The organism is Acidobacteriota bacterium, from assembly GCA_016196035.1.
In the GTDB taxonomy this organism is placed as follows: Bacteria; Acidobacteriota; Blastocatellia; order RBC074; family RBC074; genus JACPYM01.
In genome coordinates this window covers 1-115,343 of record JACPYM010000088.1, presented here as the reverse complement: position 1 = coordinate 115,343, position 115,343 = coordinate 1, and the positions used below count along the sequence as shown (strand labels likewise).

The window sequence follows — 115,343 nt, the reverse complement described above, 5'->3', positions numbered from 1 at the left end:
TCGAAACCTATCATTACCCGCATTGGATCATCCGGCTGGATGGCCGCGAAATTCAGCCGCGGGTCGAAGCGGGCAGCGGGTTAATGTTGTTTGCATTGCCAGTAGGCCAGCACACCTTGAGCGCCAGCTTCGAGCCGCGCCATTGGCTGGAACGCGTGGCGTGTTGGCTTTCGGTCTGTGCATGGGTTGGGTTCTGTGGCTGGCTAATTCAACGACGGCTAGCTCAAAGCAGGGTTGGTACGCCTACTTAGACGCAGCCAAAACTATTCCAATTGGCTTTCCACTTTTACCAGCATGACCAGTAACAGCACGAGCGCAGCCAAAGGCACGAATGTCACCAGCCCCGGCAACACCGGCACCACCGGTCGGCCCGCCGCATCAACGCCGCTCGCAAAAAGCAGCGCCACCCGGCTGTAAAGCGGCTGTGGGATAAGGGTGGCGCCCAGCGTGAGCGCCGTCGCGAACGTCCACCCGTGCGGCCACCTCTGCGCTTGCAATTGGCGCAAGAGCAAGTCACAGGCTGGCAGGGCCAGCAAGAGATAAAAACTCCAAGCGACCGGATTGAGCACCGCGCCCGCCGCCAACAAGAGTGCAAATCCTAAATCGAAATGCTTGACCCGTAGCGCCCAGCGCAAGGCGGCAGCCAGGAATAACAGCGGCAACAACACCGCCAACGCCTGCGCCAGCAGCGGTGCATTCAGCAGCGGTGCGGCTGCAAAACCCTTGCCCTGGTGGGCGGCTGAAAAAAGCCTGGGGCCAATACTCCACAGCGAAAAATTGTCCTCGTGGGTTTGGTAATGTGCGGTGACCAGTGGGCCGACGCGCGTGTAGTAATCCCAAATAAGCGCCCAGCCGTGTACCAGACCGATTAGCGCATGCGCGCTGAGGCACGTCAGGGCAGCGGCCCAGACCGGCCGTCTTTGCCGCCGCCACAGCAACCAGAGCAAGAGCGGCCAGCCCATCAACTTCAGCAGCAATAACACCCCCAACAATGCGCCGCCCAATTTTTCCCAGCCGTGTCGCAGCGCCAGCCAGGCGGTCAAAAATAAAACCAGCAGCAAAAGCGTTAATTGCCCGATCCATAACTCGCCATAGAGCGGCGGCCAGCCTAGCAGGACGCAGATTGTGAGCGGAACGTGCTGACGATCCAGCGTCACATGCGCAAGCCGCTGCCATAAAAGTACGGCCAACAGCAGACAGCACAATTCAAACACCAACCAAAGTTGCGCCGCTGCACCGAAGCCAAACCAGGTCAGCGGCAAACAAAGCCAGCCCACCACCACCGGATGCGGCGTGGGATGCGGATAGCCGGAAAGGTCTACGCCCGGCAGCCACAACTTTCCCAGTTCAGGAACGGGCAGATAAGGATAGACGCCGTGCCGGATAGCTTGGGCTAACACATACTCTTGGCGAAAATCTTTGACCTGGGGCATCGTCAGTGAACTGACTACGACGATGATTCCCAACCCTGTACTGAGACTCAGTATTACGAGCAAGGCGCACTTCGTTAACTTGGGAAGGAAGGGTTGTTTCATTATCGTTTTGTCACTCTGAATCGCCGTTAAATCGAAACAACGTTCCAAACCCGGTTGGTTCGGTTGCAGCTAAAGCGGGCTTGGTGCGATCCAACCGCCACAGCAGCCATAACAACCCAATCAATGACACAGTGGGAAGCAGAAAAAGCAAACTCGGCCAAAAGGCGATGATGGGTATTCCGTCAGCAGTTTTGCCGATGATTCCAGCCGAGATCCACTGCCAATGTAAGGCACTCGCAGGGGTCAGCAACTGTAGCATGAGTAGTACCAGTCCCATTGTCTGAGCCAATGGGAATTGGCGTGCGGCGAGTTTGCTGACCGTAACCGTCAATGCTGGCGCAGCCAGTAACAAGTAATGCGACCAGACCGCCGGGCTGAGCAGCACACTCAGGCCGGTCAATAGACCGAAGGCTGTGTCCAGGCTTGATATTTGAAAAGCTGCTCTCAGCCCCAGCGCCAGTACCCCTACCGTAATCAGCGTACTTGAGACCCAGGCCAACGTCGGTGAGTTGTACAACGGCACTAACTTGTGATCCCAACCCATTTCCGAAAAGAGGTGCAGCCCCAAGGCTGAGGCCGAGAGATTAAATTCAAACGTTCGGACATACGCGCCAATGGGAATGATCTTCAGGTAATAGGTCTGAATTGCCGCCGGCCCAAGAAAAAACAACGCCAAGAGATTCGCCGCAATGACCACACCGGCTGAGGCGGCCACGCATTTCCAGCGGCGTTGTAGTAGTAAAAAAAGCACCAGCGGCCAGGCAATCCATTTGAGCGCAATCGCCGCACCCAGCCAGACGCCGCTGCACCATGCACGCCCGGCCCGCAAGGCTAGCCAGCTTCCCGTCAATAACAACAGCATCAGCGCATTCAGTTGTCCGTACCAAAGCTCTGCTTCGACAGCGTGGAAACCGAGCGCCACCAGCAACAGCGCAACAATGAGCAACGGGCGCAACGGCTGTCCCACCCACCGCAACAGCAAACAGAGCGTGAGCAACAGGCACACCACTTCAAACAAGAGCCAGACAAAAGAGGCTTGCCCATAGCTCAACCATCCCAATGGCGCGCTGAGCACTGCCACGACAGGTGGATGTAAAGAAGGATGCTTGATCTTGTTATATTGGCTGGCCTCGCCAACCCACCGGGTGACCAACTCATTAACTGGCATGTAGGGATTGCTGCCGTTAAGCACAGCCTTGCCCATCACATACTCCTGCAAAATATCTTTTCGATAAATATCTGGAAAACTGAACGACTGTCGCACCAGCCAAACTCCCAGCAACCCATTGAGCATCGCTGCGAGTAGGAGAATAAAGCGCAGGGGTTTCAAAACGACAGTAAGCGTAGTGTTTGGCATTTGGTTATTGATTGCGACCCCAACGGCGGATCGCTCAATCACTCCATCATTTTTGGCAGGCGGGCAGGCAGTGAATGCTTTAGGCGACTTTGACGATTTCGACTTCCTGCGGGCTAGGCGGATCGTGTTTGGCCTCCGTGGAAGCAAACAGCTGAGGCTTCATCACGCCATGCAAGGCCCCACAAGTCAGCACGCTGGTTTGCAACACGCCCAAGCCGTATTGCACCGAGCGCCGGAAACTGATCGAACTCGATTCGGGCGCGTAGCGGGTGGGACAACTCAACTCGCCGATGTGAAAGCCCGCATAAATGACCTGGCAGAGCATTTGATTGTCGAAGATAAAATCGTCGCTGTTGCGCTCGAAAGGAATCGTTTCGAGCACCCGGCGCGAAAAGGCGCGATAGCCGGTGTGGTATTCGCTCAGCTTGTGATGCGTCAGCAGATTTTGCACGGCGGTCAGGAAGCGGTTGGCGATGTATTTATATCGCGGCATGCCGCTGGCAATCTGGCCTACGCCCAGAATGCGTGAGCCGAGCACGCAATCGTACACACCGGTGGAAATCATACTGGTCATGGCGGCCAGCAGTTTGGGCGAGTACTGGTAATCGGGATGCAGCATCACCACCACATCCGCGCCCAAACTGAGCGCGTAGCGGTAACAGGTTTTCTGATTGCCGCCGTAGCCACGATTGCGCCGGTGCCGCAGCACGTGCACGGGTAAGGTTTGCGCGATTTCGACCGAGCGGTCGCTGCTGGCATCATCCACCAGCACCACTTCGTCAACCACGGCGCGGTCAATGGCCTGGTATGTTTGCAACAGCGTGGCCTCGCAGTTATAGGCCGGCATCACGACCACGACGCGCTGATTGTTGGATGGCATAGTTGATAACTCCTGCTCAAAAGGACTTGCTGCCCACAAGGCGGCGGAAATCAAAAATCATCGTCTTCAGTTTCTGGCAAAAGCTCTTGCGCCACCAACTCACGCCACAAAGACAACACCGCAGCATCAGCCTGTGCGACGTTCAAGCATTCGGTCACCGGGCCGGGATCACATTTGAGTCCTGGAAAGGCCAGCAACAGCACAACCAAGTCGCGGCGATCCGTCCACGATTTCGATTTGCCGCGCCGCTGGTAATGCGAAATGACTTTGCTCGCAATCAATTCAGCAGGTGACAAAACCTGTATTCCATCCAGCAATTGCAATTGAGGGAATGAAGCAACAGCGCGCACATCTACCAAATGCCGATTGCCGGTCTTTTGCAACTGAAACACGCGATAGCCTGCACCTTCTTTGATTTCGCGCACACGCACAGCAATGTGAAAATGATCTGCCAAATGAGCGCGCAACTCTTCGGCCAAGTCTGCCGCTCGCGTAGACATCAAATCTACGTCTTGCGTCGCACGTGGTTCATTAACGTAAACGTTGACGGCTTGTGCGCCAAACAGGACGACATCCTTCCGCCCGCGCACAAAGTCTATGACGGCATTTTGAATCGTGGTCAGCGGCAGCGGCTCTTTCAGCACGATCTCCCGGAAATTGATTGTGTCGGCGACGAAAACCATCAAATTCTCCCGAGTTCTTACTGCCGCGTCGTTGGCTGCGTTTGTACCCATTGCCGGAAGGCCCGCAAGGTGGCGCTTTGGCCTTCCGTCAGGCTGCGTTCGAGGTACTCAAACAAAATTGCCCCGGTCAGAAAAGGGAAAGTCAGGCTCCTCTCGGCTTCCACATAACCCGCTTCGGTCAGGTGATAGATTTGCAGTTGCCCTTCATCACAGCGCCAGATTTCAGGCACGCCCAGCTTGGCGTAAGTGGCAAAGCGGCCCAGCGATTCGCTGGTGATGTCAACTTCGACCGCAATGTCCGGCGGTGGTGGCGGCGTTTGCGGATCGAAACGCTTAATGCCAAGAATGCTCGCTACATTGGCAATATAAAAGCACTCATCAGGTTCCAACCCGGCAGCCCAATCTTCAAACTTATAGGTCGTCGAACCAAGGTCTTCCAGATCCAAGCCGAGTTCATCCGTCAACAAACTCATGAGGCGTGCAAGAAATGCTTTCCATCGTTCGTGAATGGCTGTTGGCATATTTACCTCCAGTCTGCCGAGGTCATAGCTGATGCGAGCCTTGTATCCCGCGCCGAGATCATTGAGTAAGGCTTCATAAGCCGCCCACGGCACGTGATGGAAAATCAGCGTGCCGCCTTCAGGTAGATGGGCAATGGCGTCAAGATAATCAGTGGTTGGTTTTCGGCTTGCCGCTACAGTCATTGTTTTTTACCTCTGAAAACGAATGCGGGTTGAAAGCGCTATGACTTTCAACCCGCATTCTACTTGCGCGAATTGTGTTTTGACTAGGCCGTCGCCGAACTCGCCTGCGTGCCCGTCTCATCCGCAATCGCCGCGTGTGCTGCCGCCAGCAACGCGATGGGTACGCGATAGGGCGAGCAGCTCACGTAATTCATCCCCACCTTGTGGCAGAAGATGACGGATTCGGGATCGCCGCCGTGTTCGCCGCAGATGCCGACTTTGAGATCAGCCTTGGTCGAACGGCCTTTCTTGATGCCCATGTCTACGAGTTGGCCGACGCCTTCCTGGTCGAGGACTTGGAAGGGATCGTCCGCGTAAATCTTCTTGTCTACGTAAGCAGGCAGGAATTTGCCGGCATCGTCGCGGCTCAGGCCCATCGTCATTTGCGTCAGGTCGTTGGTGCCGAAGCTGAAGAACTCGGCGACTTCGGCAATTTGATTGGCGGTGAGCGCGGCGCGCGGAACTTCGATCATCGTGCCGACGAGGTAATCCACCGTGACGCCTTCTTTCTCGAAGACTTCAGCGGCGACACGACGGACGACATCCGCTTGCAGCTTGAGTTCGGCGACGTTGCCGACGAGCGGAATCATGATTTCCGGCTTCACCGTCTTGCCTTCGTTTTGCACGATGACGGCGGCCTCAAAGATGGCGCGCGCCTGCATTTCGGTGATTTCGGGATAGATGATGCCGAGACGGCAGCCGCGATGACCTAGCATGGGGTTGAATTCGTGCAGCGATGCGACCTTGGCCTTGGCCTCTTTGAACGGCATTTTGATTTTGCCCGCGAGGTCTTTGAGCGTCTTGTCGTCGTGCGGCACGAATTCGTGCAGCGGTGGATCAAGCGTGCGGATGGTGACGGGGAAGCCGTCCATCGCGCGGAAGATGCCGACGAAATCTTCCCTTTGAAGTTCTAGCAGATCAGCCAAAGCGCCGCGATAAAGCGCGCTGGGTTTGGCGATCTTCTTTTCCAGGTTTTTGACGCGTTTCTTGGCGTCTTTCAGTTTTTCGCCGCTCGCTTTTTCGACTTCGGCTTTGGCGGTGTCGAGCTGCGTTTCGAGCGACTTGTAATCGCCGGAGGAAAGGATCATCTGGCGTACACTGTCAATACGCGTGCCTTCGAAGAACATATGTTCGGTGCGGCAGAGGCCGATGCCTTCGGCGCCGAAACCGCGCGCGACTTCGGCATCGTGCGGCGTGTCGGCGTTGGCGCGCACGCCGAGCTTGCGGAATTCGTTGACCCATTCCATCAGCGTGCGGAAATCGCCGCTGACTTCGGGCTTGATGAGCGGCACTTCGCCGAGAATCACTTCGCCGGTCGAACCGTTGAGCGTGAGCGATTCACCTTTCTTGACGACGATGTCGCCGACGGTGAATTGCTGGTTGGCGTAATCCACGGCGACATCGCCTGCGCCCGCGACGCAGCATTTGCCCATGCCGCGCGCGACCACAGCAGCGTGCGAAGTCATACCGCCACGCGCCGTCAAAATGGCTTGCGCCGCGACCATGCCGTGGAAGTCTTCGGGCGAGGTTTCGGTGCGGACCAAGATAACTTTTTTGCCGTCTTTGGCCAGCGCGTCGGCTTCATCCGGATCAAAGACCGCCGTGCCGGTCGCCGCGCCGGGCGAAGCGGGCAGGCCCGTCGTGATGACGTTCAGCTTGGCAGCCGGATCAATGCGCGGGTGCAGCAATTGATCGAGTTGCGCGGGTTCGACGCGGGTGATGGCAGTGCGCTTGTCAATTGCGCCTTCGTTGACCATGTCCACCGCGATCTTGACGGCGGCTGCCGCAGTGCGCTTGGCGTTGCGCGTTTGCAGCATATAGAGCTTGCCTTTTTCGATGGTGAATTCGAGGTCCTGCACGTCTTTGTAATGGCCTTCGAGCTTGGTGGCGAGCGCCGCGAACTCGTTGTACATATCCGGCATTTCTTCGTGCAGTTGGGCGATTTTCTTCGGGGTGCGGATGCCCGCGACGACGTCTTCGCCCTGCGCGTTTTGCAGGTATTCGCCGTAAAGGACGTGTTCGCCAGTCGCCACGTCACGCGTGAAGGCGACGCCCGTGCCCGAATCTTCGCCCAGGTTGCCGAAGACCATCGTTTGCACATTCACGGCGGTGCCGAGGTTGTCGTCAATCTTGTTGATGCGGCGATAGTCTTTGGCGCGGCGGCCATTCCACGACGCGAAGACGGCCTGGATGGCGTACTTCAACTGCTCTTTCGGATCGGTCGGGAAGTCCTTGCCGGTCTCTTTCTTGACGATCACTTTGTAATCGGCGACGACCTTGGCCAGCGTCGCGGCGTCAACGGCGGTGTCTTCTTTGACGCCGAGTTGCTTTTTGTAGCCTTCAAAGACGTGCTCGAACTTCTCTGATTCAATGTTGAGCACGATCTTGCCAAACAACTGAATGAAGCGGCGATAGGCGTCCCACGCAAAACGTTCGTTGCCCGTCAGCGCGGCCAAACCATTGAGCGTCTCGTCATTCAAACCGAGGTTCAGCACGGTATCCATCATGCCCGGCATCGAGAATTTCGCGCCCGAACGGACGGAAACGAGCAGCGGGTTTTCAACACCGCCGAATTGCTTGCCGGTGACGGCTTCGATATTGGCGAGCGCCGCCAGCGTTTCATCCCACATGCCGGTGGGGAACTTTTCGCCCTCGGCGTAATAGGCGTTGCAAGCCTCGGTCGTAATCGTGAAGCCCGGCGGTACGGGCAAACCCGCGTTGGTCATCTCGGCCAGGTTCGCGCCTTTGCCGCCCAGCAAGCCCTTCATATTCGTATTGCCTTCGGCCTTGCCGCTGGCAAATGTGTAAACATATTTCTTCGACATCGTTGTTTGTGATCTCCCTGTAAAGTTTGAGGCTAGGGGCTAGGGGCTAGGGGCTGGCGATGAAATTCCAGCCCCTAGCCCCTAGCCCCTAGTTCTCCCGGTTTCAACCGGTCTAGCATCTCGAATGATTTGAGTTCGCGTTCCAGAATGCGCGCGATGAGTTTGGTCGTCAGCGCGCCAAGTTGCAGCAGTGTCTGCTCATCTGGTGCTGCGTCCAGCAATTTGTGCGGCGGTTGGGCCAGCATTGTGGCGACCAACTGCCTTGTGCGCGGGGCTAACTCGTCGCCCACGCCCGCGCCGCAGTTGTAACAACGCGGCAAGCCTTCATTGTTGAGCCAGACGCGCTCTTCGGCGGTAAAAACCGTTTGGCATTGACCGCAGCGGCGCAGGTCGGCGAGAAAACCGGCCAGCTTCAACAACCAGAGTTCAAAGTACCGTGTCAGCAGCACCGCTTGTTGATCCGAAGCCTTGCCGAGCGCCTCGACCGTCGCGCCAATCAGCCGGTAAAGCACCTCGTTCGGTTCGTGATCGGGGACGAATTCTTGCAGCAATTCTGACAGGTAATGCCACACGCCCAGCCGTTCGCTGCTGACATTTGAGACAAAGGGCGAGCGCAGGATTTCGCAACTGGAAATCGAGACTAACTCTTTGGCCTCGTTCTGGTAATAGGTGAGTTGCACCTCGGTGAACGGTTCCAGACTCGCCCCGAAACGGCTGCGCAAACGCCGCGCGCCCTTGGCTACGCCGCGCACCTTGCCCGCCGCGCGCGTCAAAAACACGCAGATTTTGTCGGCTTCCTTGAGTGTAAAGGTGCGCAGCACATAGGCTGGCGTATCGTGCAAAGGCATAAGAAGGCATCGTAATTGGTCAAACCGAATTAGTAAAGTTGCGGTAAAACGCCGCGCAGTTTGTTGATGAGCCTGGCTGATTGGGGCAATGAACGGCGTGAATCGTAGGCAGCGGCAAGGCCACGGGGTTAGTCATTTCCCGTCAGCCCCGTCGGTCCCGCCGATTCGCCCGGCTGGTTGCCGATGGCGCGCGCCAGCCAGAGTTTGGCCGTGCTCCAATCGCGTTTGACGGTCTTCGCCGAAATGCCCAGCACTTCGGCGGTCTCTTCGACGGACAAGCCGGCAAAGAAACGCAACTCGACGACGCGGCCTTGGCGCGGGTCGAGCCGTTCCAATTCGGTGAGCGCGGCATTGAGCGCCAGCACATCCAGCACGGGCTGGGCGGGAAAATCTGCGGCGGCGGATAGCGACAGCATTTCGCCGCCGCTATCGCGTTTGGCGGCCCGCTTGACGCGCGCGTGATCAACCAGAATGCGCCGCATCAACGTTGCGGCGATGCCGAAGAAATGCGCGCGGCTTTGCCACTCGATCCGGTCAATCTCGATCAGCCGTAACCACGCTTCATGCACCAGCGCCGTCGGCTGCAACGTGTGTCCGGCGTGTTCGCCGCGCAAGTAATGAGCCGCCAGCCGCCGCAATTCGGCATAGACGACAGACATCAATTCCTGCATCGCCGCTTCATCGCCCTGCCGCCAGGCCCGCAGCAATTGCGTTACGTTGATGGTTGGCTTGTTCTGCTCGGCCATAACCATGTGTCCTTGGGTGGCCCTTGCGCTAGTGCTGCATCAAGTTGAAAACGCTGGCGGTTGCCGCCGTTCTGGTGCCTCTCAATTTCAAGTTGATGAAGTACTAGCAACAATGGTCAAAAATGATTTTCGGGATGACCCCTGATTTCCCGGCTTTGCGCCTTACAGCATGAAGTCTTGTGCCGTCTTGCGACGGTTGGCCCAAATCATCAGGCGGAGGCCTGACGAATGTCAAAGGAGCATTGCCGTGAAAAAAACAACCCTACCCAGTAACCGATTTTGCCGCGCTACAACAGCCGCACTCACCCTGAGCTTGGCAAGCCGCTGGCACCAGCGTCAAACAATCGCCAAGCTGACCAGCGCGCTTTTCGTCATTAGCCTGGTCTTGCCCAGCCCCTCTTTGGGCCGGAGGGCTGAGTCAAACCCTGGCAGTAAAGCGAGCGCCGCTCAACCATTGGCGGCGGCCACAAGCTTGGTTCAACCTGCTAAGGCGACGAACGCGCGGGTGAGCGGGGCGTATGGAAAGTTGCCGTTGAGTTTTGAAGCCAACCAAGGACAAAGCGTGGCTGAAGTCAAATTTAGCGCGCGCGGTGTTGGCTATAACCTCTATCTAACCGCGACCGAGGCGGTGCTGGCCTTTATCAAACCAGGCGCGGGCCAGCGCGAAAAGAAGGTGCGCGCGGCAAGCACGCAAGCGCGGGCGGTTGCCAGCGCAGCCGTGCGGATGCAGTTCGTGGGCGCGAATCCGGCGGCCTCGGTCGTGGGTTTGGAAGAACTGCCCGGCAAAAGCAATTACTTCACTGGCTCAAACCCTGGGCAGTGGCGTACAGACGTGGCCCACTACGCCAAGGTGCAATGCCGGGCGGTCTACCCCGGTATTGATTTGGTCTACTACGGCAATGAGCGGCAACTCGAATATGACTGGGTGGTCGCGCCAGGCGCTGACCCTAACCGCATCCAACTGGCCTTTGCGGGCGCCAAACAGGTGCGGATTGACGCGCGCGGCGATCTGGTGATTAAGACCGCTATGGGTGAAGTGCGGCAGCACACGCCGGTCATTTATCAAAACAGCGACGGCGCGCGCCAACCCGTCGCGGGCCGCTTCGTGCTCAGGGGCAAGCGCGTGGCCGGTTTTGAGGTCGCCGCGTATGACCACAGTAAGTCGTTGGTGATTGACCCCACACTTGTCTATTCAAGCTATCTCGGCGGCACCGGCACCGATAGCATCAGCAAAGTAGTGACGGATGCTGCCGGCAATGTTTATCTGGCAGGCTATACCGCGGCCGCCGATTTCCCGACCGCCAATGCCTTGCGCGCGACGAAGAGCGCGGGAGACGACGTGTTCGTGGCGAAGCTCAATCCGGCTGGCACGGCGCTGATTTACTCCACCTACCTCGGCGGCAGCGGCGATGATTATCCTGATGGCATCACCATTGATGGGGCGGGCAATGTCTATGTCGCTGGGGAGACGGAATCAACCAATTTCCCAGTAACGACCGGCGTTTTCCAGACTACTCTGGGCGGGGTCACCGATGTTTTCGTGACCAAGCTGAATGCGAACGGTGCGGCGCTGGTTTACTCTTCATATCTTGGCGGCGGTTTGGGGGATGTCGCCGGTAGCGTGGCGCTGGATACGGCCGGCAATGCTTACATCGCAGGCTATACCCGTTCGACCAATTTCCCGACCAAGAACCCCGTGCAGGCCAGCCTTAAGGGCGCCACTTGCAGCGATGCGCCCTTCTGTTATGACGCTTTCGTCACCAAGCTCAACGCCGTCGGCACGGCACTGATCTATTCCACTTACCTGGGCGGCAGCCGGAACAACGCGGCTTACGCCATTGCTGTGGACGGGGCCGGTAACGCCTATGTGACCGGGTATACCAGCTCGTCTGACTTCGCGGTCAAGAATCCCTTGCAACCAACGTTCGGCGGCGCAGTTGACGCCGTCGTCTTTAAGCTCAACGCTGACGGCACGGCGCTGGTTTATTCCACCTACTTCGGGGGGAAGGGTGAGGATGCGGGCTATGCCATCAGGGCGGATGAGGCCGGCAACGCCTATGTCGTGGGCTATACAACCTCAACCGATTTTCCTACCAAGAATCCTTTGCAGCCGGCGCTCGGCAACAGCAGCTCATTCACCGATGCTTTTGTCACGAAGATAAATCCGGCGGGGTCAGCCCTTGTCTATTCGACCTATCTCGGTGGCAGTAGCGATGATCTGGCATACGGCGTTGCGGTGGACGGGGGCGGCAACGCTTACGTGACCGGGGAGACGAGTTCAACCAACTTCCCGCGTGCGAACGCCACACAGTCAACCTATGGCGGGGCCACCGACGCGTTCGTGACGAAGTTAAACCAAGCGGGCAGCGGACTGGTCTATTCGACCTACCTCGGTGGCAGCGGCAAGGATTTGGGCATAGACCTCGCGATTGATGCAGCAGGCAATGCTTATGTGGCCGGGGAAACCACTTCGACCAATTTCCCGACCAAGAACCCGCTGCAAGCGGCGCGCAAAAGCGGCACCGACGGCTTCTTTACCAAGTTCAGCGCGGATGACCGGGCCACGAGCCTGGCAAGCATCTCGGCCGCCAGTTTCAGCGGAGCGGCAGCCGCCACCGAATCCATCAACGCCGCCTTTGGCGCTGGCCTGGCTGCGACTACCCAAGCGGCCACCACCACGCCGCTGCCGACACTGCTTGCCGGGGTCAGCGTGCGGGTCAAGGACAGCGCCGGGACCGAGCGTCTCGCGCCCCTCTTCTTTGTTTCGCCCGGCCAGATCAACTACCAAATCCCGCCGGGGACACTGCCAGGGCCTGCTGTTGTCAGCGCCTTGAGCGGGACGGCGAGCATCGCCACCGGAATGGTGCAGATCGCCCAGGTCGCGCCGGGGTTGTTCACCGCCAATGCCAACGGGCAAGGCGTCCCGGCTGCGATAGCCTTGCGCGTCAAGGCTGACGGCGCGCAAAGCACCGAGTTGGTCGCACAGTTCGACGGGACCACGTTCGTCGCGCGCGCGCTTGACCTTGGCCCCACCAGCGACCAGGTCTTCCTGGTGCTCTTCGGCACTGGTATCCGTTTCCGCAATTCGCTGACGACGGTCGTGGCGACCATCGGTGGGGCGACGTCCGAGGTTTCTTTCGCTGGGTCGCAAGGCGGGCTGGTCGGCCTCGATCAAGTCAATGTGCGCATTCCGCGTAGCTTGCTCGGGCGCGGCGAAGCGGACGTGGTGTTGACGGTGGATGGACAGGCAGCGAACACGGTCAAGGTCAACATTAAGTAGGCAGCGCGCTGCGTTAGTTTAGCCTTTGAAGAAGTGGAAGGGCTGGTCGAGCGAGTTGCTTTACCGGCCCTCTTTTGCAGGCTGAGCTATAGCCCAAGAGTTCGGTCAGCAACACCGTGGCTGGATAAGCCATTTTAACGATCCGATAATTTCGCCAGCGCCGCCTCACACTTGGCCAGTTCGCGGGCGACCTCATCAGGCTTGCCCGCATCCTTTCTGGCCAGTTTGCCCTGGCCCTTCAGTTCATTCCATAAGCTGAAGCTGCGTTGATACTGCTCACGAGCCGCTTGCCAGTTCGCTTTTTGTTCGCCGGAAGATTTTGCCTGTGCCAGCCGCGCGTAAAGCTGCCCGCACTCAAAATGCCGCAGCGCCAGGCGGCCTTTGATCCTCAAATTGGCAGGCGATTGGGTAGCGGCGGCTGCGGCGAAAGTTACCGCACGGCGCGCAGCCGCCAGCGCACCATTCAGGTCGCCCATTGCCGCGAGTACAGTGCCGACTCCGCCTTCATCAATGGCGAGATCGTCACGATGACGAACATTATCCGGCTCGGCGGCAAGCAGCGCTTCATTGAGAGCAACGGCTTTGCGATAGTTCTCCAAGGCGGCGTGAGGGTCATGCGCAGAGGCTTGCGCGTCGGCCAGAAACTGCCAGGTATTAGCAAGGTCTTGTTGATGCTCTGCGCTTTTAGGATCAGCCGCCGCCAGTGCTTCGCTGATGGATAATGCTTTGCGGTGCGCTGCTATTGCACTTGCCGTGTCTCCCGTCGCCCGCAAGTCTCGACCTAATGAGTTGTAGCTGACACTGAGGTTGCGGCGGAGGAGTGCATTTTTAGGATCGGTCGCAGACATCCCGTCCAGCGTCTGTACCGTTTTGCGGTCGTATTCGACGGCTTCAGGCATTTGACCATCATCAACGAGCGATTGGCGCAGCGTATTATAAGCAGATAGTAAATCAGTGCGGTGGGCGATGTCGTTGGGGTCTGCCACCACTGCCTGTTCAAGCAAACTTACGGCGCGGCGGCCTTGCTCGACGGCGGTCTTCAGATCGCCAATGACATCTGACAAGTGGCCGAAGTTCGCTAAGCAATTGGCGAGACTCGCGCCATATTTGAGTTGCTGCGGCGCGGCAGCAAAAAGTTCTTCGTAGAGCTTAAGCGCCTGACGATAACTCTCTACCGCTCCCGCTGTGTCGCCAAGATTGAGATAGCCATCCATGCCTTTGATGTCGCCGGTCTTTTTATCAAGTTCCGCCAACGCATAGCGGTAATCTACATTCTTAGAATCGGAGGCAAGCAACGAATTGCGAATGGCAAGCGCCTGCTCGTAGCTCCGCAAGCTGCCGCGCAAATCGTTCACGGTATAAAGCATATCGCCCAGGTCTTCTTGACCGCTCGCCAGTTCCGCTTGCACCTCTCGGTTCGCTGGCTCAGCCAGGGCCAGACGCTCACGCATTGCCAGCGATTTGCGGTAACTCTTCATCGCCCCGTCGGTATCACCGAGATTTGAGTTATTGGAGTTGCCCTGCACGCTGCCAATCTTTTCATAAGCCGAGGCTAGTTCACGTTGGAGCTGCCCGTCGCCGCCCGCTTCGCGCGCCAAGCTGTCGAGATATTCAAGCGCATCTTTGACCAATCGTTCACGCACTGGAGTCGAACCCGGCAGGTTGGCAATCGCATCGTGATAATCAAAGACCACTGCATGCGCCAGCTTGCGCACATCGTTGAAGCGTTGCTCGGCCCGCGCCCGCGCCCGTTGTGTGGTGACGATGCCAGCAATCAGGGTGAGCAGCAGCAGAGTGGCCGCGCCGAACGCCAGCTTATTGCGCTTGACGAACTTCGTGGTGCGATAGCCGAAGGTGTCTTTGCGCGCGCTGACGGGCAAGCCCTCCAAGTGCCGCCGGATGTCCTCTGAGAACTGCTCGACCGAAGCGTAACGCCGCCCAGGCTCTTTGCGCAGCGCCATTAGCACGATGTTGTCTAAATCGCCGCGCAGGCTCCGCCGCAGTTTTTCGGGACTCAACGTGCGCGGCTGGCTGGCTGGCGGTTCAGCGGTTGGTGAGGTGACGGCTGAAGCTGTTGCCGCGCGGGTGATAGCGGTGCTCGGCCTTTCCGGTTGCTCCTCGCAGACCGCCCGCATCATCTCGTGCAACTGTCCGCTCGTTGGCTGGTAAGGCGAACGGCCTGTCAACAACTCATACAAGATCACACCCAACGCATAAACGTCGCTGGCCGTCGTGATCGGTTCGCCGCGCACTTGCTCAGGACTGGCGTAAGCGGGCGTCATCAAACGTATGCCCGGCGCAGTCTGATTGAGTGTTTGCGAAGCCAGCTCCGGCGTCAGCAGCTTGGCGATGCCGAAGTCGAGCAGCTTCGGCACGCCGTCGGAAGTGACCAGGATGTTCGAGGGCTTGAGGTCGCGGTGAATGACCAGATGTTGATGCGCGAATTGCACAGCGCTACAGACCTGGCGAAAAAGCTGCAAGCGTTCTTTGAGCGAGAGCTGGCCCTGGCGGCAGTACTCATCAATCGGCAGCCCCACGATGTATTCCATCACAAGGTAAGGCAGCCCGTCCGCGCTCGTGCCGCCATCGAACAGTCGTGCGATGTTTGGATGATTGAGCGCGGCCAGAATCTGCCGTTCGTTACGGAAGCGTTCCAGCACGAAGGCGTCGTCCAGCCCGCGCTTGATCAATTTCAACGCGACTTGTTGGCGGTAATCATCAGCGCGCGTCGCCAAATAAACAGTGCCCATACCGCCCTGGCCGAGTTCTTTAATGAGTTGATAGTGGCCGAATTGCCGGCCCGCGATTTCTGTTAGCGCCCCAGCCGCCAAAAATAAAGTCTCAGCGGAATTGAACGTCAGTGCGCCGGCGGCGTCACTGAGTTTGTTTCCCGCCTCGTGGTAGCGCAGCAGGGATTCAAGCTCAGCCCGCAATTCCGTGTCATCGCCGCAAGCTTCGGTGAGCAGACCCGCACGTTGGTGCTCGTCGTGTTCCAACACTTCCTCAAGAATCGTTTTCAGTTGATGCCAACGATTATTAGAACTCATAGCGGCACTCCAGCTTTTAACGTGCTACTTTTTGCTAGGTCTGGGCTTAGGATTTTGCGCGGGTGTTGCCGTAGCGGCAGGCGATTCGGCAGCAAGCGGCTCCATTTTGTCTTTCACGATCACGCGCGCCTTGGCAAGCTTGGTCGGCTGTCCGCCCGGTTGGCGGATGATCCACACCGGGCCACTTTGCGGATCATTTTGCGCGCCTTCGACCACGCCTAAATAGCGGCCACTGCTGACGCCATACGCATGTTTGCCGACACTCGGGTCGCGCGGCGGCGGCTGATTCATTACGTAATAGTAAACAGTCGAAGCGATGGCTGCGATAAACAAGGCCATTAAGACATGCTTGAAGAGCGAAAAGAAGAACTTCCACACCAGCCAAAGAATGGCCGCGACAATCAACAACGCAATCGCGGCCAGCATTTGCCGCGTGTAAGAGTCGCCGAAGACCGAGTTGAAGATGTCCATAGGCTGCGTCTCAAGAATCGGTTAGAGAGGCAAAGGATAAAGAATCCAGGCAATCACCAGCCCCACGCCGACAAAATAGCCGAAGACTTTGAAGCCATATTTCACCCGCTCTTCGGTCGAGTGATGTTCCTGTGACAACACTGCGAAGGCGACCGAAACCAGCAAGCTGAACAACACCATCGCGATAAAATGGGTCACGGCTTCCTCCCGATGGCAATGTCGTAGGCATCCATCGCTGACAGCAAATTCAAGGCGCCCGCGACGCAAAGAAACGTGTTGCCGTATTCAAACGTGATTTTGGCGGCTTGCTCGGCGGTGACGGCAAAGCCTTTGTCCAGCATCAGGCAGACGAGGTAGGGAAGTCCCAAGCCCATATCCAGCACGCTGAAAAACCACGTCAGCCATTCATTGCGCTCCGGCCAGAACAGATGGCCTTCCATCCAGAAGCCGAAGACGAACAGCAGGGCAATCGTCACCGCCAGCAACAGCGCGCGGCCCCATCTGCCCAAGACGGCGTGGCCCAGGCCGGGAAACACCAGGGCGGCTAGGCAAGCCGCCAGCGTGCGCCCGGTCGAGACCGGCTCCAGGGCAATCGGAGCGCTAAAAGTTTTCTCGCTTTGCAACTGATTTCTCCGTTGTATTGTTGATTTGCGCGGGCATTCTAAGAAGCGCCTTCAAGAGGTGTCAAGAAGGCCAGCCGCGCCGGTTCCCAACCATGCTCAATGTACGACGACATGCGTGCCCGCAAAGTCAATCACACGCCCAATCCGCGCCGCCGCGGCATAGCTCTCCCGCAAGCGGGCGAGTAAGGCATCTGCCTTATCCAAGGCCACCGCGATCAACATGCCGCCCGCCGTTTGCGGATCGAACAGCACGCTCGCCATCTCCTTGCTGAGCGCGCCGCTCAATTGCACGCCCGCGCCGACATATTCGCGATTGGTTTTATCGCCCTGGGTCAGCAACTTGCGGCTCGCCAATTCCAACGCGCCGGGCAAGAGGGGAAGTTGCTCGGCCTCAATTTCAAAGGTGACATGGCTGGCCTTGGCCACTTCCCAGGCATGTCCCAGCAACCCGAAACCCGTAATGTCGGTTGCGCCCCGCACGCCGAATTCGCGCATTGCCGCTGCAGCCTGGCGGCCCGGAGTCAGCATCGTGGCAATGGAATGTTGCGCAATCTCCGGGGTGACTTTCTTAAACTTAATGCCAGTTGAAATGATGCCTGTGCCCAGCGCTTTGGTCAGCAACAGCACATCGCCCGGTTTGGCACCGTCGTTCGTGGCGACTTCGTCGGGATGAATGATGCCGGTGACCGAGTAGCCGAACATAATCTCTTCGCTTTGCACTGAATGCCCACCGATCAGGGCGACGCCGTTTTCGGTCAGAATCGAAAGCCCGCCGCGCATGATGTCACCCAGGATTTCAACGGGCACGCCCTTTTTGGGAAAGCAGGTGATCGCCATCGCCGTAATCGGCGTCCCGCCCATCGCCCACACGTCATTGATCGAATTGAGCGCGGCGATGCGCCCGTAATCAAACGGGTCGTCCACGATGGGCGTGAAAAAGTCGAGCGTCTGCACGATGGCGAGATCATCACGCAGTTGATACACCCCGGCATCGTCGGCGTTCTCAAAGCCAACTAGCAAGTTTGGGTTATGCGGTTGTGGTGGTAGCCCGCTCAGAACCTGAGCGAGTGTGCTCGGTGAGAGCTTTGACGCTCAACCGGCACAATTCACCATTTCAGTTAATCGTTTCGCCATAAGTCAGCTTTCGTGCTGGAAAATTATCGTATCGAAAGCCCAGTCAGGACTTGCCTGAATAGGATTGCAGTGTATAATGCCCGCCGTCGAGAGTTCATCGTACACTGCTTCTCCCGCTTCGATGGCTCTCATTTCTTCAAGTTGTTAGCCCACCAGTGCCGGTCGGAACATTTTCACGCTGCCCTCCAGCATACCGAAAATGTTCCGACCGGCACTATTGTTTACGTTGAACGGCAATCCGCCCGCTTCAAACTCCAACACAGTGAATTCCACCTTCTTTTGTCCACGAAATGACTTTGCCCGGGCGCTTAGCCTTGCTCTTGAATTGTGGCTCAAGCAGAAAGGAACGCAAAATCGCTGGGACAAAAGATTCCTCACGCTGTCTTAGTTTCAACCGAATAATGCAATACCGTGGATGCACAAAGTCCTTTGGCTGAAAATCTGCGTAGTTGATTGTCACAAATGTAGGCTGACGTAATTGCAATAAATAGAGTGGAATTTCGGGGTCAAGAATTCGAGCGTTAGGCCGGATGTCCCGCAAACTAATAACCATGCCTGGATACCAGCGCGCAATCTCTTGCAACACGATGGTGCTGCTAATATCCGCATCAACCACAATTATGCAAAGCTTTGGGCGTAATCATATTGCTGAGCTAGAGCGGCTGCCTCTTTGATCGCTGCCAAGGGAAGTCCGAAACGGGTCGCTACTTGCCACACGCTATATCCGGCTGATAGCAAATCCATAATACCTTCCGCTGTAATGCGCGTATTCAATACCGTCGGCCGCCCGCCGCAACATTGTGGTTGAATCACGATGTATTTGCCGAGCGGGTAGTATTCGATCTCCTCGCCATCATAAACACGTTTCAGCAGTGGCAATCCAAGTCGCACCGCTTCGCTGCTCTTGCCTTTCTTATGAGTGCCCATCGCGTAGCTCCATTTGAGGGCGAACAGGCAATTAGCCTGCCCGCCCTCATCTTCAACTACTCTTCCCCTTCTTTCGCCGCGCGCCCGCGCCGTGCGGCCGGGGCGGCTTCAGCACTGGCGGCGGCCGCTGCACTAGCCGCTGCGGCCGGTTGCGGTTTGGCAACCAAGCCCAACACCGCGCGCAATTCCGTTTCGACCCGTCCGGCCAGTTCGGGATTTTCGCGCAAGGTGTTCTTAGAGTTTTCGCGGCCCTGACCTAGCCGTTCGCCGCGATAAGAGAACCACGCGCCGGATTTTTCGACCACTTTGCGGTCAACGCCGAGATCAATAATCTCGCCCCATTTCGAGATGCCTTCGCCATACATGATGTCGAATTCGGCTTCGCGGAAAGGTGGCGCGACTTTGTTCTTGACGATCTTGACCTTGGTGCGGTTGCCGACGACGGCGTCGCCATCCTTGATCGCGGCGATGCGGCGAATGTCCACGCGCACCGACGAATAGAACTTCAGCGCGCGCCCGCCGGTCGTGGTTTCGGGCGAACCGAACATCACCCCGATCTTTTCACGAATCTGGTTGATGAAGATCAGGCAGGTGTTGGAACGTCCGATGACCGCCGTCAATTTGCGCAGTGCCTGCGACATCAGCCGCGCCTGCAAACCGGGCAGCGAATCGCCCATATCGCCTTCCAATTCGGCGCGCGGCGTCAGGGCGGCGACCGAATCAATCACCAGCACGTCAATCGCGTTGGAGCGCACCAGCGATTCGGTAATCTCCAGCGCCTGCTCGCCCGAATCGGGCTGCGAGACGAACAGGTCGTTGATGTTCACGCCCAGTTTTTGGGCATAAACCGCATCGAGCGCGTGTTCGGCGTCAATGTAAGCCGCAATGCCGCCGGCCTTTTGCGCCTCGGCGACGACGTGCAAGGCGAGCGTGGTTTTGCCCGAGCTTTCCGGGCCGAAGACTTCGACGACGCGACCGCGTGGGAAACCGCCCACGCCGATGGCGGCGTCAATGCCGATGCTGCTGGTGGAAATCACCGGGATGTCATCGGTGCCGTGGTCACCGAGTTTCATGATCGAGCCTTTGCCGAAGTTCTTCTCGATTTGCGCCAGGGCCGCTTCAATCGCTTTCGCTTTTTCGCTGTTTACAATAGCCATAGTTGTCCTTCTCTATTGGTTTCCAATTCAGGTTGATCTTTCAGCCTACGTTCGCGGCCCGCGCGCACTTCGCTGGTTGCGGCTTTGATTCTAAAGGCGGGAAGCCAAACAACCGGGAAGGCGTTTTCGCACTGAAGGCTAGTTGAATTCAATGCGTTCAATTACCGCATCTGAGTACGTCGGCCACAAGTTCAACGGCAGGCATTATTGACTGCTGATTCCTTGTTGGCTTAACGCTGAGGAGTATAACACGTGGCAGTGAAAAAGCCGGAAGGGGAGCGCCATTTTTGGAGAGGAAATTTTTTCTTGCTGTAACTAATTCGGGGTTGGAAAGGGAACAAGCGTTCAGAGTTCAGGCTTTAGCGTGTCACGGGTAAGAACCTGTCACGCTGAAGCCTGAACTCTGAACTTCTTTCCCCGAATTTTTTACAGCAAGCAGCTTTTTAGTGACAGCTCACGAATGGATAATCGTCCATGACGGTGCTTGGAAAAAGGGACTGCGCTCACAGGCCGCCCGTAGAGTGTGAAGTGCAGGCACAGCGTTGGTTGGTTTTGCAACGATCCTTTTGGTGAACCAGCTTTTATTTCCGCGAAACTTTGCGCGGCAGCCCGGCCAGCGAATTCAAATCGCGCCATAACAATTCCGCAAAGCGCGTCTCGTTGACTTTGCTTTTGCGCCGCTGGCCCAGCGGCTTGAGCAGACTTGACCAACCCAGCGAAGGCGGTGTCGCCAGTGGTTCACCCGCGTTGGCTTGCAGTGCGTTGCGATAGAGCGCGTCGTGCGGATTGATGTCATAGGCAGCCTGGAAATGCACACGCGCTTCATTGGTGCGATTGGCTTGCCAGTGAATCCAGCCGAGGCTGTACAGCGCGGCATCAAAGCGCGGGTCCAGACGGATGGCTTTTTGCAGATGCTTCAAGGCCTGCTCTTCGCGGCCCTGCTCCCAGTAAGCGCGTCCGACCAGATAATGCATTTCCGGCGTGGGTTTGAGCGTGAGCGCACGTTTGAGATGCGTGACGGCTTCCTCGACTTTGCCATGGCTGATGAGCAGGCGGCCCAGGCTGTAGTGCGCGGCAAATGAGTTGTCATCCAGCGCCAGCGCGTGTTGCAAATGCGTGCGTGCCGATTCGGTCTGGCCTTCGTCGCTGTCAAGCAAGCCCAGCAGCAATTGCGCGCCAAAATGATCGCTGCGTTTATGCAACGCGCGTTGCAGATACGAGGTGGCCTCGCTGGCTTTGCCCAGATGGAAATAGTATTCGCCGACGGTGAAACAGAGTTCGGCGTTGTGTTCATCCAGTGCCAGCGCGCTTTCCAGCATACGCAAGCCGCGCCGCGTGCGGCCCTCGCTGATGAGTAGCGTGCCTTCTTCGACCAGATCAATGAATTGTTCGCGTTGCTCGCGCTGGGCGCCCCGATAAGCGCCGATGATCAAGTCGCAGCGCTCATCCAACCGTTCACGCTCAGCCGTCTCTTCGTAATGCCGCGCCACCCGATTGCGCCAGCGGGTTTCCAATTCCTCAGGGTCTACCGCGCGCATCTCGGTCAGAATCTCGGTCAGCGATTCCAACATCATGTGGTCGTAAAAGCTGCCGGTCGCTTGCTGCTGCGCCAAATCAAGCAGTTGTTCAAAACGTTCATTCGCACGAGTGAGGGCACCTTCAAGCGCGCTGATGCGTTCGAGCAGGTGCTCTTCCAGCGGATTTTCCGGCCCTTCAAAAAGCGCGTTGTCAAAGGTATGCGAGACGAGCAAGAGCCGTGTGCCGCAACTTTCGCAATAGTCGGCATCGAGCGAATTCGCCTTTTTACAACGTTGGCAGAAAATCATGGTTAGGGGTTAGGAACTAGAGGCTAGGGACTAGAGGCTGCGGCCCTAGCCCCCAGCCCCTTCTGTATTATCTTTCAACCGCCAGGGCGACGGCGTTGCCGCCACCCAGGCAAAGACTGGCGATGCCGCGTTTGGCATTGCGCTTTTGCATTTCATAAAGCAGCGTCACCAGCACGCGCGCGCCGGATGCGCCGATGGGATGGCCCAACGCCACCGCGCCGCCATTGACGTTGACGCGCGCCGGGTCGAGTTCAAGCTGTTGGATCAACGCGACTGCTTGCGAAGCAAACGCTTCGTTCAATTCAAATAGATCAACATCCGCCAATTTCCAACCAGCTTTGGCCGCAACCATTTTGACGGCCTCCACCGGTGCCATCATGACCAGCTTGGGTTCGACGCCGGCCACGGCTTGCGCGACGATGCGGGCGATTGGCGCGCGCTGCATCTTATGCGCCAGTTCCAGCGATGTCACGACCAACGCCGCCGCGCCGTCATTAATCGTCGAAGCGTTGCCCGCCGTGACCGAACCGTCTTTGCGAAAAGCCGGTTTCAATTTGGCCAATGACTCCAACGTCGAATCGGCGCGCGGGCCTTCGTCGGTGTCAAAGATAACCGGGTCGCCTTTGCGTTGCGGGATTTCGACCCGGCAGATTTCGTCTTTGAACTTGCCTGCTTGGATGGCGGCGACGGCCTTGCGTTGCGAATTGAGCGCGTATTCATCCTGCTGTGCGCGCGTGATGCCGTAGCGTTCGCAAACGACTTCGCCGGTCTCGCCCATGTGCCAGTTGTCAAATGCGCACCAGAGACCGTCGTGCACCATCGAATCCACGATTTCGCCGTTGCCCATGCGATAACCGTCGCGGCCTTTGGGCAGCAGATACGGCGCATTGCTCATGGATTCCATGCCGCCCGCGACGATCAATTCATTGTCGCCCAGCGCGATGGATTGCGCGGCCAGCATGACTGTCTTCAACCCGGAGCCGCAGACTTTGTTGACGGTCATTGCCGAAACTGTATCGGGGATGCCCGCTTTCAAAGCGGCCTGGCGCGCCGGGTTTTGTCCCAGACCCGCTTGCAGCACATTGCCCATCAACACTTCGTCCACCTGCGCGGCGTCAAGGCCGGCGCGTTCGATGGCGTGGCGGATGGCGATGGTGCCGAGTTCGGGCGCGCGAAACGGTTTGAGCGCACCTTGGAATTTGCCGATGGCCGTGCGCGTGGCGCTGATGATGACGGCTTCTTTGATGGTGGTTGCCATAACTGCTAGACCTCTGCGCTGGTATGAAAAACCGCGTTGTTGATGAAGTAAGGGCGATTATAGCTGGCGAAAGTACAGAGTCAATCACTCAGCTTGGTTGCGCCAACGACTCGCGGATTGCCGCGCGGAAAGGCCCGATTGACAAGCCTCACAGCGTGGTTTAGCGTTGCCTGCCTCGTTTCATAGTTCAGTCCGAATGAAAAGAATTCTCGATGAGTAAAGCAAAGCATCGTCAGAAAAAAACAGTCGAGCAGGCTGCGCCCCAACCTGCCCGCCGGAACTTTTTGCTGCTCGGCGCGGGCGCATTGGGCGCCATTGGCGCGGGCGCGTTGGCGTATCAAGCCGGTTTCTTTAGCGCTAGCAAACCCGCTCCTGCGGCAAATCCGGCCACGAATGCGGCCGCCAATTTCAAACTGCTGCCGCCCGTCAAGTTGACTGCCGATTACGCCAATGCCTTGCGCGCGGCGGAAGACATCACCAGTCATTATGCGCGTGAACTGATGACGCCGTGGGCGCTCATTCATGCGGTGCGCGGTTTCGGGCGCGACTTCACGCTGAGCGATGGCGCGAAAGCCGTGGATCACCTTTGCACCAAATATGCTGAAGAGCGTGAGGTCAACGGCAAACGCTATGTCTGCTTTCAGCGCAATGCCGAAGTCCACGAGAACAGCTTTCTCAAAACCTTTCTCGAAGCGCATGTCAGCCCCGATCAAGCGTTGCGCGTGGGCGCAAATCAATACACGTTGCGCGAGGCGGGCGAACATGCCAAAGCGCTCTTTCGCTGCGACCCAACCGATTTGAACCGCTATGAAGCCAAGTTGCTGGAAGAACATCTGCCGTGGGGTTTGATTGCACTCTCGAGGCTGGTGCCGCCGACGCCCGGCACGTGGGTGAATGGATATGGCGAAAAGATTGATTTGCATCAGGTGCTGGATCGCGCCTTTGCCGCCTATGAGCAGATGTGCAGCGGCGTGCGCAACTCGCTGGCGCAGGGCGAATTGGAATCGCTCGAATTCCGCCAGGCGATCAACAAACACAGTTGTTTTGGCCTGCACGCGGTTTACGGATTCTTTGCCAGTTGCCAACACGGCTATCGCCGCAACGACATGCCCGCGCGCGTCAAGAGCCTGCTCGATCTGACGATTTACCGCATGGAGGGCGATGCCAAAGCGATTGACCGTGAAGCCGATGCCGCTAAAGCGATGGGCCCCGAAGCGATCAAGCGCATGGCCGTCAGTCAGGAAGGGCGCGTCGTCACTAGCGGCAGCCCGCCCCCCCAGATTTTGGAAGCCATGCGCTTGCGTTCGCAGATCAAAATGCAGGGGCACATTTTGGAAGCCATCAATTATGGCTTGCTCAACAAACTGTTCACACTGACCCCCGATCAGCAACAGCGTGTCAAAGCGGGCGAACAGGCATTGTATGAAAGTCTGGTCAAATTGCGCGCGCTCGATCTGGATGAATTCCGCCGCTGGCACAGCAAATTCGTCAGCGACCTGGTGATCGCTATCGGGCACGCCGTGCGCGCGTTGAAATTGTTGACGCCGAACAACCCCGATCTGGCGGGGCAGATCGCACAAAAATGAAAGCTTATCGGTTAAATCAACTAATGTACTGGCAGCCCTATACAATGCTCTTGTTGCTCAGCCTGTGCCTGTCCGTCGCGGCGCGCGCGCAATCCAAACTCGCGCCGCTGCCTTTTTACGAGCAATGCGCCAGCTTGCGTGAAGGCGCCAGCGAGACCTTGCAACGCGAACTGGCGGCGCTCAAAAGCGCTGATGCTGCGGCGCGGGCCGAGGCGGTCAAGCAATTGAGCAAGGCTTGCCGCCAGCAAGCGGTCGAACCGTTGATTGGTTTGTTGCGCAGCGAAGATGCACAAGTGCGCCTTGCCGCCATCCAAACGCTGGGGCAGCTTGGCTCGAAGGAAGCCGTTGAACCCTTGCGCGAACTCACCGGCGATCCTGATTGGCGTGTGCGGTTAGCCTTAGTTCCGGCGCTCGGTTCGTTCAAAGTCTTTCAGGCCAAGAATGCGGTGCTCAACAGCATCTTCAATCCGAACGGCGTCGAGGTGACGGATGAAGACGACATGCGCGTGCGTTGCATCGCGGCGCTTACATTGAATCAAATGACCGATGTGACCTTCTCGCGCAAGAGCATGCAGATGATGTCCTTTTTGCTGCGCAGCAGTCAGTCAAATATCCGCCAACTGGCCGAGCAAACCATGTATGCGTTGAAAGACACGCGCAACGGCCCTAGTGAATTGATCGGCATTTTGAAACAGCAAAACATGCCCGAAATGCGCCGCTGGGCCTGCGAATGGCTGGGCAAACTCGGCATCGAACGCGCCCGCCCCGCTTTGGAAGAGGCCGCTGCCCATGACGCGCATCCGGCGGTGAAGAACGCCGCCGCTGAGGCGCTGGCGAAGCTGAAGGGCGCGCGGAAGTGAGCCTGGGTACGCACCGCTTTCAGCATGCAGGCTTGGCCTTAGGCGGAAGTCTGCTGTAAGAATGTGCCTTCGTCCTTCGCCTGTCTAGCGCCAAGCCTGCACGCTGGAAGCCGTGCGTACCCAGAGACGTTTCAAATTGCAATTTGCGCGTGCTATCTTCTCGCTTCATTCGGGCCGCTTCATTTAGGCAGGCAATCATCAATTCACCAATAACTGATCTCCAATTTCAAACCTGAAATCACGAGATCGAGGAGGAAGCTTGAGCGTTCTCGTTGATAAGAACACCCGTTTGCTCGTCCAGGGCTTGACCGGCAAAGAGGGCACTTTCCACGCGCTGCAAATGCGCGATTACGGCACTAACATCGTCGGCGGTGTCACGCCCGGCAAAGGCGGCGCGACGCACGAAGGCTTCGCCGTCTTCAACACCGTCAGCGAAGCCGTCGCGAAAACCGGCGCGAATGCCTCAGTCATTTACGTACCGCCGCCCTTCGCCGCCGACGCGATCATGGAAGCCGCCGACGCCGGCGTCGCGCTGATCGTCTGCATCACCGAAGGCATTCCCTCGCTCGACATGGTCAAAGCCTACGCCTATCTGAAAGCGCGTCCCGGCGTGCGCCTTGTCGGCCCCAACTGCCCCGGCGTCATCTCGCCCGGCAAATGCAAAGTCGGCATCATGCCCGCACGCATTCACCTTGAAGGCCGCGTCGGCGTCGTCTCGCGCTCTGGCACGTTGACCTATGAAGCGGTCGGCCAATTGACCGCGCTCGGCATCGGCCAATCCACCTGCATCGGCATCGGCGGCGACCCGATCATCGGCACGCAACAACGCGATGCCGTAGAGCTTTTCAACCACGACCCCGACACCGACGCCATTGTTATGATCGGCGAAATCGGCGGCTCGGCTGAAGAAGAAGCCGCCGAATACGTCAGAGCTTATGTCAAGAAACCCGTCGTCGGTTTCATCTGCGGCCAAACTGCGCCACCAGGCCGCCGCATGGGCCACGCGGGCGCAATCATTGCGGGCGGCAAAGGCACCGCCGAAGAGAAGATGAAAGCCATGACCGAAGCAGGCATTCACGTGGTGAAAAGCCCGGCGGACATCGGCGCAAAGGTCAAAGAAGTGCTCGGCCTTTAGCTGGTTGAATGAATGTGGAAAGCCGGTTCACTTGCCTGTGAGTGGGTAAGTGACCGGCTTTCGTGTTTCTGGCGTGGTTGAATGCTGCTTGCTGGCTGCTTTGATCAAAACTAAAATGCCCCCGCCAATCAAGGCAATCGCCAAGCATTTGCCAAGTATGTGGAGGAAACGTTATGCAAGCCGTGATGGAAAAGGAACTCATCCTCGATCCCGAAAAAAGCTACGAGATCGTCAACGGTCAGCCGGAGGAAAAAGAAAGGCCAGGAGCCCGACACGGAATGATTGCTGCTCGCCTGCTTAGCAGGTTGAACAGCTTTGTCGAAGCCCATCAACTCGGTGTCGCGTTTACTGAAGTCAACTTCAAGATTGGTCAGAACGAACGCATCCCCAATCTTTCGTTTGTTGCCGCCGACCGCATCCCTGTCGAGGGCGTACCCGAAGGCGTTTGGCAAATCCCGCCCGACCTTGCTGTCGAAATCATTTCACCGAACGATCTGCACGATAAAGTCAGCCACAAAGTTCTGGAGTACCTGGAAGCAGGCGTCAAACAGGTCTGGCTTGTCTCGTCAGAGACCCGTACTGTGACGATCTTCCGCGCAATGGATCAAGTGCAAGTCATTGCGGGCGAGCGCAACCTGGAAAGCCCCGACCTTTTGCCCGGTTTCAGTTGTGCGTTGACAGAGATTTTCCCTGCGGCTGTTCAAGCATAGCCTGCCAGTTTCCAAGATCGCGCAACCGTTTTGAGAAATGAATCAGTACCAACGACAAGACGGCGACCGCAACGTCAATGCAAATGAAGTCAGCCACAGCGTCATCATCACGGGCGACCAAAACCAAATTACTATCAATGCCGCGCCGTTGACTTCCGCGCCCAACCTGCCGCCCGAACGCCTAACCGCTTTGGGGCAAGCGTCTGCCACGCAACTCGAAACCCGCGTCAGCACCGTGCGCATCTTTGGCGGCGAAGCGCCGCACCCGTTTGATCAAGTCTTTGTCGAGCTCTCGCTCAACGAAGAATATGAACGCCGCCCCAATCAAGCCGAGTTTCTAGGGCTGATAGATAGCGAATTGCGCCGCCTGCGTTCCGTTTTCGGCGATGCGGACGAACAGCGTGAGCAAAGCCCCGACGATCCTGCGCAACGCCACCTCGCCAAAACCAAGCGCACGCACAAACCTGACGAACGGTTGCGTCGCCGCACCCGCGCCGTCATCACTGGCGCGTCCAAAAAAATCTTGCGGCGGGCTGGACTGTTTTTGCCATCTTTTACGCATAATCAGCCGGGCGGAATTCAGACAACGAGACCAGGCCATAATGGCAGATTCAACTGAACAATCCGGACAACAGCAAGTCAAAGCGCTCTTCGAGGCGGCGCTCGACCTTGCGCCGGGTGCGCGTGAGCAGTTCTTGCAAACCCAAACGGACGATGCCGAAAGGCTAAGGGAGGTCCAGGAATTGTTGCACGCGCACGCACACGCGGGTGATTTTCTCGCAACGCCTTTGCTATTGGCTGCGCCGTCAGCCAAAGCAGCCGCCGGGCAGCGCCTCGGCTCCTACCGGCTGTTGCGCGAAATCGGGCGCGGCGGCATGGCGACCGTTTATCTGGCCGAGCGCTTTGACGACGAATTTCAGCAACAAGTCGCGGTCAAGCTGCTCTGGCCGCGCGCTGACAGTGCCGAAGTCGTGCGCCGCTTTCGCCAGGAACGCCAGATTCTGGCGCAGCTAAATCATCCGAACATCGCGCGGCTGCTCGACGGCGGCACGACCGAACAGGGCTGGCCGTATCTGGTGATGGAATACATCGAGGGGCTGCCGCTCACGAAGTATTGCGACGCACAGCGGCTTTCCCTCGCGGCCCGCCTGCAACTTTTTCAAACCGTTTGCGCCGCGGTTGCCTACGCCCATCAGAATCTGGTGATTCACCGCGACCTCAAGCCCAACAATATCCTTGTCACGGCTTCGTCAGACGGAGCAAGCGGTGTCCCCAAACTGCTCGATTTTGGCATCGCCAAAGTGCTCACGCCGGAAACCAACAGCGAAGCCAGCACGCGCACCGGCTTGCAATGGCTGACACCCGAATACGCCAGCCCTGAACAGGTGCGCGAAGAGACGATCACCACGGCCAGCGATGTTTACAGCCTGGGCGTATTGCTTTACGAACTGCTGACCGGCGTGCGCCCGCACGTCCTGCAAGACTTGCCGCTGCACGAAATCATCCGCGTGTTGAACGAGGAAGACCCGTTGCCGCCCAGCCGCCGCGTGACGCCCGCCCACGCGGCCAATTGCAATGAAGCTTCCGCTGAAAAGTTGCAGCGGCGCTTGCGCGGCGATCTGGACAACATCCTCCTGTTAGCGCTCAACCAGCAAGCCCCCGCGCGCTATCAAACCGTCGAACAATTCAGCGCGGAATTGCGCCGCCACCTCGCGGGCGAACCAGTGCTGGCGCGCCAACCGACCCTCGTCTATCGCGCCGGGAAATTCATCCGCCGCCATCCCACCGGCGTTGCCGTGACGTTGACCCTGGTGTTGGCGTTGCTGCTGACGTTCGCGTCTGCCCTTCATCAAACACGGCAAGCGCGCGCGCAGGCGCGTGAACAACGGCGTGCGAATTACGCCGCGCAACTGCGCCAGGCCAGCGCCGCCTGGTTTGACGGCGACCCGCGCGGCTACGACGAAATTTTGCAAAGCGCGCCCGTGCTGCCACAACCGGGCGAAGAAGATCTGCGCGGCTTGGAATGGCGCTACCTCTGGCGGCTCGGTCATCGTGAACGCTTGAGTTTTGAGCATACGGATGGCGCCGATTTGATGCCGCGGGACAAGGGCGGCTATTTGTACACTTGGGCGGATAACCCGCTCCGCTTTTCGCTGCGGGAAGCGCGCACAGGCCAGCCCATTGCTGAACAGCAGCTTCCTGGGGCGCAACTCCTCCACAGCTACTTCACCGCGCCGGACAGCATCACCGTCCTTTACCAAGTGGACGGCCACACCTTGATGACGATGGATCTGCTGAGTGGCATGCGGCAGCCGTGGTTCACCGATCCAAGCCCGGTGACTTGCCTGGCGACGAGTGATGAAACAGGGTTGCTCACCGGACACGCCGACGGACAAGTCAAACGGTGGGAACGCCAGACCGGACGGCTGCGCGAAACACTGCTCACAGCAGCAGGCCCCTTGCGCGCGCTATCTCAAACGCGGGACTACCAATGGGTCATTACCCTGACCACCGACAATGTAATGCAATTATGGGATGTGCCGCGCAAACGCGAATTGCTCCGGTTAGAGAACGTAGCCAGCGTGGTGGCTCGTTGGAGTCTGAAGAATTGGCTGGTAGTGGAATTCAGAAATAATTCGCTCGGCGTCTATGACCTGCGCACGGCGCGGCGGCTCAACACGCTGGACACCAGCAACAACCGCGTCGTCTTTGTCAGCAGCCAGGTGCAGTACCCGCTGGCGATTGGCTATCAGGACAACACCGTAAAGTTTTATGAATTGCCCACGTTGCGCTTGCTGCACAACTTTGTTGGGCATACCGGCTGGGTCAACTCGGCGATGCTGTCGGCGGATGGCCAACGCCTGTTGACGGCCAGCGGCGACCGCACCGTCAAGCTCTGGGATGTGGCGACCAAACAGGCGTTGGCGACGCTGCGCGGCCATCACGATGATGTCACGAACGCGTACTGGTTCGATCAGGATCGCCAGTTCGCTTCGGTCAGCCGCGATCACGTGCTAAAAGTTTGGGATGTGAACGAGGTCTTGCGTCCCGACGTGCTGACCAGTCACACAGGTCACGTTTACTCGGTTGCTTTCGCGCCCGACAGCCGCACCCTCGCCAGCGCCAGCCAGGATCGCACAATCAAGTTGTGGGACGTGGCAACCGGCGCTTTATTGAAAACACTAGCCAGCCACACCGGCCAGATTCTTTGTGTCAACTTCTCGCCCGACGGCCAACGTCTGGTTTCGTCCGGCGAAGGCCAGGCCGCGCGCGTCTGGGAAGTCGCCACCGGCAAGCTGTTGTTCGAATTGTGCTGCCATCAGTATCAACAGCACTTCGCCGCCTTTTCGCCCGACGGCAAGTTAATCGCCACCGCCAGCGACGACAGTAGCGTCAAGCTCTGGGACGCCACCAATGGCTGCGCAACACGCACGCTCACCGTAGCCGCAGACCAGACCGGGCACGTCCAAAATATCTGGTCGCTCGCCTTCGCGCCCGACAGCCGCACACTGGCCGTAGGCACCGACAAAGGCGAATTGCGTTTGTGGGATGTCGCCAGCGGGCGGTCAATCGCGGCCTTTCATCCGCACGGCGACGCCTCGATCTGGTCAATCGCCTTCACGCCCGACGGCCAATACTTTGCCACCGCCAGCGGCGACAACACCGCGCGGCTCTGGAGCACGGCCACGCGCCAATTCGTCCGCACATTCAAAGGCCACGCGGACGGCCTGTTTGAACTGGCCTTCTCACCCGACGGCCAACGCCTCGCCACCGCCAGCCGTGACAAGACCGTGCGTTTCTGGAATGTCGCCACCGGACAGGAATTGTTTAGCCTCAAAGGTCACACCGAAGCAGTCTGGTCGGTGGCGTTTGCGCCGGACGGCAATACGCTGGCAAGCGGGAGTTGGGATGGAATGGTGCGGTTGTGGCGGGCGGCATCCGAACCAGCAGGTCAAGCAAAATTCTCTTCACAAGACCCAGCCAAAAAATAATCCGAAAAAATGTGGGCTGTTTTTTCCGCCGTTTGCGCTTGTATGGCTGAACCGGCAAGTAACGCTCCGGTTCGACCGTCACTCGCCACGTTGTGCCCGAGCAATCGAAGCGGCACCACTCAGCGAGCCAGAACTTCCAACGCCGTACTCAAAAGATAAGGAGTGCCCAAATGAAATCCACCCTTTTAGCCGTGGGTCTAGCAACGATAGCGGCCAGCTTCTCTGCCTGCGCGGCAAGCGGAGAGAAAGCCAGTTCGACGCCTGCGCCAGCGGCAACCGTCGCGGCGGAAACACCCGCTGAAACAGCAGCCAAGGCTGAACAAGAAGTGCGCCAAATAGGGCGGGAATATGACAAAGCCTGGCTGCAACAAGACGCCGCCGCTTTTGAAAAATTGCTGGCCGACGATGCCGTGTTGACCGACGAAACCGGCAAGGCCTCGTCCAAGGCTGAGGTGATCGCCAATGCCAAGTCCGGCGCGGTGAAGTTCGAGGTTGGCCACAGTGATGACGTCAAAATACACGTTTATGGCAACACCGTTGTCACCAGCGGGCGCTGGACGGAGAAGAGCACCAACAAAGGAAAACCGGTGAATGGCACGATGCAGGGCACGACGGTTTACGTGAAGCGGAATGGCGCCTGGCAGGTCGTAGCCGATCACGTCACGCTGATCAAAGCGCCAAAATCTAAACCGTAAATTGGCTGTCAGTAGCGGCCTGTCGCCGGTCAGGGTGCTACAACGGAACTAAAAATGCCTTCAACCAGTCGCGGAGGTAATGCAATGAACCCAGGTTCATCCGTCAACTTTCGGATCACAGCAAAAATGTCTGCCCTCAGATGGGCGCTGATGTTGATTTCGTGCATTCTCATTCTGTGGTACGGCTCGGCTAACAATTTGCCCGATGCACAGGCCACCAATTTACAGTTTGCTTACCACTCTGTGGCTCGTCAGCCCGCTGAGATAACGGATGCTCATGACCTATTGGTTTTACACTTCGACACCTCACTTAATGGGGAAAATGGCGAGATGCCCTTACAGGTCTCAGGCACCAATTTTGTGCCCGGCATCGCTGGCTCAGCCATCAATTTACCGGTCAATAACCTGTTGACGTATCAAAGCGCCGGAAACATCAATGCCCTTGAAGGCACCTGTGCGTTCTGGATCAAGCCGAACTGGAGCGGCAATGACAATGTTGATCGCACCGCTCTGATGTGGGGGTTCGAAGGCGGCTTGGTCATTCAGAAAGATGCCAACCCTAATTTTCGGATGATCGTCAATCTCCTTCGACCTGAGGGCAACGGCTACGGGCAATATGCCAGCATTACCAATTGGCAGGCTAATCAATGGCATCACGTGGCTTATACCTGGAGCAGCGCCAATCGCTTCGTCAAGGCTTACCTTGATGGACGGTTGGTCTCGCAAGGAAGACTCAATTACCCGCTGCCGCAGATCAGCTATCCGACTTTTCGCATCGGGGCCAACACCGATAATGGCGCATACCTAAATGCTGCGATTGATGAGTTACGGATCAGCGACATTCCACGCACAGATGCCGAGATCGCGCAAAGTTTCTTCGCGGCGATCACGGTTACAAGCCTAACGGTGGAGCCGAAATCATTGCACTTGTTTCCAGGCTGGTTTTGGACTCCTAAGCTAACAGCGACCACGAATCTAGGCACGATGCAAGTGTCATCCGCTGGCGTCAATTGGACGAGTAGCGATCCAAACACAGCGATTGTGCAAGCCGATGGCCGCGTCAAATGTCTTGCGCCTGGTAATGTGACCTTGACCGCGCGCCTTCAGAATGCGTCAGACTCAATGAACATTCTGGTCAAAGCGCCGGTCTTACCAACGGAGGTTGGGCCCGTGCCAGCGGCATTGGGTGCGTTGCCATCGGACAGCCTATACACAATCCCAGTGCTGATATTGCGCTATCTACCGACAGCAGATGGAGTCAACATAGACACCGCTTATGACGCCGACCTCGGCCCGCAATCACAATTTCCACTGGCGATGCTAAAAAGTCAGATTGCCGATTACGATCCCCGGATCAAATTCATGCTTGAGGAAGGTAGTCGCTTTCGCGGCTACAGCAATCCAAACGCGCGCCGTTCACTCGGCTACAAAGTCGTCCAATACATCACCGTCTACGAGCCACCGCCTCCGGGCCCAATAGAAAGCGTGTCGAATGGAATCGTCACCTACAGACCGGATTATGATCAGATTTTCGAGCGGTGGAATATCAAGCATTTTGTCGAAGACTTGGCAGTAAAAGAAATCTGGCTTTGGAACGTACCGGGCTACTACAGGGCTGAGCGCCCTGACATGCGCCCGGAAAGCTACGTCGGTTTGCCGGAATCGAACATGTCCAGCCCTACGACCGGAGACATTTCCAATAGCTATCGGGATAACGCCGACCTCCCAATTTACAATCAAACATACGTTCTCTATGCGCATAATGTCCATCGCACACAGGCTGAAGCGATTCACAATCACGGCCATCAACTCGAATCCATCCTGAGCCATGTCAATCAACGGCAAGATGGCAACACAGATTTGTGGTGGGGGAAATTTGCCAGAGCCGCCAACAACCCGCCCGCGCGTTGTGGCAACACGCATTTTCCGCCCAATGCAACGCAAGATTACGATTACGGCAACCTGACGCTAGTGGCGAGCGACATTTTGAATTGGCAGCCAGCGGGCGGCCCAACCACAATGGTCAATGCCAACACTTGGGGCAATGTGCCTTACGCCTGGCCGGGCGGCATCGCTCCGCCGCAAGAGGTTGAATCAAAGTGGTATATCTTCTGGTTTCAGAGCATGGCTGGCCGCAGCAGCAACATTCCCTACAATGCCAATCGGCTTACCAATTGGTGGCAATTCACCGGAGATTGGGATGTGGCAATTCAGGCAGGGCTGGGATTGTATGAGCCGGGGGCTTGCAACTATACGGTTTCATCAAACACTCAATCCATTCCGGCTAGTGGCGGCGCGGGCAGCATTAACGTCAACTGCAACACAGGCTGCAAATGGATTGCATCAAGTAATGAGCCGTGGCTCACAGTTTCAGCCAATAATCGCACTGGCAGCGGCAATGGCTCAGTCAGCTTTTCAATTTCAGCCAACCCCGGTGATGCACGCAGCGGCACGCTGGCAATTGCGGGACAAGTCTTTACCCTCACACAGGGAGCCAACAATACCCGTATCGCTAATGTTTCAGCCGCCAGTTACGCAGGTGACCCGCTGGCGCTCGACAGCATCATCGCGGCGTTTGGCAGTGGCCTCGCTAACGCAACACGTGCCGCCGCTATATTGCCATTGCCGACAGAATTAGCTGGGACAACTGTCAGGGTCAAAAATGGCGACGGTATTGAACGCCTCGCCCCGCTCTTTTTCGTTTCGCCCACGCAGGTCAATTATCAAATGCCGCCGGGTCTTGCCGCCGGTGCGGCAACGGTAACCATCATAAACAACTCTGGCGCAACCTTTATCGGAACGGCGCAACTCGCCGCTGTGGTGCCTGCGTTGTTCACCGCCAATGCCAGTGGGCGCGGTCTACCCGCAGCGCTCGTGCTACGTGTCAAAAGCGGAGGCGCACAAAGTTTCGAGCCGTTGGCGCACTTCGATCCTGCGACCAATCGGTTTGTAGCCGTACCCATTGACCTCGGCGTCGCCACCGATCAGGTCTTTTTGATCTTGTATGGCACGGGTATCCGCAATCGCAGCAACCTCGCTACCGTGACGGCAACCATTGGTGGCGTGAATGCGCCAGCGTCGTTTGCCGGAGCACAAGGTAGTTTGATCGGCGTGGATCAGGTTAATCTGCAACTGCCGCGCAGCTTGGCGGGGCGCGGTCAGGTGGACGTCAGTCTATCGGTCAATGGGCAGGCGGCCAATCTAGTGCAGGTGAGCTTCCGCTGAAGCAGCGTGAGTTCCGTCCCGTTCAACCGCTCAGTTGTTGGAACAACCACGCCCGCGCAAACTCCCATTCCCGTTTCAGCGTCGTCAGCCCAATGCCGAGCGCCTCAGCCGCTTCGGCTTCCGTCAGGCCGGCGAAGTAGCGCAGTTCGATGACTTGAGCGGCGCGGGGATGATCCGCTTCCAAGCGCGAGAGGGCTTGGTTGAGGGCGAGCAGGTCAAGATCAAGTGGGGCGGTGTGGGCGTCGGCGGCGGTGAGTTCGACGCGCTGGCGCTCGCCGTCGCGTTTGGCGGCGTGTTTGGCGCGGGCGTGGTCTACGAGCAGGCGGCGCATTTGGCGCGCGGCGACGACGAAGAAGTGATTGCGGTCTTGCCATTCGACAGGCTCGGCGCTGCCGGGTGGATTGAACAGGCGCAGGTAGAGTTCGTTGACGAGCGCGGTCGGTTGCAGGGTGTGCGGCGGTTGCTCTTGTTGCAGGTAATGCCGGGCGAGGCGGCGCAGTTCGTCATAGACGAGTGGGATGAGTTGTTCGTGGGCGGCGGCATCGCCCGCGCGGATGCGGGCCAGCAGGCGTGTGATTTCTGTGGGCGGAGCTGAAATCAAAACGCGGCCTCCCATGGCAATGGCATGGCGCGCAGGACTTGGGCGTTTGCAATGCCCCTTGTCGTAGCGAATTCATTTGTTACGTCACGTAGCGAATGAATTCGCTACGTCAAAGGGCCGGCAAGAAAGCGAGAGGCTTGTTCAGTCTGCCAAGCGCGCGCCTGAACAAGCCTCTGCCAGGTTTGGCAGCGGGTTAAGCCGCGGTTTCGTCTTCGCTCTTCACGACCACTTTGACGTTGGCGATGACTTCGTGGTGGAGCTTGACCGGGACTTCGTATTCGCCGGTTTCTTTGATCGGGTCTTTGAGGGTGATCTGTTTGCGATCAATCTCGAAGTCCTGGGCGGCGAAAGCCTCGGCGACATCCATAGAAGTGACGGAGCCGTAAAGCAGGCCGTGCTCGCCGACCTTGCGGTGAAAGACGAGGGTGACTTCTTTGAGCAGGCCGGCTTGCTGTTCGGCCACCGCTTTTTCTTCGGTCGCTTTTTTGAGCAGCGCCTTGCGTTGCATGGTGATCTGCCTGACGTTGGCGACTGTGGCCTGGACGGCCAGCCCTTGCGGCAGCAAATAATTGCGGCCGTAACCGGCGCGCACTTTGACGACTTCGCCGCGCGCGCCCAGGTTGTCTACGTCCGTGCGTAGCAAAACTTCCATCATTGCCATGATTCAAATCCTCCACGATCAGTTGGCGGTTGGCAGTTGGCAGTTGGCAGTTGGCAGTTGGCAGTCGGCAGTCGGCAGTTGGCAGATTATTAAATCAACCCCTGACCCCTGACCCCTGACCCCTGACCCCTGACCCCTGACCCCTGACCACCGGCCACCGACCCCTAGTATTTCGTGTAGGGCAAGAGCGCAATGTTGCGCGCGCGCTTGATTGCCTCGGTGATCTTGCGTTGCTGGTAAGCCGAGAGTCCCGACAGGCGGCGCGGCAAGATTTTGCCATTCTCAGCGATGAACGCTTGCAATAGCTTCACGTCCTTGTAGTCAATATAGTCAATGCGCTCAGCCGTGAGTTTTGAGACACGGCGGCGGCGCGAGGGGCGGCCTTTCGGCCCGCGGCTCATTTTATCGTCGTCTTGATCGTTTCTGAATGCCATAGTGATTCACCTTTGTGTGACCTCTGTGTGAAAAGCTGTGCGGAGACAGCGAATTCCATTTCCTCTTACATATCTTCCAACGCGGCGCGCTCTTCGGCGGTCAGCGGCAGGTCTGCGAGATCGTCGTCGCTGCGGCGGCCAACGGCGGCGGCGGCGCCTTTGCGCTTGGCCTTCATCTTGGCGGCGCGTTTCAGGTCTTCGTCGGTGCGCACGGTCATGTGGCGGATGACCGCGTCATTGACGCGCAGGCGGCGCTCGACTTCGTAAATTTCGCCGCCGCTGCCTTCGAGGTAAATGAAGGTGTAATTGCCGTCATCGAATTTACCGATGGGGTAGGCGAGTTTTTTGCGGCCCAGGTTGTCAACCTTGGTGACTTTGCCGCCTTTATCGGCGATGACTTGTTCGATTTGGGAAGTGAGTTTCTTCAGATCATCTTCAACCGTATTGGGGTTGACGATGAAACAGACTTCGTATGTTCTCAATGCGTTTCCTCCTTATGGATGTGAAAGCCTGCCGACGTGCTGGCGGCAAGCAAGGAGAAACTCTCAGACTTCAGACTTCAGACTTCAGACCTCAGACCTTCTTCACAATGCCAAGCGGCACTTGCTTGTGAGAACGTCTGAGGTCTGAAGTCTGAAGTCTGAAGTCTGAAGTCTCAGTTATAACGGTTCATCGCTTCCGCGACGCCCTTTGTCAAAAGAACTTCGACGGCATCTGCCGCCTGCTCGACCAGAGTGGCGAGCGGTTCGCGCTCTTGGCGCGAAAATTCGGAGAGGACGAAATCAACCGAGTTACTCAGCGGATGATCGGGCGCTATGCCCAGACGCAAGCGCGGAAAGGCTTGTGTGTTGAGCTTGGCGATCAACGATTTCAACCCGTTATGCCCGCCCGCGCTACCACTGGGCCGGACGCGCAACTTGCCGAAGGGCAGGGCGAAATCATCCGTGATGACCAGAATGTTGGCCGCCTCCGCGACTTCGTATTTGGTTTTCAATTGGGCCACCGCGACGCCGCTCAGGTTCATAAACGTTTGCGGCTTGACCAGCAGGGTTTCGACGCCGCCAATGCGCGCGCGCGCGGTCAGCGCCTGGCACTCTTTCACGCGGACGGTTTGTCCGGTGCGGCGCGCCAGTTCATCAATGATCATGAAACCGGCGTTGTGGCGCGTCCATTCGTACTGCTCGCCGGGATTGCCCAGGCCAATGACTAACCACATACGAAGTCAGAGGTCAGAGGTCGGAAGTCGGAGTTTTGCTTACTCAATTCCGACTTCCGACTTCACCAGCGTTACTTCTTCTCTTTCTCGTCGCCCTTGCCCTTCTTGATGACTTCGGGTTCGGCCACAGCAGCGGCTTCCGCCGGAGCTTCTTCAGCCGCGCCCGGTGCCACGCAAGTGACCAGGGTTTGTTCGGGGCGGGTGCGGATTTCGACCGCGTCACCCAGTCGCAAATCCCGGACTTCGATGTGACCGCCGAGACCGAGCTTGGACACGTCCACCTCGATGGTATCGGGCAAATCGCCCGGCAGGCAGCGCACGCGGATCGAGTGCGTGGGAAAGTCGAGAATGCCGCCGAACAGCTTCACTCCCTCAGACTCGCCGACGATTCTGATGGGCAATTCGAACTCGGACTTTTCGGTCATCGAAATGCGCATCAAATCGAGATGAATCAGCACGCCCTTGATCGGGTCGAGTTGCATCTCGGAAATCTTGACCGCCGTGGCCGCGCCGTCCAGATTCAGATTGAAAATCTTGTTGCGGCCATTCGCGCGCAGAAAAGCGCCCAGTTCGCGTTTGTTGACCGTGCCGCTGGCGGGATCGCCGCCACCATAGACCGTGAGGGGGATTTCCCCTTTGGCGCGCAACCGGCGCGCGGCATTTTTGCCTCTTTCGGTGCGCGCTTGCGCAGTTAAGGAAAGCTCGGAATCAAAACTCATGACGTAAACTCCACTTGCAATCTCAGCAACGAGATTTTGTGTCAGTAGCCCAACCGTCAGGGAGGGCTGGCTTGCGGTGGTGGCCCTCCCTGACGGTTGGGCTACTGACACCGCATCAAGTAATCAGATAAACAGGCGGCTCACCGATGACTCTTCGTGAATCGAACGGATCGCCTCGCCCAGCATCGGCGCGACGCTCAGGCATTCAAAGAAAGGCTCAGCACAAGCCTCCTTGCGCGGCATCGTGTTCGTGATCACCACCTTTTCAAGCGGTGACTTTTCAATGCGCTCAATCGCATTGCCAGACAGCACCGCGTGCACGCAACTGGTCAAAACCCGCTTCGCGCCTTTTTTCGATAACGCTTCGGCGACTTTAGTCAGCGTCCCGGCGGTGTCAACCATATCGTCAACGATCAGGGCGTTGCGGCCTTCGACATTGCCGATGACGTGCATGACTTCGGCTTCGGCGTGGCCGGGTTGCGATTTATCGCGCCGCTTGTCCACGATGCCGAAATCGGCGTTCAAACGTTTGGCATAAGCCCGCGCGCGTTCGGCCCCACCCGGATCGGGCGCTACGACGATCAAATCTTCAATCGGGTGTTCCGCGAAGTATTTGATCATCAACGGCGCGGCGAACAGGTGATCCACCGGAATATCAAAGAAGCCCTGAATCTGCGGCGCGTGCAGATCAATCGTCAGAATGCGATTGATCCCCGCCATCACCAGCAGGTTGGCGACCAGTTTCGCCGAGATCGGAATGCGCGGTCTGTCTTTCTTGTCGCCGCGTCCGTAACCGTAATAGGGAATCACCGCCGTGATGCGATCCGCCGACGAACGCCGGAAGGCGTCCGTCATAATCAGCAATTCCATCACGTTGGCATCAACCGGCGGACAGGTCGGTTGCACGATGAAAACATCGCTGCCACGCACGTTTTCCATAATCTGGAAATTGAACTCGCCATCAGGGAAGCGCGTCGCATTCGCGCTGCCGAGCGGCAATTCCAGGTATTGGCAGATCTCCTCGGCCAACGTGCGATGGGCGTTGCCGGAGAATATCTGTAAGCTCTTCAAGCTTCTCCCCCCTCTACAGAACTTTACAGCTTTATGCTTTTAGGATTTCGATCAGCAGGCGAGACCCATACAAAAGAATGGCTGGGGAGGAAGGATTCGAACCTTCGAATGGCGGCTCCAAAGGCCGCTGCCTTACCACTTGGCGACTCCCCAGCAATAACTGTTTCAAAATTGTGCAGCGTTCGAACGCCCGTGAGAATACCGGTCAACCGTGCGCTTGGCAAGCGCAAATCCCGTGCGTTATTTGCTTAAGTCAACTGCATAGCCTGGCGATACGCGCTACGGTTTAGCGTGCGCGCCGGGGCGCACCACCAACCTTCGGCGATAAAATCCTGTTGAGCGGTGGCGCGTGCCGCTTCACTGTCAAAGAGCGCAAAAAACGTCGAACCGCTGCCCGACATCAAGGCCCCGCGCGCACCGTGCGCCAACAATCGCTGCTTAAGCTCAGCCAGCAACGGATGGCGCGTCAGCACAGGGTTTTCCAAATCATTGTGCAAGGCCGGTGAAAACCTGCCGGAAGGGGCTTGCCTATTGCTCATGGCGTCATAAGCGGCCCGCAAAGAAGCCGGGATATTAGTGACGGCCCCTGGGTTTGTCAACTCAGGCGGCAGGTTGCCATACACTTCGCGCGTCGGGACGGCGATGCCCGCGTTCACCAGCAACAAATGCTCGGCCTCGATTTCCGCCGTTGGGTAAACCTCGTCTCCGCGCCCGACGCCGATGCAGGTGCCGCCGATAAAAAAGAATGGCACATCGGCGCCCAATTGTGCGCCCAGGCGAAACAATTCGTGCGGTTCGATCTGCAAGTCCCAAAGTGTGAGCAACGCCAAAAACGTCACCGCGGCGTTGCTGCTGCCACCGCCTAGCCCCGCAGCCATTGGCAATTGTTTGTCGACTGTAACCCGCACGCCTTTGTGGCAGTTCGTAAATTGCGCGAGTGATCGCGCCGCACGATAAATCAAATTGGTTTCATCTAGCGGTAAGGCGGGATGCGTGCTGTGCAATTCAATGCCGTGTTCAATCAATTCAAACGTCAGTTCGTCGCCGACGCTGAGCGTTTGCAGCAAGGTGCGCAGTTCGTGATAGCCGTCGGGCCGTTTGCCCAGGATTTCCAGCGTCCAGTTGATTTTTGCGAAGGATGGTAGTGTCAGTAACATCAAACTCTCAGGCCTGAACTCCGGCTTAGCGGGCATCCCGCAACTTGCTCTTTAGCCGCGCCGTTTCGTCTGCTTCTAAGGTGTATTCCAGCGCCTTTTCCCAGGCGCGGCGGGCTTCGGCCAGCTTGCCGAGTTTGTGCAGCACATCGCCCAGATGTTCGTGCAGGGTAGGATTGCGGCGGGATTGCAAGAGCGCTTTTTCCAAATACTCGCGCGCGCCTTTTCAGCATTGCCGAGTTTGTATTGCGTCCAGCCCAGACTGTCGAGGAAGCTGCCGTTGAGCGGTTCGATGGCGACCGCGCGTTCGATCAGCGCCAGCGCTTCGGGCAACCGTTGTCCGCGCTCGACCAGAAAATAGCCCAGATTGTTGAGCACGGTGGCGTTGTCCGGTTCGCGTTCGAGCAAGTCGCGCAGCAGCTTCTCGGATTCTTCATGCTGACCGGCACGATCAAGCACCGAACTGAGTTGCAACAACGCATCGCCATCGCCGGGATTGAGTTCCAGCGCCTTGCGCGCAGAGGCCTCGGCGTCCTTGAATTGGCTGGCCTGCATCTGCACATTGCTGAGGATCAGGTAAACGTTGGCGTCTTCGGCGGCGCGTTCAGACTGGCCCGTCAGCATGCCGCGCAGCAGGTCGGTGCTTTCTTGGTAGCTTTTCAACTCGCTCAGTATCAGCACTTCGGTCAGGCGCAGGCTGCGGTCTTCGGGCGCGCGGCGGATAGTCGCGCGCGTCAGTTCCAGGGCTTCGCGGCGCTTGCCTTCTTCACGCAAGCTTTCGATGGTGAGTGATTCGATCAGCGGGTTCTGTTCATCAAGCGAACGCCGTGCGCGCGTAAGCAAGGCTTGCAGCCTGGCTTGGTTGCCACTGCGGCGTAAGAGCCGGGCCATCTTGCCGACAACGTGATTGAAAAGGCCGCTGGTTTGGTCATTGACCGGACCTTTGGCGATTAGCGCTTCGTAAAGCTGTTCGTATTGCGCCAGCGCCTCGTCGTTGCGTCCCAATTCTTCGTAAGTGTCAGCGAGTTCAAGCATGAAACCGGGGCGGGCATTGGCTTCAGCGCGCGTGAGACCAGCTTTTAACGTATCGGCGGCGGCGGCACGTTGCCCACCGCGACGTTGGGCGGTGGCCAATAACTCAATCAGGCTGGTGTTGGCATTCTCGCCTTTGACACGTTCGCGCAGCTTCTCGACAGCCTCCGCATATTTGCCCGCGCGGATCAACGCGGTGGCATAGCCGATTTCCAACGCGGCGCTCGGCGCAGTTTTTGAGAGGCGCGCATACAGTTTTAATTCCTCGCCAATCTTGTTGGCCGCGCGGATGGCCAAAATCAGGTTGCGTCCGTACTCATTGTTTTCAGGATCAAATTCATAGGCGCGGCGCGCGGCGTCCAGCGCTTCGCGATTGCGGCTCTGACGTAAATAGGCCTGTGACAATTGGGCGAAGGCCCGGTCGGGCGTGAGTTCGCTGTTGGCCAGCCAGTAATAAAAGTTTTGCTCGCTCGGTAACGGGGCACTGGCCCAACGTTCCAGCGCGTGCAACTGGTTGGCGGCGTCGTTTTTCATGCCATACAGCTCCGCCAGCAAGGCCCAGGCTTCGGCGCTGTTGGAATCGAGTTTGACGACAGTTTCATACTCGCGCGCGGCGCGTTCAAGCTGGGTCGCGACTTGTTGCTGGCTTTGGTTTTCGAGCTTGATAACCGCGATGGAGAGCCGCGCCAGCAGCAAATGCGCGCCGACGCAATTGGCGTCGCGTTTGATCGCCTCGACGGCTTCGCGTTCGGCAGAACGTTGATCGCCTTTGGCGAACAGATAGAGTTCGCCCAGGTCTACGCGCGGTTCGGCGGCTTGCGGATCGAGCCAGATGGTGTCGCGGTAAGCCTCGATGGCCTGATCAATCAGTTTGTCTTCACGGCGGCGCAAGGCTTCGGCTTTGAGACGGCGCGCTTCCATAAACCGCAGAAAGGCTTGTTGGCGCGGGTTGTCGGTACCGGCGCGTTGTGTTGGCAGAGGCGGAGTAGTGGGCGGCGGACTGCCTTGCGCGAAGGTGCTGCTGTGGGGGCCAAGCTTGAATGCCAGCATCATGAATAAAACACGCACAGCCGTAAGCAGTTTTTGGTTTGACATCAAAATTCCCTCAACTCTACCGCTTGGCCTCTGGCGCTTCGTCTTTTTCCACCAGTTGCGGTTTTAGTCTTTCTAACGGCACGTGCAAGGTCGCGGCCTTTTCGGCCAGCCATTGATCGTACTCTTTCATGATTTGCCTCAACTCTTGATCCTGTACCTGATACGCATTGAGACTCGCTTGTAATTCCGCCTCGGTTTTCGGCGCTTCAGCAGCACCGGCTTGGTTACACCGCGCGCGTAAGTGATGCGCCACGCGCTGCTGCAATTGCGCGCTAGCCGCATCGTCCGCAGGCAAGCGTTCAAACGCCCCAATGTCGCTGCACAAAGCCTTTTGCATTTGATCTATATCTTTTAGCAGCACTGCCAACTCAGGCTCATTTGGATGGGCGGATTGCGGGGCGGCCTGTTGCAAGGCCAGCTTCAGATATGTGCCCAAGTTCAGATGGCTCACCCAAACCGAATAAACCTGATCCGCCCCGCTTCTGATTTTTCGCGCTTCGCTTTGCCCTAAGACATTACGCCCGGCGATGACGGCTGTCATCAGGATCATTAAGCCAGCCACCAGCCCGAAGGCTTGGGCGAGACGAGTGCGGGTGAAGCTTTTGCGCAAATGTTCCTGATCCGGCAAGACAAAGGCCAGCGCGGCCCCGGCGACCGCGCCACCCATGTGCGCGGCCATGCTGATGCCCGGGAGAAAACTCATCGCCAGCCCGTACATCAACCAATACATCATATCCTTCCGCAAAGCGCTGTTGGAATGTCGATAGCCATAGATGGCCAACGCGGCAATCAGGCCGAAGATGGCGCCCGACGCGCCGACCACCCGCGAACCGAACATAATCGCGAGATAATTGCCAGCAACTCCCGTGACCACATACAGACAAATGTATTGGGCACGGCCGTAAACTTCTTCAGCGAGACGGCCCGCCTGAATCAGCGCCATGCTATTAAAGAGCAGGTGAATCGGCCCGCCGTGCAGAAAACAGGAAGCCAGCAAGCGCCACCATTCGCCTGTTTGCCGGATGTTTGGCAGCGAGGAGCCGAAGAGTTCGTTCACATACGGGTAAGGTGTGAGCGAGAAGCTTTGTGCTTCACCCGCTTGCGTGAAGAGTTGCATTTGATAAAGCAGCGCCAACGCATAAATCACAACATTGGCAGTCAGCAATAAGGTCGTCACTGGCCAATGGGCAAAGAGGCCAAAGGTTTCGCTTTCCGTACCGCGCGCGCGTGCGGCGTAATGGCCCTCTGCGCCGCACATCTCGCAACGCGGCGCGTTGGCCGGAATTAGCGCGCGACAAGTTTGGCACATCTTCAAATCATTCTGAGACATCTTCACCTCAAATCCAGTGAACGGCGCGGGCGCTTAGGCTTGCGCGCGCGCCGCTAACAGCCGCTCCCACTCCCAGCGACGCGGAAAGCCATACAGCATCAATAGCAGACCGACGACACCTAACCGCCAGCAAAACTGATAATCACCCGACAACGAAAACGCAATGAACCCAATAATGGCCACCACTTCGCCTAAACCCGCACTGAGCAGAGCCAGTATGCGCAGCTTGCTTAACGTGGCGGGCACTGAGTTCGCAACGCCGCGCATAAAACTCATCCAGAAACGCCGCAAAGCCACCACCGCCAGCCCGGCAATCAAGGCGCCGCTATAGGCCACTTTGGTCATCAGCAGGTAGGTTTCCGCATCCCGAATCGCGCCGCCCTTGGCGCCAATGAAATATCCCAGTCCAACCAATAACAGGGGCGTAAAACAAAAGGCCAACACAATGATCACGGTTGTGCGATAGGTTTGGGCAATCCTTTTTTGGTCTTCGACAGAAACGTATTGCATGTCCATGCAGAGGGGTTAGTAGTTTTCAGGACGACAGTTCATTGGCTACGAACCACCAAATCGTCGCTGGTGCCGGGCTTGCGGTCGGGGCCGGCGGAAAGCAGTTGATAGCTCGAAGGTGTGCCGTGATAGACGAACTGTGAGCCCCACCAATCGAAGCGTAGCGGATTGCCAAGATAACGCGGCGCCAAATGGTCGAGCAGCACACTGACGTCTTCAGTGGCGACAAACTGGCCCTTTTCACGCCGGTAAGCCTCCAGTCCCTCGGCCAGCCGTTGCAACAACCCCGTGGTGCGGCGTTCTTTTTCGTGCTGCACTGCGGCTTCAACTAAGTCGAGAGATTCCCATTGGCGGTCGCCCAACCGCACTTCGGCAACTTTCCAAGCACCGTTCTCGCGCTGCAACCGAAACGCCGTTTCGATGCGTGCTTCGACGACGGCATTGTCGTTGCCGGTGCCGGGCGCAATGCTTTTGATTTCGACTTGTGCCGGTTTCAGGTCGGCGCCCGCGACGTGTTGCAAGAGTTCGCGGATGTGTTTGACATCCAGACTGGCAGGCGGCGTTCCGGCGGGCACGCGGGTCGGCGTGCGTGTGCCGCAGGAGAGAGCGACCGCGAGCGCCGCTAGAAAAAGCAGGAAGTGGATGCGATTTGGCATAAAGGTCTCATTGGAAATGACGGTCACAAGCCTGCGGATGGTAACAGATGCGTCGAAAGCAAAGCAATTTGCCGGGCCGAACGGTTGCAAACAATTCTGACATAAGCATAATGAGCCGTTGTAGAATGCCTTAGGTGGTTGTCTAGTGAGCAGCAAGGGCAGATGTAAGCAAATGTGATTTGCACGCGCGATTTACTCTGTGCGTTTGTACTCTTGAATGGCTATGGCATCTCGCCGTTAGCTTGAACCACTCTTAACGCATTCAATCAAGCATCCCAACCGGGCATATCAACCGGGCATTTTACGAAGGTGCAGTTGCCTTGAAGCGGAGGCAAACGAGATATGATCAGATGTCAGCAGTGCAGCACCGATAATCTGGATGGGTCGGAGTATTGCGATGAATGCGGCGCAAAATTAAGTGCTACGCCCTCGGTGCTTGCGGTACTGGCGCAACCGTCTGCGGCACCGCCTCCGCCGCAATTCGTGCCCCCGCCCCCGCCCAGTTTCGTGCACGAGAGTGTGACGCCGAAACCCGCGACTCCCTACACGGCGCCGCCGCCCAAAGTCGCCCCGGCTGCCCCGGTGATCGCGAGCGCGCCGCCTGCTCGCCCGACGCCGCCGAAGCTGGTGTCAGCGTTGGGGAATCAGGCGAGTGTTGGGAATCAAACGGCCGTCAACAGTGCGGCTAATGCGACCAGCGTGGTTAAAGGTTCAACTGGGGCTTTGCATGCGACCTCAGTTTCAGTGGCAGAGGGAACGTCTATGGTACGCGCCAAATTGGTTATTCAACGCGGCGGCAAACTCGGCAAAGAGTTTGCGCTGGCCGGCGACGAAGCGCTGATCGGACGCTGGGATGCCGACGGCGGCATTTTCCCGGATGTGGATTTGGATCAGGATGATCCCGAAGCGAAAGTCTCGCGCCGCCATGCACGCATTCAATTTCTGAACAGTCAATTCACGATTGAAGATCTGGGCAGCACCAATGGTACTTTTGTTAATCGCGGCGCCCGCTTGTTGCCCGGCAATAAGCAACCCCTGAAAAATGGCGACGAGATTATCGTGGGAAAAACGTTTTTGAAATTTGTCCTGAATAGCTGAAAGTCGAGCCTCCGACTCGGATTTTGCGAAACCGCAACCCTGCTTTCAGCTTTTGTTTTGAGCTTTCAACTTTTTCGGTTTGGTTATGCCATTCTGTCCCGAATGTGGCCAGCCCACCACAGCCGGTGATCCGTTTTGCGGCGAATGCGGATGGCCCCAGGAGTTGGCAGCAGCGCCGCCGCCGCCGTCCCGCATTTTGGGCACGGGGGGTGTAACAGGAGATGGGCGAACGTCACACCTGAGTATGAACGCATCCGGCAATAACACGGCAGGCATACAACTTCCGCCCGGCACGTTGTTGGCCGACCGGTACAAGATCGTGCGGCGCATTGGCGGCGGCGGCATGGGGTCGGTCTATATGGCGGAAGACCAGAACCTCGCCAACCGCAAGGTCGCGGTCAAAGAAATGATCGAGATGTTCGCCGACGATTCGGCGCGCACGAAGGCGATTGACGACTTCAAACGCGAAGCCGAGTTGCTCGCCCAACTCGATCACCCCTCGATTCCGACCATCCTACAATACTTTTTCGACACGGCGCGCGGGCGCTATTACCTGGTCATGAAGTTCATTGACGGCGGCGATCTGGCCGCGCGGCAGCGCGCCGCCGGGGGCAAGCTGGATGAACTGACGGTCAGCAAATGGGCTATCGAGATTTGCGACGTGCTCGATTACATCCACTCGCAAAATCCGCCGATCATTTATCGCGATCTGAAACCGGCGAACCTGATGGTGGACGCGCGCACCAATCGCATTATGCTCGTGGATTTCGGCATCGCGCGGTTTGTGGCGCCGACCGTTAAGGGCGTGACGGCCATCGGGACAATGGGGTACGCGCCGCCGGAGTTGTTCGCTGGGAATGTCGAAGCGCGTTCGGATATTTACAGCCTGGGCGCGACGATGTTTCACCTGCTGACGGGGCAAGACCCGCAGGACAATCCGCTGCTGATCTTCGATTTTGCCAAGAACCCGAAACCGCGTCAGGTCAATCCCGAAATCACGCCCGAGATGGAAGAGTTGCTCTGCCGCTCGGTCGAATACAAACCGGAAAACCGTTTTGCGTCGGCCAAAGCCTTTGGCGATGAACTGGTCGAACACCTGCGCCGTATGCAGGGTCACGCCCCGCTCATCCGCCAGATGGACTATTCCGCGCCGCCCGCGCCGCTGCAAACGTGCACCAACTGCGGGCGTGAATTGGCGCCGGGCGATCTTTTCTGCGCCTATTGCGGGCACCGCCAGCGCTCGACGGCGAAGCTGGTCGTGTTGGGCACGAGCGAAATGAACGTCCAGTTTATGCTCAACGCCGAGGGCGAAAGCCTGATTGGGCGTGTTGATCCCAACCGCGGCATACGTCCTGAAGTGGATTTGTCGAAATACGATCCAGCCGCGCGCGTTTCGCGCCGTCACGCCAAGATCATCGCCCGCGAAAGCCAGTTTTTTATCGAAGACCTGGGCAGCGCCAATGGCACCTTTATCAATGGCAAACTCAAGTTGCCGCAGGGCCAATTGCACGCGTTGATGAGTGGCGATGAATTAAAGCTGGGCGAAACCATGCTCAAATTCGTGGTTTCCTAAAGCACCAGTCACGCGCACAACGAGCGGCTCATTTTCCCTTTATCGTCTGGCAGCGTGAAACTCAGGTAGGTACGTTACGCGAACCCCTACCGGCCTGCCTTTGACAGCGCACGCAGGTGGAAAACCCTGCGCTCGTGCGCGACTGACAATTACTGCATGCCCCAAACTCCCAACGCTCCTCGCATGTCTAGGTCACCCATAAGCCCGGCGGTGGCGACAGATTTTTCTTACCCGCCTGCCGTGCCCGGCAAAAAACAAGTCGCCTTGGCGAGCATCGGCTTGCGTTGCGGCGCGTTTTTGCTGGATTACATCTTAACGTTACTGGTACTGGCGCTTACTGTGCTGGTGGCTTACTACCTAAAACGCCGCTGGGAATTGCCCGAGGCGGCCAATGTGATCTTGCTGATCGGCTATTTGTTGACGGCCATCGTGCTGTTTTTGAATTTGGTTTATTACGCCGAACCGGAGGGCCAGACGTTTGGCAAACGCTTTATCGGCATCCGGGTGATTCGCACGGATGGACGCCCGCTGGATTTTCGTGCTCTCGCGTTGCGGCATTTCGTCGGTTATCCGCTGGCGTTACTTTGTGGCGGTTTAGGGCTGCTTTGGGCGCTTTGGGATGCCAAGCAACAAGGCTGGCACGATAAATTGGCGGGCACGCTCGTCGTCAAAGAATTAGGGAAAGAATGAAGGTTGCGACGCCTTCATTTTGAGTCACAAATCGCTGATGTCTTGGTCGTGACCTCAGACAAAACTTGCACGCGGATGCTTTAATTTGTACCGGAATCACCTTTTGTCAGTTTGCAGTTCCAGTAGAGTTGCGACACACGGTCAATCGTGCAATGATGACGAGCCGTTGAATAAACAGATGCATAGCGTCGTTCCCCCACCGGAACGCCTCCGGCTCGAACGCGATTAGAAGAGTGCCAAACGGCGTCCATTGCCGAATTGATGGAATGGCCGTGCAGTCAGCGTGGAGGTCAATTTGTTGATGCTCTAGTGTGAGGCTGGCTGAGCTTGGCAGACAACGAATGATTAAGCTGTGCCCCACGCAGCTTCGCCGTATGAAGCTGCGCTTGTACAACAAAATCAAACTTCGGATTTTCCGTGGGGATGTGAGCAATGACTGTCATTTATTGTGGGAGTTGTGGAGCAGCCAACGGCGCCAAGGCCCGGTTCTGCCGCCAATGCGGTATTGATCTGAATGGCCAAACCGCCAAACCGGCTGCCACACAGTCGAGCCTTAAATCTTCAACTTCAGCAACCTCATCGAATCAAGCCGCGACGGGCCGGGCTGCATCAGGCCGCGCCGCCGCGAGTGCCAGTTCGCCCTCTAAGCCGCAATTGCGGATTGTCACCGCATCCACCCCGCCTGCCAGGTCGGCGGAGAAAGAAACTGCTCAAAAATCTGCTGAGCAAGGTAAGGCGCGCACAGGCGAGTTACCCAAAGCGGGCACTGCCGAGATGCAAGTGCCGCTGCAAACTCCGGCTGAGTCAACGGGGCAAATGCGCGAAGCGAAACGCATCGAACAACTCCAAGAAGAAGACGCCCGCCAAATCAAACAGGCCGTGAGCAGCACGCTCTCGCAACGGCTGGCGCAAGCTGCCGGACAAAGCGAAACCGGCGTGGGCGGCGGCGCGCGTAATTCGGGAGCCTTGAACGCTGCGCCGCGCGTGCGCACCGCACCCTTGCCGCGCAATGCGGGCCGCAATTCAGGTGCGCTGTCCAGCCTGGTCTCGAATACCGGCAAGCTCTCGATGTCGGCGTCTTCGGCGGTGGCCGAGGCTTCGGGCTTGCGCGAACATCCGCAGGCTGGCTTTTATATTCGCATGGCGGCGGCGGTGTTGGGCCTTTTGCTGTTAGGCAGCGGCGTCTATTTCTACCGCAATCAACGCGCGCAGCAATTGAATGCCGGCGCGCAACAGCGCAACCTGCTTTCGACCGACGATGAAGTCGTCAAACTTGTGCAGGTCGCCGAACAGGCCCGGCAAACTGGGCAGATGGAGCAAGCGGCAGAAAATCTGAACAAGGCGATTGAATTGAAACCCGATCAAACCGAGCCGCGCCAGTTGCTGGCTGAAACGCTGGAAAGCTCTGGCCGCCCGGATGATGCGCTCAGGGCTTATGATGGCTTGCTCAAAATCTCGCCGGAGAATTTAAGCGCCCGGCTCAAGGTCGCTGATTTGCACCGCGCCAAAGGCAACGTCAACGAAGCGCGCTCACAATATCAACGCATCATCTCGCTCAATCACAACAGCCCCGAAGCCAGCCGCGCGCTGGAAGCCATCGAAGAAATTGAAGGCACGCTGGGGCTGAACGCTTTGGCGAGCAGCACGCCTTTCCCCACGCGGCCGCGCCGTGTGGCCGGGCAAAAGCGTGTTGGGCCAGTGCTGCCGCCCAGCGCGACGAATCGCTCCCAGGTAGCGTTGGTGGCCCAAAACCCCTTTGCCGCGCCGGGCGCGCGGGCCGCGCTGAATTGGAATCCAGTCCGTCCGCTTGAACCGCCCGACCCGCACGTGGCGGCATCGCATCACAAGGAACTGGGGTTGCGCTATATGAACATCCGCGAATTCAGCGCGGCGGTTGCCGAATTGCAACAGGCCGTCAAACTGACCCCGGGTGACAAAGACCTTTACTATTTTCTCGGCAGTTCGTATCGCGGGCTTGGGCAGCCCGGTAAGGCGTATGAGTATTACAAGAAGTGCGATAGCGGCATCTATGCCGGCACTTCCCAGAGCGGGGCCAGAGATACGGAAAAGGCCGCGCGCAAGGAAAACGAGCGGCAGCAGAAGGAATTGCTCAACTCCGTGCAGGCGGATAAAACGAAACAGCCCGAAGCGCGCAAAGAGAATGCTGCGGGCAAAGGCTATCAAAACAGTTTTCAGGAACCGTAGTTAGAAAGGCAAAAGGCAAAATCCAAGCAAGCAAAAAGGCAAAAATCAAAAGGCAAAGTTTAGTGTGATTGAATGATCGGAGTCTTGTAAGCCGCCCTTTTGATTTTTGCTTTTTGATTTTTGCCTTTTGATTTACTCCCACTATGCCGCGTCTGATCGTCAGAGTTTCCCCTTCGGGCGGGGATTCAGTCGCCGAATTGAATCGCTCGCGCATCACGATTGGCCGTTCTGCGCGCAACGATCTCTGTGTCGAAGACCCTTTCGCCTCGCGCCTGCACGCCGAAGTGCGCAGCCGGGGCGACAGCTTCTGGCTCAGCGATCTGGGTAGCGCCAACGGCACCTTGCTCAATGATGTACGCATGACGGTGCCGGTGATGTTGAAAGACGGTGACGTGATTCGCATCGGCGAGACCGCCATCGAATTCAATGATCGCGCCGACACCACGCGCACCAAGGGGCGCACGCAAATTCTGTTGGCCGACAGTTACACTCCATCGGAAACCGAAGTCACCATCGCGGGCACGGTCAGCAATTCGCAAGCCAATCTGCTGACCACGATTGACAGCAGCCATCAGACGCTGATTGCGCAAGCCATTCAGCAACCGATTAGCCAACCTAGCGCCCAGATCATCACGCAGCAGGACGACACCCTCGCGCTCATCAGCCGCGTCAGTGTGACCTTGCTCACGCCGCTCTCGCTGGACGATACCTTGTCGCAAGTGCTGGATTGCGTCTTTCAGGCGATTCGGGCCGACCGGGGCTACGTGATGTTGCTGGAAACGCCAGAAGGCAAAAAGAATGAGCCGGCCAAAATTGGCGCGGCAGAGTTGGTCTGCAAAGCGCAAAAAACAAGCGGCGGCGATAACAGCACCGAGGTTTCGTTGAGCCGCTCGATTACCGAGCAGGTTTTGCAACAACGCAAAGCGCTGCTGACCTCCGACGCGCAACACGATCCGCGCTTTGCCGCCAATCAATCCATCATGCTCGGCGGCATCCGTTCGATCATGGCTGTCCCGCTCGCCATCGAAGAGCGCGTCTTGGGGATGGTTTACGTGGACAGCCCGCTGCACAGCAATCGTTTTACCAAACGCGATTTGGAATTGCTGACGCTGATTGCCGGGGTCGCGGCCATCCGCATCGAGAACGTGCGCCTGCTGGATGTGCAAGCCGAACAGAAGCGTTTGGCCAATGAACTGGCGGTCGCCAGTGAAATTCAGTTGCGGCTGCACCCGGCAGCGCCGCCCGCCATCAACGGCTATGATTTGATGGGCGTCAGTTTCCCTTGTTACGAAGTCGGCGGCGATTATTACGACTTTATCCAGAAACGCGACGGGCGCATCGTGATTGCACTGGGCGATGTTTCGGGCAAAGGCACGGGCGCGGCGCTCTTGATGTCTTCAATCCACGCGGCGGTGCGCGCGCAATGCACGACGCGGCTGGCGCCGAGCGAAATCGTCACCGAGATCAACCAATACATTTACGACAACACGCCCTCGAATCGTTATGTCACGCTGTTTTACAGCGAACTCGATCCGCGCACGCATCAACTGACTTACATCAACGGCGGTCATAATTCGCCGTTATTGGTACGCACAAGCGGCGAAATCACCACGCTCGACATCGGCGGCTTCCCGGTCGGCATCACGCCCTTTGGTGATTATCACGAAGGCATGGCGCACCTCGAACCCGGTGATGTGCTGGTGATCTATTCCGATGGCGTGACCGAAAGCCAGGACGAAGCGGGCGAAGAATTCGGCGAGGCGCGTTTGATCGAGATCGTGCAACGCAATCGTGGTCGCACCGCCGCTGGCTTGCGCGACCGCATTGACGATGCGCTGCAAAAATTCGTGGGCAAAGCCAAGAGCGTAGACGATCTGACGCTCGTGATTTTGAAGCGGAAGAGCCTTGAATGATTGCGGATTGCAGATTGCGGATTGCGGATTGAGCGAGGCCGCCACTGTGGTTGTGTTTTGCTGTGTCTGCCATCTGCCATCTGCAATCTGCAATCCGCAATCGAATGTCTGACCTTCAGCAACTCATCTTCATCCCTCTGATTTCCTTGCTGCCATGCGTGGTGTGGCTGGTGTATTTCTATACGCACAGCCGCTACAAGCGTCCGCCGTTCAAGCTGATTGCGGTCACCTTTCTGCTGGGATCGCTCGCCACCATTCCCGCCCTCTTTCTGAATGTCATCGGCCAGAAAGCGTTTTATCTGTTCGCGGGTGAGACGCAAATCTCGCACATTCTGGTTTTCTTCTGCGTCGTCGGCCCGGTCGAGGAAGCGATCAAGATGTTGATGGTCTGGGTTTACGCCTACCGGCAGCCCGAATTCGATGAGCCGTTGGACGGCGTGATTTACAGCGCCTCTGCCGCCTTAGGTTTTGCCGCCGTCGAAAACATCGTTTACATCGCGCAGAACAATCCCATGCTCGTCTGGTTGCGCGGCTCGCTTTCCAATCCCGGCCACGCGTTGTTTTCGGCCATCTGGGGGCTGGCGCTTTGCCAGGCCAAAACCAAACCCAATCTCGTCAGCGAACGCGCGCCCATTTTGGTCAGGGGCTGGTTGATCGCCGCGTTGCTGCACGCGCTGTTCGACACGCTGCTGGAAGGCGCGACCAAAATCCACTTGATCTTTTTTGCCCTGCTGGTCGGCACGATGATGGCGCTGTTTTTCTGGGTGCGCACGCGCATCAAGTATCACGCCGACACCTCGCCGCACCGCGAAGGCACCTTGCTGATGCCGACGCGCCGCTATTGCCAGCAATGCGGCGCGAAAGGCAAAGCCGGGATGCCGTGCCCGCGCTGCGGCGTGCTGATTCCTGACCCTGAAGAGCTGGAGCTTTGCCCGGTGTGCAGCGAGCCGCAACGACCCGGCGCGAAATTCTGCACACGCTGCGGCGCCAACATTCGCATCCCCGCGCGCGAGAATCTGGACAACCGCCCGCATTTCGTTTCGGTCACGCAAGATGGCGACGAACGCATCGCCTTCATCCTCAACCGCGACGAAGTCTTTGTGGGCCGCACGCTCAACAATGCCTTTGTGATCGAACATCCTTCGGTTTCCAAACGCCACGCTCGCCTGTTGGTGGAAGACGACCATTACTATCTGTTTGATCAGGAAAGCAGCAATGGCACCTTCGTCAACGGCAAACGCATTAAAGAGATGCGGCTGGAAGACGGTTGCGAGGTGCGCTTTGGCCGGGCCAATTTCATCTATCGCTCACGGCAAAAAGATGGTGCAGCGGAGTTGGCTTGATGAATTCGCCTGCCGCACTCGATTCTTCCGCGTAGCTTGAGCCAGTCTCCGGTTCCGCATAAGATGCACATCGCTTTCAGATCACCTTCATTCAAGACAAAACATTATGGCTGACCGCAGAGGCGATGCTGCCTTAGACAAACAGATGCCCAATAACGTCGAGGCCGAACGGCTGATCCTCGGCGTGATTCTGCTCGACAATTCCACCATCAACCAGGCTGCCGAACGACTCAAGCCGGATGATTTCTTCCTGCCTTCGCACAAACGCATCTACGAAAAGATGATTTACCTGTATGAGCAGGGCCGGGCGATTGATCCGATCACCTTGCAGGAGGAATTGCGGCGCGCGGGCGAATTGGAGCAGGTTGGCGGCGCGGCGTATATCGCCTCGCTGTTCGATGGTGTGCCGCGTTTCTCGAACCTGGACAATTACACGCGCATCACCAAAGGCAAGTCCACGCTGCGGCGGCTGATTCACGCCGCCAGTCAGGTGATGACGATGGCCTTTGACGAAGAGGAGGAGCCGGAACTCATCCTCGATCAAGCCGAACGCCTGATCCTCGGCATCGCCGAAGACCGCATCAAACAAGGCTTCACGCCGCTCAGCGAAGTCGCCGAAAGCCAGCTCAAACACATCGAAGAGATTGCCGGGCGCGGCCAATTGATCACCGGCATCGCGACGGGCTTTACCGATCTCGATTACATGACTTCAGGCTTGCAGCGCGGCGATTTGATTATCGTTGCGGCGCGGCCTTCGATGGGCAAAACGGCGTTTTGTTTGAACGTCGCGCAAAACGCCGCACTGCGCGTGCAACATCACGGCCAAAAGGCCGTCGTCGGCGTCTTCTCGCTGGAAATGAGCAAGGAGCAGTTGGTCAACCGCATGCTCTGTTCGCAAGCGCGCATTGACGCGCACCGCTTGCGCAGTGGGATGCTCAGCAAAGATGACTGGCGCAAACTCGCACTGGCCGTGGGCGAGCTTTCAGAGGCTAAGGTTTTTCTGGATGACACGCCGGGCATGTCCGTGCTGGAAATGCGCGCCAAAGCCCGCCGCTTGAAAAATGAGCAGAAATCGCTCGACTTGATCGTGATTGATTACTTGCAGTTGATGAGCGGGCGCGGGCGCATCGAATCGCGCCAACAGGAAGTTTCCCAAATTTCGCGCGAACTGAAGATGCTGGCCAAGGAATTGAATGTCCCGCTGATCGCGCTTTCGCAGCTTTCGCGCGCGCCGGAACAACGCACGGGCAGCCGTCCGCAGCTTTCAGATTTGCGTGAATCGGGCAGCATCGAGCAGGACGCCGACGTCGTGATGTTCATTTACCGCGAGGACTACTACAAACCCGAAACCGAGAAGCAGAACATCGCTGAAATTATTATTGGCAAACAGCGCAACGGCCCGACCGGGGCGGTCGAGTTGGTCTTCCTCAAACAACTCACCAAGTTTGAAGACAAATTCCGCGAAGGTTGATGCCCGCATGATACAGCCGTCGTCATCCCGCCCGACCTGGGTGGAAATCTCGCTCGCCAACCTCGCGCACAATTGCCGGACGCTCAAACAGCAGTTGAACCCGCCAACCCAGCTTATGTCCATCGTCAAGGCGGACGCCTACGGGCACGGCGCGCTGCGTTGCGCTCAGGTTTTAGAAGAGGCGGGTGCGGACTGGTTTGGCGTCGCGCTGATCGAAGAGGCGCTCGAATTGCGCGCGGCGGGTATTGCCAAACCGATCTTCTGCCTGGGTGGATTCTGGCCCGCCCAGGCTGGCGAAATCATCACACACAACCTGACGCCCGCGCTCTTTCGTCTGGATGCGGCGGCGACGCTGAATGAAGCCGCGCGCGCCCAGGGCTGCCGCGTCAAGGTGCACGTCAAAGTAGACACGGGGATGGGCCGCTTTGGCTTGCCGCTGGCTGAGCTCGCGGCCTTTGCCGAAGCCTTCAAACAATTCACACATCTGGAACTGGACGGGTTGATGACGCATTTCGCCAGCGCCGACGATGAAAATAGTTCTTATACCTTGGCACAACTGGCACGCTACGACGAAGCGCTGGTGATTCTGAAGTCGCAGGGCTTCGAGCCGACGTGGCGGCATCTAGCGAATAGTGCGGGAATGCATGGCTATGCACAGGCCCGCGGCACGCTGGTGCGGGTGGGAGCCTTGCTCTATGGGCTGACGGGCGACATTCTGAAACCGGGCGCGACACCGCCCGCTGTGCGTCCCGTGCTCTCCCTGCATTCGCGCATCGCCTGGTTGAAGACGGTACCTGCGGGTACGGCAATCGGTTATGGCGCAACCTTTGTCACGCAACGTGAGAGCCGGATTGCGACGATCCCGATTGGTTATGCAGATGGTTTGCGGCGCGCTTTGTCGAATCAGGGACACGTGCTGGTGCGCGGGTGTAGCGCGCCGATTGTGGGGCGCGTGAGCATGGATTTGACGATGATTGACGTGTCCGAAGTGCTTGAGGTCGCGCTCGATGATGAAGTCGTGTTGCTTGGCGCGCAAGGCGCGCGGCGCATCACCGCCGAAGAGGTCGCCGCATTACTAGGGACCGTGTCGTATGAAGTCGTGACTGGAATTTCGGCGCGCGTGCCGCACGTTTATCGTTGAGGCCGATCAATGACCTGCTGGAAGTGGAATCAGCCGGTAAGTTTCGTAATGATAATTCAGCAGAATGTTGTCATCGGTTTCAACCCGGACGACGACCTGATAAGCGGGCGGAAAGGTCGTGTGCCCGTCCTTGGCGAGTTGCTGTTTCAGGACCTGTAGGTTTTCCGGCGAAGTGAAGAACTCGGCAGCGGCCTGTGTGCCTGCGGAGTTGATGCCGGAAAAGATGACGGTGCGATGTTGCTGATTAACCGAGCTATCGCTGGGCAGCACTGTAATTAACCCAAAGACCTGGGTCATCCGCTTACTCTGATCGCGTTTTATCTGGTAAAGCGGTTGCTGCGGCTGCCCGGTGGCGGCGATACCATTCAAGAAGTTGGCGGTGAGCGGACACTTTGCCAGAAAATGCGCGATGGCCGGACTGTATTCCGCCGCGCCCAGCAACACGACATTGCGTTGCCGCAAGGCCGGCATGGAAAGCACCATTTCAGGAAACAACCGTGGCGCCGTGCCTGCCGCCGCGAGTGTTTTATAGGCCGTGAGCGCGCCGAGCGCATCACCCCAATAAGTACTATTCGTGGTCAGCGTCAAATGTTGTTGGCCGCTGGTGGTCGGGTAGCGTTCTTTGATCCAATCCAGCAATTCCAGGGGCAAGGGCCGGGCGTTGGGATCATTGAAGGTGGCAAAGGGCGAACCTGAAATAACGTCAGGGTGCACCGAAAGGCTCGGTGGATTGGCGACACACACCAAGACTTCGGCATTGGGCGTGAGCAACGGTCCCCAGGCTTCAGCGATGATAGGCGCGAGCGCCGCTGTTTGCGCCGCCGTATTTGGGCGCAGGCTGGTGAACCAATAAAGTGCGCCAGCCGTCAACGCCATCAATGCGGCTCCGGCTACGAATCCCCTCAACCAATTCCTTTTGGCAGGGGGCGTTTGAGGCGCAACCGCCAGCGCTTCTTCCTGGCTTACAGGCCGCGGCACGAGCGGTTCGACGACAGGTGAGGAAGCGGCCAACGCCAAACCTTTCGACTGGGCAGCCAGTGGGCCGCTTAAAAAATGCGGACAGTAAGAGCCTTTATTCAGTTCAATGCGGACAGGCGCAACGGGCTGTTCGAGTTCGTAATACTCCTGTAACTTTTTGCGTAGCGCGAACGCGCGGTTACGCACCGCCGAATCATCGCCTGGCGAGTAATTGACAGGCCGCCCCAGTGCCTCGACTCCGATCGAGTATTCGGTCAACTCGTGACCCCGCCCCGCCAGTTCCATTTCACAGATGTATTTCAGAAAGCTTTTTAACTGGTCCGCGCGCGCAAACGTCTGGCTGTGCAGCACGGCTTCGAGGGCGGCCTGCTTTTGCTCGGCGGAAATTGAGTGGTCAGGTTCCAGGGCGGTTGCGTGCATAAGTGTTTGGGAATCAGCGGTGTTTAGTGTTAGCCAAACCTGCGGCCAGATGTTAGCAAACGTTTTGTAACGTTCCAATACTTGCCAGAACTTTCTTTGGGCAGTACAAGAGTTTCGCAAATTCTTGTCACCGAACTATTCAGTGCTTTGCTGGGTTCAAACTAATTCAAAACCAATGGCCTTGCCATCTGCAAAGGCTTTGCTGGCATTACAAACCGACCGTGCAAAAGGACTCGTTGGGCGGAAGCTATTGTCTAGCGGCTCAGCCAATCTTTGCTAGTTGAGTTTAGCCCGGTCTTATTCGAGACCGGGAAAGGGTATGCTTTGATATCGGAGCCGTAACGCGACGACCTTCGGGCTGTGCCCGTGGTGGTTGCGCTACGGCCCCGGTTTTTGGCAATTCTTTCTCTGGGCTTCGGAAGATCAAGCTAAGGTCAACTACGCTGAGAATCGGTTGCGCTGTTTTGCTCCCATCGCTTTCGTGAGGAGGCCGCCACGGCCATCGGGCCACCTAAATCGGTTTTCAGTTGGGTGTCTGGAAGTTTATAGTCCTGCCTGTAGGCGGAATGATTCGCTTGCCCAAGCCTTCCGGCTGACGCCGGGACTACGAACCATACACGCAACTGAGAGATGATCGAGTCAAACAGAGCATTTGTATGCGCTACCTAATGAAACAAAAGCTGTTCTCGTTTGGCGCTGACTTCTATATCAAAGATGAAAAGGGCAACAACGCCTTTTATGTGGATGGCAAGGCGGTTAGCCTCGGCGACCGGTTCTCTTTGCAGGATTGCACTGGCAAAGAATTGGCCAGCATCAAGCAGAAGCTGCTGGCGTTGACGCCGAGTTACGAGATTCAGCGCGACGGCGAACTCTATGCCGTGGTCAAAAAAGACTTCTTCAACTTCTTTATTTGCGGCTACACGGTGGATGTGCCGGGGCCAAATGCAGAGGATGATTTGCGGGCCGAGGGCAGCCTGTTCGAGCACGAATATGAATTCAAACGCAGTGAACGAGTTGTCGCCACCGTCACAAAACGCTGGTTTTCATGGACAGATAGTTACGGCGTCGAGATTGCGCCGGGCGAAGACGATGTACTGATTTTGGCGAGCACCGTGGTCATTGACGCGGCTTGTCACGACGAACGAGCAAAAGGGCACGCAACAGAGTAAGAAAACGTGCCAGCAGCAAGCAAAACTCAAACAAGACATGAGGCAAAGAGCGCTCATGCCGTTGTTGCGGTACTGCTTGATTCTCATTTAACACAGGAGAGATGCAATGTATTTCCAGCAAGTCGGCAAGCGATTGTTTGCCTTGGTTAGCGGCTTCGGCTTTTTATGCGCTCTAGCGCTGAGCGCGCAAGCGCAGGTCACCACGGGCAGTATTCTGGGCACGGTGAAAGACAATTCCGGCGCGGCGGTCAAAGGCGCCAAAGTCATCGTGACCGAAGTCGGCAAGAGCATGGCGACCAATTACACGACCGATGAAGAAGGGAATTACCAAGCGCCGTTTCTGATACCCGGCACCTATAGCGTGGCGGTCGAAGCGCAAGGCTTCAAAAAAGGCGTCACCAACAACGTCGTCGTCCAGATTGACCAAAAGGCACGCATTGATTTCAACCTCGAAGTCGGCCAACTCGCCGAAATCGCCGAAGTCACCGCCGCGACGACCCTGGTCAACACCGAATCGTCGGAACTCGGCCAGGTGATCGAAGAGCGTTCGGTCAAGGAGTTGCCACTCAACGGGCGCAACTTCGCGCAACTGGTTTATTTGGTACCGGGCGTCACGCCAGGACAACAGGGCGAGAATCTGTCGGGCGCTTCGACGTTCAATCCGCGTGCCTCGTCGAATTTCAATTCGCTGGGCCATCACGCCAACTCGAACGGCTGGCTGATTGACGGCATTGACAACAACGAATACACCTTTAACACCGTCATTGTGCAACCGACGGTGGAATCAGTGCGTGAGTTCAAGGCGTTGACGGGTACCTTTTCGGCGGAATACGGACGCGGCGCTGGCGTGGTCTCGGTTTCGACCAAATCCGGCTCGAACAATTGGCACGGCGGCGTGTTTGAATTTCTGCGCAACGACAAGCTCGACGCCTTTCAGCATCAGTTCGTCAACCCGCGTCCCACCAAAAAGCCGCCCTTTCGCCGTAATCAATTCGGCGGGTATGTGAGCGGGCCGGTTTGGGTGCCCAAGGTTTACAACGGCAAGAACAAGAGCTTTTTCTTTTTCGATTACGCGGGCCTGCGCGAGATTCGCGGCACGACCTTCGTCAACAGCGTGCCGACGGCCAAGGCGCGCACGGGCGATTTCAGCGAATACCTGGGCGCGAATCTGTGCACCAATACAGCCGGCGCGGCGGGTTCGTGCGGCGGCGCGTTCACCACGCCGTTGATGGTGAGCGACACGAATAATCTGACGGTGCAGGCGCGCGCCGGCATGATGTTCGATCCGCTGACGACGCGAAACAATCCGAACTTCAATGCGGCGGCGGCGGTGAGCGCGGCCAATCCGCAAATCCTGCGTTCGGCCTTTGCCAACAACCTCATTCCCACGGCGCGCATCAATCCGGTGGGCTTCAACGTGGCGAGCATTTATCCGCTGCCGCAAAACAGCAGTTTGACCAACAACTATACCTCGGTGGTTGGCCGCGACGTGGGCGACAACTCCTACACTTTCCGCTTCGATCACGAGTTCAGCGACCGCGACAAGTTTTTCGCGCGCTACAGCTTTGGCGACTTTCGCCTGGACGCGCCGCAGGGACAGGCCGCTTGCTGTCTGCCGACGCCGGATTTTGCCAAGAGCAAGTTCGACCTCGGCCCCTTTGTCGCGGGCATTCAGAACACGACCTTGCGCACGCAGGGGCTGGCGCTGAATCACACGCACACCTTCTCTCCCGCGCTCTTGCTGGAATTGCGCGTCGGGTTTGCGCGCACCAACCCGCGCACGGTGCAATCCGATTACGGCCACAATGCCTCGACTTCGCTGGGCATTCAGGGCATCAACATTTCGCAATTCACGTCGGGGCTACCCAACATCACCATCACCGACCTGACCGGTTTGAGCGGCGGGCCGAACTTCCTGCCGGTCAATCCCAAACAGACGCACTATCAATTCACCAGCAACCTGTTTTACACGCTCAACAAACAGACGCTGAAATTCGGCTTCCACTTCGTTGACCGTAAACCGTCACCGTTTACGCAATCGAACACGCGCGGCGCGTTCACGCTGGGCAACGAATACACACGGCTGCCGTTTTCAGCGGGCGCGGCGGTGGGCGGCACGGGCACGGGGCTGGCGACGCTCTTGCTCGGCTATACCATCAACGGTTCGCGTGGCTTCCTGAACGAGAACTACTACCTGACGAATAAGGAATTCGCGGGCTTCATTCAGGACGACATCAAAGTCACCAGCCGCCTGACCGTCAACGCGGGTTTGCGTTATGAGGTCTATACGCCGGACGTCGAGAACCGCGACCTGATCGTCAACTTCGACCCCAACAAGCTGCGGCTGATTTACGCGGGCGAAGAGGGCTATTCGCGTTCGGCGGGCAAAGAGACGCATTACAAAAACTTCGGCCCACGCCTGGGCTTCGCTTACGACGTGTTCGGCAACGCCAAGACCGTCGTGCGTGGCGGCTATGGCATCAGCTATTTCCCCGAACCGTATGCGGCGGGCAATCTGTTGGGTCAGAACATTCCATTGTCAGTGTCGCAAAGCTATGCCAACGACACGACGCCGGCAAATTTCGCCACCGTGACGACGATCAATCGCCCGTTCCCGACGCCGGTGCAATTCAAGCCGACGACGACGGCGGCGCTGAATGCCGTCGTGCCAGTGCCGACGATCATCGGGCATGAGTTCTCGAACCTGACGCCTTACGCGCAGTCGTATGGCTTGAATATCGAACGCGCGCTGAGCAAGAGCGTCGTGCTCGAAGCCGGTTACGCGGGCAGCCGCGGCATCCACATCCCGGTGTTTTACAACGTCAACGAAGTGCAGCCCGGCGCCGGCTCAAACGCTTCGCGGCGTTTGATTCAACCGCTGGCGAACATCTCGGCGATCAACATTGCGCAATACCGCAATTCGTCGAGTTACAACGGGCTGCTGGTCAAGGCGAACAAACGCTTCAGCGGCGGCTCGAATTTCCTGCTGAGCTACACTTTCGGCAAATCGCTGGATTACGGTTCGTCGCCGGCGAGCGGCGGCGGTTCGGTCGGCAATCCGCAAACCTACACCAACATCAAAGCCGGGCGCGGCCCGTCAGGGTACGACGTGAAGCATCGCCTGGTGTTTAGTAGCGTTTACGAAGCGCCCTTTGGCAAAGGCAAGAAATGGCTGACGAGCGGCCCGCTGGCGTATGTGTTGGGCGGCTGGCAAACGACGGGCATCGTGACGGCGACGACGGGCCGCCCGTTCACGGTGTTTCTACAAAACGGCGTGAACAATGGTGCGCCGAGTTGGCCCAACCGCATCGGCAGCGGCAAACTCGACAATCCGACGACTGACAAATGGTTCGATATTGACGCCTTCGCCGCGCCCGCGCCGAATACGTTTGGCAACTCATCGCGCGGCACGCTCTATGCGCCGGGCAATTTCAATGTGGACGGTTCGCTCTCGAAGAACTTCAACTTGACCGAGAAGGTTGTCTTCAAGTTCCGTTTCGAGGCCTTCAATCTGTTCAACACGCCGTATTTCGGCTTCCCGAACGCGAACATCGGCGGGCCGACGGCGGGGCAGATTCGCTCGACGTTGTCTGACAATCGTAGTTTGCAGGGCGCGTTGAAGATCGAGTTCTAAGCAAAGCTGATGAGCAGGCAGCTCAAGTAAACACGCAGCAGCAGGCAAATTTGACTAACAAGTTTGCTTGCTGCTTTTTATTTACGCCTTGCACAAAGGGGACTTATGGTTTGCACCAAATTACGTAACAGTTCCACTCGCCGCTCTTTTCTTAAACAATCCGCCTTGGGCTTGACCGGCAGCCTGCTGGCGGCGGGCCACACCAACACCTGGGCACAACAGGCTGACAATTCGCTCAAGATCGCCAAGGTCGAGCCGATCCTGCTGACCGGTGTGCGGGGCAGCGCGCCCTGGGTTTTCGTGCGCGTCGAAACCGAAGACGGCTATGTCGGCTGGGGCGAAGGCACGAACTATCCCGGTGTGCGTCCGATTGCGACGGCGGTCAGCACGCTGAGCGGTGTCGTGATCGGTCAAAGCGCCTGGAATATCGAAGCGATATGGCAGCGCATGTATCGCTTTATGTATTACAACGGCATGGGCGGCATCGTGCTGGCCGCGCTCAGCGGCATTGACATGGCGCTCTATGACATCGTCGGCAAAAAACTGGGCGTGCCGGTTTACAAACTGCTGGGCGGACTCGCGCAAGAGAAGCTGCGCACATACGCCAACGGCTGGACGGAAGATTTGGCGCATACGCCGGAAGCCTACGCCGCGAAGACGAAAGAGCTGGTCGGGCGCGGTTATACCGGCTGCAAGCTTGATCCGTTTTTCAATACGCCGATGAACCGCGAAGTCATGCAACCGGATTTGCGCCTCGCTGCCGCCATCGTCAAAGCCATCCGCGAAGCGGGCGGCCCCGATTACGACATCGCCATTGACGTGCACGGGCGCTGGAACACCAAATCCACACTCGAAATCATCCGCGTGCTCGAACCGCAGCGCTTGTTCTTTTACGAAGAGGCCGTGCCACCCGAAAACGTCGCGGCGATGGCCGAGGTGCAACGCAATACGCAAACGCCGCTCGCGACAGGCGAACGCATCTTTGGCCGCCAGGGCTTCCGCGAATTGCTCGAACGCCAGGCCGTGCGCATCATCCAACCCGACCTCGCGCGCACAGGCGGCATCACCGAAACCAAGAAAATCGCCGCGATGGCCAACACCTATTACATTCCGGTCGCGCCGCACAATCCGAATGGGCCGCTCTGCACGCTGGCCTCGATGCACGTCTGTTTTTCGATTCCCAACTTTTTGATTTTGGAATTTTTCGAGAAAGATGAACCGGTCATTCAGGAGCTCGTGCCGGGCGGCGTGAAGCGCGACATTCAAGGCGTTTATCCGACGACGGCGCCGGGCTTGGGCGCAAACGTGACCGAAGATTTCTTGCGCAAATACAAGTTCAATCCTACGCTTACGGACGAGATGGAGCGGCGCACGTTCAATACGTTGAAGTAGAATGTCCTGAGTTCGAAAGAGTGAGTGGCGGCGGAACGCGATTCTGACGCCACTGGTTTTCAACCAGCGATGGATGCTCTTTGAACTGGCGCTCGACTTTCACTACACGCCAAAGCACGAGAGCTAATTCAATCTGGCAGGGATCGAATTCGGTATTTTGCAGCGGCAATGTCTCGACCGCCGCAATCAAAATTTAGCTGAGTCGCCCCTGAATGAATGTCTTCACTGACTTGCCGATGTTTGGATGATGCGGTAGGTCTCATAATGGAATTTGAGCAGGATGCTGTCATCCGTTTCGGCTCTGACCACTACCTGATAGGCTGGCGGGAAAGTATCGTGCCCGGCTTTTTTCAACTCCTGCTTCAATGCGAGTAAGTGGTCTGGCGAACTGAAAAACTCCGCTGCCGCGAGCGTGCCAGCCGAATTCACTCCCGAAAAGATCAGCGTGCGATCTTGCATGTTAGCCGAGCTTTCACCGGGCAGCACCGTGATCAAGCCGAAGACCTGCGTCAGCCGTTGCTGTTGCCCCAGTTTAATCGCATAACGCGCCGCTGGCGTTGCGGGCGTGGCGGGGCCGGCGATGGCGTCCAGGTAATTGACACGCAGCGGGCAATTTTCCTGCAAGCGGGCCACCGCTGAACTGTAATCCGGCGCGCCAAAGAAAATTACGTTGCGGTGTCGCAGCATCGGCATCGTGACGACTATTTCAGGAAATATCTGCGGCGAAACACCTGCGGCGTTCAGAATTTTGAACGCCGTCAGCGCGCCTAACACATCTCCCCAGTAAGTGGCGTTACTGGAGATGGTTAAAGACAGGTTGGCTGGAGCGGCGGGATAGCGCTTGCTGTATAGCTCTTGAAGCTGCTGAGGCATTGGCAGCGCCGCCGGATAGTTGAATGGAATATTGGTTGTCGCGGGGGAGTAAGAGCCTGGGTGTACCGAAAAACTGGGTGGATTAGCGACACATAGCAACACATCGGCATTCGGCGCCAGCAGCGGCCCCCAGGCTTCAGCCAGAATCGGCGCCGGGTTGTGCGAAACTGCGTTAGAGAGTGGTTTGGCTCTCAGCCACCAGTAAAGCCCAGCGGCGAGCAGCGTCGTTAACATGACTCCGGCGCTGAAAGGGAGCAGCCAACCTCCTTTCCACTCACGCCAGCCCGTTGCTTCGGCTGGAACTAATTCTTCGTGCGCCCTAGGTGAATGGACAAGCTGCGACGCGAGTTGCTCAGCCGACATTCCGTTGCCATTCGCTTTTTGATGCGGTTGGCTCTCAACAAAGTGCGGACGGTAGGAGCCTTTCAGCAACTCGATGCGCAGGGCGGCGTTGGGCTGTTCCTGCTCGTAAAACTCCTGTAGCTTTTTCCTGAGCGCAAAAGCCCGGGTGCGCACCGCCGAGTCATCGCCCGGCGAATAACTGGCTGGTCGCCCCAGCGCTTCAATGCCGACTAGATACTCGGTCAATTCGTGACCGCGCCCGGCCAACTCCATTTCACAAACGTATTTCAGGAAACTTTTCAACTGGTCAGCACGGGCAAAGGTTTGGCTGTGCAGCACGGCTTCGAGCGCCGCACCCTTTTGCTCGCTCGTCAGAGACTGGCTGGTTTGGAGAGACGTTTCGCTCATAAGTGCTTTTAGCCTGGCGGTTTTTGCCGTAGTGGAAACAGTGCTGGGGGACGTTACCGAACGTTGTGTAACGTTCAAAGACTTGTCAGGTATTTCTGGCGGAAGTACAACGATGCCGTTTTCCTACCATTTTGACTAACAAACAAACAGAACTACTGGCTTTGCTGTTAAGAGGCTTTGCCCGATTACATCGGCGCGATTCTCTCGATCAACTGGATGGATGTTCCGGTGGCCCCGGATTACTAAGGCCACATCAGTCCTAAGTCCCCCGCAGCCTAACAAGCTGCGGCGCATCTTAACAGGAGTAAATATGAAAATGAAAATGCGGCCGATACTTCTTCTTATGCTAGGCAGTGTAGCGCTGCTCTCCGTTTTGGCCGCTACTGGCAAGGCGCAAACCAGCGGTGAAATTACCGGCCTAATAACCGATTCGTCTGGTGCTAACGTCGCGGGCGCGGCTGTCACCGTGACGAACAAAGCGACCGGCGCGGCGCGGCGCATCACCACCAACAATGAAGGACTGTATACCTTTCCCTCACTCCTGCCCGGCCAATACGATCTTAAAATCGAGCAGCAGGGCTTCAAAACGGCAGTGCGCGACAACCTCACACTCGCAGTTCAGCAGACGCTGCGGCTGGATGTGACGATGGAGGTCGGCCAAGTCGGCGAGACGCTGACCATCACCAGCAACGGCGCACTGCTCAACGCCGAAAACGCGACGGTCGGCACCGTGATCGAAAACAAGATTGTGACGGAATTGCCGCTGAACGGACGGCAATATCTGAATCTGGTCGCGCTTTCGCCCAACGTGAACGTCCTCGCGCCAGCCGCTGGGCAAGCGGGCGCTCGTCAGGGCGGTGAACGCGCCCAGCAAGCAATCTCCGCGGGCGGGCAGCGCATCTTCTTCGATTACTACACGCTCGACGGCGTCAACAACATGGACGTGAACTTCAATTCGTATGTCGCCCTGCCCTCGATTGACGCCATTCAAGAGTTCAAGGTTCAAATCGGCGTTTACCCGGCGGAGTATGGGCATCAAAGCACGCAGGTGAACGTGCTCACCAAGTCGGGCGGCAATGCCTATCACGGCACCCTCTTCGAATTTTTGCGCAACGACAAACTTGACGCGAAGCAATACCAGTTCACCGCCGCCAGGCCAAAGAATCCGTTCAAGTGGAACGACTTCGGATTCGAGCTGGACGGGCCGGTGCGCATTCCCAAACTTTTCAACGGGAAAGACAAGCTCTTCTTTATGTCGAATTACGAAGCGCTGCGCCGCCGGCAGAGCGTGTTGAATACGTTTACCGTACCGACGACGAAGATGTTTGGCGGCGACTTCAGCGAGTTGCTTCCTTCTACAGTCATCTACGATCCGAACACGGGGCAGCCCTTTGCGGGCAATATCATTCCCACGAACCGGTTGGACCCGATCTCAGTCAAGTTTTTGAAGTACTACAATTCCGGCAGTGCGCTCACAACAAACAATTTTGCGCAGACCAGTTCCCAACCTTTCAACCGGGACGGCTTTGTTTTGAGATTGGACTTCATCGAGTCGTCGAAGTCGCAATGGATGGGACGCTACAACTGGGGCGACGAAAACACGTCCACACAGGGCCTGAATCTCGCCGGAACGAAAGTGCTTACCAACTACGAACAATACACCGGGGGCAACACGCGCACCCTCACTTCCAACTTGGTCAACGACGCCCGTTTCGGTTATACGCGGTTCTTTAACTCGCTGGGCACGCTGAGCGCGGGGAACACGGATGTGATTTCCGCCATCGGCATTCCGAACCAAAAACCGGGTGATCCGATTACTTGGGGCATTCCGAACGTCGTCTTCAACGGCGGCGGGTTCACCGGGATTGGCGACGCCAACGACGGGCCGTTCGCCAACAACAACAACACGCTGCAATTCGTGGATAAGTTGTCCTGGATTCATGGCAAACACACCTTCGCTTTTGGGGGCGAGTACAACCGGCAAAACTTCAACCAGGTCGGCAACCAGTTCTCGCGCGGTGTGTTTACCTTTCAGGCGAATGCGACAACGAATCCTGCCAATGGAAGCGGTGGTTACTCCTTCGCTGAATTCCTGCTGGGGAAACTTTTCGTCTCCACCAATGCCGCCGCCGTGGCCGATGCGAAATTTCAACGCAACGTCTTCCATACGTTTATTGACGACACCTGGAAAGTCACGCCCAAGCTGACGCTGTCGCTGGGCCTGCGTTACGAACTGACGCCGCCTTTCACCAATACCTACGGCAACTATTTCACGGTGAAGATACCGAAGATCGAGTTTATTGCGAACGCGCCGCAAGCCGATTGGCCGACCTTCGTGCGGCAGGGCAACTGCACCGATCCGTATCAAGGCCTGAGCATCCGTTGGACTAGCACGAACGCGGTTTGCGGCGGCGGTCTGAACAACAACCTCAGAGAGACGAAGTACAAGAACTTCGCGCCGCGCCTGGGCCTTGCCTATTCGCTCGATGACAAGACCGTGATCCGCGCCGGTTTTGGCATTTTCTTTATGCAGGACATTGCCAACGCTGAATACTTCGACATGGCCCGCAATATCGCGGCTCGCGTGGACCTGACCACGACACCCGCACTGCCGATTACTTGGAGCAATGCGATTCCCGGCGGTAGTGGAAGCGTAGTGCAAGTTCCACCGCCGTTTGCCTGGGCGGCGGCTTACGACCACGCGACGCCTTACACGATTCAGTACCTGCTGAACGTGCAACGGCAACTCAGTTCCAACTGGGCGTTGGAACTCGGCTATCTCGGCTCGCAAAGCCATCACCTCTACGGCTTCCAAAACATCAACCAGGCGCTCCCAGGCCCGTTAAGCAGCATCAATGCGCGCCGCCCCTTCGCCAACTTCGGCGTGCTTTCTTATGTCAATGACGCTTTCAACGCAAACTACAACGCCGCCAGCGTGAAGCTGACACGGCGCTTTAGCGAAGGCCTCAGCTTGACCACGAATTACACCTGGGCCAAATCAATTGACAATGCCAGCGGCACGCGCACCCAGGGCCTGGACACACTCTTTCCACAGGACAGCAGTTGCCTGCGTTGCGAGCGGGGCTTGTCGTCCTTCGATGTCCGCCATCGCTGGGTGCTCGGTACCGTCTATGACCTGCCTGTAGGCAAAGGCAAGCTCTTGGGCATTAACAACTCAATCGCCAACGGGTTTATTGGCGGGTGGCAACTGAGCGCGAACTCGACGATCCAGAGCGGCGTTCCGCAGACCCTCACCATCGGTATCAACAATGCCGGTACCAACAACCCGTTACCTGATCGCCCCAGTTTCTCAGGGACAGGCAATAGGTACGCCGCCGACCGCACACCCTCACGATGGTTCGACCCCGCCTCATTCGTCGTAGCACCCCAGGGCAGCTTCGGCAATGTCGGGCGGAATACGATGATTACACCGCATTTCCAGTCAATTGATCTGGCGGTGCATAAACAATTCCATCTGGGTTATAAGGAAGGCCACGTACTCCAGTTCCGGCTGGAAGCGTTCAACGTGTTCAACCATCCTGTCTGGGGTGCACCGAACGGAAACATTCTGGCCGGTCAGACATTTCCGGGTGCCACGTCCAATGCCGCGCATCAGGGCTTCGGCGTCATCAGTTCAACGGCTCTCCCGATGCGTCAGCTTCAACTCGGACTGAAGTATTCGTTCTGAGCCACGCGCCCGGACTCGTCGCTGGCGGCAGTCGCCAGCGACGAGTCCTCCATGCGGATGGTGGGCATTGCGGCTACGGCCGCAATGCCCACCATTTTTTTCGGCGCCGCGTTGCCAAGCGATCAAGGCAGCGCCGCCAACAAACTAATACCAATCTAAATATGGAGCCGACCGTTATGAAAAAATTGAAGAAGCGTTTTTGGATCATTCTATTTGCAAGTCTATGTTGGGCACTTTTTGCGGAGATCTGTTATGCACAAGAAGCAGGCAATTTTCAGCCTGCTACATCTAACGTTTGGGGTGCTGAATATCCAAAAGTGGATAGCACCGGGCGAGTTCAGTTACGAGTGAAAGCTGCGGACGCCACCAAGGTCAGGGTGAATTTCTGGAGCGGCCCCAAAGCCGAGATGGAGAAACAGGCAGATGGATTCTGGACATTCACAACGTCTTCGCTTGTTCCCGGTTTGCATTATTACAACTTCGTTGTTGATGGTGCGGATGTCAGTGATACAGGCAGCCAGTCTTTTTTTGGCGGCAATAAATTCGCCAGTGCCGTCGAGGTGCCAGAGTCGGGTTCGACTTATTACTCAATCCAAGATGTGCCGCACGGTCAGGTGCGCGAGGTTTGGTATAACTCGAAAGTAACAGGCAGTTGGCGGCACGCGCTGGTCTACCTGCCGCCGAGTTACGAGGCACAAACCAAGCAGCGCTTTCCCGTGCTCTATCTGCAACACGGCGGTGGCGAGGACGAAACGGGATGGATTCGGCAGGGACGCGCAAACTTCATTCTGGATAACCTGCTGGCCGAAGGTAAGTGCAAGCCGATGATCATCGTGATGGCGTATGGTTACGCCAAACGCGCGGGCCAACCTGCTCCTGCCGTAACTGGTCCGCCCACTTCGCCTGACCGGGCAAAGGCGATGCAGGAAATGTTTTCCGCGTTTGAAGACGATCTGACCCAAGCCCTGATACCTTTCGTTGACAAGACCTACCGCACGATTCCCAGTCGTGAAAATCGCGCGATGGCAGGGCTTTCGATGGGCGGCATGCAAACGTTCCAGATCACGCTGAAGCGTCTTGATCTCTTTTCTTACATTGGCGGGTTCAGTGGTGCAGGCGGCTTTCTGGGAGACCGCAAGATGGACGCGAAGAACGATTACAACGGTGTCTTTGCTGATCCGGCGGTGTTTGCAAAAAAGGTTCGATTGCTCTGGATTGGCATTGGAACAACTGAGCCAGAAAGAATGCGCGCCGGGATTCACCGGCTACATGACGCGTTAACAGAAGCCCAAATTCAGCATGTCTTCTATGAATCTCCGGGGACAGACCACGAATGGCAAACGTGGCGGCGCGATCTGCAAGACTTCGCGCCAAGGCTGTTTCGATAAGCCGCTTCTGGTGGCCGAACCGCGCTCCAGAAGTAACACAGCATCGCTCAGTGATAAGGATAACTATGAGAAAGATAAGATTCGTTTGTGTAATGACGCTGATCCTAACAGTTACGTTCGCGATACCGATTGCCGCGCAGGTACAAACCGAAGTACCTCCGGTGGTACCAGGCGCAAAGCCTGTAAAGGTAGAACGCAGCAAGATTCACGGAACCGCGCTCGAAGGGAACCTAGAAGGTGACGCGGTTGATCGCGATGTACTGGTGTTTTTGCCGCCGAGTTACGACAAGCAAAAGTCCCGGCGTTATCCGGTCGTCTATGCCCTGCACGGGTATTCCATCGGCGCGGAACAATGGAGCAAGGAAATTCACGTCCCGCAAACCATAGACAACCCCTTTTTCATGTGAGTTGTCGCGGCTGTTCTTTTGAAGCCGTGCCGCTCGAAAACGCCGCCGCGATGGCCGAAGTACAACGCAACGCCCAAACACCGCTGGCCACGGGCAAGCGCATCTTTGGGCGTCAGGGCTGCCGCGAATTGCTCGAACGCCAAGCCGTGCGCATCATCCAGCCCGACCTGGCGCGCACGGGCGGCATCACTGAAACCAAAAAGACCGACGCGCTGGCTGATACGTATAACATCCCGGTCGCGCCGCACACTCCGAACGGGCCGCTGTGCACGCTGGCTTCGATGCACGTCTGTTCCTCGATTCCGAACTTTCTGATTCTCGAATTCTTTGAGAAAGACGAACCGGTCTTCAACGACCTCGTTCCGGGCGGCGTCAAGCGCGATGTGCAAGGCGTTTATCCAACCAACACGCCGGGCCTGGGCGCGCAGGTGACCGAAGAGTTCTTGCGCAAATATAAATTCAACCCTACTCTCACCGACGAGATGGAACGCCGCACTTTCAACACTGTGAAGTAGTTTCAACCAGACACGAAGATTGCCACCGAGGCACGGAGGCACAGAGAGTAAGAGAGTTTTTCAAGATGGAACTGTTCTCTGCGCCTTCGTACCTCTGCGGCCAAACGCATCCCTTTTTTCAGGACAAAACCTTATGAAACGTCGTGACGCCTTACGTTCGCTCTCGCTGGCGGGCGGAGCCTCGTTGCTCGCCGCCAAAGAATCACTGGCCGAAACGCTCGCGCCGAATCCGGCTTACACCCAAGCCGTCAAAGGCACCGGGCCAGTCAAAATCCGTGACATCAAAACGATTCTGACCGCGCCCAATCGCATCCGCCTGGTCGTCGTCAAAATCGAAACCACTGAGCCGGGCCTGGTCGGCTGGGGTTGTGCGACATTTACGCAACGTGCGTTGGTCGTGCAAACGGCGCTTGAGAAATACCTGCGCCCCTTCCTGATTGGCCGCAACGTGGACGAAATCGAAGACATCTGGCAGTCGTCGTATGTGTCTTCGTATTGGCGCAACGGCCCGGTGCTCTTCAATGCGATGAGCGGCGTGGACATTGCGCTCTGGGACATCAAAGGCAAACGTGCCGGGATGCCGGTTTATCAACTGCTCGGCGGCAAAGTGCGGCACGGCGCCGATTGCTATTTCCACGCGGCGGGCAAGGATTTCGCCGAATTGGGCGAGCGCGTCAAAGGCGCAATCGAGCAGGGCTTCCGCCACGTGCGCATCCAATCCGGCGTCGAGGGCATGGCGACATATGGCGCGGGCGGCCCGAATCGCGGCACGGGCGCAGCAGGTGCCGCCAGCCCTGAGGCCATTGGCCCAACCAACCCGCAAGCGATTTGGGAGTCGGCGAAATACGCGCGCATGGTGCCGCGTATGTTCGAGGCCATGCGCAAGCAGTTCGGCGAAGACATCGAATTCCTGCACGACGTACACGAGCGCGTGACGCTGCAACAGGGCATTCAGATTTGCAAAGAGGTCGAGCAATACAAACCCTTTTTCATCGAAGACCCGTTCCCGCCCGAAGACAACGATCATTTCAAACTGTTGCGCAACCAGTGCAACACGCCGATTGCGATGGGCGAGTTGTTCAACACGCAGCACGAATACCTGCCGCTGATCAAAGACCGGCTGATTGATTTCATTCGCATCCACATCTCGCAAATCGGCGGCTTGAGTCCGGCCCGCAAGGTCGCGGCCTTAAGCGAATACTTCGGCGTGCGCAGCGCCTGGCACGGCCCCGGCGATGCTTCGCCGCTGGCACACGCGGCGCAACTGGCGCTTGAATTGTCGAGCTACAACTTCGGTGTGCACGAAGGCAGCGGCTTCCCGAAAGAAACGCAGGAAGTTTTCAAAGGCTGTCCCGAAGTCAAGAACGGTTACATGCTGGCGCAGGAGAAGCCGGGCTTGGGCATTGATTTTGATGAGGCGCTGGCGGCGAAATTCCAGGTGGTGGATAGCCCGCCGAATTTCGATTATTCGTGGGGCACGACGCGCCGCAAAGACGGCACGGTGATTCGGCCCTAAGACAAAGTGGTACAGCAGGCTGCCAGCCTGCGGTGTCTTTGCCAATGACACCATGAAGCTGACTTGCTGTCTTATGTCTGTAGCAGGCTAGCAGCTTGCTGTTGGCATCTTCGTCAGTGAGGCAAATTGATTGCCTTACTGACGAAGACGCAGCAGGCTGGCAGCCTGCTGTACATTGATTGGGAAGGCTTATGAAACGACGAGAATTCATCAGGCAGTCAATGCAGAGTGCTACGACGGTCGCGCTGACCGCCGCTTCTTACCAACGCATCCTCGGTGCCAACGACCGCGTTCGCCTTGCTTTGATCGGTTGCGGCGGGCGTGGCTCAGAAGTCGCCTCGCACATGCGCAAAGTGCCGGGCGCGGAATACGTCGCGGTTTGCGATGTCTACGCGCCCAACGTTGCCCAGGCCAAAACGCTGCTGAATCCGGCGGCGACAGGGTTCGGCGACTTCCGGCGTGTGCTCGAAAGCAAAGACATTGATGCGGTGCACGTCGCCACGCCCGATCATTGGCACGCGGCGATTACGGTGCTGGCCTGCCGCGCGGGTAAGGATGTTTATGTTGAAAAGCCGTTGGCGCTTACCATTCGGCAAGGTCGGCAAATGGTCGAGGCCGCGCGCCAATACAAGCGCGTCGTGCAAACCGGCATGCAGCAACGCTCCGCGCCGCATTACCGCGAAGTCGAGCGCATCATTCAAGCCGGCGAACTGGGCGAAGTGCGCTTCGTGCGCGTGTGGAATTACAGCAACCTGACGCCCAACGGCATCGGCAATGTGCCCGATGCACCCGTGCCCGAAGGTTTGGATTGGGACATGTATCTTGGCCCCGCGCCCCAGCGTCCGTTCAATCGCAGCCGTTTCCTGAGCACCTTCCGCTGGTTTTGGGATTACGCGGGCGGGACGATCACGGATTACGGCACGCACCGCTTCGATACCGTGCAACAGATCATGCACGTGAGCGCGCCGAAAACCGTCTCGGCCACCGGCGCGCGCTTCACGCTCAAAGACAACGGCGAGATGCCCGATGTGTTGCAGGCAACGTATGAATACGACGGCTTCGTGCTGAGTTACGAAGCGGTCAATCTCAACGCGCACGGCTTGGGCGGACGCACGCCGGGCTTTGAGGTTTACAATCAGCGCGGGCAGGACGACCGCCCGCATGGCGAAGCGTATTACGGTACGAACGGCGCGCTCTTTTGCGACCGCATCGGCTTTGAGATTTATCCTGAGCCGGTCAAAGCCGCGCAGACGCGCAAAGAACGCAGCAAGCCGGTTGACGCTTACCGCATGTCGGCCAAGCGCGTGCAAGCCGAAGACGCGACGGCGTTGCATACGGCCAACTTCATCGAATGCGTGCGTTCGCGCAAAGCGCCCAATGCCGAAGTCGAAATCGGCCATCGTTCGACCACCGTGCCGCATCTGGGCAACATCGCTTACAAGACCGGCAGGAAGCTGGTGTGGGACGCTGTAAAAGAAGATTTTGTGAATGACGCCGAAGCGTCAAAGCTGCTCAGCCGCGCGGCGCGCAAGCCGTGGGATTTGATCTAAAACCAAGCAAACAATTCGCTGATACAGTTGCCTGAGAAACAGAGTTAAAGAGAAGGCTGAGTGCGTTGCCGCGCGCAGCCTTCTCTCGCAAGCTTGTGATTTAGAGCGGTTTGCAATTGCGTTTACGGGAGCGCGTTGTGCCGGGACAGTACCGCGCGCGTCAGCAAGCGGTGCCTGGGCGACTCAGCCAATGGCGTAAGCTTGACGCGCCGCTTGCTGACGCGCGCGGTACTGTCCCGCTGCGCGACTTTTCCCATACACCGATGTGAAAACCGATCTAAGTTGTCCAGGCAGCTTTATGTGTCCCGCCGGTGCGGAAAACTTTCGCCCGGTTGTTGTTTATGACAGACCGTGCATTTGTTGATCGTGCCCGGATAGCCTTGCCACTGAATAGCCTGGACGTTGTCAGCAGGTTGAACGGTCGGCGTGATCGCATGCGGGCTGCCGTGGCAAGCGGCGCATTGCACATTGCCGTGGCCGCTTGAGTTGCGGTACAGCGTATTCGGCTGTTCGTATTCATGCCCGGCTTTGTTGTGGCAATCGGCGCAGCGCGGCTCGTCCACCCAGGGGCGGCGATTCGGATTGCCGACGGCGGCCATCGAAGTGTGGCAACTGTTGCAATCCATGCCTTTGGTGAAATGCACGTCGCGCAAACATTGCGTGCGCTGGCCCGGATGGCAGGCGTAACAGGAGTTGCCCAGGTTCGCCTGGCTCATGCGGTTAGCGTGCGAACTGTGCATCGCCTGCGAAAGGTTGGATACGCCCGTTTGGCCGGGCGCGCCCAACGCATTATCGGCGTGACAACTGGCGCACAAGACGGGCCGATGCATTTCCAATTGCGTGTTATGCCGCAAGTCGTGTTTGCGCAGGATGTCTATCGCCGGCCCTACGCCGGGCGTATTGTGGCAGATGTTGCAACTGATCTCCCACGAGACGGGCACGACGGCTTGGGTCTGCGCCAGTTGCTGGCCGGAACGCAGCACTTTGATATTGGCAAGTTGATACGGATTCTCGACGCCGCTGTCGGTCATGGGCGTAATGGGGATGCCGGTCACAGCCCAGTCGCGATTGCCAGTCGGTTGCATCGTGCCGGAGAGGCCATTGCCGGTCAGCCCGATGTCATTGGGCAAATTGACGCCGAACAGGTACGACGCAAAGAGCCAGAAGTTAGTCTTGGTCGAAGAGCGTGTGTTGCCGGGAATGCTGTATTGCACCGTCACGCCGCTCGAAACGACGCGCGGTTCCTCACCGGAACGATCAATCACTTGCGCGTGCAGCGTGTTGTAAGGCGGCAAAATCACCAATTCGGAAAAGTCCTGATTCATGCAATGCATGCCCAGATCGTTGTAGCCCAACACGACCAGCGAATTGCCCACCGGCACGGGCGTCGGCGTCGGCGTAGCGGTGGGACTGGGACGAGGTGTGGCGGTGGGACTCGGTCTGGGCGTCGCCGTGGGACTGGGTTTTGGCGTAGGCGTCACGACGGGTCTGACCGTCGCGGTGGCCACGGGTTTGGGCGTCGCCGAGGCTTTGCCATGCTCACTCGCCGCCTGACCTGAGAAATCGGGAACCGTGAGAAACGCCGCCGTTGCGACCAAAGACAACAGCGCGACATATCTCTTTAGCTGTCGAATCGTTTCCTGCGGAATGCCTGTCATATAGCTCTCCTTTTTTGAGCCTGCGTGATGCGAAAGCTTCGGGCATGAAACTTAGGCTCAACTCTGCCGATGGGTAAAACTCACCCAAGACCGATGATGCGAGATCACGGCTTTAGGCGCAGATGAATTGCAGCGGGGCCGCTGTTGCCGCCGGAACGTTTGAGAGCGGAGCAAACGTCGAGAAAGCGGTCAGCTTGGCGAATGGGATGCGTGTGGTTTCAGTGTTTGAGCGGATGTCGGGGCTTCTGCATGGGAGAGTGAACGAGGCGATTATAGAAACTGTTGATGAACGCAAAATGAACAGCGCGGAAATTTCAATGCCGTTGTGCGCGGTGTTTCGCGTTTCCGTCGCTGCCAGCGGGTTGTGCTAGAATCGGCGCATTCAGACAGTTGAAAGGAGCCGTTGCAATGGTTGCTGAGTATTTGCCCGTGCCGCGTATGAAGCATTCGCTGGAAGAGTATTACGCCATGCTCGAAGCGTCAGACCGGCGCTGGGAGTTTTGGAATGGCGAATTTGTCTGCATGTCGGGCGGTTCGCCAGCGCATGCGATGATTTGTAATCGTGTTTCCTACGCACTCAACAAACGGTTGGCGGGCGGTGGCTGCGAGGTTTTCGGTTCGGATATGGCAATCAAAACGCCGAGCCTGCCGCCCTTTCGTTATCCCGATCTGAGCGTCGTCTGTGGCAAGCCGGTGTTTGGGAAAGTGGACAAGTTCCATGTGCTGGTCAACCCGCTCGTTCTCATTGAAGTGCTTTCGACTGGCACAGAGCATTTAGACCGCGAGCCAAAGCGGCTGGCTTATCAAGCGATACCCTCGGTGCAGGAATATCTGCTGATCGCGCAAAACATCCCGCACGTCACGCGCTTCGTGCGCAAAGGCAGGCGGTGGCAGCGGTTTGAATACGGCAGTCTGACTGCCGTGGTGGAATTGTCTTCGCTTGAATGCGAGTTGCCGTTAAGCGAGGTTTATCGCGGCATCGAATTCAAGTGAGGCAGTGCTGTCATTAGATCGGATTGCAGATCAGTGTACGGGAAAAAGCGCGCTCCGGGGCAGTACCGCGCGCGTGAGCAAGCGGAGACTCAGGGTAGACCGTATTGCGCCAGCGTTGACGTCCCGCTCGCTCACGCGCGCGGGACTGTCTTAGCCGCACTGCCCGTACATTCAATTGCAAACTGGTCTAAGGCCGAGACGCAGACCCGCCTAGCCCAATGCGAATCGGATTCGCATAAATCCACGGGCGCTGTTCACCATCCACTTCCAGCCAAGCTTCCACGCGATACACGCCCGGTTCACGCACCGCATAAGTCAGCGCCGCGCCGCGCGTTTCCTGCACCACCTGACCATTGCGATAAAGCTTCAGCAACGCTGGCAACGGCGTTTCAACGCGCAACTGCAAATTTTTACGCCACGCCACATCGTCGCCTTGCAGGGCCAGCGGCTTGCGCTTGCCCAGTTGTTCGGCGGCGAAAACAAAGCCCGTGGCGTCGCACAACCAATCATGCGCGACGTAGGCGTGGCCCTGATGCAACGCCTGGCGCACGCTGGCTTCGTTCAGTGCGCGCGTCAGGATGTGGGTGCTGACATAGCGCATACTGCGTTCGTAAGGGTCGAAATCGAGCTTGGCAATCTGTTCGCCCGGCTGGTTGCCCGCGAGCAGTTCAGCGATCTGCGGCGCTTGGTTGACGTTGACGCGGCGCTTTTCATCGGGGAAGAGCGTGATCTCAAGCTCTGTGTTGCTGATGGCTTTGACGGTGAAAACCTGGTTGTGGTGGCAATCATTGGCGGCGATGCCCGTGGCGCGATGGGTGAGCAGGTCGCGATCCCATTTGGCGATGATGGCGGCTAGATAATCCTGCTGCGCGGCCATGACTTCTTGCGGATAGTCGCGCAGGGCGTCCTGCAACATGCGCAGGCGCGGCGGATCGGCCAACGCTTTCAGCAGCCAGGACATGAATTCGCCTTCGTCTTTGATGTCGGTGTGGTGGTTGTAAATTTCCAGGCCGTCCAGCTTGTCGGTCGGCCAGTCGGGGCGCTCTTCGACGTGCGAGAGAAACATGTTGCCGCCGTTTTGCGTGACCAGGCCAATGTATTCGTCGCGTGTTTTCCAAGGCGTCTGCATGATTGAAGCCTGCGGGTAAACGAGAAAGCCTTCGGCTTCAGCCCCTGGGATGAAGAGCACGCCTTCACGCAAACCGCGCCAACTGTCGTTGATGAAATCGCGCGGCGGGCGCACGTGATCGGTGAGCAGGATGATTTTGATGCCGTCGCGTTGGGCGGCGGCCAGCATCTCCGGGCGCGTGCCGCCGGTGTGGGTGGCGTCTTCGGCGTGTGCGTGCAGGATGGCGCGGTAATCGTTGAGGCCGGTTTTGTATTTGACCGGACGGCGTTGCCGCTCGAATTGCAAACGCGCTTCGTGGACGGCGCGCAGCCGTTCCGGTTGCAAGCGTTGCACGGTGGTGTAGCGGCGGCCCGGCCCTAAGGCAGGCTTGGTGTTTTGCGGCAAAGCATGAAAAGGCGGCCAGCAAATCAGCGCGAGGCCCAGCGCGGCAGTAAACAGGTGCTTGCGGTTCAAGTGAGAGGCTCCTCGGAAAAGACTGGCCACGGATCAACGCAGAACGGCGCAGATCAGCGTCACTCGGCGGAAATCAGCGGCTAGGTTTCTCATTGATTCAGGATGTCGCCGGTACAGACATCAATGACTTCTTTGCGACATTCTTAGGCGGTGCGGCCGTAATCATCTTGCAAGCGGACGATGTCGTCTTCGCCCAGATAAGCGCCGCGTTGCACTTCGATGAAGGTCATGTTTTCGGCGCCGGGGTTTTCGATGCGATGGGCGGCACCGATGGGGATGTCAATGTATTGGCCCGGGCTGAGCAAGCTGTCCTGGCCGTCGAGCGTGACGTTGGCCTGCCCGCCCACGATCATCCAGTGTTCGCAGCGTTGCGCGTGTTTCTGATAGCTCAGCCGTTTGCCGGGGAAGACGACGATGCGTTTGACCTTGTAATCCGCGCCTTCATCGAGCACGGTGAAACTGCCCCAGGGGCGTTCGTCGTAAAGTGGTGAATTGTTTATTGCGACGGCATTGCTTTGTGACATGCGGTGCGTGACTCCTTGTAAGTGGTGGATCGGTGGCGCGTATTTTTAGCGTGATCGCGCGCGCGTGGCAAACAGAATTTGTCCGTGCATTCGCGGCGACCGCTGACGAGCCTGGCGCAAAAGCGCTGAGACGCCGATCAATACTGCTTGCGCGCGCTTCGCCAAGGCGTGTTGACGCGGCGTTGTGAGGCCGACTATTCCTGGCTCTAGTGGGCCATTCGGCTGGCAAGAATGACTTGACTGACCCCAGGTGCTCCTTTAAGATGCCCGCTCTATACGAGGCGACGCGGTAAGTGATTTTTAGTGCAGCAATTGAACCTCCTCACTGGCAAAGGTTCTGGTTGTCGCAGTCAAATAAGCCGTTCTTCAGTATGAATGCCCCAATCCAAATCCACTAGGGTTCGCCCTTGCTACTGAACACTTGCGAATTCCCCCGAAGTTACGGAAACCAGAAAATGCAGAGCCGATCCCTTATGCCGTTTGGAAAAGGAGTTGGAAAGATAATGGTTGAGCACAAAATCGTCATTAAGCGGCGGCGGCGGATAACCCGCCCCAGGCTGCAAGCGGCGCTGTTGGCCGTGGTGTTGGCGGGTGTGGGCGCCTTGGGCTTGAGTTACTTTGGCGCGGCGCGCGCGGCGGCGGTCACGACCCTTGAGTTGAATGCCTGGCCGCTGCAAGACCAAGCGTCAGGCGCCGAAGCCGGGGCGGTGGTGGCGGATTATGAAGGCACCTTCGATCCGCGCACCAAGCAGATGGTGTTGCAAACGGCGCGCACGGAACGCACAGCCGACGGACGGACACGCAATGTGCGCGTTGATCCCAACAGCGAAGTCCCGCGCAATACCGGCTTTACGTTCACCGTGGTCAACAGCACATTCATCCAGAGCGGCGATTTGGCGGGGAAAATCTCTGGCGAGATTCAGTTGATGAACAAGGCCGCCGTGACCCTTTACAACACGCGGCTGCTCTTCACCAGATTCAAAGTCTGTCCCACCGATACAAATGCGCCGTGCAATGGCACAGTCACGTTGCCAAATGCCAATGCCACGCCGGGCCAAACAGGCTTTTCTTACTTCAACGACGGTTTTATTCCCTACCAAGGCAGCCTCAACATTTCGCGCGCCTACGGCAATATCGCATCCGGCGCCACCAGTAATGCGGTGTGGTCTTTTGACGTTTCGACCACGCCCGCGCGGTTTTTCTTTTCCTTTGTCGTCTTAGCCGATGTGGGTGTCGCGGCAGAGAGCGTTTATCCGGCGGCGGTGCAAGTCAATGCGAATAACGGCGCGGGCATTGTGATTCGCGGGCAGAATTTTACCGGTGCGCCGACCGTGAACCTGTTGAATAACGCGGGGGCTTCTGTGGCCACGCTAAGCAATGTGGTGGTGGTCAACGCGACGCAAATCACGGCCACCGTGCCGCCGGGGACTGCACCGGGTGTTTACGGCGTGCGGGTCACGCTGGCGGGCGGCACCCCAGGCGGCACAGGTTCCAGTTCGTTGTCGCGGCGTTTGATTGTCACGGGCGTGCCCGATGGCGGCCACACGCTCAGCGGGAATGTTACTTCATTGCCGGACACGGGGCCGTTTTTGCTCAGCAGCGATGTGACCTTCACCAGCAATGTCACGGTGCAACCGGGCACGGTTTTTTACGCGGCCAACAATACGCGCGTGCTGCTCAGCGCGGCGGGCAATCTGACGGCGAATGGCGGCATTCCAGGCGTGGCGATTCCCAGTGTGGCGACGGCCACGCCCATCGTTTTTACAGCCCAGCGTTCGCCGGGCGCGGCTTTACCTGTGCAAGGCGCCTGGGGTGGCATTGATGCGACGGCGGCATCAAGCAGCACGCTCACCCTGCGCAATGTGGTGGTCGAATTCGGCGGCGCAAATGCCAAGCCGAATCTGGACATCACGGGTTCGGGCCGCACGTTGCGGTTTACCGACAGTATCACTCGGCACAGCGCGGGCGCGGGATTGGCGGCGGGCGGCAGCGGCGATGTATTGACCGGCTTCACCCGCAATCGCGTCGAATACAACGGCGTCGCGGCAGGCACGGCGGCCTTGATTGTCAGCGCCAACGCGGCGCTGGGTTTGTTTGAAATCCCGGCGACCACCGGCCAGGATGCCGCGCCGCTGGGGACGTTTGTCACCGACGCCAGTTATTTTTATGGCGCGGCGAACGTGTTTACCGGCACTGACAGCGTGGCCGCAGTAATTCAAATCCCGGCAGCAACCAACGATTTTACGCGCTCCGGGGTGCTGGTTGGGCAAGGCGACACGCCCATTCAAATTCGCGGCAGCAACACCAATCCCTCGATTGTCGGCGCTGTGCCGCCCGCGCCGCCCGCTGAATTGACGATTGGCCCAGGTGCCGTCATCCAACTTGATGCGGGCATGGATTTGCAGGCCGGTGATTACGGCTTGAATCGTGTGGGTGGTTTGGCGGCTAACGGCTTTGCCGGTGTCAATCAGGTGCCTGGCGCAGGGCAAGGTGCGGCGCGATATATCACCTTTGACAAGCTCACAGGGGGCGGCAATTTCGGTGCGCTCTTTTTTGCGCGTAACGCCACCAGCAGTTCGCTGCTGTTTTTTGTGCGCGTACTCAATGGCGGCAGTAGCGATCAGGGCAAAGGCGCGGTGATTTCGGACGGCTCCAATTTGTCGGTGCGTAATTCGCAAATCAACAATAGCTCGACGGGCGGCGTCGTCGAATTATCGGGTTCGTTGCTCAACACCGGCGGCACGACCGGCAGTGGCAATGCCAATTTGCTGATTGATACGGTAGCGGGCGGACTGTATGGCGATGGCAATGTCGGGGTCAAAACGACGCTCGTTTCCCCCGTCCTGGCCGCCGCTGACCCGCAGGGCCGGGGCATCTATTTTGTTGATCAGGTGACCAACCGCACTCCGCTGTTGCGTTTTTTGAACACGACGCGGAATGCCGTCACCCTGGCCGGCATCAAGATCGCGGGCGGGACGGTGCGCGCGGTGGCTGGTGGCGGCGTTGATTTGTTGGACAACACCCTGGCGTTGACCGCTGATTTAGGCAAGGTTACGGGGTTGGCGGTTAGTCCCGGCACAGGGGATGTCGTTTATTTTATTGATCAGGGCGGTTCCCAGATCCGTTTCGTCAATGTTTCGACGAGCAGCATCGTGATCAACGGTCAAACTACCGGTGCTGGGCGCGTGGGTACTTTCTCGATTGACTCGCAGTTTGGCCCGACCTTGAATGGGCTGGCGGTGAAACCGAATGGCGATGTGCTGGTAGCGGATGCGACCACCGGGCAACATCGGGTTTACCGTATTCCCGCCACGGGTGGGAACGCCTCTGTCTTCGCCAGCACAGGCGTCAACACCAAAGCCATTGAGCCATTTGTGGCCGGCCCAGCAACCGGAATTCCGTTGTTGACCCCACGTGCCGTGGCGACCGATCCGGCGGGCAATACGTTTATTGCGGACACCGGACACGGGCGCGTGATCAAGGTGGATGGCGCGGGGCTGGCTTCGCTGGTGGCGCAATTCACGGCTGATCGCAATTCACCCATCGGCGCTTATGCGCGCCCGCCTTTCCCTTCAGGCTTGGCCGTCTTGAATAACAAGGTTTACATCGCCCTCGGCAGTGCGCACCAGCTTGTCGTGGTGGAAGGGCAGAGCGCCCCCAAAGTCGTCGGCAATATCGAAGTTTTCTGTGATTACTCGTCGAACAGTTGTGGCGATGGCGGGCCTGCGGCAAATGGCTTGCTTAATCTGGTCAGTTCGTCGGCGGATATTCCTCTCGCTTCCATCACGGCGGATGCCAAGGGTATTTATATTTGCGATCAGGTGTTGGTCGCCCGGGGCCGGTTGCGCTTTGTCAATTTGAGCGGCAGTCAGGCCGAAATCGCCGGTTTGATCGTGCCCGCCAATGTGATCAACACCGTGGCTGGCACTGGTGGGTCCACGCCCTATGACGGCGGGCTGGCGACGAGCGCGGAGCTCAAATCGCCGGGCGGTATTGCTGTTGATCCAACCAATGGGAGTTTGTGGATTGCCGACACACTCAACAGCAAGCTCCGTTATGTAAATCGCACCAATGCACCGATCACGCTCTTTGGCAGCCTATCGCAAACGGAGCAATTGACGGTTCCGCCTGGCACCATCGTCACGGTGAATCGCGATGTCGGCAAAATCGAAGGTGGTGGCACGGATGATGTCCCGGCGATCCAAGCGGGGTTCGATACGCCTTCAGGCTTGCTTGTCACTGCGCAGGGCGTCTTCGTCGTGGACACCAAACGCGGACCTTCCTTGCCCGGTACCTTGGCGGCACCGATTAACCGCCGCACCAGTGTCATCCGCTTCATCAATACGACCAATCAACCTGTCGTTTTCTTTGCGGGGACTTCCAACGAAATCTCGGTTCCGGCGGGCTATATCAAAGTCGTCTTTGGCGGCGGCGTAGACACCAACAAAGACGTGAATGATGGCCCGGATGTGCGCAACGCCAAATTTGTGGGCGCGTCCGACATTGCGATTTCGCCGATCACGGGCGATTTTTATATCGCGGATTGTGGCAACAGCCGGGTGCGCCGCATCCGGCGCGCGAGTGGTGCCGTTTCGACGTTGTCGGAATTACCGGGGGCGACGATTCTGGCGCTGACGCAACCGCCGAGCAATATGTATACCGGCTTGGCCTTTGATGCGACGGGCCGCTTGTTGGTCGTGGATACCTTGACCCATCGCCTCTTGCGCCGCCAAAATCCGGATGCCAATTCGGACACGGCCAGCACCACGAATAACTTTGTGACCTTGCTGTCGGGCAATCTGCTCAACCGACCGCGTGATCTGGTGGTGGATGCCAACGGCGTGGTTTATCTGACCAATACGGGCGATAGCAAAATCCTGCGGCTGACGATCAGCGGCAATACGGCTTCGCCAGCAGCCATCGCCGGAACGGGCGGCCCCGGTTATGCAGGCGACTTTGGCCCGGCCAATCTGGCGCAAATGAATCTGGACGCCTCGCAGATTCTGGTTTCGACCTTTGGCACCAAGGCCCCGGTGGAACAGTTTGTCGGAATTGCCCTGGGCCTGAATGGCGAAATTTATTTCTGCGATCCTAAGAATGACGCCGTGCGCCGCTTGCGCTAGACGGGTTTGCGTTTTTGACAAAGTGAGTGCCGCGCCTGAGTCTGGTAGCGGTTTGGTACTGAGGAAGCATTATGAAAAACATCCCGATGGTAATGATGCGTGGATTGTTGGCTGGGTTGATTGTGTTGGGCGCTGTGTCTGCCGCCCGCGCTCAGGCTGAGGCCGTGAGTGAAAGCAACTACGCCGTCTTTGTCTCGCAACGCGAAGGCGCGGCGGAGCTCTTTGCCATCAACTTACAGACGCATCAGGTCAGCCAGTTGACCAGTACGGGGCGCGGCCATCTGATTCCGTCGGCTTCGTCCGGTTCGCGCGAGTTGGTGTTTGCCGCGCAAGAGGGCAGTAACTTTGAATTGTTCACCGCTCAGGTCGCCAGCGCCTGGCGTTCGCGCCGCCCCACGCTGGTCGGGCTGCAACGGCTGACGATGAATGGCGTGGACGAAGTCTCGCCGACGATCTCCGCCAGCGGCGCGCTGGTCGCTTTTGCTTCAGGTGCGGGGTTGGAATTGATGACGGTCAATGGCGGCGGGCGGCAGACGGTGTTGGCGAATGACGGCACGCATCGCGATTATTGTCCCGCCCTTTCACCCGACGGCACCCAAGTCGCGTTTGTTTCCGACCGCAGCGGTGTCGAAGAGATTTGGCTGATCAACCTCGCCACCGGTGCTTTGCGCCAACTGACCGCCGCCGCGCAACCAGTCGGCGGGCTGAATTGGAGCGCCGATGGCCGGCAACTCGTCTTTACATCAGCCAACACCAAAACTACACTCACCGGCATTGCCTTGGCGGATGTGCGCAGCGGCAGTTTCCGGCTCTTGACCGATGGCGGTGACAGCAGCCCGGCATTATCGCCGCGCGGTGATCGCCTGCTTTTTACTTCGCAACGTGACGGCGATGCCGAGTTATACCTGCTCTCGCTCAACACCGGGGCGCTCGAACGGTTGACGCATAGCGCAGGGCTGGATGACGGGGCGATATTTCTGGTGGAACCGGCGCTGCCACAACGCCGGCCCTAGGTCGGATTTCAATTGCGTGTACGGCAAGGGCGCGTAATGCCGGGACAGTACCGCGCGCGTGAGCAAGCGGAGACTGCGCTACTGTACCAGTCCGCCAGACTTGACGCGCCGCTTGCTCACGCGCGCGGTACTGTCCCATTGCGCGGCTTTTACCCTACACCGAAGTGAAAACCGATCTAAGTTCCCGACTTGAGACAATTCCCCCAGCTTTAGCAGCAGAGAGAAACTCAAATGCAACAGACGATTACTCCCAAAGCACAGGCTTCATTCACCGAATTGCAGGATGATCGCGAGGCCATCATCCTCGACCTGGAAAATCTGCACTATTACACGCTCAACGCCGCAGCCATCCTGCTTTGGAAGAATCTGCGGTCAGGTGCCGCGCAAACCGCCGAGGCTCTGAGCGCCGCGCTGGCATCGGCTTTCAAACTCGACCTCGCGCAAGCCGAACGCAACACGCGCGACTGGTTGGCCGAAATGGCGCGCAACGGCTTGATCGAATACACCAACGCCCAGGCCGCCGTGGCCCGCGCCTTTACCCCCAGCAGCGATTTGCCGCCTTACGAAGCGCCGCAACTCAAACTTTCCAATGCGCTGACCTCGGTGGTTTTGTCCGGCTCCGCGATTGTCGGCCCGTCGGCCATCACCGGTGGTTAAGCCGCTTGTAACGCCGCTGGCAGCACCGTTTGCAGCAAGGCGGGCTGAAGATCAGCAACGGCTCAGCCCGCGTGTTATCCTTCCTGGCATGCCCGCCCTGCATTTTTCACTTGCTGAAATTCCAATCCAGCTTGCTTCCAGTTCAACAGTCTTGCTTGATCTGCTGGCTGATTACTTTCGCTACTACCAACCCGAAAGCAAAACCACGTCAGCCGCTACGCCAGCCCTTCAGTTGACCTTGGAGTTTTGCGAGACCTTGCCCGGGCGCGAAAGTCTGCTGCCTGACAAGGCCCGGCTCTTTTCTCACACCGGTGCGCTGCGTCTTTGGCACACCGCCGTGACCGAGGGCGGCGAAGCCAGCCAGTTCTATTTTGACGCGGGCGTCGCGGCCTTTCATTTGGATACAGCGGCAGGTTGCGGCACGGGTTACATCACCCCTGCGGCGCTGGAAATCCCGCGCATTTTGGCGAATACTTACACGCTGTTTCCGTTGCTCTTGTTGTTGCGGGCGCGCGGCGTTTATCACCTGCACGCTGCTGCTGTGCTATCACCAGCGGGCCAACTCTGTTTGTTCCCAGGCTCGCCCCGTGCAGGCAAGACGACGTTGACGACGGCCTTGGGCCTGGCCGGTTGGCAACCGCTGGCCGACGATTCTTTGTTGCTGGATACGCAAGGCGGGGCGCTCCGTTGCTGGCCGTTGCGCAAGGAATTTCATGTGGATGAGCAACTGCTGGCGCGTTGGCCGCAATTGGCCGCCGCATCTGTGCGGCACCGCTATCTGGGTCGCGCCTGCGTTGGAGCGTTGGAATTTTTTGGCACCGAGGAATTGGCGCAACAGCCTTTCGCCAAGGTGGCCGCCATTGTTCTGCCGCAAATCACTGAGCTGGCGCATAGCCGCTTAGAATCTGTGCCCGCGAGCGCGGCTTTGCTCAAGCTGGCCGAACAAAGCGTCTATTTGCAGCTTTGGCGGGCGCACACGGCGCGCCAATTCGCGGGGCTGGCGCAATTAATGCAGAACGCGCGCGCATTTCGGTTTCACAGCGGGCGCGATTTGTGGCAAGAGCCGCAGGTCGCCGCCGCCGTGTTGTGTGTTGAGATGGCGGCTGAGCGTGTGGCCGGTTTGGGCTAAAGCGGTTTGCCATTGCGTTTACGGGAGCGCGTTGTGCTGGGACGGTACCGCGCGCGTGAGCAAGCGGCGCGTCAAGCTTGCGCCGTTGGCTGAACCGCCCAGGCTCCGCTTGCTCACGCGCGCGGTACCGTGCGCGCCGCGCGACTTTTCCCGTACACGGAAATGAAACCTGATCTAAATTGACAGGTGCGCCTGATTTGTCTGAAAGACGTTTTACGCGCTTGCCTACAGCGTCATCCGCACCCAAATCCGCCGGTCATCAATTCCTTTTGCAAACAGGTAAACCCGATTTTCAACTGCCGTGGCCGCCAGCGCCGCGTCGGTCGAGCCGCCATTCGGAATAGGCAACCAGCCGCTCCAGGTGCCGGTGGGGCTGGCGATATTGACCAGGGGCGCGCGTGTTTCGGGTTGTTTGATGAACAGGTAAAGCTGTTCCTGTGTGCTGACCGCGCTGATTGGCGCATCGGCGCGGCCCGCACCAGGCACTTCGGCCCAAGGCGTCCAGACGCCGTCCGCCGAACGCGTTTTGACCAGGATGCGGCGCGACGTCAGGCCCTTGATAAAAACGTAGAGTTCATCCTGAAACGTCGCGACAGTCGGCGTGACATCCGTGCGGCCCCCGCCGGGGATTTCAGACCAGCCGCTCCAGGCGCGTCCGCCGGGCTGCAATTCGTTGAGGAAAATTCCCTGGTTCTGTCCCAACGCGCACAGCACCAGCCGTCCGTTGGCTACGCCGGAAGCAACCGCTGTAGTGGTCAGCATCCCACCGGGCACATCGTGCCAAGCTTGCGGGCCAAAGGCCTCGTTGTCGCTGATGACGACGCGTTGTTGAATGCGTCCGTCGCTCAGCACGCCAAAGGCATAGACGACGGCGTTGTGCTGGGTGCTGCTCAGCGCGTGCGGCGTGACCAGCGGTTGCGCGGGCAGCGCGGATTCTTCCTGCCATCCCTCCCACACCGCGTCCTGGCGGCGCATGTGATTCGAAAAAACGTGGCGGTTGGTTTGGCTGACCGTGAAGGCATACAAATCGCCGTACACGCTCGCCGCCACGCTGGGGGCGCGATCTGTCACCAGCGTGCCGGGCAGCAGCGCCCAATCCGTCCACTTGGGCACGACCGGCGCGCGCACTGCAAAACAGCCAGCCTCGAGTTCGGTGCCCTGGATAAAAAAGCCCGCCGAAGACCAGCGGCCCGGCACTGTGCCGACGGATTGTTGCGTGTAACGCGCGCCCTCCCAGGCAATCTCGGTCAACTCGCCCGTCAATTCATTGACGGCGATCAGGCGGCCCAGGCGGTTGAGAAACTGGCTGGCGCTCACGCTCAAGAGGCGGTTCTCGCGTTCGCGGTCAAAGCAGATTTCGTTTTGATAGTACGTGCCGCTTTGCGGCGGAATGAATTCTAGGTGTTCGACGGCGTACCCGATGTTGGCCAGCATGGTGACTTTCCCGGCGGCATTGATGGCGTAAATTTCGCCGCCGTGCATGTCCTGGTCGCCATATCCTTCGACGCCGACGATGAGCTGTTGCGCCAGCGGGCCAAACGTGGGCGGCGCGACGGTGGCGCCTTCCAACCGCAGTTGCAGGTCAATGAGTTCGGTAAACGCGCCCGTCGCCGAAACCAAAAAGATTTTGCCTTCGGCGCTGGCGGCAATCATCCGCCCGCCAAAACTGCCCTCGGTATCAAAGGTGAGCGCGCCCCACATGCCGCCGCCCGCGCCGAAATTGGCAAAGACATCGGCCAGCACGTCGCCCTGGGCCGACAGCCGCGAGACCTCTGTATTCGGCCCACGCCCGACAAAGATTTCGCCGGGCGTGAAGCCCGCCGCCACAGGCGGGCCGCTCAGCGGAACAATGGCGATTTTGGCTTCGACCGCGCGAAACATGGTGTAGGTGGGCGCAAAGCGCCGCCGGGTGCTGTTGCGTTCGACCTGATTCAATTGCTGAATGCGCGGTTCGCCTGCCGTGTTGTAAGGCGAAAGCGAAACCAGCAAACGATCCAGTTGCGGGTGATAGGCTAGGCCCTTGGGATTGACGACTTCGCCGGGTCGCACGCTTTGATCGAAATCGCCGCGAAAGTTGACGAGTTCGGTGAACTGGTAGGGAAACGGCGACGGCGCGAGTTTGATGGCCAACGGCGTGGCGTCGAGTTGCGGTGTGAAAGTCGGCATAACGGATTCTCTGATTGCCCTTGGTTGTGATGATGTGGGGAAAGCAGCGGAAAGATAGAACGTCAGCGGGGAAGAGGCAAACCTTGAAGCTGCCAAGCCGATTGGTGCGTAACCCGCCACCGGTCGTCGCTTGCAATCTAAAGCGGCATGTCCACAATTTGGATTCATTATGGAACGTGCTGTTAGTGTTCGCCCAGGCGTGGGAGTCACCGCCTGCGTAAGACAACAAGCAGAGTTGGCGATTTGCCGTGTGTTGATCGAGCGGCCCACCATCATTTCCGTCAGGCGCGGGACGAAACGTTTGCGCAGTGCCACGCAGGAATATGTGATCGAAGCAGGTGCGGCAATTGCCATCGCGGGTGGACACTCATTCGATGTTACGAATCGCCCGGCTGCGAATGGAGATTACGAAGCCTTTTGGTTGGTTTGGGACCCGAATATTCTTTTGGCCCATCGGTGCGAACATCCAATTCAGCAAGCCATGCTGATTCGCCCAATGGAGACAGGTTTCCGCGAGGCCTATGACCGCGCCCGCGAAGCCATTCTTCAGCCAGAAAGGTGCCCGCGCGAAATTGCGATCCATCAACTGAAAGAGGTACTGGTGTGGTTGCAAATGTACGGCGGATGTTTTGAACTCCCGCGCCCGTCTTCAGTGGGTGCACAAGTGCGTGCGCTCTTGTCATCCACGCCACACCAAACTTGGACGGCTCCTGAAATCGCCAAACACCTGGCCATGAGTGAAGCTACTTTGCGTCGCCGTTTGCAGGCAGAAAAACTTTCGCTCACCAAAATCCTGCTCGACCTGCGGCTTTCGCATGCGCTGGTGCTGTTGCAGGCAACCGACAAATCCATCACTCAAATTGCCAATGAAGTCGGATATGAATCGCCTTCGCGCTTTGCCGGACGCTTTCGCGAGCGTTTCGGACAACCGCCGACAGCCTTCCGCACGAATCCTCGCTAAGTTGCCTTAGATTGACTGAATCAGCATTGGAATTGAGCGTTTTCGGCGCGCCAAATTTTGTTTTCCCTGCCATCCTTTTGCCCCCCACTGAATTGCACGACAAACAAATATGGCAAAACCGCAAAAACTCGCGTGTGTTTTCTGGTTGCGCTTGAGTCTGCGACTCGTAGCGATAAGCATACTTTGCACCGTTATTAGCCAGACGCTGCTGGCGCAACGCCACCCCGTTTCTGACCAACCCGAGACGCCTTTCAAACTGGCTGCCTTTGAAGTCGCGGGCAAAACACACCTCGGATTGGTGCTGGGCGAATACGCGCTCGACATTGCTGCCGCCAATGCGCAATTAGCGAAGCAGGCGAAACTGCCGAACGTTGCAATCCCCGCGGAGATGCGCGAGTTGATTGAGCAATACGCCCGCCTTGCGCCACGCCTTTATCAACTTGCCAACTTCTACCAAAACGCAAAGTTGGATGGCCTCGCCTTCGCCCACTCACTCGACAAAATCGCGCTCAAAGCGCCGATCAAATATCCGTGGAATCTGTTGGCTGCGGCGGTCAATTACAAATCGCACGCCGCAGAAATGGGCGGCACACACACTGTCAACGTCGAAGCTGAAGACCCGATCTTTTTTGCTAAATCACCCCGCAATTGCATCATTGATCCTGGTGCGCCGTTTCTACTGCCGCCAGGCCGCAACATTGATTGGGAAGGCGAACTCGCCATCGTGATGGGCAAACCTGCGTTCAACTTGACGCTCGAACAAGCGCACGATTACGTCTTCGGTTACAGCATTGTGTTTGACGTCAGTGATCGCGGCGGCGCTGGGCGCAAGTTGAACGCGACGATTCCCGGCCCGAATTGGTTCAATATGAAAAGCCGCGAAGGCGCTGCGCCGTTTGGCCCGTTCATCGTGCCGAAAGAATTCATGCCGAATCACGCCAACTTGCGCATCGTCACCAAAGTCAACGGTGTGGTGAAACAGGATGGCAATACGAAAAATCTGATCTTCGACGAAGCGCATATCGTGCGTTACCTATCGTCCGTGCTGACGCTCTATCCCGGCGATGTCATCGTTACCGGCACGCCCGAAGGCGTTGGCGCTGCACGCAAGCCGCCCGAATTTCTCAAGCCCGGCGATGAGGTCGCGATCGAAATCAAGGGCATCGGGATATTGAAAACCCCGCTGCGCGCCGCGCAAAAATAAACCACCAACAAAAAGGAAGATTATGTTGCGAAAATTACCGCTCGGCGGCTTGCTGTGTTTATTGCTGAGCGCATCAGCCATTTACCAACACTCCGCCCAGGCCCAACAAAAAGCCAAAACCACAGCGGCAACTGAAAAAGGCCTGCATTTGAAATTGCTGCGGCGCCTTGAGCGGGAACATTTCGGCGCTTCATTGGCGGATGCGATGCGCCGCCACCCAGCGGCAGGCAAAGCATTTGAAGTTGTTGGTATCACTGCTACGCCAAAAAAGGGCTTTTCGTTCTGGAATGCCGAAGGCAGCGTGCTGGTTGTGCTGGATTACGACCCGGACGCAGGAGCGCCGCCACCCAGCGAAGTGGTGCTGGCTCCACTCGAAACACTTGATCCTTACGACGCCGTGATTATTTCGCTGTGCTGTTGTCCGCAAAGCGGAACCGGCGCGGAAGCTGGTTGCGAGGTTGATAGTAAAGCTGGCGGCAGTGTCGGCAAATGCTTTGGCAAGGATTGTTGCGGGCAAGCCGTTGCGGTTTTGAAAAGAGGCGGCGCGACTACGGTTCACGGCGCGGGCTGTTTTGCTGCCGCGAAATAGCGAGCCGCCACTACAGCAATTGAGGAAAATATGAATCACAAATTGATGAAGGCTAGCCTCTTGAGCATTGGCTACTTTGCCGCGTTTTGTTTTGTCTCCTATTTTGGTTATCAGGCTTACGCCAAAATGCGCACCTCAGCTTTGATGGCTGAGGCCGCCAGCAAATTCATCGCCTCGCTTTCAGCAGAACAAAAAGCCAAAGCCGTCTTAGCTTTCAAAGACGACGCGCGGGACGATTGGGAGTTTTTCCCGCGCCAGCGAAAAGGATTGCCGCTTAAGGAAATGACGCTGGAGCAGCGCCGCCTGGCGCATGCCTTTTTGCGAACAGGGCTGAGCAATTACGGTTATTTGAAAGCCTCGGCAATTATGCAGATGGAGCCGATTCTCGGCGCGCTCGAAGACGCGCGCGGCAATACTGAACGCCGTCCCTTCCGGCGCGATGAAGAGCTATATTTCTTTGCCATTTTTGGTACTCCAGGCGCCAATGAACCATGGGGCTGGCGCATTGAGGGGCATCATATTTCGCTGCATTTTACATTGGTGAGCGGCGAACTGGTTTCCAATACCCCACTCGGTTTCGGCAGCAATCCGGCTGAAGTTCGTGAAGGGCCACGCGCTGGCTTTCGTCCACTCGCCAACGAAGAGGACCGTGCCCGCGAAGCAATCACCGCCTTGGACGACAAGCAACGCAATATCGCGATCTTCAACAAATCCCGAACGCCCGGCGACCTGTTCACCATGTCAAAGCGCATCATTGATCCGCTCAAACCTGCAGGCATTGGCCTCAGCCAACTGAACGCCGAGCAACGCGAAAAAGTAATGGCGATTGTCGAAGAATACCTGGATCGCATGCCCGACGAAATTGCCAAGCAGCGCCGCGATGCCTTAACCAAAGCGGGCTTGAATACGATTTATTTCGGCTGGGCGGGTAGCGTCAAGCCAGGCGAAGCGCATTACTATCGTGTACAGGGCAAAACGTTTTTGATCGAATACGACCATTCACAAAACCCTGCTAACGACACGACACAATTAAATCCGAATCACATTCATTCGGTGTGGCGTGATTTCAACGGTGATTTTGGGCGCGATTGGCTGGGCGAACACTACAAAAACGTGCCACACAACGGCGCAAGATAGGTGTTGATTGGCGGCGTTTCGAGTAGTACCGGCTTGGGAGAAGGCGCTCTCCCAAGCCGGTTTTTCCGTTAGCGGCGTAGTACGGCAAACGCAAAGTCACGGTTCAACTCCGTGGTAAACGCCAGATGAATCCAGAGCATCGCGAGCGGCTCCAACAGCCGCGCCGCCCGCAAGGGGCCTGCGTCAATCGCGTCGAAGCCCAGCGCCTTGGCTAAGTCGCAAACCGTGCTACGACTGGCCGCATCTTCGCCGCACACGAACATCACCGACGCCTGGCCGTCATACACGGGCGCGGCCATGTTGGCGAAGCCGGTTTGATTGAACGCCTTGACCAGGTGCGCGCCGGGCACCAGTGCCGCCAGTTTTTCCGCGCCTGAAGTGTCATGGCCGATAGTCAATTCCAAGCCGTTTGCGCCCATCTTGAGTGGGTTGGTGCAATCCACGATGAGCTTGCCGGTGACATTGCCGCAGGCGGCCAGCGCGGCGGGCGTCGCTTCCCACGGCGTGGACAGCACGATGACTTCACTCGCCGTGGCGGCCTCAGTCACGTTGGCGACGCGGGCGCCAATCCCCTGGGCGAATTGATTGGCTTTGACGCTGGCGGTGTCGCGCACGCCGAAGGTCACTGCGTGTCCGGCGCGCGCCCAGCCGGCGCCGAGTGCCGCGCCGACATTGCCTGCGCCGATGATCGCGATTCGCATACTTTGCTCCTTTGCGTTGAAACGGTTTTGGTTGGTCTTGGGATCGCCAGATTCCCCCAGCACCCGCATTTCAGCCGCCGATAAACGCCGGGGACGCCGATCAGGCATAGCTCTACCGACGTCCTTCGGCGATTATCTGCGGCTGACTATCCACCCTACTTGTTCGCCATCTTCTTCCCGTCATAGCTTTTCACCACCGGCAAGAGCAGGCGCGAGGCATACACCCGGCTGTGATGAATCGTATTCGTTGCCACGCGCGTTTCGGCATCGGCGCGCAGCGGTTTGCCGGTGTTCGGGTTCGGATCGAAGCGCGGATCGTTCGAACTGGAAAGATGCAGCGCCAGCCGGTGACCCTTGTTGAAGACCAGACTGGTTGACCACAAGTCCACTTTGAATTTGTAGACCTCGCCCTTCTTCATAAACACTTCCTTGTCGAAGCCTTCGCGGAACCGCGCGCGCAGGGCGTTGTCCAGCACCAGCCGTTCAGTGCCATCGGGATACACATCCACCAGCTTCGCCATCCAGTCGGTGTCGGGGCAATCCGATTCGGCGAAGAGTTCGACGATGACTTGGCCGGTGACTTCCAGGGGCGCAGCCAAAGGTTCAGTTTGGAATTTCAGCACATCCTTGCGCGTACCGATTACACGCTGATCCAGCGGCCCTTTCTTGCCAAACAGCAGCGCGCCGCCCACCGTCGGCACGGGGTTTTTCGGGTCGAATTGATAAGTGCTGCTGCTCTTGGGTGCGCTTGCGAGTGTTTCACTGAGCTTACCGTCGGGTTGCAAAAAGTAAGACGTAACCTTTGCGGGCGGTGGCCAGACTGCCGACGTGTGCCATTCATTGCCGGGCGCTTTCGGATCGGTGGTGTCGCCCATCACGTAATAGCTGACCGGCGGCTCGTCCATGATGCCGTTGTTGATGCCTTTCAGCCAGTAATCGAACCAGCGTTGAGCTTCTTTTTGATCGGGCTGGGCGTTGGGGTATTTAACTTCTTCGACCTGGCCGTGCGCCCAAGGGCCCATCTTCAGTTTTTGATTGCCCGCCGCGAGGCCGCCGCCTTTGGCTTGCAAGCCGACGAAATTATCAATGTTGCCTTGCTCGAAAATGTCGTACCAGCCGCCCCAGTTGTACACAGGTACTTGGACTTTCTCCCAATGCAGGCGGCCTTCGCGGATGTTCAGATAGCCATCGTCTTTGTAATGCTGAAAAGTCAGATCGAGCACGTCTTCGGCCTTTTGCGATTTCAGCCACTGCTCGTTCATCTCTTTGCGAAAGACGCCACCGGTGAAAATGGCGTGCTGATAGGCGCTGGCCGGGGCGACTTGCACATACATTGCAGTCAGATGCGGCGGGGCCATAATCGAAGCCTGATTCGCCGTGATGCCCATCGCCGAACCGCCGATCATGCCAATCTTGCCGTTGCACCATTCTTGCTGGGCGATCCATTCGACCGTGTCGTAGCCGTCGAGATGATCGTCCATAAACGGCATATATTTGCCTTCGCTCTTGAAGCGGCCCCGGCAATCCTGCCCGACATACACGAAGCCGTTGTCTGTCCACATACGGTTGCCATTCCCTTTGCCATATGGCGTGCGCGTCAGCACGACCGGCCAGGGGCCTTTGCCAGCGTTGTCACCGGAGGGCAGGTAAACATCCGTCGCCAACTTTACGCCATCGCGCATGGGCGTCATCAATTCCAGTTTGTTGACGGTTGGCGTCACCGCCGGTTGGGCGGCAGGGCCTTGCGAATACGCCGTGCGAGTGTGCGGCAGCCAGAGTGCGCAACTCAGCAAGAGCAGCGCGCTGCTGAACGTCAGGGCCGTGCGGCGGTGGAACAGAGCAGTCTTCATTTCGTCATCCTTTCACGGTTGTAGTGAATGCGGGCAGATTTGCGGGCGCAGCATACTGGCGTGTGACGGCGGAAGCAATCGCAAAGCTTCGGTGCCTGACAAATGCCAAGCGCCGGGAGGGGTACCGCGCGCGTCGGCAAGCGGCGCGTCAAGTATGACGTATTGGCACAACCGCGCGACCTCCGCTTGCTGACGCGCGCGGTACCCTCCCAGCGTTGCGCGCCATCTTTCATTCAAGTTGAAGACCCGGCTAAAGTCGTTGCCTCATCAGCAGATCACCCCTTTCAAAATTCTTTCAAGAAACTTTTATCCCTACCTCAAGACTTCGACTCGCCCCGCCGCCTAAGCTGCGGCCCGTGAATGCACAAACCAATTGACTGTCACTGGAATCAAGCTACAGGAGCCGCGCCGGGAAGCTGACTCGATAACGAGGCCGCGTTTTGTACGCCGCGTTGGGCGTGCCACCGCACGTCCCAGGTTTGCCGCTTCACCGGCAAACTGCTGCTTAACCGAACGCCAAATTTTATGTCCAAAAAATGGAGGAGAATATGAAACCACGCTTTTTGAAGTTGGTCTTTTGCCTGGCCTTTGCAGCCGGGCTGAGCGCGTTGTGTTATCACGGCGCGCCGCTGACCCGCGCGACGGCACAGGCTGCCGCAAATGGGCCGACGCAATCCAGCCCCCTCGCCCTCGCGCCCAACGGCAAGGCCGTCTGGGTTTGCAACCCCGATACCGACAGCGTGTCGGTCATCAATGTTGAAAACGACGCCAACCAGAAACTCGCCGAAATCAAAGTCGGCGATGAACCCAACAACCTCGCCATCGCGCCCAACGGCACCGTCTATGTCGCCAACACGATCAGCGGCACCGTTTCGATCATCAACCCCGCGACGCTCGAAATCACCGGCACCATTCTGGCCGGCACCGAACCGTATGGCCTCGCGCTGACGCCGAATGGCACCAAGCTTTACGTCGCCAACGCGCGCTCCAACGATGTGACCGTGATTAGCACCGCGACCAACACCGTGACGCGCACGATCACAGGCGTCGGCAATGAACCGCGCGGGATTGCCATCACCAGCGACGGCGACGCCAGCGATACGGATGAGAAAGTTTATGTCAGTGAATTCAATGCCGTGGACATCCCCGGCAAACTGATCGGCGCGGACGATTACAAAGAAGGCCACGTCACCGTGATTTCGACCAACACCGACAATGTCGTCGGCCAGGTCATTTTGCCGCCGGTGGCGGACACTGGATTCAGAGCCAACGGCTCGGCGCTACAACGTATTGCCGCGACCAATCCGGCGACCTTCACCGTGACGACCGGCGCGTTCCCGAATTCGCTGAACGCCATCGCCATCAAGAATGGCCGCGCTTATTTGCCGAACAATGCCGCTTCGCCCGATGGGCCGGTGCGCTTCAACGTCAACGTGCAAGCCTTCTTGAACGTGATTGACACGGCGACCGATAAAGAGGGGCAGACGATCAACATGAATCGCGGGATCAACTTTGAACCCGCCAGCCCGCAAAAACTCTTCCTGGGTATGCCCTGGCACATGGCGTTTGAAAACAACAGCAACGAAGGCTGGGTCGTGGCTTCGGCGGCCAACATCCTGGTCAAAGTCGTGTTGGATGAAAACGGCGCGCCCACCATCAATGCGCCCAAGGCGGCGGGCGATCCCGGCAACGTCGTGCGCATCCCGACCGGGCAGAAACCGATTGGCGTAGCGATCAGCCGCGACGACACGCGCGCTTATGTCGCCAACGAAGTCTCGCGCGATGTGTCGGTGATCAACCTGGATACGCAAACCAAGATTGCTACCGTCAGCACGGCGGCGCTGCCCGCGCCCGGCACCATCGAAGCGACCGTGCAATACGGCAAGGCGATCTTTTTCAGTTCGGCGCGTGTTGACCTGCCGACGCTCGGCCCCGTGATTCCCGAAGGCCGGCTGTCGAGCGAAGGCTGGAGCGGTTGCGTGTCTTGTCACGCCAACGGTTTCACCGATCAGGTGGTGTGGATTTTTGGCGCGGGGCCGCGCCGCAGCGTGCCATTGCACGCGACCTTCAATCCGAAAAATCCGAGCGACCAGAAGATTTTGAATTACTCGGCGATCTTCGATGAGGTGCAGGATTTCGAGAACAACATTCGCGGTACCTCGGGCGGCTTGGGGTTGATCACGCTCGACAACACAACCACGGGCACGCCCGACCCGACACTGAACGCCTTTGCTTTGCCGAACACCAAACGCAGCGCGGCGCTCGATGCCCTGAGCGAATTCATCGCGCGTGGGTTGCGCGCGCCGATTTCACCCGCGCGGCGCTTCCCGCTGTTCAGCCGCGACAACCGCGATGTCGTCAAAGGCCGCAAGCTGTTCGAGCAGGCCGGTTGTGTGGATTGTCACGGCGGGGCGGGCTGGTCAACGGCGCGCCGCGATTACACGCCGCCACCCGCGACAGTTGAGGTCGTCAACGGCCAGGTCATTCGCTTCCTACGCCAAGTCGGCACGTTCAATGCTGCGAACGTGAACGAGATTCGGCAGAACGGGGCCGCGCCGCTGGGGGCTGATGGTTATGCGCCGCCATCGCTGTTGGGCGCGTGGGCATTGGGGCCACTGTTGCATAACGGTTCGGCGGTCACGATTGACGACATCCTGACCAACACGACGCATCGCCGGGCGGGCTTGAATCCGTTCCAAGCCGATCCGCTCAACGACGCGGCCAATCGGGCGGCGTTGCTGAAATTCCTGAAATCCATTGATGCGGCGACGACGCCGTTCAATGTCGGTTTCCAGGGCTTCGAAGCGCCGCAAAATTAAGTTGGCAGTCCGGCGCTTTGGCGCTGACTGCTGAAGGCGTGAGAGTGCGAGCCGCCATCGCGCAGGCAGGCTCGGCTCTCACGCTTTATTGCGCGCGGTGGTAACCGCCAGAGGATAATGGCGGTGAGAGCGCGTTGTGCCGGGACTGTACCGCGCGCTGCGCGGCTTTTACAGATAGTGGACGAGACGTTCGCGCTCCCCCTCTCCGCTCTGGCTAGTCAGAAAAACTTCTGCTTGAACGCTTCGTGCCGTTTCTTGGCGGCGTCCATCAATTGCGCATAGGAGGCTTCCGCACGCAGGTTTTCCAGCAACGGGTCGCTGATGAAATATGGATAGCAGAAAAAGCCGCCTTCGATGCTGCGGCGTAAGAGGCGCAGGGCAGCGGGCTTTTCGCCCAACACGGCGTAACCTTGCGCCACTTTGTAAGTGCCCTCGGCCTCGATCACGCCGCCCGCTTCGAGCTTGCGTTCGGTATCGCGCAGCAAGCTGATGCCTTGCGCCGTTTGGTTGGAGAGGCCCGCGCTCAGGGCTTTGCCGATCTGGGTGTAAAGCGACGGGTCGAGCGCATAGGCGCGGTCGAAATGTTCAGCCGCCTGCGTCCGCTGATTCAAATAGTAATGCGCAAAGCCGCGATAGAAGACGATGAAGGCTTGGTCATTGCGCGGCGGCAGGCTCTGCAAAAATTTGTCGTACTGGCCTGCATACAGATAGCTGTTGAACGCCGAGCTGTTCAGTTTGACGTGCGGATCGAGTTGGCGCGCCAGTTCGCCCTCCTTGATGGATTCGGGCAGCAGCCCGCCGAACCGGTAGGCATAACCCAATTCCCAATGCGCCTCGGCGTGTGCGGGATTGGTTTTGAGCACGGTGCGCAATTGCGGTACGGCCTCTTCGACGCGGCCTGTGTCGGTGAAGAGGTTAGCGAGAAAGATGCGCGCTTCGATCTCTTGCGGATTGAGCGCGAGGGCTTTTTCGTAAGCCTGTTGCGCTTGCTGATAAACCGTGCGGCCACCGAACGCGAACGAAGCTTGCGCGGTGTAGGCGCGGCCCAGATGCGCCCAAGCGCCGGCGTATTCGGGATCGAGCGTGGTGGATTGTTCCAGATCGCTGATGGCGCGCGCGTAATCAGCGGCTTGATAGGCGTCCAACCCGCGCAAGTAGGCTTCATACGCGAGCGGATTGCGCGGCGCATTGCGCGTGAGTTGTTCCGATTCGATGGGCGTCAGGTTGACGCGCAACCCGGCGAGCACTTGTTGCGTGACGCGATCCTGCACGGTCAGCAAGCGGTCGTATTTCAAATCCAACGGCTGCGCCCAGAGCACCTGTTTGTTGGGCACGTCAATCAATTGCAGATGGATGCGCAGGTCATCGCCTTCTTTGAGAAAGGTGCCGGTCAGCAACTTGTCTACATTAAGTTCGCGGGAAATCGTTTGCGGATCGGGTTCGGCCTGGCCAGTTTTGACGGCGGCAGCGACGCTGGCAGCCACTATGGCGGAAGGCCGCACGGTCAGCGCGCTGACATAGTTTAGTTTGGTGATGATCGCGTCGGCCAGCGAAAAGCCCAGGAAGTCGGTCTCAGGTGCGGGTTTCAAATTGCGCAACGGCAAGACGGCCAAACGCGGGCGTTCGGCTTTGGGGGCTGATTTATTTGGCCGCGTAAAAACCCAGCCCGCCAGCAGCAACGCCAGCGCTGCCATCCCCAAGCCAAACCATTTCAACCGGTCAGACGTCCGGCTAGGTTGCGCCGTCAAAGTTGGCGGACTGGCCAGCGAACTGCCAGGCGAACTAGAAGACAACGACGTCAGCGCTGGCGCGTCTTCGGCAAACGCATCTGCAATGTTGCTGCTTATCTCATCCGTTTCTACCGCAGCCTGCGCATTCAAATCCAGCAACGCCTCTGCCTTGCCAACCTCACCCTGTGCCGGCGCATACGCCGGGCGCGCGGCGGGGCGTTGCGCCTGTGCCCAAACCTGTTTCGCCTCGCCGACAAACCGGTAGCCGCGTTTGGGCACCGTCTCGATGTAATGGCCACCGCCCGCCTTTTCGCCCAAGGCGCGGCGCACGGCTGAAACGTTTTGCGCCAGATTGCTCTCTTCGACAAAGCTGTCCGGCCAGATTTGCGCGATGAGTTCGTCTTTGGTGAGCAGCCGTTGCTGGTTCTCGACAAACAAAAGCAAGGTATCGAAAGCTTTGGGTGTGAGCGCCACGGGCTGACCCGTGCGCGTGAGCAGGCGCTCCGCCGGGTCTAACCGGAACGGGCCGAATTCATACAAGGGACTTGCAGGTTTTGCCATTACCACTTTTGAAAAATCACCAGTACTGACAATGGTTTTACCAATTTTTGTGCTGATCGTGGGGGAAGCGGGGCGCCCGGCGGGCTGCCTCAATGCGGGGTAAACCAAAGCCGCAGCAGGCCAGGCAGTTTGTAAAACGCGGGCATTCTAACGTAAGGACGGACGCTGCACAATTGACGTAAATGATGAAGGGACAGCCTGATACGCGCTTCAAAGAGCAGCGCGTCAGCACCCGGATTATTCATAGAAATTTCAAAACGCATTCAAGACTTTAGGGCCTGCTTCCGGCTATCTTGCTTGCGTCATCAGGGCATCACAGACGATGCGCCGCAACCCTTGGGCGTGGGTACGGACAAGCGTCCGCACCGCCCACGCGCCAGGGGAAGCGCGAAAGCAAACAGCAAATCCAACACGGCAGGCGCAGCCCCGCGCAGGCTGGTTGAGGTGTGCAAACAGGAATCAAACAGGAGAAGTCCCGCAGGCAGCGCCACAAACGAAACGCTATGATGCCCTTTGTAGTAATGAATTTATTCGTCACGCCGCGTCACCGCGCGAATAAATTCGCTACTCCAGGGGGGGCGCAGTATTTATCAATCTTAGAGTGATGCGCCAAAGCCCTGCCCAAAAGAACCAGCGCCATGAGCATTGACAATCAACTGCCTCCCATCACCGTCCCTGAAATCCCGCTTGCCCAATTTGTGTTGCAGCACGCCTTGCAACTCGGCGCCAAAGCCGCCTTGATTGATGGCGCCAGCGGACGCACGCTGAGTTACGCGCAACTTTGGACGCAACTGCGCCACGTCGCCAAAAGCCTGGTGCAGCGCGGCTATCGCAAGGGCGATGTCTTTGCGTTGTACAGCCCGAATCTGCCCGAATACGCGGTCGCCTTTCACGCGCTCACGACGCTGGGCGGCGTCGTGATGCCGGTCAATCCGCGCTGCACGCCGCATGAATTGTCCGGACAACTCAATGAAACGCAGGCCAAATGTCTATTGACGGTGGGCGCGTGTTTGAATCACGCACTGCAAGTCGTTGAGCAAACCGCACTGCGCGAAATCTTCACCTTTGACAGCGCGCCGCACGCCAAACATTTCGCCGAATTGTGCGAGAGCATTTTGCAGGAAAACGAAGTGCCCACCGACGCGCTGATCGAACCGCGCCACGATTTGGCCGTCTGGCCGGGCGCGGCAGACGGGCCGCAAAACGAAACGCAAACACACCACAGCCTGGCGCACAGCCTGTTGCAATTTGCCAATAGCGAGGCCGCACATTCGCCCAACCCGCGCGCTGTCTTTCTGGGCGTCGCGCCCTTTCATCAACCGGCCAGCTTGTTGTTGTTGAATTACGCGCTTTATCAAGGCGCGACGGTCGTGACAATGCCGCGCTTTGAATTGCGGGCGTTTTTGCACACGCTGCAAAAGTACCGTGTGACCCACGCCGCGCTGTTGTCGCCCTGGGTGGAATTGCTGGCGACCGACGCCTTGGTCGAAAAATACGATCTGTCCACCTTGCAAACGCTCTACGTCACGGACGCCGCGCTGGCTGAAATGGGCGCCCAACGCTGCGCCGCGCGCTTGCATTGTCGAGTCAAACAGGTTGGGAAGTTGGGCAACGTAAGCAGGGCAACGGCTGAGTCGTAAAACTTGACAGTGTCTGCGAATAAGGTCGTTGGCCTGTACGCTCAGCCGACTTGGACTGTCAGCATCGAAATCGCGCCGCCTTCAAACCCTTCGACCGGGAAGCGAATTGGCTCAGCCACGCGGCGCAAGGCCAGCACATACAACAGCGGCAAATAATGTTCTGGCGTAGGCACCGCCAGCCGCGCCTCTTCGCCCATGTTTTCTAGCGCCAGCAGCGGCTGCACTTCGCCCGCTTGCAACAGCGTGCGCACCTGCGTTTCAAACCGCGCCGCCCAGTCAAATGCCACCGCCGCTGGGTTCTCCCATTGATACAACCGCAAATTGTGAACGAGGTTTCCGCTGCCCATGACCAACACGCCCTCGTCGCGCAACGTAGCCAGCCGCTGGGCCACTTCGTAATGCCATGCCGCCGGTTTCGTCGCATCCAGACTGAGTTGAATGACCGGCACATCGGCTTGCGGAAAGACGTGACACAACACCGACCACGTCCCGTGATCCAAACCCCACTGCTGGTCGAGCGCAACCGGCACCGGCGCAAGCAGCGCCTGCACTCGCGCCGCCAAGGCAGGCTCACCCGGCGCGGGATATTGCACCTGATAAAGCTCCGCCGGGAAGCCGCCGAAATCGTGAATCGTGCGCGGTTGCGCCAGCGTCGTCACCGCCGTGCCCGCTCCATACCAATGCGCCGACACCGCCACAATCGCACGCGGACGCGGCAGACTTGCGCCAATGTTGGCCCAGCCGCGCGTGTAAGCGTTCTGTTGCAGGGCGTTCAGCGGGTTGCCGTGGCCGAAAAAGAGAGCGGGCATGGGTTGGTTCATGGGTTGTGTTCCTCTTGGTGAAGCTGGGCCGCCACAGGTCAATTCGCAGCGGGACGATGCGACGGCGGATGCTCACGGTTGAGCACCAGCAGTTGGCGCAGATGAATAACGCCTGGGCGATTCAACTCGAGTGCTTGAACTGTGGCCCGGCCAACCGGTGTCAGCCCGATCAGAAAAAGATGGTCGCGGCCCCAAACAAAATGCTCGGCCCAATTGTCGCGGCGTGGATGGAAGAGTGAAACCCAGCGTCCAGTCGCAGGATCAAGGGCCTGGGTCTTGTTGCCTTTGGCGCAATTACAACCCTGGCAAGCCAGCGCGAGATTGTCGGCGCTGGTGGAGCCGCCCAAGCTTTCGGGCATGATGTGCTCGTTGGAATGCAACTGCGTGGCGCAGAAATCCGGGCAGAGACAGTATTCGCAATAACCCAAAGCCCGTTGCCTGACCAAGCGCCGCAATTTGGCTGGAACGCGCTTTTTAGTCATGCCGCACGGGTTTGAGTCCGAGTTGTTTGATCAGTTTGCGCAACGGAACGTTACGAATGGCCGCCAATTCGGTCAGCAATCCGAGCCGTTCGACATCGAACCTTTCGACTTCGGCAGTGAGCTTTTTCAACTCGCGCACCTCTTGTGGGCTGATGGTTTCCGCCCGGCGCTTTTTGATCAATTCGTTCAGCCGTTCTTGCCGCGCGGCAGGCAGTCCCTGATTGATTTTGAGTAGTAGTTCAGACTCGCGTTCAGAAAGCGTTGGCACACGTTGGCTGGCTTTTGCGGTAAACAGGCGGGTGATGAATTGCTGGAACTCTTTCTCTGGCATTTGCAGTGCGGCGTTAAGCAGTTGGTCGGGTTGGATTTGGATGCTCGGCATACGCTTAGCTCCTTTATTACGATTGAATAACACGCGGCTTCCAGACATGACGAAATAGCTGATAGCCCAGTAGTGGTCGGTGCCCATCTTCTGGCAAGCTATCTTCACAATCAAGAATTGTACAGATGTCTGTTCCACCAAACTTAGGTCCTCTGAGGCCACGACCGATGATTTGTTCGTAAAGGACTTGGCTGACTGTTGGACGTGCCACAACGACATGGGTTATCCGAGGTGCATCAAACCCTGTTGTGAGAACTTCACAGTTGCACAGAACACGAATGCGACCTGCCTTAAACTCGTTTACTATGCGGCGGCGTGTGACATCACGAGTTTTAGCACTTACGACTGCCGCAGGAACGTGCTTCTCGCGCAGCAGATATGCCATGCACTCGGAGTCGCGTACACTTGGGCCGAAGTAAAGAATTAGATTCAAGGGGTCTTCACAAATAGACAGAATTTGCTTGAAGACCGCCATTCGGCGACGCGAATTGTCAGCCTTAATTTTCAGTGCGTTGTCAATTTTCTCTATCTCTTCTGGGGTGATTTCTTCTGGATTTGCGACATCTGGAAATGATAGGCGGGTGGGAGTCTTAATTATCTCAACTATGGGGGTAGCAAGAATACCTCGCCGTTGTAGCTCTGCCCGTGGGTCGTCGCCAAGTGTTTTTTCAGCCTCAATCAGATTGGCAAATATCTCGCGCAACTCCTTTGTACCTGCTTCAGGGTCATTTCCCAAGTATTCAAGCCTGAATGGTGTGGCAGTCAATCCGACGAGTGACATGCGTTCGTCTTGGCCGACAAGTTCATCCACGATACGGCGATATGAAGGTGCTGCGGCTCGGTGCGCTTCATCAATAACGAGAATGTTTATGGAAGCGCGCAATAGGTTGAGAATTTGTTGGCGATCTTCATCAGAGGCTTCAATGAGATTAACTATGCGATTTGGCGTGGATACCAAGACACTGGGTTGATAAGCAATACGATTGAGCGACTCGTAATGCTCATCATCAAGCTGTGTGTATTTGCCCCAAAATCGGAAAAGCATAAGAGGCGAGACAAAAGTTGCTCCCTCCCAAACCTGGCGAAAGCAGGTATATGCCTGTTCGCAGAGTTCCTCAGTATGAGCTAGCCATAAAACGGAGCGTGAGTTTGCAGTGCCTGAAGGGTCATAGTGTTGTTTAAACCAATCACGAATGGTTTCTACTGCTACACGAGTTTTGCCAGCACCTGTTGGTAGCGTGACAATCGCTCGCCGACCAGGAGATCGCAGCGATTCGGAAAGTTGTCGCTTCACCTCCTCTTGAAAATCTGCCAGTTCTTGTAGCTCGAAGCGTCCCTCAAGGTATTCGTAATGAGGAAGGGAGTCTTCTGTGGGTATGCCTGCAAATTCTGGTGGAAAACCTGTTGCATCAACAAAACTAATCGCTTGCCCTTTCCCAGGATGCCAGCGTCGGGGCACCTCAACTCTTGCGTGTCTGCCAATCATTTCACGGGCTTTTCCTTCCCGAAAAAGATCAAACCCATGCTGAATTATTAATGCAGCGGCGAGTTCGGGTTTGCTTCCGCGGCGGTCTTCACCTGTCGCATATTTACGCGCCTGGCGCACGGTTTGGGCAACTGGCCCTAACAGCTCTTCTAACTCGCGATGCTGAAGAAGCTCGCATAATCTTTGGACCGCTTCATTTTCCCACTCGGTCGAAAATGTTGGGCTGGTTTCAGTATCGTCTGGCGTTTTGCCTGCACGCTTTTTGACAACAAATCCCCCAATACCTTTGGCTCCCGCTTCAATTAGCTGATGTTTTAGAATGGCTCGCTTGATCTCGGCGTATTCCTCATCAGCGATATCGAAGGAGTTCAGTATTTCATCTTTTGTTATCTCGCCATTGTCGAGTACGTACTCAATGATCTGATTGATTCGTTCGTTCATTACATTCACCTTCGTTATTTGTGCCTATTGTTGCGACCGGCAAAGTGATTAGGGCGGGCTCTGCGGTAGTCGAAATCTTGCTCTGGCAGTGGTTCGTTTGCTTCGGATCAACTTCGCTCATTTGCCAAGCGTGCTGACGGCCCACAGCTTACCCCTGAGCACCATATTTGCCAATCTCGTTTCTTGCGATGCTTGCAGGGCGGTGGAATTTGTCCCGAAGGGACAGCGGAATGTAGCCGGTGGTGAAACCACTGGGACCGCGCGCGAAAAGGCCCGCGCCCCGGCAGGGGCGCAGGACGAGGCTTCACCAGAGATACTTTTCGTCATACTCCACCCCGCTTTGTTGCAGAAACTCCAGGTACTCCGTCTGAAACGTTTGCTGGCGATGATGTTCTTCTTGATTGGCGATGTAGCGTTTGACGATGGCGAGTTGCGAGGGGCTGACGGTGAACGCGCCATAGCCTTCCTGCCAGGCAAACAAAGGCTTATGCAATTCCTGATGCACCCATTTTGAAGAGGAGCCTTTGAGTTCTTTCAGCACGTCTGCGAGGCGATGCGTTGCGCGCAATCCGACTAGCAGGTGAATGTGGTCTGCTACGCCGCCGATGGCTTCGGGGACGCCGTCCAGGTCATTGATGATGCCGCCGAGGTAGGCGTGCAAACGTCCGCGCCAGTCGGGGTGCATGTAGGCGATGCGGTCTTTGGTGCTGAAGATGAGGTGGAAATGCAGACTGAGATGAGTTGATGGCATGGCTTATCTCCAAGAGTTGTCCAGCGCCCCTGCCGGGGCGCGGTGATGGTTGTTGTGATTCCGGTGGTTTCACCACCGGCTATATTCTGCCGTGCCTCTGGCACAAGAAAGGGCACCAACGACTTTTGGTGTTGCCGATTATCACTGTTGCGAGGAGTAAGTTTATTGCGCGGCCCCCGGCAATGTGAACCCCGCCCCCGCATCCACCAACACCAACACCCAATCATTCCCCCGCCCGCTACTCGGCGGCGTAAACGTCTGTATGCCCGAGCTGTCTTGATCCTTCAGCGAATAGGCAATGCCATAACGTGGGTCGTACCAATACTGTTTTTGCTGTTCGGCTTTGATGACGCTTTTGTCCAGTGTGAAGCTGTCGCCGTGCGGGGTGTAAAACAGCGCGAACGAGCCGTCACTGGCACGCGCCGCGCGCATACGTGCGCCGCCGGTTGTGGGGCCGTTCAGGATCAGGCGTTGATCGGGGATAAGGTTGGTGAAGGGCAGGGCTTCGAGCAAGCGGCGCAGGTGGCGCATTTGGAACGCGCCGGGATGGTCTAGGGCTTCGTGCCAAGGGATGTTCGCGCCGATGATGCTGCCGGGGCCGCCGAACAGGTCGCGAATGCGATTGGGATCACCGACCGTGCGCGGGGCTTGACTGCCGGCTTGTCTAGTCGGCGGTTTGTACATTTGCCAGATGTTGTTGTTGCCATAGGTGAAGCCGCACGCCCCGGCCAGCACCGACCACCACGCGGCCTGGCGCACGTCGAAATCGTCGAAGCGCGTGATGCCGTCCACGTTGCGGTTGTAAAAGCCCACGGGAATACCCTCGTAACGCGGCTCGCCATCCAGCGTTGGTTTGACGGGCGTCAGCGCGTAATCGTGTTCGACATACAGTCCGTTGTCGTGATCGCGCGCGGCGTGCGAGGACTGGAACATATTGAAATCGAGCCAGGGCGCGTCGTGCAGTTTGAGCGAAGACATGCCGGGGCCAATCGGATGAAAAGTTTTCAGGTGCGCGCCGCCATCGCCTTCGCCCAAGCCCGCCGCCAGGGCGTCAATGATGGCGCGTTCAGCGTCATTGGTGATCGAACGGTCGCCGCCCAGCACCCAGATAATCGGTTTGTCTTTGTAACGCGCGCCGAGAAAGCGTCCGAATTGGCGTGCGTTCACGGGATTGAACGCGGCCTTGCCCAGCGCCCAATGGCTGCCCCAGGTCGGCAGCATCCCGACATACAGGCCCAATTCTTCGGCTTTGTTGACGATGAAATCCACGTGGCGGAAATAGGCTTCGTTGGGCCGCGCCGGATCGCTTTCGAGCAACGGCAGATCGCCGTAAGGATTGGACACGGTCAAACCGCCCAGTTGCGCCAGCACGACGGCCTGGATCACGGTGAAGCCTTTTTGCGCGCGGTTGTTCAGGTATTGCGTCGCCTCTTCGCGATTGAGGCGATGGAATAACTCCCAGGCCGTGTCGCCGAGATAAAAGAAAGGCTTGCCGTTCTCGTGTTGCAAGTAGCGGCGGTTCGCCGTGAGTTTGAGTTTAGGCAGCGTTTGCCCAAGGGCATTGGCAGGCGCGAGCAGCAGCGCGCTGACGATGATGAAAGAACAGACAGGCCGGAACATTTGGTTCACAGGTTCGACTCCGGAAGAGAGGTTGGTAGTTTGACGATTGCGGCGCGTCACTTTAGCAGCGCGGCAGCGGCATGCGCCAGACGGGCCGCGAAATTCGCCTGGCTTGAACCGCGCGCCAGTATCAATCTGGCCGCGTTTGATTTAGACTTCGCGCCCGCAGCAGCTTTTCCGGCGGATCAAAAATCAAGATGAGTACCCAGGCAAATTTCGATTCCTCTAGCACAGGCGTCAGCGCTGGCCGCGTCCTTGGCGGGCGTTACCGTTTGGATGCGCTTATCGCCAGCGGCGGCATGGGCGAAGTCTATCGTGCCACGCGCTTGCATATCGGCGATGAAGTGGCGGTCAAAGTCTTGCGCTCCGAACTGGTGGACAACGCCGTCACGCGCGAACGCTTTCAACGCGAGGCGCGGGCGGCGGCGCGCTTGCGCCATCCCAATGCCGTCGTCATTCACGATTTTGGCGAAGAGGCCGATGGCGTGACGTTCATCGTGATGGAATTGCTGGACGGGCGCAATTTGCGGCAGGTGTTGGATGATGAAGGCGTGCTTGATCCCGTGCGGGTGTATCAGCTTTTGACGCAGATTTGTGCTGTGCTGGCCGAGGGGCACAAGTTGGGCATCATTCACCGCGATTTGAAGCCGGAAAACGTGATCGCTTCTGAACGGCACGGTATGGCCGAACAGGTCAAGTTGCTGGATTTTGGTATCGCCAAGTTGCTCGACAAAGAGCAGGACTCAGGCATGTTGGAACCGGCGTTGACCAAGGTCGGCACTTTCATCGGCACGCCCAGCTATATGTCGCCCGAACAGTGTCAGGGCGAACCGGTGGATGAGCGTTCGGATATTTACAGCCTGGGCGTCGTGCTTTACGAATTGCTGACCGGCCAATTGCCCTTCACGGCCAAGACGCCGACGGGCGTGGCGATCAAGCACGTGATGGAAACACCCAAGCCGTTGCGCGAGCAGCGCCCCGATTTAAGCGCGGAGATTGAACAAGTCGTGTTGCGCGCGTTGGAAAAGAGGCCGCCCGACCGGCAGCCCACAGCGCGCGTCCTGGCGCAGGAATTCGCTGCGGCGGTGAAATTGACTGTGCCGAGTGCCGCCTTGGCGACACCCCACGCCGAAGGTGGGGCGCTGCCCGGAGCGTCGAGCGAGCCGACTTTGCTGGACCCGGCTTCGACACAGATGCTCAAACCGGCGCGCGACACCAATCCGCAACAACACGGCACTGGCGCGCAGGCGCAAAGTTATGACACTTCGGTGGGCGCGGCGGTCAAACCAAAAGACGTTCAAGCCGAGATTCCCACCGGCAGCGCGCCATTGGCCGCCGCAGCGTCCGACTCAGGCGTATCAGGCAGCCTCGCCAATGCTGCCGCCAGCGCCGCTTTGCCCGCCAGCGCCGGTCTCGACACGCAACGTTTGGCGGCCCGCAAAGACGAAGCCCCGCCCGACAATTCACCCGCCGCCATCCTGACCCGGTTAAGAGCACAACCATTGTTGTTGGGCGCGTTGGCGGTCATCGTTTTGTTAGGAGCTGTCGCCTGGTGGTTGACCAGCCCTTCATCCGAACCCCGCGCCGAAACGCCGGTGCCGGTGACGCCCACGCCGCCCAGCAGCGCTACGCCGGTGGCGACTCCCACTGCGACGCCCGCGACATTTGAAGACATGGTGTATGTGCCCGCCGGCTCGGTGTTGTTGAATGCCAACAGCAACGGCAAATGTCCGATTGCGGCAGTCACGATCAAGCCGTTTTATCTGGACAAAACCGAAGTCACCAACGAACAGTACGCCTTGTTTTTGGCGGCCAATAATTATCCGCCGCCGCCTTCGTGGACAGGCGGATTGTTTGCGGCGGGCGCCGAGAAATTGCCCATCACCGATGTCAGTTGGGAAGACGCGACCACTTACGCCGCCTGGGCGGGCAAGCGGTTACCGACCGAAGCCGAATGGGAATATGCCGCGCGCGGCGGCAAAGACTGGCTCTATCCCTGGGGCAACGAATGGCGCGCCGAATTGGCCAACGTCAATGGCAAGCAATTGCAACCCGCCGGCAGTTTTGCGCAAGGCCGCGGCGCCTTTGGCGCGTTCGATCTGATCGGCAACGCGGCGGAATGGACGGCCAGCAATTACAACGCTTGCGCCAAAGACGAAGCCGCCAGCGCCGCTTCCGATGCGGCCAACAAAGTGGTGCGGGGCGGCTCTTATGAAAGCAAAGAGGCGACGGCGGCGTTGCGGCAAAGCCTGCCCGCCAAACGGCAAGGCGCTGCGAATTTCAAAGCCGTCGGCTTCCGCTGCGCGCGCGATGTGCAATGAAGCGAAGGCGGATTGCGGATTGACAAGCTGCGGTTTCAAAAGCAAAGGCCGGAGTGTTCGCTCGAACACTCCGGCCTTTGCTTTGCAAAAATAACGGGCTTCAATCCACAAGCTCAAATCTCAAATCTCAAATCTCAAATCTCAAATCTGTAATTCATCTTTACTGCGCTTTTTTCTCTTCCAACAGGGAAGGTTGGCCGCGATGTTGCGCGCACCGTTGCCCCGGTTGAACCAGGCGGCGACAGGGTGTGCCGCGCCGTGTGCGTGCGCCGCAGAAGGCGTTGGCCGATACCTGCACGGCTGGCGGCGGGTTGTCTGGTAAGGGTTGCGCGGTGGCGTTCAACGCGGTAACGGCTGGGGCGGGCGGTGACGGCGGCGGGGCGCTTTCAGGCAAGACGAAGGCCCAACCTAACGTCGCCAGGATAGCGGCGAGCGGCAATAGCCAGCGATAGAGCGGCGAGCGTTGCCGTTGTGCACAGACGGGGCAGAAATAGCGCGGCCCCCAGCGCCAGCGCACACGTTGCGCGGGCAGCGCATTGCCGCATTCGGCGCAAAAGTTGGCTTGATAAAACATCTGGCGCATCGGCTGCTCTCCTCAGGCACAAGGCGGCGGCAGTATAGCAGAACGCCGGTGCCATGCCGCAGATCAATGAGGTTGAATCAGGGAATTATGCTGAGCGCGGCCTCTCCTTGTAGTAGCGAATTTATTCGCGCTGTCGCGCCGCGAATAAATTCGCTATTACAAGGAGAGGCGCTCATTCAACCTCATTGTAGCGCTAGACGGTTCGGCTGGCGCGGCTTATCATCGGCGCGGTTTTCAAATCACAAGACAATTGAACCTGGAGGAGTGGATGCATTTTCAACGCCGTTGCTGGCTGGCCAGCGTGCTCGTGCTGCTATGGCTGTTACTGATGGTCTATGCGCAAGGCCAGTCGCCCAAGGTGCGCATACTCATCCAGACAGAACTGGGCGGCATCGAAGTCGAACTCGAAGCCCAGCGCGCGCCTGTCACGGTCGCCAATTTTTTGAAGTATGTGAATGGCGGCCATTACACCAACGGGCGCTTTCATCGCACGGTCAAGCGCGCGCCGGACAATCAGCCGAACAACGCCATCAAGATCGAAGTCATTCAAGCAGGCGTGCATCCTGACGACACCAAACAAGAGTTTCCGCCGATTCAACTTGAACGCACGAACGTGACGGGTTTGAAGCATCGGGATGGCACCATCTCGATGGCGCGGGCGGGGGCGGATACGGCGACTTCGGACTTTTTTATTTGCATTGGCGCGCAACCCGAACTGGATTTTGGCGGGCAGCGCAACCCCGATGGCCAGGGCTTCGCGGCCTTTGGGCAAGTGACCAAGGGGCTGGATGTGGTGAAAAAGATTCAGCAGGCCCCGGCTGACAAACAGGCGCTGACGCCGCCCATCAAAATTATTTCGATCAAACGCCTAAACTGAAATCAACATAAGGAACACCCGCATGAGAAAACTGCTTGCACCCGTGGCCCTCGCACTTTGCGTACTCTTGATTGTCCTGACCGTCGGCGCACAACAAACTGCTCGTCCCGCTGGGAATATGGTTGCCGTAAAGACCGGACGCGCCTTGGATGTGCGCACGGGCGCGTTCATCAACAACGCGGTCATCCTGATCGAGAACGACCGCATCACGGCGGTGGGCGCGCAGGTCAGCGTGCCCGCGAATGCAACCGTGATTGATTTGGGTGGCAAGACCGTGTTGCCGGGCTTGGCGGATTGCCACACGCATCTGACCTTCGAGCCGGGCGGGATGGGCTATTCGTCGGTGGGCATCTCGGTGCCGCGCGAGGCGTTGAAAGGTGCCAAGAATGCGCGTGTGACCTTAGAAGCAGGTTTCACCACGGTGCGCAACGTCGGCGCGAAAGGGTATTCCGACGTCGCGCTGCACGATGCGATTGAGGCCGGCGATGTGCCGGGGCCGCGCGTCATTGCATCAGGGCCTTCGCTGGGAATTACGGGCGGGCATTGCGATGACAACTTTCTCGCGCCCGAATATCACTACGTTGCTGAAGGCGTGGCCGACGGCGTGTCCGAAGTGATGCGCAAGACGCGCGAGAACATCAAATACGGTGCGGGCGTGATCAAAATCTGTTCGACCGGCGGTGTGCTCTCGCTGGGCGATGACCCCAAAGCCTCGCAGTATTCGCTGGAAGAGATGCAGGCGATTGTCACCGAAGCCCATCGCGCCGGGCGCAAAGTCGCCGCCCACGCGCACGGCGGTGACGGCATTAAACTCGCGGTGCTGGCGGGCGTGGACTCCATCGAACACGGTTCGTACATTGACGACGAAGGCATCAAGCTGATGAAAGAGCACGGGACGTATTTGGTGCCGACGCTTTATCTGAGCGATTGGTTTTTGGAAAATTACGCCAAGCTTGGTTTGCCGCCCGCAATGGTGGAGAAAGCGAAAACCGTGATGCCGATCATGAAGCAAAACCTCGGACGCGCCTTTCAACAGGGTGTGTTGGTGGCCTTTGGCACCGATGCGGCGGTTTATCCGCACGGTTTGAATGGACACGAGTTTGGTGTTTACGTGCGCCTGGGCATGACGCCGTTGCAGGCGATTCAGACGGCGACGGTGCAAGCGTCGAAGCTGCTGGGTTGGGAAGATCGCATCGGCGCCATCGAAGCAGGCAAATACGCCGACCTGATCGCTGTCGAAGGCGACCCGTTGAAAGACGTGACCGAATTGGAGCGCGTCAAATGGGTGATGAAAGGCGGCGTGGTTTTCAAACAATAATCTTATGGACGTGCAATTATTTTCCATTCAGCAAACTGCCGCGCAGATCACACAGGCTTACACCCCTGTCAATCTGGCGCAAGTGGACGAATGCGCAATCCGGCTGGTTAAATTCCAAGGCGAGTTTGAGCGCTGGCATGCGCACGAACACGAAGACGAATCGTTCATCGTCTTACAAGGCGAGATTCTCTTCCAAACCGAGGTTGGCGATTTTTTGTTGAAGGCTGGCGAAGGATTGGTGATCCCCAAAGGCTTGCGGCATTGCCCGAAAGCGCAGGCAGAAGGCGAGATGCCACTGGCGCTGATCATTGAACGTTCGGAGACGAAGCGGTTAGGTGATTGAAACAAGTAGGACGGACTTTAGTCTGTCCTATCGCATTAACCAGGACGAACAGACTAGCTCGGTTTTCATTTGCGTGTACGGTAGGCGCGCCGCGCCGGGACAGTACCGCGCGCGTGAGCAAGCGGCGCGTCAAGTACGGCTACGG

Annotated in this window: 87 protein-coding genes, 1 tRNA gene and 1 pseudogene (1 of these 89 running past the window's edge); 42 read left to right on the top strand and 47 right to left on the bottom strand. The window is 57.9% G+C overall.

Annotated elements, in window-relative coordinates; all coding sequences use genetic code 11:
• Positions 1-251, top strand: partial view of a hypothetical protein gene (locus HY011_25645; protein ID MBI3426328.1) — the 3' end only. 1,558 nt of this gene lie to the left of the window's left edge; the window shows 251 of its 1,809 coding nt (coding positions 1,559-1,809); its start codon lies off the left edge, out of view; the stop codon is at positions 249-251.
• A gap of 12 nt (positions 252-263) precedes the next feature.
• Here the strand turns inward: HY011_25645 and HY011_25640 are convergent, their stop codons facing one another.
• The 8 genes from HY011_25640 to HY011_25605 form a co-directional block, all read right to left on the bottom strand.
• Positions 264-1,496, bottom strand: coding sequence for a DUF2029 domain-containing protein (locus HY011_25640; GenBank protein ID MBI3426327.1), 1,233 nt, complete (start codon positions 1,494-1,496; stop codon positions 264-266).
• A gap of 49 nt (positions 1,497-1,545) precedes the next feature.
• Positions 1,546-2,934, bottom strand: coding sequence for a DUF2029 domain-containing protein (locus HY011_25635; GenBank protein ID MBI3426326.1), 1,389 nt, complete (start codon positions 2,932-2,934; stop codon positions 1,546-1,548).
• 37 nt (positions 2,935-2,971) lie between these two features.
• Positions 2,972-3,739 carry a glycosyltransferase family 2 protein gene (locus tag HY011_25630; protein ID MBI3426325.1) on the bottom strand — a complete coding sequence of 256 codons (768 nt, stop codon included), beginning with the start codon at positions 3,737-3,739 and terminating at the stop codon, positions 2,972-2,974.
• 83 nt (positions 3,740-3,822) lie between these two features.
• Positions 3,823-4,455 carry a hypothetical protein gene (locus HY011_25625; GenBank protein ID MBI3426324.1) on the bottom strand — a complete coding sequence of 211 codons (633 nt, stop codon included), beginning with the start codon at positions 4,453-4,455 and terminating at the stop codon, positions 3,823-3,825.
• A 17-nt stretch (positions 4,456-4,472) separates the two neighbouring features.
• Entirely contained in the window at positions 4,473-5,159 is a 687-nt protein-coding gene (locus HY011_25620) for a Uma2 family endonuclease (protein MBI3426323.1), read from the bottom strand.
• A gap of 83 nt (positions 5,160-5,242) precedes the next feature.
• Complete coding sequence (locus tag HY011_25615) at positions 5,243-8,023, bottom strand: pyruvate, phosphate dikinase (protein ID MBI3426322.1); 2,781 nt, start codon at positions 8,021-8,023, stop codon at positions 5,243-5,245.
• Between the two features lie 74 nt (positions 8,024-8,097).
• Entirely contained in the window at positions 8,098-8,871 is a 774-nt protein-coding gene (gene recO, locus HY011_25610; protein MBI3426321.1) for a DNA repair protein RecO, read from the bottom strand.
• A gap of 128 nt (positions 8,872-8,999) precedes the next feature.
• Positions 9,000-9,617, bottom strand: coding sequence for a sigma-70 family RNA polymerase sigma factor (locus HY011_25605; protein ID MBI3426320.1), 618 nt, complete (start codon positions 9,615-9,617; stop codon positions 9,000-9,002).
• Positions 9,618-10,179: 562 nt separating this feature from the next.
• On the opposite strand from HY011_25605, the gene HY011_25600 reads away from it, so the two are divergent.
• The gene (locus HY011_25600) at positions 10,180-12,897 is read left to right on the top strand and encodes an SBBP repeat-containing protein (GenBank protein MBI3426319.1); all 2,718 of its coding nucleotides are present in this window, start codon (positions 10,180-10,182) and stop codon (positions 12,895-12,897) included.
• A 134-nt stretch (positions 12,898-13,031) separates the two neighbouring features.
• Here the strand turns inward: HY011_25600 and HY011_25595 are convergent, their stop codons facing one another.
• From HY011_25595 to HY011_25550, 10 genes are all read right to left on the bottom strand, one after another.
• Positions 13,032-15,944: a protein kinase gene (locus HY011_25595; protein ID MBI3426318.1), complete on the bottom strand. Its 2,913-nt coding sequence runs from the start codon at positions 15,942-15,944 to the stop codon at positions 13,032-13,034.
• A gap of 24 nt (positions 15,945-15,968) precedes the next feature.
• Positions 15,969-16,415, bottom strand: a complete 447-nt coding sequence (locus HY011_25590) for a hypothetical protein (protein MBI3426317.1) — start codon at positions 16,413-16,415, stop codon at positions 15,969-15,971.
• A 21-nt stretch (positions 16,416-16,436) separates the two neighbouring features.
• On the bottom strand, positions 16,437-16,613 hold the full coding sequence (locus tag HY011_25585) for a hypothetical protein (protein ID MBI3426316.1): 177 nt from the start codon (positions 16,611-16,613) through the stop codon (positions 16,437-16,439).
• Positions 16,610-17,038: a hypothetical protein gene (locus HY011_25580; GenBank protein ID MBI3426315.1), complete on the bottom strand. Its 429-nt coding sequence runs from the start codon at positions 17,036-17,038 to the stop codon at positions 16,610-16,612. The genes HY011_25585 and HY011_25580 overlap by 4 nt, the downstream gene beginning before the upstream one ends.
• A 96-nt stretch (positions 17,039-17,134) precedes the next feature.
• A complete protein-coding gene (gene selD, locus HY011_25575) occupies positions 17,135-18,094 on the bottom strand; it encodes a selenide, water dikinase SelD (GenBank protein MBI3426314.1) in 960 nt (319 codons plus the stop codon).
• 325 nt (positions 18,095-18,419) lie between these two features.
• Positions 18,420-18,758 carry a hypothetical protein gene (locus tag HY011_25570; protein MBI3426313.1) on the bottom strand — a complete coding sequence of 113 codons (339 nt, stop codon included), beginning with the start codon at positions 18,756-18,758 and terminating at the stop codon, positions 18,420-18,422.
• A gap of 32 nt (positions 18,759-18,790) precedes the next feature.
• Positions 18,791-19,099, bottom strand: coding sequence for a DUF433 domain-containing protein (locus tag HY011_25565; GenBank protein ID MBI3426312.1), 309 nt, complete (start codon positions 19,097-19,099; stop codon positions 18,791-18,793).
• 56 nt (positions 19,100-19,155) lie between these two features.
• Complete coding sequence (recA, locus tag HY011_25560; protein MBI3426311.1) at positions 19,156-20,256, bottom strand: recombinase RecA; 1,101 nt, start codon at positions 20,254-20,256, stop codon at positions 19,156-19,158.
• Between the two features lie 581 nt (positions 20,257-20,837).
• Complete coding sequence (locus tag HY011_25555; GenBank protein MBI3426310.1) at positions 20,838-22,082, bottom strand: tetratricopeptide repeat protein; 1,245 nt, start codon at positions 22,080-22,082, stop codon at positions 20,838-20,840.
• A gap of 67 nt (positions 22,083-22,149) precedes the next feature.
• Positions 22,150-23,328 (bottom strand): acetyl-CoA C-acetyltransferase, encoded by a 1,179-nt coding sequence (locus tag HY011_25550; GenBank protein MBI3426309.1) that lies wholly within the window; start codon positions 23,326-23,328, stop codon positions 22,150-22,152.
• Positions 23,329-23,552: 224 nt separating this feature from the next.
• Between HY011_25550 and HY011_25545 the strand changes: the two genes are divergently transcribed.
• The 8 genes from HY011_25545 (at position 23,553) to HY011_25510 (ending at position 35,543) form a co-directional block, all read left to right on the top strand.
• A complete protein-coding gene (locus HY011_25545) occupies positions 23,553-24,926 on the top strand; it encodes a hypothetical protein (GenBank protein ID MBI3426308.1) in 1,374 nt (457 codons plus the stop codon).
• A gap of 44 nt (positions 24,927-24,970) precedes the next feature.
• A complete protein-coding gene (locus tag HY011_25540) occupies positions 24,971-25,786 on the top strand; it encodes a HEAT repeat domain-containing protein (GenBank protein MBI3426307.1) in 816 nt (271 codons plus the stop codon).
• Positions 25,787-26,045: 259 nt separating this feature from the next.
• Entirely contained in the window at positions 26,046-26,921 is an 876-nt protein-coding gene (sucD, locus tag HY011_25535) for a succinate--CoA ligase subunit alpha (GenBank protein MBI3426306.1), read from the top strand.
• 185 nt (positions 26,922-27,106) lie between these two features.
• Positions 27,107-27,631, top strand: a complete 525-nt coding sequence (locus tag HY011_25530; GenBank protein ID MBI3426305.1) for a Uma2 family endonuclease — start codon at positions 27,107-27,109, stop codon at positions 27,629-27,631.
• Between the two features lie 37 nt (positions 27,632-27,668).
• Positions 27,669-28,250 carry a hypothetical protein gene (locus HY011_25525; GenBank protein MBI3426304.1) on the top strand — a complete coding sequence of 194 codons (582 nt, stop codon included), beginning with the start codon at positions 27,669-27,671 and terminating at the stop codon, positions 28,248-28,250.
• Entirely contained in the window at positions 28,234-31,623 is a 3,390-nt protein-coding gene (locus HY011_25520) for a protein kinase (protein MBI3426303.1), read from the top strand. The genes HY011_25525 and HY011_25520 overlap by 17 nt, the downstream gene beginning before the upstream one ends.
• 170 nt (positions 31,624-31,793) lie before the next feature.
• Positions 31,794-32,318: a nuclear transport factor 2 family protein gene (locus tag HY011_25515; protein MBI3426302.1), complete on the top strand. Its 525-nt coding sequence runs from the start codon at positions 31,794-31,796 to the stop codon at positions 32,316-32,318.
• Between the two features lie 330 nt (positions 32,319-32,648).
• A complete protein-coding gene (locus tag HY011_25510; GenBank protein MBI3426301.1) occupies positions 32,649-35,543 on the top strand; it encodes an Ig-like domain-containing protein in 2,895 nt (964 codons plus the stop codon).
• A gap of 22 nt (positions 35,544-35,565) precedes the next feature.
• Here HY011_25510 and HY011_25505 read toward each other — a convergent pair whose 3' ends face one another.
• The 13 genes from HY011_25505 to HY011_25445 all read right to left on the bottom strand — a co-directional run bounded on the left by HY011_25505 (position 35,566) and on the right by HY011_25445 (position 46,022).
• Positions 35,566-36,159, bottom strand: a complete 594-nt coding sequence (locus HY011_25505) for a sigma-70 family RNA polymerase sigma factor (protein ID MBI3426300.1) — start codon at positions 36,157-36,159, stop codon at positions 35,566-35,568.
• Between the two features lie 178 nt (positions 36,160-36,337).
• Positions 36,338-36,796: a 50S ribosomal protein L9 gene (locus HY011_25500; GenBank protein ID MBI3426299.1), complete on the bottom strand. Its 459-nt coding sequence runs from the start codon at positions 36,794-36,796 to the stop codon at positions 36,338-36,340.
• Positions 36,797-36,969: 173 nt separating this feature from the next.
• A complete protein-coding gene (locus tag HY011_25495) occupies positions 36,970-37,206 on the bottom strand; it encodes a 30S ribosomal protein S18 (GenBank protein MBI3426298.1) in 237 nt (78 codons plus the stop codon).
• Positions 37,207-37,304: 98 nt separating this feature from the next.
• Entirely contained in the window at positions 37,305-37,721 is a 417-nt protein-coding gene (rpsF, locus tag HY011_25490) for a 30S ribosomal protein S6 (GenBank protein ID MBI3426297.1), read from the bottom strand.
• A 173-nt stretch (positions 37,722-37,894) separates the two neighbouring features.
• Positions 37,895-38,455, bottom strand: a complete 561-nt coding sequence (locus HY011_25485; GenBank protein MBI3426296.1) for an aminoacyl-tRNA hydrolase — start codon at positions 38,453-38,455, stop codon at positions 37,895-37,897.
• Positions 38,456-38,526: 71 nt separating this feature from the next.
• Positions 38,527-39,174, bottom strand: coding sequence for a 50S ribosomal protein L25 (locus HY011_25480; GenBank protein MBI3426295.1), 648 nt, complete (start codon positions 39,172-39,174; stop codon positions 38,527-38,529).
• A 123-nt stretch (positions 39,175-39,297) separates the two neighbouring features.
• Positions 39,298-40,245, bottom strand: a complete 948-nt coding sequence (locus HY011_25475) for a ribose-phosphate pyrophosphokinase (protein ID MBI3426294.1) — start codon at positions 40,243-40,245, stop codon at positions 39,298-39,300.
• Positions 40,246-40,323: 78 nt separating this feature from the next.
• Positions 40,324-40,398 (bottom strand) — tRNA-Gln (locus HY011_25470).
• A gap of 95 nt (positions 40,399-40,493) precedes the next feature.
• Positions 40,494-41,402 carry a 4-(cytidine 5'-diphospho)-2-C-methyl-D-erythritol kinase gene (gene ispE, locus HY011_25465; protein MBI3426293.1) on the bottom strand — a complete coding sequence of 303 codons (909 nt, stop codon included), beginning with the start codon at positions 41,400-41,402 and terminating at the stop codon, positions 40,494-40,496.
• Positions 41,403-41,477: 75 nt separating this feature from the next.
• The gene (locus HY011_25460) at positions 41,478-43,526 is read right to left on the bottom strand and encodes a tetratricopeptide repeat protein (GenBank protein MBI3426292.1); all 2,049 of its coding nucleotides are present in this window, start codon (positions 43,524-43,526) and stop codon (positions 41,478-41,480) included.
• Between the two features lie 16 nt (positions 43,527-43,542).
• Positions 43,543-44,835 carry a rhomboid family intramembrane serine protease gene (locus HY011_25455; GenBank protein MBI3426291.1) on the bottom strand — a complete coding sequence of 431 codons (1,293 nt, stop codon included), beginning with the start codon at positions 44,833-44,835 and terminating at the stop codon, positions 43,543-43,545.
• A gap of 54 nt (positions 44,836-44,889) precedes the next feature.
• Positions 44,890-45,366 (bottom strand): hypothetical protein, encoded by a 477-nt coding sequence (locus HY011_25450; protein MBI3426290.1) that lies wholly within the window; start codon positions 45,364-45,366, stop codon positions 44,890-44,892.
• Between the two features lie 38 nt (positions 45,367-45,404).
• Entirely contained in the window at positions 45,405-46,022 is a 618-nt protein-coding gene (locus HY011_25445) for a type II secretion system protein GspG (GenBank protein MBI3426289.1), read from the bottom strand.
• Between the two features lie 342 nt (positions 46,023-46,364).
• On the opposite strand from HY011_25445, the gene HY011_25440 reads away from it, so the two are divergent.
• The 8 genes from HY011_25440 to alr all read left to right on the top strand — a co-directional run bounded on the left by HY011_25440 (position 46,365) and on the right by alr (position 57,456).
• On the top strand, positions 46,365-47,120 hold the full coding sequence (locus HY011_25440) for an FHA domain-containing protein (GenBank protein ID MBI3426288.1): 756 nt from the start codon (positions 46,365-46,367) through the stop codon (positions 47,118-47,120).
• Between the two features lie 244 nt (positions 47,121-47,364).
• Complete coding sequence (locus HY011_25435) at positions 47,365-48,693, top strand: protein kinase (protein ID MBI3426287.1); 1,329 nt, start codon at positions 47,365-47,367, stop codon at positions 48,691-48,693.
• Between the two features lie 183 nt (positions 48,694-48,876).
• Positions 48,877-49,383, top strand: coding sequence for an RDD family protein (locus tag HY011_25430; GenBank protein ID MBI3426286.1), 507 nt, complete (start codon positions 48,877-48,879; stop codon positions 49,381-49,383).
• Positions 49,384-49,815: 432 nt separating this feature from the next.
• A complete protein-coding gene (locus tag HY011_25425) occupies positions 49,816-51,588 on the top strand; it encodes a tetratricopeptide repeat protein (protein ID MBI3426285.1) in 1,773 nt (590 codons plus the stop codon).
• A gap of 143 nt (positions 51,589-51,731) precedes the next feature.
• Positions 51,732-53,501 (top strand): SpoIIE family protein phosphatase, encoded by a 1,770-nt coding sequence (locus HY011_25420; GenBank protein MBI3426284.1) that lies wholly within the window; start codon positions 51,732-51,734, stop codon positions 53,499-53,501.
• Between the two features lie 104 nt (positions 53,502-53,605).
• Positions 53,606-54,844 carry a PrsW family intramembrane metalloprotease gene (locus HY011_25415; protein ID MBI3426283.1) on the top strand — a complete coding sequence of 413 codons (1,239 nt, stop codon included), beginning with the start codon at positions 53,606-53,608 and terminating at the stop codon, positions 54,842-54,844.
• Positions 54,845-54,950: 106 nt separating this feature from the next.
• Positions 54,951-56,315, top strand: coding sequence for a replicative DNA helicase (gene dnaB / locus HY011_25410; protein ID MBI3426282.1), 1,365 nt, complete (start codon positions 54,951-54,953; stop codon positions 56,313-56,315).
• Positions 56,316-56,322: 7 nt separating this feature from the next.
• Positions 56,323-57,456, top strand: a complete 1,134-nt coding sequence (gene alr, locus HY011_25405) for an alanine racemase (protein MBI3426281.1) — start codon at positions 56,323-56,325, stop codon at positions 57,454-57,456.
• Positions 57,457-57,462: 6 nt separating this feature from the next.
• Here the strand turns inward: alr and HY011_25400 are convergent, their stop codons facing one another.
• Positions 57,463-58,854, bottom strand: a complete 1,392-nt coding sequence (locus tag HY011_25400; GenBank protein ID MBI3426280.1) for a hypothetical protein — start codon at positions 58,852-58,854, stop codon at positions 57,463-57,465.
• A gap of 656 nt (positions 58,855-59,510) precedes the next feature.
• Between HY011_25400 and HY011_25395 the strand changes: the two genes are divergently transcribed.
• From HY011_25395 to HY011_25385, 3 genes are all read left to right on the top strand, one after another.
• The gene (locus HY011_25395) at positions 59,511-60,023 is read left to right on the top strand and encodes an LURP-one-related family protein (protein MBI3426279.1); all 513 of its coding nucleotides are present in this window, start codon (positions 59,511-59,513) and stop codon (positions 60,021-60,023) included.
• Positions 60,024-60,129: 106 nt separating this feature from the next.
• Complete coding sequence (locus HY011_25390) at positions 60,130-63,657, top strand: carboxypeptidase regulatory-like domain-containing protein (GenBank protein MBI3426278.1); 3,528 nt, start codon at positions 60,130-60,132, stop codon at positions 63,655-63,657.
• 105 nt (positions 63,658-63,762) lie between these two features.
• Positions 63,763-65,049: a mandelate racemase/muconate lactonizing enzyme family protein gene (locus tag HY011_25385; GenBank protein MBI3426277.1), complete on the top strand. Its 1,287-nt coding sequence runs from the start codon at positions 63,763-63,765 to the stop codon at positions 65,047-65,049.
• 222 nt (positions 65,050-65,271) lie between these two features.
• Here HY011_25385 and HY011_25380 read toward each other — a convergent pair whose 3' ends face one another.
• Entirely contained in the window at positions 65,272-66,672 is a 1,401-nt protein-coding gene (locus tag HY011_25380; protein ID MBI3426276.1) for a hypothetical protein, read from the bottom strand.
• Between the two features lie 343 nt (positions 66,673-67,015).
• Between HY011_25380 and HY011_25375 the strand changes: the two genes are divergently transcribed.
• From HY011_25375 to HY011_25350, 6 genes and pseudogenes are all read left to right on the top strand, one after another.
• Entirely contained in the window at positions 67,016-70,360 is a 3,345-nt protein-coding gene (locus HY011_25375; protein MBI3426275.1) for a TonB-dependent receptor, read from the top strand.
• A 176-nt stretch (positions 70,361-70,536) separates the two neighbouring features.
• Entirely contained in the window at positions 70,537-71,748 is a 1,212-nt protein-coding gene (locus tag HY011_25370) for an esterase (protein MBI3426274.1), read from the top strand.
• A 92-nt stretch (positions 71,749-71,840) separates the two neighbouring features.
• A pseudogene (locus HY011_25365) lies at positions 71,841-72,137 on the top strand (esterase).
• Between the two features lie 44 nt (positions 72,138-72,181).
• Positions 72,182-72,670: a hypothetical protein gene (locus HY011_25360; GenBank protein ID MBI3426273.1), complete on the top strand. Its 489-nt coding sequence runs from the start codon at positions 72,182-72,184 to the stop codon at positions 72,668-72,670.
• A gap of 133 nt (positions 72,671-72,803) precedes the next feature.
• A complete protein-coding gene (locus HY011_25355; GenBank protein MBI3426272.1) occupies positions 72,804-74,186 on the top strand; it encodes a starvation-sensing protein RspA in 1,383 nt (460 codons plus the stop codon).
• Positions 74,187-74,377: 191 nt separating this feature from the next.
• Positions 74,378-75,736, top strand: coding sequence for a Gfo/Idh/MocA family oxidoreductase (locus tag HY011_25350; protein MBI3426271.1), 1,359 nt, complete (start codon positions 74,378-74,380; stop codon positions 75,734-75,736).
• Between the two features lie 296 nt (positions 75,737-76,032).
• Here HY011_25350 and HY011_25345 read toward each other — a convergent pair whose 3' ends face one another.
• Positions 76,033-77,394, bottom strand: coding sequence for a cytochrome c3 family protein (locus HY011_25345; protein MBI3426270.1), 1,362 nt, complete (start codon positions 77,392-77,394; stop codon positions 76,033-76,035).
• A 408-nt stretch (positions 77,395-77,802) separates the two neighbouring features.
• On the opposite strand from HY011_25345, the gene HY011_25340 reads away from it, so the two are divergent.
• Positions 77,803-78,387, top strand: coding sequence for a Uma2 family endonuclease (locus HY011_25340; protein ID MBI3426269.1), 585 nt, complete (start codon positions 77,803-77,805; stop codon positions 78,385-78,387).
• Positions 78,388-78,574: 187 nt separating this feature from the next.
• Here HY011_25340 and HY011_25335 read toward each other — a convergent pair whose 3' ends face one another.
• Both HY011_25335 and HY011_25330 read right to left on the bottom strand, forming a co-directional pair.
• Positions 78,575-79,969, bottom strand: a complete 1,395-nt coding sequence (locus tag HY011_25335) for a histidinol phosphatase (GenBank protein MBI3426268.1) — start codon at positions 79,967-79,969, stop codon at positions 78,575-78,577.
• Between the two features lie 143 nt (positions 79,970-80,112).
• Positions 80,113-80,493, bottom strand: coding sequence for a phosphomannose isomerase type II C-terminal cupin domain (locus HY011_25330; GenBank protein MBI3426267.1), 381 nt, complete (start codon positions 80,491-80,493; stop codon positions 80,113-80,115).
• Positions 80,494-80,996: 503 nt separating this feature from the next.
• Here HY011_25330 and HY011_25325 point away from each other — a divergent pair.
• The 4 genes from HY011_25325 to HY011_25310 all read left to right on the top strand — a co-directional run bounded on the left by HY011_25325 (position 80,997) and on the right by HY011_25310 (position 88,415).
• Positions 80,997-85,616, top strand: a complete 4,620-nt coding sequence (locus HY011_25325; GenBank protein MBI3426266.1) for a hypothetical protein — start codon at positions 80,997-80,999, stop codon at positions 85,614-85,616.
• Positions 85,617-85,687: 71 nt separating this feature from the next.
• The gene (locus HY011_25320; protein ID MBI3426265.1) at positions 85,688-86,629 is read left to right on the top strand and encodes a PD40 domain-containing protein; all 942 of its coding nucleotides are present in this window, start codon (positions 85,688-85,690) and stop codon (positions 86,627-86,629) included.
• Between the two features lie 231 nt (positions 86,630-86,860).
• Positions 86,861-87,286 (top strand): PqqD family protein, encoded by a 426-nt coding sequence (locus HY011_25315; protein ID MBI3426264.1) that lies wholly within the window; start codon positions 86,861-86,863, stop codon positions 87,284-87,286.
• Positions 87,287-87,437: 151 nt separating this feature from the next.
• Positions 87,438-88,415 carry a hypothetical protein gene (locus HY011_25310; protein MBI3426263.1) on the top strand — a complete coding sequence of 326 codons (978 nt, stop codon included), beginning with the start codon at positions 87,438-87,440 and terminating at the stop codon, positions 88,413-88,415.
• Positions 88,416-88,640: 225 nt separating this feature from the next.
• Here HY011_25310 and HY011_25305 read toward each other — a convergent pair whose 3' ends face one another.
• A complete protein-coding gene (locus HY011_25305; protein ID MBI3426262.1) occupies positions 88,641-90,581 on the bottom strand; it encodes a hypothetical protein in 1,941 nt (646 codons plus the stop codon).
• A gap of 421 nt (positions 90,582-91,002) precedes the next feature.
• On the opposite strand from HY011_25305, the gene HY011_25300 reads away from it, so the two are divergent.
• The 4 genes from HY011_25300 to HY011_25285 all read left to right on the top strand — a co-directional run bounded on the left by HY011_25300 (position 91,003) and on the right by HY011_25285 (position 94,472).
• Positions 91,003-91,542, top strand: a complete 540-nt coding sequence (locus tag HY011_25300; protein MBI3426261.1) for a helix-turn-helix transcriptional regulator — start codon at positions 91,003-91,005, stop codon at positions 91,540-91,542.
• Positions 91,543-91,651: 109 nt separating this feature from the next.
• On the top strand, positions 91,652-92,746 hold the full coding sequence (locus HY011_25295) for a fumarylacetoacetate hydrolase family protein (GenBank protein ID MBI3426260.1): 1,095 nt from the start codon (positions 91,652-91,654) through the stop codon (positions 92,744-92,746).
• A 22-nt stretch (positions 92,747-92,768) separates the two neighbouring features.
• Complete coding sequence (locus tag HY011_25290; GenBank protein MBI3426259.1) at positions 92,769-93,335, top strand: hypothetical protein; 567 nt, start codon at positions 92,769-92,771, stop codon at positions 93,333-93,335.
• A 30-nt stretch (positions 93,336-93,365) separates the two neighbouring features.
• On the top strand, positions 93,366-94,472 hold the full coding sequence (locus HY011_25285; protein ID MBI3426258.1) for a DUF3500 domain-containing protein: 1,107 nt from the start codon (positions 93,366-93,368) through the stop codon (positions 94,470-94,472).
• Between the two features lie 68 nt (positions 94,473-94,540).
• Here HY011_25285 and HY011_25280 read toward each other — a convergent pair whose 3' ends face one another.
• Both HY011_25280 and HY011_25275 read right to left on the bottom strand, forming a co-directional pair.
• The gene (locus HY011_25280; GenBank protein ID MBI3426257.1) at positions 94,541-95,173 is read right to left on the bottom strand and encodes an NADPH-dependent F420 reductase; all 633 of its coding nucleotides are present in this window, start codon (positions 95,171-95,173) and stop codon (positions 94,541-94,543) included.
• Positions 95,174-95,328: 155 nt separating this feature from the next.
• Positions 95,329-97,023, bottom strand: a complete 1,695-nt coding sequence (locus tag HY011_25275) for a CocE/NonD family hydrolase (protein ID MBI3426256.1) — start codon at positions 97,021-97,023, stop codon at positions 95,329-95,331.
• Between the two features lie 548 nt (positions 97,024-97,571).
• Here HY011_25275 and HY011_25270 point away from each other — a divergent pair.
• Positions 97,572-99,842 carry a hypothetical protein gene (locus HY011_25270; GenBank protein MBI3426255.1) on the top strand — a complete coding sequence of 757 codons (2,271 nt, stop codon included), beginning with the start codon at positions 97,572-97,574 and terminating at the stop codon, positions 99,840-99,842.
• A gap of 218 nt (positions 99,843-100,060) precedes the next feature.
• On the opposite strand, the gene HY011_25265 is transcribed toward HY011_25270, so the two are convergent.
• Positions 100,061-102,133, bottom strand: a complete 2,073-nt coding sequence (locus HY011_25265) for a winged helix-turn-helix domain-containing protein (GenBank protein ID MBI3426254.1) — start codon at positions 102,131-102,133, stop codon at positions 100,061-100,063.
• A gap of 638 nt (positions 102,134-102,771) precedes the next feature.
• Here HY011_25265 and HY011_25260 point away from each other — a divergent pair.
• Entirely contained in the window at positions 102,772-103,773 is a 1,002-nt protein-coding gene (locus HY011_25260) for an AMP-binding protein (protein MBI3426253.1), read from the top strand.
• Positions 103,774-103,814: 41 nt separating this feature from the next.
• Here the strand turns inward: HY011_25260 and ygiD are convergent, their stop codons facing one another.
• The 6 genes from ygiD to HY011_25230 form a co-directional block, all read right to left on the bottom strand.
• Positions 103,815-104,594 carry a 4,5-DOPA dioxygenase extradiol gene (gene ygiD, locus HY011_25255; protein ID MBI3426252.1) on the bottom strand — a complete coding sequence of 260 codons (780 nt, stop codon included), beginning with the start codon at positions 104,592-104,594 and terminating at the stop codon, positions 103,815-103,817.
• A 38-nt stretch (positions 104,595-104,632) separates the two neighbouring features.
• Complete coding sequence (locus HY011_25250; protein ID MBI3426251.1) at positions 104,633-105,076, bottom strand: HNH endonuclease; 444 nt, start codon at positions 105,074-105,076, stop codon at positions 104,633-104,635.
• The gene (locus HY011_25245; protein ID MBI3426250.1) at positions 105,069-105,458 is read right to left on the bottom strand and encodes an STAS/SEC14 domain-containing protein; all 390 of its coding nucleotides are present in this window, start codon (positions 105,456-105,458) and stop codon (positions 105,069-105,071) included. The genes HY011_25250 and HY011_25245 overlap by 8 nt, the downstream gene beginning before the upstream one ends.
• 16 nt (positions 105,459-105,474) lie before the next feature.
• Positions 105,475-107,385, bottom strand: coding sequence for a DEAD/DEAH box helicase family protein (locus HY011_25240; GenBank protein MBI3426249.1), 1,911 nt, complete (start codon positions 107,383-107,385; stop codon positions 105,475-105,477).
• A 304-nt stretch (positions 107,386-107,689) separates the two neighbouring features.
• Complete coding sequence (gene tnpA / locus HY011_25235) at positions 107,690-108,136, bottom strand: IS200/IS605 family transposase (GenBank protein ID MBI3426248.1); 447 nt, start codon at positions 108,134-108,136, stop codon at positions 107,690-107,692.
• Between the two features lie 162 nt (positions 108,137-108,298).
• A complete protein-coding gene (locus HY011_25230; GenBank protein MBI3426247.1) occupies positions 108,299-109,756 on the bottom strand; it encodes a glycoside hydrolase family 140 protein in 1,458 nt (485 codons plus the stop codon).
• A 197-nt stretch (positions 109,757-109,953) separates the two neighbouring features.
• On the opposite strand from HY011_25230, the gene HY011_25225 reads away from it, so the two are divergent.
• Positions 109,954-112,077: an SUMF1/EgtB/PvdO family nonheme iron enzyme gene (locus HY011_25225; GenBank protein ID MBI3426246.1), complete on the top strand. Its 2,124-nt coding sequence runs from the start codon at positions 109,954-109,956 to the stop codon at positions 112,075-112,077.
• A 160-nt stretch (positions 112,078-112,237) separates the two neighbouring features.
• Here HY011_25225 and HY011_25220 read toward each other — a convergent pair whose 3' ends face one another.
• On the bottom strand, positions 112,238-112,660 hold the full coding sequence (locus HY011_25220; GenBank protein MBI3426245.1) for a hypothetical protein: 423 nt from the start codon (positions 112,658-112,660) through the stop codon (positions 112,238-112,240).
• Between the two features lie 328 nt (positions 112,661-112,988).
• Here HY011_25220 and HY011_25215 point away from each other — a divergent pair, with 328 nt between their 5' ends.
• Genes HY011_25215 through HY011_25205 form a run of 3 tightly spaced genes read left to right on the top strand, consistent with a single transcriptional unit; the run spans position 112,989 to position 115,198 of the window.
• Entirely contained in the window at positions 112,989-113,537 is a 549-nt protein-coding gene (locus HY011_25215; protein MBI3426244.1) for a peptidylprolyl isomerase, read from the top strand.
• Between the two features lie 22 nt (positions 113,538-113,559).
• Positions 113,560-114,855, top strand: coding sequence for an amidohydrolase family protein (locus HY011_25210; GenBank protein ID MBI3426243.1), 1,296 nt, complete (start codon positions 113,560-113,562; stop codon positions 114,853-114,855).
• A gap of 4 nt (positions 114,856-114,859) precedes the next feature.
• On the top strand, positions 114,860-115,198 hold the full coding sequence (locus tag HY011_25205) for a cupin domain-containing protein (protein MBI3426242.1): 339 nt from the start codon (positions 114,860-114,862) through the stop codon (positions 115,196-115,198).
• The last annotated feature ends 145 nt before the right edge of the window (positions 115,199-115,343 follow it).

What these genes read in the sequence shown, in the direction of transcription:
- HY011_25630 (MBI3426325.1), bottom strand. Translation starts at nt 3,739, where the DNA reads ATGCCGGCCTATAACTGCGAGGCCACGCTGTTGCAAACATACCAGGCC.
- HY011_25625 (MBI3426324.1), bottom strand. Translation starts at nt 4,455, where the DNA reads ATGGTTTTCGTCGCCGACACAATCAATTTCCGGGAGATCGTGCTGAAA.
- HY011_25620 (MBI3426323.1), bottom strand. Translation starts at nt 5,159, where the DNA reads ATGACTGTAGCGGCAAGCCGAAAACCAACCACTGATTATCTTGACGCC.
- HY011_25615 (MBI3426322.1), bottom strand. Translation starts at nt 8,023, where the DNA reads ATGTCGAAGAAATATGTTTACACATTTGCCAGCGGCAAGGCCGAAGGC.
- recO (MBI3426321.1), bottom strand. Translation starts at nt 8,871, where the DNA reads ATGCCTTTGCACGATACGCCAGCCTATGTGCTGCGCACCTTTACACTC.
- HY011_25605 (MBI3426320.1), bottom strand. Translation starts at nt 9,617, where the DNA reads ATGGCCGAGCAGAACAAGCCAACCATCAACGTAACGCAATTGCTGCGG.
- HY011_25595 (MBI3426318.1), bottom strand. Translation starts at nt 15,944, where the DNA reads ATGAGTTCTAATAATCGTTGGCATCAACTGAAAACGATTCTTGAGGAA.
- HY011_25590 (MBI3426317.1), bottom strand. Translation starts at nt 16,415, where the DNA reads ATGGACATCTTCAACTCGGTCTTCGGCGACTCTTACACGCGGCAAATG.
- HY011_25565 (MBI3426312.1), bottom strand. Translation starts at nt 19,099, where the DNA reads ATGGGCACTCATAAGAAAGGCAAGAGCAGCGAAGCGGTGCGACTTGGA.
- recA (MBI3426311.1), bottom strand. Translation starts at nt 20,256, where the DNA reads ATGGCTATTGTAAACAGCGAAAAAGCGAAAGCGATTGAAGCGGCCCTG.
- HY011_25555 (MBI3426310.1), bottom strand. Translation starts at nt 22,082, where the DNA reads ATGATTTTCTGCCAACGTTGTAAAAAGGCGAATTCGCTCGATGCCGAC.
- HY011_25545 (MBI3426308.1), top strand. Translation starts at nt 23,553, where the DNA reads ATGAGTAAAGCAAAGCATCGTCAGAAAAAAACAGTCGAGCAGGCTGCG.
- HY011_25540 (MBI3426307.1), top strand. Translation starts at nt 24,971, where the DNA reads ATGCTCTTGTTGCTCAGCCTGTGCCTGTCCGTCGCGGCGCGCGCGCAA.
- HY011_25530 (MBI3426305.1), top strand. Translation starts at nt 27,107, where the DNA reads ATGGAAAAGGAACTCATCCTCGATCCCGAAAAAAGCTACGAGATCGTC.
- HY011_25525 (MBI3426304.1), top strand. Translation starts at nt 27,669, where the DNA reads ATGAATCAGTACCAACGACAAGACGGCGACCGCAACGTCAATGCAAAT.
- HY011_25520 (MBI3426303.1), top strand. Translation starts at nt 28,234, where the DNA reads ATGGCAGATTCAACTGAACAATCCGGACAACAGCAAGTCAAAGCGCTC.
- HY011_25515 (MBI3426302.1), top strand. Translation starts at nt 31,794, where the DNA reads ATGAAATCCACCCTTTTAGCCGTGGGTCTAGCAACGATAGCGGCCAGC.
- HY011_25510 (MBI3426301.1), top strand. Translation starts at nt 32,649, where the DNA reads ATGCCCTTACAGGTCTCAGGCACCAATTTTGTGCCCGGCATCGCTGGC.
- HY011_25505 (MBI3426300.1), bottom strand. Translation starts at nt 36,159, where the DNA reads ATGGGAGGCCGCGTTTTGATTTCAGCTCCGCCCACAGAAATCACACGC.
- HY011_25500 (MBI3426299.1), bottom strand. Translation starts at nt 36,796, where the DNA reads ATGGAAGTTTTGCTACGCACGGACGTAGACAACCTGGGCGCGCGCGGC.
- HY011_25495 (MBI3426298.1), bottom strand. Translation starts at nt 37,206, where the DNA reads ATGAGCCGCGGGCCGAAAGGCCGCCCCTCGCGCCGCCGCCGTGTCTCA.
- HY011_25485 (MBI3426296.1), bottom strand. Translation starts at nt 38,455, where the DNA reads ATGTGGTTAGTCATTGGCCTGGGCAATCCCGGCGAGCAGTACGAATGG.
- HY011_25480 (MBI3426295.1), bottom strand. Translation starts at nt 39,174, where the DNA reads ATGAGTTTTGATTCCGAGCTTTCCTTAACTGCGCAAGCGCGCACCGAA.
- ispE (MBI3426293.1), bottom strand. Translation starts at nt 41,402, where the DNA reads ATGTTACTGACACTACCATCCTTCGCAAAAATCAACTGGACGCTGGAA.
- HY011_25460 (MBI3426292.1), bottom strand. Translation starts at nt 43,526, where the DNA reads ATGTCAAACCAAAAACTGCTTACGGCTGTGCGTGTTTTATTCATGATG.
- HY011_25455 (MBI3426291.1), bottom strand. Translation starts at nt 44,835, where the DNA reads ATGTGCCAAACTTGTCGCGCGCTAATTCCGGCCAACGCGCCGCGTTGC.
- HY011_25450 (MBI3426290.1), bottom strand. Translation starts at nt 45,366, where the DNA reads ATGCAATACGTTTCTGTCGAAGACCAAAAAAGGATTGCCCAAACCTAT.
- HY011_25445 (MBI3426289.1), bottom strand. Translation starts at nt 46,022, where the DNA reads ATGCCAAATCGCATCCACTTCCTGCTTTTTCTAGCGGCGCTCGCGGTC.
- HY011_25440 (MBI3426288.1), top strand. Translation starts at nt 46,365, where the DNA reads ATGATCAGATGTCAGCAGTGCAGCACCGATAATCTGGATGGGTCGGAG.
- HY011_25435 (MBI3426287.1), top strand. Translation starts at nt 47,365, where the DNA reads ATGAACGCATCCGGCAATAACACGGCAGGCATACAACTTCCGCCCGGC.
- HY011_25430 (MBI3426286.1), top strand. Translation starts at nt 48,877, where the DNA reads ATGTCTAGGTCACCCATAAGCCCGGCGGTGGCGACAGATTTTTCTTAC.
- HY011_25425 (MBI3426285.1), top strand. Translation starts at nt 49,816, where the DNA reads ATGACTGTCATTTATTGTGGGAGTTGTGGAGCAGCCAACGGCGCCAAG.
- HY011_25420 (MBI3426284.1), top strand. Translation starts at nt 51,732, where the DNA reads ATGCCGCGTCTGATCGTCAGAGTTTCCCCTTCGGGCGGGGATTCAGTC.
- HY011_25415 (MBI3426283.1), top strand. Translation starts at nt 53,606, where the DNA reads ATGTCTGACCTTCAGCAACTCATCTTCATCCCTCTGATTTCCTTGCTG.
- dnaB (MBI3426282.1), top strand. Translation starts at nt 54,951, where the DNA reads ATGGCTGACCGCAGAGGCGATGCTGCCTTAGACAAACAGATGCCCAAT.
- alr (MBI3426281.1), top strand. Translation starts at nt 56,323, where the DNA reads ATGATACAGCCGTCGTCATCCCGCCCGACCTGGGTGGAAATCTCGCTC.
- HY011_25400 (MBI3426280.1), bottom strand. Translation starts at nt 58,854, where the DNA reads ATGCACGCAACCGCCCTGGAACCTGACCACTCAATTTCCGCCGAGCAA.
- HY011_25395 (MBI3426279.1), top strand. Translation starts at nt 59,511, where the DNA reads ATGCGCTACCTAATGAAACAAAAGCTGTTCTCGTTTGGCGCTGACTTC.
- HY011_25390 (MBI3426278.1), top strand. Translation starts at nt 60,130, where the DNA reads ATGTATTTCCAGCAAGTCGGCAAGCGATTGTTTGCCTTGGTTAGCGGC.
- HY011_25385 (MBI3426277.1), top strand. Translation starts at nt 63,763, where the DNA reads ATGGTTTGCACCAAATTACGTAACAGTTCCACTCGCCGCTCTTTTCTT.
- HY011_25380 (MBI3426276.1), bottom strand. Translation starts at nt 66,672, where the DNA reads ATGAGCGAAACGTCTCTCCAAACCAGCCAGTCTCTGACGAGCGAGCAA.
- HY011_25375 (MBI3426275.1), top strand. Translation starts at nt 67,016, where the DNA reads ATGCTAGGCAGTGTAGCGCTGCTCTCCGTTTTGGCCGCTACTGGCAAG.
- HY011_25370 (MBI3426274.1), top strand. Translation starts at nt 70,537, where the DNA reads ATGAAAAAATTGAAGAAGCGTTTTTGGATCATTCTATTTGCAAGTCTA.
- HY011_25355 (MBI3426272.1), top strand. Translation starts at nt 72,804, where the DNA reads ATGAAACGTCGTGACGCCTTACGTTCGCTCTCGCTGGCGGGCGGAGCC.
- HY011_25350 (MBI3426271.1), top strand. Translation starts at nt 74,378, where the DNA reads ATGAAACGACGAGAATTCATCAGGCAGTCAATGCAGAGTGCTACGACG.
- HY011_25345 (MBI3426270.1), bottom strand. Translation starts at nt 77,394, where the DNA reads ATGACAGGCATTCCGCAGGAAACGATTCGACAGCTAAAGAGATATGTC.
- HY011_25340 (MBI3426269.1), top strand. Translation starts at nt 77,803, where the DNA reads ATGGTTGCTGAGTATTTGCCCGTGCCGCGTATGAAGCATTCGCTGGAA.
- HY011_25330 (MBI3426267.1), bottom strand. Translation starts at nt 80,493, where the DNA reads ATGTCACAAAGCAATGCCGTCGCAATAAACAATTCACCACTTTACGAC.
- HY011_25325 (MBI3426266.1), top strand. Translation starts at nt 80,997, where the DNA reads ATGGTTGAGCACAAAATCGTCATTAAGCGGCGGCGGCGGATAACCCGC.
- HY011_25320 (MBI3426265.1), top strand. Translation starts at nt 85,688, where the DNA reads ATGAAAAACATCCCGATGGTAATGATGCGTGGATTGTTGGCTGGGTTG.
- HY011_25315 (MBI3426264.1), top strand. Translation starts at nt 86,861, where the DNA reads ATGCAACAGACGATTACTCCCAAAGCACAGGCTTCATTCACCGAATTG.
- HY011_25305 (MBI3426262.1), bottom strand. Translation starts at nt 90,581, where the DNA reads ATGCCGACTTTCACACCGCAACTCGACGCCACGCCGTTGGCCATCAAA.
- HY011_25295 (MBI3426260.1), top strand. Translation starts at nt 91,652, where the DNA reads ATGGCAAAACCGCAAAAACTCGCGTGTGTTTTCTGGTTGCGCTTGAGT.
- HY011_25290 (MBI3426259.1), top strand. Translation starts at nt 92,769, where the DNA reads ATGTTGCGAAAATTACCGCTCGGCGGCTTGCTGTGTTTATTGCTGAGC.
- HY011_25285 (MBI3426258.1), top strand. Translation starts at nt 93,366, where the DNA reads ATGAATCACAAATTGATGAAGGCTAGCCTCTTGAGCATTGGCTACTTT.
- HY011_25280 (MBI3426257.1), bottom strand. Translation starts at nt 95,173, where the DNA reads ATGCGAATCGCGATCATCGGCGCAGGCAATGTCGGCGCGGCACTCGGC.
- HY011_25275 (MBI3426256.1), bottom strand. Translation starts at nt 97,023, where the DNA reads ATGAAGACTGCTCTGTTCCACCGCCGCACGGCCCTGACGTTCAGCAGC.
- HY011_25270 (MBI3426255.1), top strand. Translation starts at nt 97,572, where the DNA reads ATGAAACCACGCTTTTTGAAGTTGGTCTTTTGCCTGGCCTTTGCAGCC.
- HY011_25265 (MBI3426254.1), bottom strand. Translation starts at nt 102,133, where the DNA reads ATGGCAAAACCTGCAAGTCCCTTGTATGAATTCGGCCCGTTCCGGTTA.
- HY011_25260 (MBI3426253.1), top strand. Translation starts at nt 102,772, where the DNA reads ATGAGCATTGACAATCAACTGCCTCCCATCACCGTCCCTGAAATCCCG.
- ygiD (MBI3426252.1), bottom strand. Translation starts at nt 104,594, where the DNA reads ATGAACCAACCCATGCCCGCTCTCTTTTTCGGCCACGGCAACCCGCTG.
- HY011_25250 (MBI3426251.1), bottom strand. Translation starts at nt 105,076, where the DNA reads ATGACTAAAAAGCGCGTTCCAGCCAAATTGCGGCGCTTGGTCAGGCAA.
- HY011_25245 (MBI3426250.1), bottom strand. Translation starts at nt 105,458, where the DNA reads ATGCCGAGCATCCAAATCCAACCCGACCAACTGCTTAACGCCGCACTG.
- HY011_25240 (MBI3426249.1), bottom strand. Translation starts at nt 107,385, where the DNA reads ATGAACGAACGAATCAATCAGATCATTGAGTACGTACTCGACAATGGC.
- tnpA (MBI3426248.1), bottom strand. Translation starts at nt 108,136, where the DNA reads ATGCCATCAACTCATCTCAGTCTGCATTTCCACCTCATCTTCAGCACC.
- HY011_25230 (MBI3426247.1), bottom strand. Translation starts at nt 109,756, where the DNA reads ATGTTCCGGCCTGTCTGTTCTTTCATCATCGTCAGCGCGCTGCTGCTC.
- HY011_25225 (MBI3426246.1), top strand. Translation starts at nt 109,954, where the DNA reads ATGAGTACCCAGGCAAATTTCGATTCCTCTAGCACAGGCGTCAGCGCT.
- HY011_25220 (MBI3426245.1), bottom strand. Translation starts at nt 112,660, where the DNA reads ATGCGCCAGATGTTTTATCAAGCCAACTTTTGCGCCGAATGCGGCAAT.
- HY011_25215 (MBI3426244.1), top strand. Translation starts at nt 112,989, where the DNA reads ATGGTCTATGCGCAAGGCCAGTCGCCCAAGGTGCGCATACTCATCCAG.
- HY011_25210 (MBI3426243.1), top strand. Translation starts at nt 113,560, where the DNA reads ATGAGAAAACTGCTTGCACCCGTGGCCCTCGCACTTTGCGTACTCTTG.
- HY011_25205 (MBI3426242.1), top strand. Translation starts at nt 114,860, where the DNA reads ATGGACGTGCAATTATTTTCCATTCAGCAAACTGCCGCGCAGATCACA.